This is a genomic window from Mucilaginibacter sp. P25 (assembly GCF_050859465.1).
Classification (GTDB): Bacteria; Bacteroidota; Bacteroidia; order Sphingobacteriales; family Sphingobacteriaceae; genus Mucilaginibacter; species Mucilaginibacter gossypii.
Genome location: NZ_CP193937.1, coordinates 2,297,312 through 2,412,654, shown reverse-complemented (window position 1 = coordinate 2,412,654; position 115,343 = coordinate 2,297,312). Strand labels below are relative to the sequence as shown.

Sequence of the window (115,343 nt, the reverse complement as noted above, 5' to 3'; positions counted from 1 at the left end):
AAACCCCGCCATGCTCAATAATATCCGCCACCAGTTTTTTCAACTCTACCATATCCCGCTTCATATCAAACAATACTTTATACAGTATGTCGCGTTCAGAAAAATCCTCTTTAGGCTGATTGTCCAAACGCATCGGCAGGTTACGCGCGCCGGCCTCGTGCGGGATATAGGTAAGCAGGGTTTGGGCAGTGATGATCCTGTCGCGCTCAAGTACAGCCAATTGTTCGGCCATGTTTTTCAACTGCCTTACATTACCCGGCCACGAATAGTTGGTTAATACCTGCTGCGCTTCTTCATCAAGCTGGATGGGCGGCGTACGGTATTTGTCGGTAAAATCAGCAGTAAACTTGCGGAACAGCAGAAACACGTCTTCTTTCCTGTCGCGCAATGGCGGAATCTTCAGCGGTACCGTGTTTAAACGATAGTAAAGGTCCTCACGGAATTTGCCGTTCTTCACCGCGTCATACACATCAACATTGGTAGCCGCGATAACGCGTACGTTGGTTTTTTCTACTTTCGACGAACCTACTTTGATATATTGTCCCGATTCGAGCACCCGCAGCAAACGGGCCTGGGTACCCAGGGGCATTTCAGCAATCTCATCTAAAAATATGGTACCACCGTTTACGGTTTCAAAATAACCTTTACGCTCACCAACGGCGCCCGTGTAAGCTCCTTTTTCGTGACCAAAAAGTTCCGAATCGATTGTACCTTCAGGTATGGCGCCGCAGTTAACGGCAATAAAAGGCCCATGCTTGCGTGGGCTCATCTGATGTATGATGTGCGAAAAAACCTCTTTACCACTACCACTCTCGCCGGTAATCAATACCGAGATATCAGTAGGTGCAACCTGGTTTGCTATAGTTATAGCCCGGTTAAGCAATGGCGAATTGCCAATGATCCCGAAGCGTTGTTTTATTTCCTGTACTTCCATACCCCCGGCCCCCTAAAGGGGGAGTTATTGTAAATGTTTATAATTCTTGTTTATCATAATCCCAACATTTTTTGTTACACCCCAAACCATCAGGATGTAACTCCCCTTTAGGGGGTTTGGGGGATAACTTTACCTATCAACGTAGCAGTTGTGCTGCGTTCAATCAATACGTTTACATATTGCCCCGGCTTGTAATTTTCACCAACCGGGAAAATCACCATCGCGTTTTGATCGCTGCGGCCACAATAGTCTTTGTCTGATTTTTTGGAGAAACCTTCTATCAGTACACGTTCTACCCGGCCAATGCGGGCCTGCATTCTGTAAAAAGAATATTCCTGTTGCTTGGCTACAATTTCGGTTAAGCGTTTTTGTTTTACCTCTTCCGGTATGTCATCGGCATAGCGTTTTGCCGCTAAGGTACCCGGCCTTTCGCTGTATTTAAACATGTAGGCAAAATCATACTTTACGTAATCCATCATGCTTACAGTATCCTTGTGCTCCTCATCTGTTTCGCTGCAAAAACCGGTGATCACATCGGTTGAAATTGCACAATCCGGAATGATACGACGGATAGCGTCGATCCTGTTGATGTACCATTCACGGTCATAAGTGCGGTTCATCAGGTCAAGAATACGGCTGTTGCCCGATTGTACCGGCAGGTGGATATAATTACAGATGTTATCGTATTTATTGATGGCATACAGCACCTCATCGGTGATATCCTTTGGATGTGAGGTTGAAAACCTAACCCTCAAATCAGGATCGATCAGTGCCACCATTTCTAACAGGTTAGCGAAGTTTACCCCTCCAACCTCCCCCAAGCGGAGGCTTTTGTCATTTTCAACGCCTGCTTCAATTTGCCCTTCTAAAGCCCTCTCCTTTGGAGAGGGTTGGAGAGAGGTCCATTTATATGAATCTACATTCTGCCCTAATAAAGTAACCTCACGATAACCTCTGTCAAACAGGTCGCGGCATTCGGCAACTATCGATAAGGGGTCGCGGCTGCGCTCGCGGCCACGGGTAAAGGGTACCACGCAAAATGAGCACATGTTGTCGCACCCGCGCATAATGGATACAAATGCATTGATACCATTGCTGTTTAAACGCACCGGGCTGATATCGGCATAAGTTTCCTCACGGGAGAGCAGCACGTTAACTGCCTTTTGACCATCATCTACCTGGTTAATGAGGTTCGGCAGATCGCGGTACGCATCCGGACCAACCACAACATCAACTAATTTTTCTTCTTCCAGGAATTTTGATTTGAGGCGTTCGGCCATACAGCCCAATACACCTACTACCAGGCCCGGATTTTTTACCTTAGCAACGGTAAACTCTTTTAAACGGTTGCGTACGCGTTGTTCGGCATTTTCGCGGATAGAACAGGTATTGATGAAAATAACATCGGCTACGCTATAGTCGGCAGTGGTTTCAAAACCGCTTTCGGCCAATATCGATGCAACTATCTCACTGTCAGAAAAATTCATGGCGCAGCCGTAGCTTTCAATATAAAGCTTGCGGCCATTATTTTTAGCTGTTTCGGCTTTTAACATTAACGCCTCACCCTGCCTGCTCTCATCATGTGTTTTATCCGGAATAAGCAAATCCATCATTTATATAAAAAATTAGTTTGCAAAAATAAACAAAATTTAAATACCTAAATGACATATTGTCAGTATTAAATAAAATCTCATTTATTTCAAAAAAAACGGGTGACACTTTCGCGTTACCCGTTTATCCTATTCAAATAAGCCGTTACTTATTGCGTTAAAGCTACAGTGGTGGTATTATTGATTTGCCAGATAGCTGCACCGGGCGTAGGGAAGCTTACACCCTTGGTGCTACCTTTAACACCATTGTCCTGGCCAAAATAGTAAAGTGGATGCCCTTTGTACACCAGTTGTGTTTGTCCGAATACGGTTATCACATCAAAGTCGGCTTTATTTAAAATAGAAGGAACACTTTGAACCGCCGTTACCGCATCGATTGGCCAATTAGCGTCATGCGCCACCACACCGGTGCTGAATTTATTTGTCTTAAACGTATCCTTGGTAAACAGGTACAAAGTACGGCCATTGGCATCTGTGATATATTGTGAATTTTCAGTACCGGCGATACTTTTGCTTGTGTATTGGTTACCATCATGCCCTATCAGTTGCGCGTAGGAAACCATAACGGTGTAATCCGGCTTGGCTATAAACCATGATTTGTCAACGCCATCACCGTTAACATCGGTAACTGCCACGTCTTTTGCATAATAATATAAAGGCCAGCCTTTATAGGTAGTTTGCTTGTTGCCGTCGGCATTGGTGATAACGCCGAAGTCGGCAGCTGCCAGGCCGGTACCTATAGATGGGTTTTCTTTATAAAAGGCAGGCCAGGCTACAGCGCATCCACCGGTACAAGTTGAAACGTTTGCGGCATCATCAGAGAACAGGTACAACGCACGGCCGTTATTATCCGTTATGATACTACCAAAAGTTGCGTTTGAGGTAAGCTGTACGCCGGTAACAGCTTTAGGTGTGGTTGGATTGTTGTCGTGATTTTTTTGCACGATGCCGCTAATAAAGTTAGGGCGATTGAGCCTGTCAGGGCTAAGTACATTTTTGTTTTCATCGGGGGTCTTTTGATGTTAGTTATGGATATTTATAAACATAACGCCCTGAAATTCCCGAGGGTTGCTTTGCAGTTAAACAAAACCTTTATTTGAGTTAAACGCCGGCATATAATTCCGCATTAACAATGATGAATTAAGTATGAGTTTTAACAAAAAATAACTTATCCATCCGCTATGCTATAACAAAAGTTGCTACCTTGCTGTTAAGCATTAAAACACAAGTAAAAGTAACACCGGTAAATGGCACTCAATTTTTTAAAGCACCAGTGGCAAAAAAACGTTCAAATTTGTGCTGATACCGGTTATAGTGATATTGCTGCTGGCCGTAGTAGTAAACAGGTATTGGTCGCCCATTTTGGCCGACAAAGTAAAGGATGTAGTATTAAGCAGCAGCGACAGCCTTTACAAAGCCGATTTTTCGGACGCCGAGCTGCATATCCTGCAGGGCAAAATTATTATTTACAATATAACCCTTAAGCCCGACACAACAGTTTATAATCAAAAAAAGCGTTTACGCCTGGCCCCCAATACCCTGGTTGAGCTTAAGGTAAAACGGCTGGTGCTTAATCATGTGCATCCATTTAGCCTCTATTTTCAAAAAAAGCTTAATATTGGCCAAATCATCCTGAATGAGCCACGCCTGAATGTAAGCTACCAGCTAAACCATACCAGGGATACTGTTGTTAAAGATCGCCGTACAGCCTGGCAACGCATCTCCAAAAGCCTTAGATCGATCCATATCGGCAGCATATTGCTTAATGATGTTAACCTGAACTATGAGGATTACTCGGGCAACAAGGTGGCCATTTCCAAACTTAAAGAGCTAAACTTAAGTGCAAACGACCTGCTCATTGATTCGGCTACACAATATGATAAATCGCGCCTGCTTTATTGCAAAGATATCGTCACCGAATTAAACAATTACACCGGAGAAACACCAAGCGGCTTGTACGCTTATAAGATCAGGCATCTTAAACTCTCCACCCTTACATCACGCCTAAATATCGAAGGACTTGCTATGCAGCCTACTAAATCGGACGTTTTTTTGATAAAAGCAAGAAAGACAGGCTGGGCTTACTGGCCGATTCTGTGCAGCTAAACAATTTTGACTACCTAAATTATCACAAATACCGCACAGTTTCTGCTTCAAGCCTAACCATGACAAATGGCAAGATAACTGCTTTCACCAATCCGGGTAAGAAACCAGATCCTATAACCGACAAGGTTAAAACGTTCCCCAATATGATGATCAGGAAATTAAACCTTGATTTAAGGATCGACACCATGAAAATCCGGCACGTTGATGTGGTTTATAACGAGTTCAATAAAAAATCTCAAAAAACAGGCACCGTTACCTTTAATAATACCAGCGGGGCTATTTATAATATTACTAACAATCCATCGGCCATAGCCAAAAACAACATTACCCTTGTTGATCTGACAACCTATTTTATGAACCGCGGCCGGCTCGATGTGCAATTGAAATTTAATTTAAGTGATGAAGATGCCGCCTTCAGTTATAAGGGCACATTAGGACCAATGGAATTTGGAAGGCTAAATCCAGCTACCATGCCTTTGGCTATGGTAAAAATGACATCGGGCAGTGTAAAAAAATTCAGCTTTGATATCCAGGCCAACAGCAAGGTATTTAAAGGCAAGGTTGATTTTTTATATAACGATTTAAAGGTGGTATTATTAAAACCAGATACTGCTAACGACCGCTTTAAAAGGAAATCGATCATGTCGATATTTGCTAACCTGTTTGTGATCAGGCGTAGTAATCCTGATGATAAGGGAAAGCTCACTTCGTCATTAGTAATATATAAGCGACCTAAAGATTCGCCTTTTTTTAAAACGGTTTGGAAAACCTTACTCACCGGAATCAAACCATGCATCGGCCTTGATGAAGAAAGCCAAAAAGCCACTAAAGACCGCATCGACGAGCACCTCAAAAACAAGGAAGAACGGTTAAAGAATAAGGCACAACGCCAAAAAGAAAAGCAGAGCGAAAAAAGCTGATGGACCAGGGGAAGTTTTGATTTGAAAATTATTCAATTTGAAGATTTGAAAATGGAGCCCCTCGAGTTTTCTTCCGCCGCTGTTGGTGTTCGGAAGATAAAATTTGGGCGAAAATGTTCATTTAAAAAAGAGACAACTTTATCTTCGAACACCTGTGATGAACACCCACAACGGCGGGGTATTGATTGGGGAACTTGTTATAAAAACAACTGATCCCGACGATTGTCCCAAAAGTATAAGAGATGAACAGATGTTTCTGTAACCCGGTAAAATAGAGAAGTGTGTTTACTGATAATTGCAATTCTTACATTGACATCTATAGATGTAGCTTTATACATAAGTGGATATTCTGCTATTAGAGCTACGATGTTTTCAGTCTTTTCTAAAAATTTATCAGCAACTTTTTTCCGAAACGGATTTCAATAAAGTCGTAAACTGCTATAAATGTTTCGTCCGCATTTTGCGTAGATAGGATTTCTAAACTCATCTTCTGTTTAGAACATTCCTAAATCCGGTGTATGGAGTTAATTTTCCCTCATCAGCTTGTTTTAGTGATTCTTTAACTCCCTTAACCACGTAATCCGGGTAAACTTCGCTTTTTTGTTCAAAAGATATTTTCATGGCTTTCATCACTGCTTTTAAAGCTGCCATCTGCTCCTTATTCTCAGGGTAAACAATTAATGCATCCATATAACAAATATACTAATTCCTTAAAGCTATTTAAAATCCCGGGTGCCGTTCGTGTCCCCTCAGGATCTCTTTTTGAGGATCATGAATTATCCGCAAATTTTTCCTGGATAGAGTAAAGCTTCGTTCATATAGTATTCGACTAAGGCTAACCGTAAGATAATTATCAGCCTTAGGGTCCTCTCCCGAGAGACCCAGAGGGGACGGAAGTTAATTTAAATTGTGAGCGACCCGAGGGAACGGGGTCTTTCATTTTCAAATCTGCAAATTAACCCATCTTCAAATCAGCCTTATTGCAGCAACAACTTCAAATTAATCCCAAAATTGGTAAATGAAGTATTAAACGTTTGCGAAGTATAGGGTTTGGTAAGGTTTGAATCATAAAACAAATTCAGATTAAAACGCTGGTTGATCACATAATCAACAGAGGGCCTTACGGTAATATTTTGTGCACCCGATGAGATCTCAGCCGATTCAACGTCGGCACGGTAAATGAGCGTTTTATTATCGCGCAATGAAAAATCGAGCTTAAAGTTCACGTCCTTATGCTGAATGCCTTCAAACCAGCCAAACGGAAAATGGAAATCTTTGGTGTGGTAACCAAAACCAAAAACAATGATCTTTTCATTTTGCTGCGCCAACTGGCTGTTAAGCATACTTAAGCTGAGCGAGCGGCTCTGGCGATATTCGGCATTGGCGGTCATGCTGTTTTTGAAACGTACGCTTGCACCCAGCAAAGGCACAAACTGCTCAAAAATGGTAACCTGCGAAAACTGGTACAACGGCAGGAAATCATTATTTAAATCGCGCGAAGTGGCAGCGCCGTTAGCTTCGCGATATTGCAGCAGCGAGATAAAGCCGCTTACATTATATGATGAACGGTAACCATGGCTCAGGTCAAACGAATCAAAAATATCCTGGAACCAGGAGATCTTACCTAAGCCATTGTACGTTACCTGCCAGTTAGGAATAGGAATTTTTGGGAATTGCGACAGGTTACTGCCCGAAGCATTTTTACCTGCATATGCTGCCAGAAACGCAGGCACCAGCACATTTTGCGAATTTGGCCCGTAACCATCGGCATAGCCATCAGCACCCCCTGCCGAATTTGGGTTGGTACGCCCTAATCTTTGCGATATCACAGCGCGGGCATCCAAAAATTTCTGAAATGTAGATGAAACATTGTTTATCCCCTTTGCCGATTCAAAGGCGGTACCAATGGTAAGGAACGATACACTGTAGTTACCCGATGTAACCGGGCTTAATGTTTCGATACTATTGCTCGATGCCAGGTATTTAAAATTGGCCTGATAATTATGATCCTGGGTTTTAAATGCACTAAGCTCAATCCGCAGATCTTTAAATGGTTCAATAATCCCCCTGAAGTGCATGTCCTCGTTTAACGATGTGGTATACAACTGATTTTGCAGGGTATCGGTGGTGATCCAGCCGTTAGCGACAGCCCTGCCCCGGATATCTGCCTGGCTGCCCAGTAAAAAGCCAAACCCGGGGGCATTACCATCTGCACCAAAAAAGCCCGACTGCGGTAAGTATCCCGGTAAAAACGTTCCCTGGGTACGGGTATAGGTTGCGCTCAGGTTTTTAATACTGGTTAGCAGGCCTATCAGGATATTGCTCTTTTTATTGGGATTATTGGCCTTACGGATAAAAGGGAACTTGTTATACAGCGACACCATATTCAGGGTTGGGTTAAGCTGGATTGCCCTTGAGTTTTGAATACTGTTACCAACATCATAAGCGGTACTATTGATAGCAAACAGCGGCTGTGTTTGCCAGTTAAAGTGTGTACTGTAACGAGCTACTGCCGATATCCAATCCAATCCCGGAATTTTGTTAATAGGTACCGTATAATTAAAGTTGATAGTGTGGTTATAATTGGTTGTACGGCCCAGTTTTTTCAGGTTATCCCAAAGGGTATCGCGCTTTAAACCATTGATCCGACCGGCGGGTTCATCCACAACCGAAAGATTGGTAGCGTCAATATCCATCTGTAATGATTTTGACAGGTTCCAGCCTATGCCGTATACACGGGTTATGTTGAAATACTTGTTGAATGTAGTTGTCGGGATAGGAATATAGTTATTAGGATCATTATCGCGCAGGGTATTCTCCGAATAAAAGCGGTTAAAATTGATGCTAAAATTCAATCGCGACGGCAGCAGGCTAAAGTTCAAATCCCGGAACAGGGCCAGCATATTGCTTTTGATGATCCTGGCAAATGGGCTGTAGTATTTGGGCTGATTGGTATAATTATAAGCAAGTGTGAGATTATAGGTTTTCTCCACATCATTCTGCGTCACAAAATCATTGTGATTGTATTCGGTGTAGGCATAAGTGGCATTAAAGTTTTCAATATCCCAAATATGGTTAAGGGCATTTTGGTTTGTACGTGCCTTATGTACGTTGGTAAAGTTGATGCTTTTGCGGGTGGTAATGTCAATAGCCGCATTCCGGATAGAGTCACGCTCTTTGGTGCTCGTTGCCGCCGCCAGCGATGCCTTCAGCTCAACATCCGGCGCTCCGGGATCATATTGCGGCATGCTCCTTTGTGATGACAAATTGATGTATGCCGGGATATGGATGCCGCTTTTATCCGGAAAAAACTTGCCGAGCTCAACATTGGCCGATACGTCATAGGTTTGATCATCACTCTGGCTCCGGTCATTCAGCCTTGAATCAAGGGTACCGAAACCAATAGTTGTTTTACTGCCCGATACGGTAATATCGGCAAAGTCGGCAAGCTTGGCATCAATCCTCGCGGTTGCGGCCCATCCCCCGCGCTGATCAAAATCGGTAAGGCGCAGCTCATCATACCAAACAGTTCCTGATTTATCCAACCCATCATCGGGCAAAACATTTGTGCCTTTATATGGATTGCGCACGCCAAGCATAATGGTACGCAGCTTGCTTAAATCGGGCTGGCCCTTGATATAAACTACCTTATCACCCTCGGTGTATTTAAAAAGCTGGTTGTAGGCCACGTTGGAGTGATTACGTGCAAGCTTCGCCCGGATCAGCAAATCAAGCTCCAGGTCCATTTCATTAACATCCGGCCATATTGCTCCTGCATCGCTGGTACCCGGCTGGGTTATTTTTAAAGGCAATTCGTATTCATAATAGTTATCCTGGTAATCAACCCCGAGGCGGATAAACGCGTTCAGGTCATTATCCTTCAAATAATCACCCTCGGCATGGATAAACATCTGCATGCGTTTGTATTTGCGCAGGTCATTATAAAAAGTACGGAAGGCGGCCCTTGAATATCCATCGCGCAGGCTTTTTATATTAAGGGACAGTGATTGCTCGTTGAGCTTGGTATTGGTTTGCAGGTTATTGTAATTACGCTGGCGGTTAATACCGGGCGGCACCACATAAGGTATAGGCGTGCGGTTACCGTTCTCTTCAATATTTACGGCCTGCACGTCGACGGTCGAATTATCTATCGGTGGGTTTTGGATAGCAGGATCGGCAATAACATTCAACGGATTTTTTCGGTATTGAAAGCACGCCACTCGCCGCGCACCAGTTCCAGGGTCGCAAAACGCAGTACTGCAGTATCGGCAAAGTTGGTCATGAACATCCTCATAAAACGGATTGCCTTAAAATCCTGGATGTTGCCCACTTTTGATTGATAATCAGTAATCGGAATGCGGAACTGGTACCAGTTAACCGCCTGTGTTGTTCCGTTGGGCAGTTTTACCTGTGCGGTAACTTTATCGCTGATGTAATTTTGCCCTACAACCATATCTGCCGGGCGCATGGATACTTTATATTGAAAATATGAATCTTCCTGGCTCATGTTGTTGTCCCGGTTAATATCCTCGCCATCGGGCAGGGATGTTGAAGCCGAGTTTTGCAAGCCAAGCTCTGCCTGCGATTGCTGTGCCGTTTTCGAGTTACCGTCGGTGCCGTTGTATTTGCTATAACGGTCGAGGATGCCGGCACGGGCCTGGTCGAGCGCTGCGCCCTGGTAATACTGATAATCATCTGACGAAGGGTCTGCAGCGATGGTAGTAGCGGCCTGCGCGTTCAGTTGTCCTTTTATCTGCTGAACAACCGGGGCAAATTTGGTTTGCTCATCCTGGTCGTTCATGCCGTCCAAACCAACGTCCTGCAGTTTACGGGCATCGGGGTTGTTATCAAAAGCATTAATAACCGGCTGTAGTTTAGACACCCGCCCCCAGCTGGTTTCATCCACCTTGGTCAGGTCGCCGTCAACAGGCAAACCATTTTCCAGGCTTTTACGTCCATCTTTTAAAATATCTTCTGATATCGAACCTAAGTTAAAGTACAAGTCGCCACCAGCCGAGTTTGGTTTGTATATGAACGGATCAAGCATCCAAAACTCGATGTAGGATACGTTCAACGATTCAAAATCATTTGTTTCCAGCTTCCTGAACATACCACCCCAGCGTGTTTTAGGGTTTTGTAAGGTACCATCGGGATTAATGCCGGTGGTAGCATAGTTGTACGGCCCACGGATACTTGGATAAAAAGCCATGTTGAGCGTAGCCAGGCTAATCGGTTGCCCGGTAGCCGACTGCTTGTAAGGGAAAACTTCCTGCTCAATTACCTGCCTTACATAATGGTTGGAAAGCTCGCTTCTTGATATGGGGATGGAACCTGTATTGGTATAAAATATCGGGTCGATATTATAAAATGCCAGGCGGGCACGGTTATAGCCATAGCTCAGGTTATCAAACAAAGCCGATTCTCCAAACAATTGCGGCGTTCCTGAAATTTGCCAGCTGTTAGCTCCTTTAATATCTATTACCGATTGACTGTTTTCAAAATCGTCAAGATAAGATGTGCCGTGTTTGGAGCCTGCAAAATTCAATGCACCGGGACTGCCAGGCATCAGTTTGGCAAACTCGCCGTAAAAATTAATGGACGATGGCACTTTGGTATGGATGCCGGGGATCTTATCAACCAACCTGGTTAAAAACCTGGAGTTTGAACTGTAATTGGCATCAAACCCCCAAATGGTATTGGAGATGGATTCTTCGCCGGCAATTTCATTTTGGGTGATAGGCTGTTCGGTGAGGTGCATCAAAGTAGCACCTAACTGAAGTTTATCGCTGGCATGATAATCAAGCCTGGTGCCGTACAATGACTTTTGCTGCACGCCGAACAATTCATTATTCTCCAGCTTTACGGTAATAGGCTGGCCGGAAGATAACAGTGCCTGGTTCAGGATCCTGATCCGCCCGGAATTGTAATCAACCGTGTAATCGTTGCCCTCCTGCAATTTTACCGTACCAGCGGTTACGTTTACCGATCCCTGCGGAATGTTAACTGCATTTAGTTGGTACTCCGAACCTCCTGTTGAGGTATAAGTCCCCTTAATTACATACCTGTTTAATGCCGGGAAATATTGCTGCGCGATAGTTTTGGTTGAGTCATACAATGGTTGATAAACATATCGTTTAACCAGGTCGGTCTCGCCCGGGGTAAATTTGGATGCCAGGTCCGAACCAAAAGGCTCCACCACAGGGAACGAAATCCGCCCGTTTTGCGAATCGATGGTGATTCCTTCTAAAAAGTCAAAGTAGCCATCCGGTTTTTTATCGCTTTGCTGGTTGAGGTTATCAAGCCCTGCTACCTGGAGCCAAAGTTTACCTTTTAGGTTTTGCCCCTCTTCCATTACCGTTTTTTCGATCCCCGTTTTATCATCAAGACGGGTTACCGTTAATTTAAAATTGGTAGGGGCTATTTGAAAAGCACCGAGGGAGTAAATGTTTTTCATCATCAAATCCCAGGTAGGCAGATTGGTTTTCAATAACTCGCCTTTCAGCAATTTCACAAAAAGCACATTAGGCGTATTTGGGTTAACCGCAACATCGCTGCTAAATTCACCCACCTGGTATTGCACACCGTTAACGGTATACTGATAAGCTACCGCCAGCACCTCGTCATTATTCAAGGGATAATTTAGGGAGATGTAACCTAACTGCGGGTGCAGGGTATATTCCTTATCAGTAAGCTTGCGGGCGTAAGTTAGTTTTGAATAGTTATCCGTATTGCCCGATCCCTGGAAAAAGCTGGCGACATCATTGGAGTTGGTGAGCCTTGCATTTTGCGGCAAAACAGATAACAGGTTGTTTGATTGCTGGGCGAAACCTGGCCCTTTAAAACCCGCAGGCAGAGCGCTGCCGCCGCCTACTATCCTGGTTTTATTGTATGGGTTATTTTCACCAAGGTCCATGAAAGCCAATATATCGCGCGAATCGGTAGTTACATTGGTACGGTTGGTTGTCCAAACCTCAATTTTAGTAATGTTTACATTGGAGCTGATTATTGGGATATTGGCAAGCGCCCTGTTATAATTATTCCTGAAATATTGCGACAGGAAGAAGTGCTTGTTGGCCTCATAATCGGCAGGGGTCAACCTAAATTCACCCTGTTGCGAACCATTGGTAATAGTTATCGTTTTTGACTGTGAGCGTTGCTGCGAAAAGATACTGGTAACATCCAGCCGTCCAAATTTCAGCTTGGTTTTAACGCCAAAAAGCGCCTGACTACCGGTGATCAGCGTGGTATTAAGCGGCATACTAACCGTACCGGCTTCAATTTTCTGAATGATCTCGTCGGGCGAGCCTGTATAATCCAGCTTTATCTGGTTTTCAAACTGGAACTGCGCGTCGGTATTGTAATTGGTGGTGATCTTTAACTTATCGCCTATATTACCGGTTACGTTGAGTTGAATGCGCTGATCAAAATTAAAGTTAAACTGGCTGCGCTGGCGGGTGTTAAAAAGCGGGTTTTGGTTTTTATTTATCTGCCCGGCCATGATCATCTCTGCTGATCCTTGCGGACGGATATCAATCACCGAGCTGCCAAAGATCTGCTCAAACGTCCGGCTCCTGACCTTTATAGGCGGTATAAACCCTGGCTGCTGCGAATCATAGGCATAATTATCTGCCAGTTGCTGAAAATAGCCCCGCTGGGTCGATCGTTCTTTAAGTTTTAAATATTGCTCAAACGTAAGATACTGCGGGGGCGGTAAAGTAAATTACCTACCCTTTCGTATAAAATATAACGGTTTGTGGCCGGATCATATTCAATGGTACGTACCAGGCCTGCCGGGTCGGTATTGAAAATACCTTCCCTCATCCGCTGGCTTCGTGGCGCGGTCAGGTTTATTGGTGCATTTGATTTGGTTGTATCATTTTTAGCCGCAGGCGAGGGCTTTTGTTGTGCATAAACATTTCCCAGCCCCCGAACACCACAATGAACAACACACTTATAAGTGTCTTATAAGTAAATACTTTGATCAAAAGTTAGTAGATATTTATCCGTAATTATAGCGTTTTTAACGCGAACTTAATTAGTTCTTCAACCGTTAATTCGCCATTATTTTTCTTGATCTCCTGGTCTAATACCTTTTCGGCAACGTTACGCGCAAAGCCCAGCATTACTAATGCAGATAGTGCTTCATCCTTAACCGTCTGGCTCACCGGCACAACAGTTAGAGTATCGGGGCCTTCCTTACGCAGCTTATCCTGCAGCTCCAAAATAATCCGCTGAGCCGATTTTGGCCCAATTCCTTTTATCCGCTGGATCAATGAAACATTACCGCTCACAATAGCCGCCTGGATCTCGGCCGGGCTTATGGACGATAACATCATCCTTGCCGTATTTGGCCCGATACCCGAAATAGAGATCAAATGTAAGAACAACCTGCGTTCACCTTCCGTAGCAAAGCCGTAAAGTGTGTGCGCGTCCTCCTTTACATGTAACCATGCAAAGAGTTTACATTTTTCGTCGTCACTAATGCCCGAATAGGTATTTACCGAAATATTAATATGATACCCTACCCCTCCCGCATCTATAACCACATACGACGGGCTTTTGAACATTAGTTTTCCACTAATATAATCATACATATATTATTACTTTATTAATTTTTAAACAATGATGTTAATGGCAGATAGCTTTTACAGTGATTATCCAAAGATAAAATTCCGGCGTCATTATGTTCATATAATGACAAACAAAAAGCTGCGTTATACTCACCTTAAAAAATAAAGACGCTAAGTATTTAAATACCAGCGTCTTTATCAAAGATGTATTACTAACCCTACTCAAACCCTCCCTTCCGGGGGAACTTTAGAGGGAGTTCTATTTAACTGTTGGCGGCAGCTTTTGCCTGTGCATCAACCACTGCAATAGTAACCATATTTACAATTTCACGTACCGAACTGCCTAACTGCAACACATGCACGGGTTTTTTAAGCCAACCAATATCGGCCCAACTGCTTCGGCGCCGCCTATTTCCTGCAAAAGTTTATAGGCAATATTACCCGACTCCAGGTTAGGGAAAATCAGTGTATTGGCCGGTTTACCATTGAGTGTTGAGAACGGGAAGTTATCATCAAGCAAATCAGCGTTAAGCGCAAAGTTGGCCTGCATATCGCCGTCGACAACCATGTCGGGGTATTTTTCGTGCAGTATCGCTACTGTTTCCCTGGTTTTTTCCGGTATCTCCCCTTCGTTCGAACCAAAGTTGGAGTATGATAATACAGCTATCCTCGGGCTGATATTAAATTGCTTTACCGAGCGTTCTATCAGCACGGTAATATCAACCAAATCATTCACACATGGGTTTACGTTCACCGTTGTATCGCCAAAAAACACAGGGCCTTTAGCGGTGATCATCATATACATGCCCGCAACACGGTTCACACCTTCTTCAGTACCGATAATTTGCAGGGCAGGTTTCACTGTGGTTACATAGTTTTTGGTTAAACCTGAGATCAGCGCATCGGCACGGCCAAACTGCACCATACAAGCGCCGTAGTAGTTGCGGTCTACCAATTGCTTTTTAGCCTCGTACAGGGTAATCCCCCGGCGCTGGCGTTTGTTATACAGAAACTCGGTATACTCATCCATATGCTCACATCCTTCCCGTGGATCAATAATATGAACATCGCCCAAATCAAGGTCATTATCATGGATGATCTTTTTGATCCTGTCGATATTGCCCAGTAAAATAGGAGTGGCAATACCTTCCTCTTTCACTATCTGTGCCGATCTTAAGATCTTATAATTATCGGCCTCGGCAAATACAACGCGCTTAGGGTTCTGTTTTGCTTTAGCGGTAAGGTTACGCAGCAGCTTATCATTAGTACCCAGGCGCACCCTCAGCTCCTCTGCATATGCATCCCAATCGGTGATCACCTTACGGGCTACACCTGAAGCTATGGCCGCTTTTGCCACCGCCATGGATACCTCGGTGATCAGCCTTTGATCCATTGGTTTCGGGATGATATAATCCTTGCCAAATTTCAGGTTAGTAAGGTTATAAGCGAGGTTAACGGCTTCGGGAACCGGCTTTTTAGCCATTTCGGCAATGGCGTGTGTAGCGGCAATCTTCATTTCCTCGTTAATGGCAGTAGCCCTTACATCCAGCGCACCGCGGAAAATGTAAGGGAAACCAAGCACGTTATTTACCTGGTTAGGAAAATCGGAACGGCCGGTTGCCATAATAATATCATCGCGTGTGCCGGCTGCAAGGTCATAATCAATTTCGGGTACCGGGTTGGCCATAGCAAAAACAACGGGCTTTTTAGCCATGGTTTTCAGCATGTCGGGGGTTACCACATTACCTGCCGAAAGACCGACAAATACGTCGGCATTTTTCATGGCATCGGCCAGTGTTTTAACATCTTTGCGGTCAGTAGCAAACTCCATCCTGATCTCGTCAAGATCGGTGCGTTCCTGGTTTAGCACACCATTGATATCAAACATCACCAGGTTCTCTTTTTTAACCCCTAATGACAGGTACATTTTTGAACACGATACCGCGGCGGCGCCCGCACCGTTAACTACCATTTTTATTTTGTCGAGTTTTTTCCCTGGATTTCGCAGGCATTCATTAAAGCTGCCCCCGATATAATGGCGGTACCATGCTGATCATCATGCATTACGGGAATATTCATTTCGGCTTTTAGCCTGCGCTCAATTTCAAAGCAGGTTGGGGCCGAAATGTCTTCTAAATTTACACCGCCGAAAGTGGGCTCAAGCGCTTTTACAATGTTTACAAAGTCATCTACACTTTTGGCGTTCAATTCAAGATCAAACACGTCAATATCAGCATAGATCTTGAACAGGAGACCCTTACCCTCCATTACAGGTTTGCTGGCCTCAGGGCCGATGTTGCCCAGGCCAAGTACGGCAGTACCGTTGCTGATCACGGCTACAAGATTACCTTTGGCGGTATATTTATAAACATCTTCGGTATTGTCAGCAATCTTTAAACATGGTTCAGCCACACCGGGCGAGTAGGCCATGGTTAAGTCGCGCTGCGAATTTGTTGGTTTGGTAGGTACAACTTGTATCTTTCCGGGACGGCCTTGCGAGTGGTAATTCAGCGCGTCCTGTTTTCGGTTAGTTTTATTCATTTTTTTCAAATTGAAGCGCCCAAAATTACAATTCTTTTTATGGAACAAACATAAAAAAGCCCCTTTTTGCGATTATGTTAAAAAGAGGATAAAATACGGTTAAAGTTTTGATAAGATGTGTTTAAAAGATTGCATTTAGCAAAATTCTACTTTTTCTTCTTCCCTTTCTCCAGGTTCTTTTGCACCCTGAACTTTACAATTTTGGTGATCAGCTCAAGAGGCATAGGCTCATCAAGCGGAAACTGAACCGAGCCTTTGGCTCCCTTATAACCTGACAATTCTTCTTTAAATTCTTCCAATCCCTGCGGGGCCGGGTAAAAACCAATGTGATTTTTGAAGCCACCAAAGTGCACCAGGTTGCCATTGAGCACAAAGGTTGGAATAGCGTATTTGATAGCCTCCTCGGCATCTGGCGCAGCGGCTTTGATCGTTTCACGTACCAATTGCAGTTTTTGTTGAACATCTGCCGGGAAACCGGCAATATATTCGTCAATATTTTCCTTTGGCTTTTCCATGCTGATGAGTGATTGGTTGAAATAAATCTACGAAGCTTTTTTCGCTTTTGGAATCATCTCTTGCGCTCGTTTACAAACCTACCGTGTACCCATATCTTTTAATTATTATTATGAATTAAAAGAAGATGTCATTTCGACGAGACCTGTTGGGGAATGTGCGGATGTGGTGAGGAGAAATCTTATACATCCAGCTCTAAACTATGTAAAGCGGCTCTACAGGGCGTATAAGATTTCTCTTTCGCTCCTATACTTAGGCCTGCCCAGCTTTGTCGAAATGACATTTTTTTAAAGATATGGGTACACGGTAGGTTTGTAAACGAGCGTAAGTTTAAAAACTCCGGGTATAGCGGTCTAAGCTGCTTTTGCTCCGGCGGCCGGAGGCTGCTTGATAGTTGCCACCCGTCAGGAGGCGAGCGGCGGCGAGGGGGTTAACAGGGTTAACAGAAATTGGGGTTATCTATACTCAAAACACTGAAAATCAACAAAATAATCAAAAAACAGTGTTAACCCCAAAAGCCATGGTTCGGCTGGGGCCAAGCGGTGGAAAAATGACTTTAATAACCTTATAAAAATAAAAATCCGAAAGCTGGATCTCAACTTTCGGACTTGCAGACATCGGAATCTCCGAAAAAAAATTAATTCTTTGAATACTGCCCGTCATCCTGCACATTGGCAGCAACTTCGCCGGCAGATACTTTTAACATGGCCCCTACTGTTGCCCGGTTAGTTTTAAGATGGTTCCAAACTTTAAGGTCTGATACTTCACAGCCAAACATATCAGCGATAGAAGCAAGCGTTTCGCCTCTTTTTACTTTATGGTGGGTTGGCATTCGGCGTTCGGATTTTGCCGGGGTATATTGAACAGCGGCATAAGTAGCGGGCCTTGCAGGTGTTGGTTGCACAGGCGCATTAACGCCATTTAATACATTATATAATGCAGCATAATGATCTTTTGCAGTTTGAGGAATAATAAGCCTGCGTGGTGTTTTAGGACTTCCGTTAACTACCGCCATCCTGTACGATGGGTTAAGGATCGTAATCTCTCTTAAACTCACATCAAGCGCCTGGGCAACATTACTTAACGGCACTACCCTTTTTACCATCACCGTATCGGTACGGGTAGAGAAATTGCAGGCTTGTGCAACAATGTTATGTTTATTAAAATAATGCATCACATAATTCATGGCAATGAAAGCAGGCACATAGCCACGGGTTTCAACAGGCAGATACTGGCGGATGCTCCAAAAATCGGTTACACCACCGGCCTTTTCAACAGCGCGTTCCACATTGCTTTTACCGCAATTATATGAGGCAATGGCCAGTAGCCAGTCGCCAAATTCCTGGTAGGCATCCTTCAGATAGGCAGCCGCGGCATAGCTCGATTGGATAGGGTCACGGCGTTCATCAACATAGTTATCCATGTTTAAGCCATAAGTTTTTGCCGTGGTGCCCATAAACTGCCAAAGACCTGTGGCCCCTACCCTTGATACCGCGTTCGGATCAAGCTTTGATTCAACAATCGACAGAAATTTTATTTCTTCGGGGATCCCGGCTTCGCGGAAAGCCTTTTCATATATGGGGAAGTAATATTTGGTTAAGCCTGCAACCTGGCCCATTTCATCGCGGTTGTGCATATACAGATCGATATAACCCTGTACATATTCATTATAATCAAGCTGGATATCTTTACGAATGGAATCTAACCGGCGCTTGTACAAACCTCCGTATGTACTTACCGGCAACGACTGGTTAAGCACCGGTAAAATAGTAGTGTCGGCGTTTACAATATCGGGGTTAAATTTGGTTGCCCGGCTTATTTGCTTAATTGACTTTGCCGAATTGGTTGTGTTTGTTTCGGCTTGTAAAACCTGGAGTGATAAGAGGCAAATGGTCAGCGTAAATAATCTCTTCATTTATTCAGGGATTTGATTAATTTATAATGCCCAAAGCATCAGCATTTTACTAAAATATCATTTTTTATTACAGATCGAGAAAATATTTGGCAAAATCTAACAGTTGCTGTTCGCCAAAGTGCTTTGTTAATAACTGTAAACCTAACGGCAAACCGTTGCTGTTATTGCCCGTAGGTATTGATATGGCCGGTACACCGGTTAATGAGGCTTGTACGGTAAATATGTCAGAAAGATACATTACCACTGGATCTTTCTCTTCCTTACCTATTTCAAAAGCCGGTTCGGGCGCCGACGGTACCAATATAAAATCATACTCTTCCAGTATTTCATTAGTTTTTTCCTGGATCAGCCTGCGTACCTTTTGTGCTTTAGCGTAGTAAGCATCGTAATACCCCGCGCTCAAAACAAAAGTACCCAGCATAATACGGCGCTTTACTTCCTTACCAAAACCCTCAGAACGGGAACGTTTATAAGTAGACTGTAAATCTGTAGCCAGCGGACTGCGATAACCGTAATGCACACCATCGTACCTTGCCAGGTTTGATGATGCTTCGGCCATGGCCAGGATATAATAAGTTGGCACCAGATAATCCAACAATTCAAAAGCTATCGGGGTAACTGTATGCCCATCGGCACGCAGCTTATCGATGTATTGTACAAGGTTGTCTTTTACTTCGGTGTCAACACCAGGGCTTGATATTGCTTCCTGCAGGTAAGCTATCTTCTTTTTCCCGGCTTTTGAAGATTAGTATATGATGCAGGCGGCGGAGTTTGTGATAACGTACTGTCATATTCATCCGGACCTGCGAGTACTTCCAGCAATAATGCAGCATCTTCTACCGATTTAGTGATAGGACCAACCTGGTCAAACGATGAAGCATAGGCGATAATACCGTGCCTTGAAATTGTGCCGTATGTTGGTTTTAAACCAACAACGCCGCAAAATGAAGCTGGTTGCCTTACCGAACCACCCGTATCCGTACCTAAAGCGGCATGGCACATCCCTGCTTGTACGGCCACAGCCGAACCACCCGACAGAACCGCCTGCAACTTTAGTTTCATCGGCATGGTTTTTTACCGGGCCAAAGTATGATGATTCGTTGGTGGCACCCATAGCAAATTCATCGCAGTTGCAGCGCCCAATGATCACCGCATCTTCGGCCAGCAGGCGTTCAACCACAGTTGATGAAAAGATGGAAGTGAAACCGGTTAAGATTTTTGAGGAGGCACTAACCTGGTGCCCTTTATAGCAGATATTATCTTTAATGCCGATAACCATACCGGCTAATTTGCCGGCGGTGCCATTCTTTATTTTGTTGTCAACGTTTTTTGCAGCAATCAGCGCTTCATCAGCAAACACTTCATTAAAAGCATTTAAATGAGCATTTTTTTCAATTTCAAGCAAATAGCCTTTTACAAGACCTTCAACAGTAATTTCTGCACGTTGCAACCCGCTCTTTATTTCGGTTAAAGAGGAATAAATATTAGCCATGGGGCTAAAATAAAAAACTTATCCGTTGAAATAAGAAATAAATCAACAGATAAGTTCATATACTCAATAAAAATGGCATTAAAACCTAATCCCTGTTAGGGTATTAAGCTTTTTTCTTCAGATGAAGAAGATGAGCCGTCGCTGTTTTGCGCGTCTTTAAATTCCTTAACGCCTTTCCCTAAGCCTCTCATTAATTCAGGTATTTTTTTACCGCCGAATAATAAAAGTATCGCAATGATGATCAGAATAATTTCTGGTGCGCCTAATCCACCCATGATTTTAAGTTTTATGTATGATTAATATTATATTATGATTTGTATTCTTCTTCTTTTTCGGTATCCAGATGACTACCGGTAACAGTCTTATCTAAATTGATATGACTTTGGTGTTCCGGCTCGGCCGGGGTATTTACGTGATAATCGCTAATAGCGATTGTATTTGGAACAGTATTTTCAACAACGGGCTTTTCGTGCTCAGCTGCAGCTTCCGGAGCTTCGGAGGCTTTTTCATCTAAAAGCGGTTTTTCTTCTTCTACTTTAGGTGCAGGTTTTTTTCCTCGTAATTATTGATCTGGTTATTGATCTCACGTTTAACATCTTCAGAGGCATCTTTAAAGTCGCGGATACCTTTACCCAGGCTCCTCGCCAGGCCGGGCAGCTTTTCGCCGCCAAATAGCATCAATGCTGCAAAAAGTATCAGTACCATCTCGCCCGTACCAATATTTAAAAATAACAAAACTGAACTTAACATAGCATTCTGTTTAAGGATACAAATATATACAATTAAAATTTCTTATAGTTCATAACTAATTAGTTAGGCGCCAGCCAGAATCTTGGGGTTAACGGGTGTTGTTCCTTTATAAATTTCAAAGTGCGCCTCCGTTTCTCCTGTCGATGGATCAGTTGCCACCGTGCCGATAGCTTGTTTGGTGCTCACTTTTTGCCCACGCGCAACAGTTACCGACCGTAAATTACTATAAGCTGTAAAATACTCCCCATGCAATATAATTACCAAATAGGTCCCGCTCACATCACCCACTTTTACAACCGTACCATCAAATACAGCCCTAACAGTACTGCCCTGGTTAGTACGGATATCAACACCTGTACTTTCACTCCTGATACCCTCAGGCGTGGTATAGGTACCAAATCCCTGGGTAATTATTCCGTTGGATACCGGCCATGGTAAACCACCGCGATTACCCAAAAAGTCGTTCGACAGCTTAGCGGCCTCAGGCGTGGCGTTCAATACACTTGATGTACTGCGCGCCGCAGCCGGCTTAGCCGGAGCCGGTGCAACAGGCGCTGGCTTATTTTCGGCCTTTGCTTTGGCTGCGGCCAGTCTTGCGGCTTCTTCAGCCCTGCGTCTTTCTTCTTCAGCAGCCCTGCGCCTGGCTTCCTCAATTTCCCTGCGGATAGCCTCATTAATGGCACGGGTTGTTTTAACGATCTTGGCCTGCAGGTCCCTCTGTTGTTTTTTCAGGATCCCTTCATGCTGCGACAGATCGCTTACCACCTTAACCTGGTTATTACGTTCATTACCCAGTGTTTCTTTTTCCTTTTGCTGATCTTTCAAGAGATCATTTTTTTCATTCTTGGTACGGTCAAGCTCATTAATTTTAACATGCAGCTCTTTTTGTGTACCCTGGATATAGTTTGCCTGCCGCTCACGGTAGGTACCAAACTGCTGTAAATATTTTAAACGTTTATAGGCCTGGTTAAAGTCTTTTGATGCAAAAAGGAACATCATCTTATTATAGGCGCTCTGGTTGCGGTATGCAAACAGGATCATAGCTGCGTATTCCTTTTTAAGCTGATCCAACTGCGACTGTAAGCTACGTACGTTATTATTGCTCTCAGAGATTTGATTATCCAATAATCTTACTTCAGAGTTGATATTTTCAATTTTTTCCTGCCGCAGGTTTATCTGTGCCTTCAGTATGCTTAGCTGCTTTAATGAAGCCTTTTTATTATTTAAAGTTTCATTGTAATCTTCATTTAATTGTTCAAGCTCTTTATTCAGCTGTGCTTTACGACGTTTCAGTTCGTCACTGCTTTGTGCGTGTACATTAACTGCTGCCAGTACCAATAGTAAAAAGAAAACTGCTTTTATAAACTTCATCAAATAAACATATTAATTATTTACCAGGCTCGTACCCATCAGGAATGCTGAACGGATAGTTTTGCTGTACTTCAAAATCGGCCTTAGTATAATGCAAATTAACTTGTATTTTTTTATCTTTTACTACTGATGCGATATCTATTTGCGCCGGCAATACCCGGTTTGTTGCTTCGATAAAGGCATTGTTGGTAACCTGTAATGATTGCGCCTGGCGCTGGTTATCTAAATTGGTTTGCGTAACCTTATTATCCGGACCAAGTATCAGCTTGTAAACCAGATCGTTCAGGGAACCGCTTAAGGTTGTATTGCCATCGGCATGGTCAAAGGTCGACTGCTCGTTCAGCAATTCGGGCACCGCGTTGCCAATCAGCAATGACTCGAGCGTTTTATAATTAACCTCTTTGCTGGCGTAAGTATATATATAACTGAATGGCTTTTTAATGTAAACGTTTTGCAAGCGGTTAATGATCATAATACTGTCGGGTGTTATAACGGCGCGGGCCGCTTCAATGCCTAATACTGCTGTGATGGAAACCCAAATCCTTTTATCTTTTGCTATCCTGATATTCAGGGTAACATCATTGCTGTTATTATTGATGCTAAGCTTGGTTTTTGCCTTGCCCGCAAATGTTGTAAAATTGACCTGGTTTGCCCTTATGGCAGCCAGTTTGCCGGCAATATCACTCGTCCTTGCTGTCGAATCTGCCTTACGGTTAACCAAAACTTGTTTACGTGCTTTACAGCTTAGCATTACCAGCAGGCAGCAAGCTATAAGTAAACTATTCGCTATATTTTTTTCATTTATCTTACGATCTAAAACAGGTGACTGCTCACCAAAGCCTTTCGCCTTTTTCCAGTTAGTTACGGCAGCATCAGTATTCCCGAGGAAAAACAATATATCACCATAATGTTCATACTTAACCCCGCTATTGTCTTTATCATGCGTGAGGGCCTTCTCCATCCATTCTTTTGCCTGGGCATATTTTTTTTGTTTAAACAGTATCCAGGCATAAGTATCTTCAAACGATGCCGTATTAGGCTGCAACTCGTTGGAATGTGCCGACATTGCTGCCGCCTTTTCCAGCTGCTCATTCCTTAACGATAAATAATAAGCATAATTGTTTAAAGTGAATGCATTATCCGGATTGTAGGTTAAAGCTTTCTCATAACTTTCGTCAGAGCTTTTAATATTCTTCAACTCATGATAGCAATCGCCCAATAATGAAAAACTTAACGAAAGTAGCTCCTTATCCTGAAGTTCTAATGAAGTAGCATTTTTAAGATAACCAACTGCCTTATTGTTATCCTTTTTTTGTGCCCAGGCCACACCAACAAGATAGTTCATCCAGGCCTGGTTCGGAAATAATGACAATGCGTTTTCACCATCTTTAATAGCGGCATCAAGGTCGTTGTCGCCTAAATCCAGGCGCACCAGCTGTTCCTGAACATTGTACACCTGGTTATTAAGCTGGGCCGATTTTTTAAGTACTGGCTTTGCCTCTTTATATTTGGTATTCTGGATCAGCATATCGCCGTAAATAGCATAAGCCCTGGCATCGTTAGGATGGGCAACGGTCAGGATCCGGCTTAATTCAAGCGCGCTGGCTTTAGCATTGGCCTCCGGAAACTTAGGAAAGTATCCCGATATAATATTAATTTTTTGATCGATGCCGATATCCGGAATGGCAAATCCCTGGGTAAGCTCATTAAAGCTAGCTTCGTTATTCTTTTTATCGCGATAGATATCGGCCAGCGCGAAGTGCACCAAACCATTTCGCGGATCAAGCTTTTCGGCTTGCTGCAATACTTTAAGCGCCTTATCGGCAAACCCGTTCGAGTTGTAAACTTCGCCAAGGGCCAGGTAGTAACGGATCTCCCCGGGATTAGCGGCTATCTGCTTTTCCAGTTCGGAAGTGGCCTGGTCAATTTTGCCCTGCTTTAAATAGATTTTTTGACGATTGGCTAAAAGATCATCACTCGGGCCGTTCAATTTTTCAATCTCATCATATACCTTAAGGGCATCATCGTACCTTTTCAGGATGGTAAAAGCATTGGCCTTGTCAAAATAATACGCCGATTTATCCGGGTTAAGCCTGATCAGCTGGTTAAAAACATTTTCAAGCTTATCAATGGTATTGGTTTTTTCGTAGCTATCGGCCAATGCCGCCCAATACCATTCGTTATCCTTATTTATTGCTACAGCCTGCTCTAAAAGAGGCTCAGAAGCTGCAAAATCATTTTGCTGCCTTTTAAGGTTTGCCAGTTCATATAAAGAAGCATCATTTGCAGGGTCGGCCTGTAAAACGCGCTCAAACATTTCGGTGGCAAGCTTATAGTTCTCAACCGTTTTTTCGCGCAGGGCCGAAAAGAAAAGCTGCTTAACCATAGCGCTGTCCTGATAACTCATCACCTTACCTGCCGATGCCAGTGTTTTATAATCGCCGTTCTTTTTATGCTGAGCCTGAGAATTTAGAGGCAAGATGGCAAGAGGCAAGAATAAAGACGCAAGAAAAGGCGCAGAAAACAGGTGTGTTTTCCGTGTACTTTCTAATTTAATATTGCTTTTACCAATCTTCATTCTTCTTGTTTCCTGACTCTAATGGTCTTGACTATATTTCTTTCTTGCTTCCTGACTCTTATAGTCCTGACTCTAATTACTTCCCTGTGTGTCCGTAGCCGCCTTCGCCCCTTTGGGTTTCGTTCAGTACTTCTACCTGCTCCCAGTTAACACGCTCGTGTTTGGCAACTACCATCTGGGCTATCCTGTCGCCGGTATTGACCTCAAAATCTTCTGTCGAGAAATTGATGAGTAATACCTTGATCTCTCCGCGATAATCGGCATCAATAGTGCCCGGCGAATTAACAATACCGATACCATGTTTAAATGCCAGGCCGCTTCGCGGGCGGATTTGCGCTTCGAAACCCTCGGGCAATTCAATATATAAACCTGTTGGAATGAGTTTACGTTCCATTGGTTTAAGCACTACCGCAGTTTCTACATCAGCACGCAGGTCCATGCCTGCTGCATGAGCAGTTTCATAAGCCGGTAAACTATTTTTTGATTTGTTAATTATGCGGATGATCATCGTTTAAATATAGCTTTTAACTCTTTGCGTTCAAAGTAATACGCTCCAGCCGCAAATAAAAGTAAAAGCCCGTTACCAACAAAAATATTACGTTTAAATACTGAAAACGACAGAAAAACAAACAATACCGAGACAATTATATACGCAAGGTTCTTTTTTAAGTTATACGGGATGGGATAATTTTTTTGCCCCCACAGGTACGAGAGCACCATCATGGTAGCATAGGCCGCGAACGAGATCCACGCCGAAGCCATATAGCTGTATTTAGGAATAAGCAGCCAGTTTAAAATAACGGTTAATACCGCCCCTACACCAGATATATATAAGCCATAGCGGGTTTGGTCAGACAATTTATACCACACCGAAAGATTCATATAAATACCAAGGCTCAGGTAACCGAACAACAAGGGCGGTACAACGCCAAGGCCCTGCCAAAACGGATTGTAAACTATATGATGTTTCACCTCATGCGTTTCCTTTCCTACTATAAGAGTAGCCAGTATATCAACATTGGCAATAAGTGCTACACATATAATGGCCACCATAATTACAAAGTACGTCATGATGCGGGCATAAGTTTCGCCCGAATTTTTGTTTTTTGCATGGCTGAAGAAAAACGGTTCGGCACCTAACCTGAAGGCCTGCACAAAAATACTCAGAAATAATGCAATCTTGGCGCAGGTGCCATAAATGCCCACATGCGTATCGGCGATACTTTGGGGCAGCATTTGCTTCAGCATCACCTTATCTAATGACTCATTAATGATGAACGATATATTGGCTATCAATATAGGCCAACTGTATGCAAACATTTCGCTTAACATGGCACCGTCAAACTTCAGCTTCATTTGCAATATCTCGGGCAATAGCAATAATATGGTAAGCCCGCTTGCTATTGCGTTAGCTAAAAATACATATCCTACCCAATTGGGCCTGTACCAACCTGCCATCCACGCTCCGGATGGCAAATGGTGATTTATTATAAACGGAACGCCGAACAGAAAAAACAAATTGAGCATCATTACAAGGCCGATGTTTGAGCATTTGATAATGGCGTATTTTATGGGGCGGCCTTCTGCCCTGATACGGGCAAAAGGAATTACGCAAAAAGCATCAAGCACTAAAATTACGAGGAAGCACTTTACGTAAAAAATATAGTCGGCATGATCTTTAGCGACGCCGGCCTGCATGTAATTGACAATAGGATTTAGAAATAGTACACAAAAAACCAGGAATATTACTGATACCATTATAACAACACCAAACGCATTATTATAAACCTGCTGTTTGTTATCTGAACGTTTTTGCAGGTACCTGAAATAGGTAGTTTCCATACCAAAAGCCAAAATGGCGTTAATGATAGAAGCACTTCCATATACCGATGTAAAAACGCCGTTAGCATTTACCGGCAGGGTACGGGTATAAATTGGCGTTAAAACAAAGTAGATCATCCGGGAAATGATAGTACTTAAACCATATATAGCAGTTTGCCCGGCGAATTTTTTTATAGTAGACAATGGAGATATTCGATTTAATGGGTTTGTATTTAGTTACAAACGCCTTTTAACAACCTCAAAATTACGATAGTTTTTCAATTCGCCTTCATGGCTTTCAACAGCGGTCACTTCGGCGTCCTGAGGCCCTTCGTTACACCATTCCAAAAACATTTCGAGTGTAGAATTATCAGCTTCGGCTTCCATGTATACATCACCATTGGGCTCGTTGAGCACAAAACCGCGAACACCAAGCTGATCGGCAACTGCTTTTGTTGATTTACGGTAAAAAACGCCGTGTACTTTGCCTTTAACTGTAATATTAATATGTTTGATCATCAGTATTATCGTATATTGATATTGCAAAGTTAACTTTTTCCTGCTAAGCAACCTTTTAACTTTACAAGCGTAATCACTACAAAACGCATTACATTTTATTTTGATTGATATAACTCTAAAATTCTATTTTATGAAAAAAATTATTTTTTCTGCCCTGATCATTGCTCTTACAACCTTTTCGGCTTTCGCTATTTTGGGCAACTGGAAAGTGAAAGACGATGAAGCCCAGGTAACTTTTGAAGGCCACAGGGTAAGCGGTTCATTCAGCGGCTTAAAAGCCGATATAACATTTGATAAAGACCATCCCGAACAAGCTAAAATTTCGGCAACTATCGATGTTACAACCGCAGCAACCGGTTTCTTTATTAAAACCAGTCACGTAAAATCGGCCCTGGGTGCCGACGATTATCCAACCATTAAATTTGAATCAACCTCGGTATCAAAAAGCGGTAACGGCTACGTTGCCAGCGGCAAGCTAACCATGAAAGGCAAAACCAATCCCGAAGCCATCCATTTTACGTTTGACGAAAAAGGCAGCGAGGCCGTGTTTAAAGGCGATTTTAAAGTACTGCCTCCTAAGTATGGCATCGACAGAAGCGGCACACCGCCCGAGGTTACTATCCATTTAGTTGTGCCGGTGAGTAAAGGATGATATCTGCACGAATCCTTGTATAGATTGCTTATAATTTAATCGAATTACACGAATGTTTCCTTGACGTTATTCGTGTAATTCGATCTAATTTGTGAAAATTAGTGTCAATTATATCAGTTTCTTTACTTTGGTTTCGGGTGTGATCTTAAACCCATCAAGGCCGCTGATCAGGTTCAGGCCCGGGGTTTTGCCTGCTTCAAGCGTGCCTTTTTCATCGTCGATACCCAGGTATTCGGCTCCATTACGGGTACCCCATTCAACCAGGCGCGGTAAGCTTATGGAAGGGAACTTTTGTTGAATAGCTCGCATCTCGCTCAGTAAACATAATTTGCTGTTTGATGCAAGGCTATCAGTACCAAGGGTAATATTAAAACCCTGGTCAACAAAAAGATCAATTTTAGGTAAACGCCCCTCAATATAAAGATTGGCATTAGGGCAAAAACACCAGTTTATCTTCCTGTCAAATCGTTTTATGAAATAAATATCTTTTAGGTTGGTACAGGTATTATGTACCAGCAAAACCTTTTGTTTGTTAGAGAGCAGCGGGATAATAGATTGTACAGAGTTACGGGCCTGTGGCTTGAAATAGGATATATCCATACCAAAATGCTCGTACAACTCTAAAAAAGCACCAAGCTTATACCGGTAAAATTTGTTCTCATCCTCACACTCCTGGTTATGGATACTGAGCAGGTTTTCATCGTTGGTATCGCTGTGCTTTTTAATCAGCTTAAATAACTCCTTTGATACCGAATACGGTGCATGCGGGGTTATAGAACATGAGCCGGGCTTAAATTCATTGAGCAGAGCCAGCGCTTTTTCAAAAACTTCAGCAGCCTTTTCGGGCAAAAAACCAAAAGTTTCAACAAAGGTATGATAGTATAATTTGCTTTGTTTTTTCATCGCAACACTGTTATTAGTGTTGGAGATATCACCAACGGCTACAATGCCGTTATCATACATTTCCTGATCGGCTTTAGCTATGGCATCAAGAACCTCCTGCTGATCGGTACTGCGTAAAGATTGAACGTCTTTTATAAAATTTACCAGGCCGCCTTTGGGCTTTACTTTATCTTTTAAATGAGAAAGTTCGGTATGGCAATGCGTATTAATAAATCCGGGGCAAATAACTCCGCTTACTTGTTGCACATGCCCGCTGGGAGGCTTGTTACTATCGGTAACAGCGATGATCTTACCTTGATCATCAACAGTGACTATACCATTTTTAATCGGATCGGCATAAACAGGAAAAACGTAATCGGCTCTAAAACTTTTCATTAAAATTTAAACTTGGTATCGTAACACATAACGTTTTTCAAAACAATCTGTCCTGCAAAATAAGTACAATTAACTTTTAGTTATTGTTTTTTATTAGCCAAAAAAGAATGACTTTAAAAAAAGATAGATTTTTTTAAATTTAAGTACTTTTGCACTGTGAACAATACAAAAGATAAAATCGACATCCGCAGCCTGAGCCTGAATGCTTTACAGGAGCATTTTATCCGTATGGATGAAAAAGGCTTCAGGGCAAAACAGGTGTATGAATGGCTTTGGAAAAAATCTTGCTTTTCTTTCAACGAGATGAGCAATATTTCAAAAGAACTCCGTGCTAAACTGGATGCAAATTTTGTAATTAATAATGTAAAAATTAATTCTTCACAGGTTAGTGCTGATAAAACTATAAAAAATTCTTTTATTTTACACGATAACCACTTAATTGAGGGCGTTTTAATTCCAACTCCCGGCCGTATGACGGCCTGTGTATCATCGCAGGTGGGTTGTAGTCTTACCTGTAAATTTTGTGCCACCGGCTATATGGAGCGCAAAAGGAACCTCAACCCTGATGAAATTTACGACCAGGTAGTTTTAATTGATCAGCAGGCCCGCGAAAACTACAATCAGCCTTTATCAAATATTGTTTACATGGGCATGGGCGAGCCGTTGCTCAACTATGCCAATATGATGAAGTCGATAGAGCGCATCACCTCCGAGGATGGGCTTAACATGGCTGCCAAACGCATTACCGTATCAACAGCCGGCATTGCCAAAATGATCAAAAAACTGGGCGACGACCAGGTAAAATTTAACCTTGCCCTTTCCCTGCATGCGGCAAACGACGAAAAACGGAATACTATTATGCCCATTAACGAGCAAAACTCGTTAAAGGCCCTGGCCGAGGCATTGAAATATTACTACGCCAAAACCAAAAACCCGGTGACCTACGAGTACATTATTTTTGATGGTGTGAACGATGGCATCCAGGACGCTATGGAGCTGGCTAAATTTTGCAAACACCTGCCTTGCAAAGTTAACATCATTGAATACAATCCTATCGCTTTTGCCAGCTACATCAATGCCGGCGAAGATAAAGTTGAAGCATTTGCTGATTACCTCACCAAACAAGGTATTAACACGCACCTCCGGCGGAGCCGCGGCAAGGATATTGACGCCGCCTGCGGACAGCTCGCCATCAAAGAAAAAGATAAACTGGCCGAAGTTTAAAAAATCCGTATTAAATTGAGGGCATGAAATTACTGCGTGCCTACCTTTCAGATTTTGCCGCCCTGCTGTTCCCGGAGCTTTGCCCGGCTTGCCAGGCCAGCTTGGTAGCAGGTGAGCATATCATTTGCAGCGATTGCCGCTTTAATTTACCCTTTACCAATTTTCATCAGCAGCCTGCTAATATTGTAGCCCAGCAATTTTGGGGTAAAATTAATGTTGAAGCCGCCTACGCACTCTATTATTTTCATAAAGGAGGAAAAATCCAAAACCTGATGCACCATTTTAAATACAAAGGCATGCACCAGATCGGCAATCTGCTTGGCGTCATAGCAGGGGCACAGCTGGCCGCAAATGATATTTTTAATACGGCAGATGTAATTATTCCGGTGCCGCTCCATCAGCGCCGCCTGCGCGAACGTGGCTACAACCAAAGCGCCTGCTTTGCCCATGGCCTTGCCGAAAAGTTAAAGGGGGTGGTTGATGAGCACAGCCTCGTACGTACAGTGGCCACTAAAACTCAAACTCAACGATCACGCTTTGCCCGGTTTGAAAATATGCATCATGTATTTGCTGTTAAAGATGCGGCTGCACTTGAAGGCAAACATGTATTACTGGTCGACGATATAGTAACTACCGGCTCAACGCTTGAAGCCTGCGGGGCGGAGTTATTGAAAGTTCCTGGTTTGAAGTTGAGTATAGCTACCATAGCTTATGCGGTGTAGGATCATAATCGAATAAGATTATACTAATCATGCCATTGCGAGGAGCAACATAGGGATAAGTCAGGGATGCGACATGGCAATCGCATACTACACAGGGCGGTCATGCTTCCATGCGATGGCCGCGCTATCGCAATGACACCTGTTTTAGTACCGGGATTTAAACAAACTAACCTCTAATCTTCAGTCTCTAATCAATAACAGCCTACTGCTGCTGGTACCTGCTTAATTTATCGTATAGCACCCTCGGGTCAAAGGGTTTAAGGATGTAGTCATTCATTCCGGCATTGTTAATCTCGCCCATTTGGTTGCTGAGCATAGAGGCCGTAAGGGCAATGATTGGTAACTGCTGGAAATAAGCTTCTGTTTTAGCGCGGATAATGCCTGTCGCTTCCAAACCGCCCATTTCGGGCATGTGGATATCCATCAGCACTACGTTGTAGTTGCGGTTGGTTTCAACCTTTTCAATAGCTTCAATGCCGTTTTCGGCAAAATCAGCGCTGGCACCCCATTTCTTTAATATCTTATTAATGAGCAGGCGGTTAATCTGATTGTCATCTACTACTAAAACATTTATTTTAAGTCCTTCTTCCACGTTATTACTATTTCTGTTCGACTGGTAGTCTCCTTTTTTAAAGCCTATGGTAAACCAAAATGTTGATCCCTGTCCTGGTACGCTGTCAACATTTATGCGCGAGTCGTGCAGTTCAATTAACCGCTTGCTGATAGCGAGGCCAAGGCCGGTACCTCCAAACTTGCGTGTAGTATCCAGTTCGGCCTGCTTAAACTGCTCAAATATAGTACCCAGTTTATTTGCTGCAATGCCTATGCCGGTATCAATTACTGCAAACCTGATGCGCACATCCTGTTCTGATTGCTGTATCACTTTCAGATCGATGGTAACTCCACCTTTCTCGGTAAATTTAATCGCATTACCAACAAGGTTTAGTAATATCTGGATCAGCCGGGTGCGGTCGCCCAAAATCACTTTGGGTATAGCCTCATCAATGCTTTTGCTAATATATATATTTTTTCGGCGGCTTTATACTGCATGGAGCTTGTTATGCTTTGAACAAGCTCGGTCAAATCAACCCGCTCCTTCTCCAGCTCAACATTCCCGGTTTCGATCTTGGCAAAATCAAGCACATCATTGATCAGTGTCATCAGGTTTTCGGCCGAGAATTTCAGGATGTTAAGGTTTTCCTTTTGCCCATCAAGCGGATCATCCTCCAGTAACAAATGCGACATACCAATTACGGCATTCAGCGGCGTACGGATCTCGTGGCTCATTACTGATATGAACATATCTTTGGCGCGACTCAGCTGTACAGCTTCCTCCCGGGCATTAATGAGTTCAATTTCAGCCTTCTTTTTAGCAGTTATGTCAATGATAACCTCTATGTATTTATCAACTTCGCCCTTACTGTTAATAATCACCGAGTTGATCACCGAAATCCACAAAGGCTGCCTGTCTTTCCGGTAAACCAGCAGGTCAACCTCAAATGATTGTTTATTGCGGGACAACTCCCGTGCCTTTTGGATAATAGATACGTCGGTAAGCTCCCCTTTTAGCACATCGCCAAGATGGTTGTCTTTCACATCAAGCAAAGTATAGCCGGTTATTTGCTCAAACGCTTTATTGACCCACTCAACCTTACCATCGCTGTTATTAATTACCACGCCACTGGCAGTACTGCTGGCCACCAACGAAAGCATGTTTACCTGCTCTTCAGTTTTCTTACGTTCGGTGATGTCAACCATTACAGCTATCTGTCTTTCAACACTGCCTGTTTCATTAAATAAAGGGCTATTTGACAGAAAGATCCAGATCGGGGTTTTGTCCTTTTTATAAACTTTTATTTCAACTTCATATCCCCGTTTTTCCTCTACAGCTTTTACTGCCGCCTTAAACACATTAAGGTCGGTATCTTCACCAACCAGCATGGTACCAAACATTTTACCACGCATTTCGTCAAACGTATAACCTGTTATATTCTCCAGGGCTTCATTCATCCAGATCACCTCACCCGTATTACTGCGGATCAGGATACCGCTTGGCGATTTACGGGCCGCGAAGGACAGTATCTCCAGTTCCTGTTCTATTTTTTTACGCTGGGTTATATCAATAATAACCCTGATAAATTTATCTGTTTGGCCGGCACTGTCGCGGATCACCGAGTTAAATACCGAGATCCAAACCGGTTCACCACCTTTTTTATCTATCAACAAGTCTACTTCGTAAGATACCTGGTTGCGGATGGCTTCATCAAGCCGTTTTACAGCTTCGGCATCCAACGGTACACCTTTAAGCACATCGCGCAGGCGCCGGTTTTCTACATCGGCCTGGTTATAGCCGGTTATTTGCTCAAAAGCTTCATTGGTCCATATCACCTCATCTGCCGCATTGCTGATAACCACACCACTGGTAACCCTACTTGCCACCAATGATAATAATGCCAATTCATTGGCCACCTTTTTTGATAACTGATATCGCGCCCGCTGGCAAACCATTTATCACTTTTAAAAGTTACCGACCAGCTGATGCATTTAATATCGCCCGACGGTGTTATAATATTTGCTTCTATTTCGAAATGGCGTTGCTGCCTGCCTAATCCTTTTTTCAGGGCCGACAGCGATTTAGCCCGCTCTTCTTCCTGGAAAAAGCTCCAGATAGGTTTACCTATAACCTCAACGGGCGAATAGCCTAAAACAGATTTGGCAGAACGATTGATTTGCTCAATGATAAAATCCCGGTCCATAATGCAATGGATATCAGGAGAACTGTCAAAAAGATTATGAAACTCCTGATGGCTTTTCAAATTTTTCTCCAATTCAAGCTTCTGTTTCCGGAGCAGCAGGTGCGACATAACCTCATCGGCCAGCGTGCGTAGCGCGTCACGCTGTTCGGCTGTGAGCTTACGCGGCTTTGTATCAATCACACACAATGAGCCAAGCCTGTGCCCATCCGGGTCAATCAACGGCGCGCCGGCATAAAAACGTACGCCCATTTCATTGGCTGCGGGATTATCCTTAAACTCCTCATCTTCTTTGGAGTCGGCTATTTCAAGAAGTGCATCAGATTGGATGGTGCGGTTGCAAAAAGCGTCGGCGCGGGGTGTTTCCCCACGTCGACGCCGTATGCTGATTTAAACCATTGTCTTTCGGCATCAAGCAGCGTTATCAGCGCTACCGGTACCTGGCATATGTAGGAGGCTAAACGCGTAATAGCGTCGTACTCCTTTTCAGGCATGGTATCCAAAACATTGTATGATTTAAGCGCTGCTAAGCGCTTATCTTCTATGTTTGATGGATCTTCCTGCCTTAGTGTCATTTTTTACTCTGAGTCCTTATCTCTGTACAACGGGAAGTCGTACATTAACTTGTGAACCCTTTTACGGATTTTCTTGATAGAATGTTCATTTTCAGGATCAGAAATTACAGCATCTATCAATTCAACAATATGCTCCATATGTTTTTCCTTCATCCCGCGGGTGGTGATAGCCGCAGTACCTACACGGATGCCTGAGGTTACAAATGGCGATTTATCATCATATGGCACCATATTTTTATTCACGGTGATATCGGCAGTTACCAAAGCATTTTCGGCAGCTTTGCCTGTAATATTTTTATTACGAAGATCGATCAGCATTAAATGATTATCGGTACCGCCAGATATGATCTGATAGCCCAGCTTCACAAATGCTTCGGCCATAGCATCGGCATTCTTTTTAACCTGCACAATGTATTTCATGTAGCTATCGCTCAAAGCCTCACCAAAAGCTACTGCTTTAGCAGCTATGATGTGCTCCAACGGGCCTCCCTGTGTACCTGGGAACACGGCCATATCCAATAATGACGACATCATCCTGATTTCGCCTTTTGGAGTTTTGATGCCGAATGGGTTTTCGAAATCCTTACCCATCATTATTAAGCCGCCACGAGGGCCGCGTAAAGTTTTGTGGGTAGTAGTAGTAACGATGTGGCAATGTGGCAGCGGATCAGTTAACAAGCCACGGGCAATTAAACCTGCCGGGTGCGAAATATCGGCCAGTACCAAAGCACCAACCTCATCAGCCACCTTACGGATAAACTCATAGTCCCAATCGCGCGAGTAAGCCGAAGCGCCTGCAATGATCAGTTTCGGTTTTTCGCGCAGGGCCACCTCTTTTAACTGAGCATAGTCAACCAAACCGGTTTCTTTACTTACACCATAAAAATGAGGTTCATACAATTTACCCGAAAAGTTAACAGGCGAACCATGCGTTAAGTGACCACCATGTGAAAGGTCAAAACCTAATATTTTATCGCCCGGCTGCAATACAGCAAGCATAACTGCCGCGTTTGCCTGTGCACCAGAATGAGGTTGTACGTTAACCCACTCGGCATTAAACAATTGCTTAGCGCGCTCGATAGCTATGGTTTCAATTTCGTCAACCACCTGGCAGCCGCCGTAATAGCGTTTGCCCGGTAAACCTTCGGCATATTTGTTGGTTGCAACAGAACCTGCAGCTTCCATAACCTGCCTGCTTACAAAATTCTCAGATGCTATAAGTTCAATGCCCTCTTCCTGGCGTTGCTGCTCTTCATCCAATAGCTTAAATATCAGTTTGTCTCTTTTCATTGTGTGTTTTTAACGGCGCTAAGTTACACAATTGATATAGATTTGAGATGTGAGATATGAGATTTGAGATACCGCAATGTTAAATTTTACTTAATAAAAAGTAAACATAATATTATTTGCTATTCAGGCTTTTACAGCGAATAAATTAATAGAATTTCATACAGCTACAATGACTATAGATTACTCATGCATTGCAGGTTTAGAATTTAAGTTTATCCGGATCAAGCCGATTATCCCAAAACATTAAAAGCTCGATAATATTATTAGCTTTTACACGATAAAACAAGCTTACCTGTTTTACAACGACACATTTATGTGTATCACTTTGTTTAGAATAGGGATAAAGTAACGGGTTATTGGATATGTGACCGATCACTTCATTGGTACGTTTAACAAAGGCTATCACCTCTTTAACAGTCCAGTTCTCATCGAGATATTCCAATATCTCATAATAGGTAAGTTCTGCAACAGGCGACCAAATGACAATCTCGCGTTGCATCATTTATTCAGAAAACGAGATTGTATTTTAGCCATTACCTCTTTGTGGGGAGTACCTTTACCTTGATCAAGCTGATTTTTTGCTTTATCAATAGCTTGCTGAACCGGTGTTGGAAGATCTGACCAAAAATCATTTTCGGATAAGCCCAACAATGAGTTTATTTCATTAAGTATATTATCATCGTTACTCTGAATTATCTTTTCTACTATTTTATACTTTAATGCAATATCCATAATTTGAAACTTTATTATAAAGTTAATAATTTTGATTTTAACTTTCCACTTTCGGTGAAATCCAAAAGTTATTATAACCCAATCCAATCTGGATATCTATCAGCTCCTGTTGCAACATTTCAAGCACCGCCAAAAAGTTATATACAAAATGAACTTTGTTTTCAGATTCTTTTGCGATTGCTTTAAAATCGAGCATTTTATTGATCTTAAGCAGATCAGCAACTGCCTTCTTTTGTTTTTCAATGGTGTAGGGATACTGTACTACCGTGTGTTTAACCTCCTCGCTGCGCCTGGTGAAATTGCGGATCATCCGTTCGTAAACAACCATGAGGCGGTAAAGCGTTAGCTCAGATAATTCTTCGCCGGGCACGGCTACTTTTTCAACCTGTTCGAGGTCATGTTTGATATTGCCGCGCTTTTCCTGTTTAAATCGCTCATCTTCCATGGGCCTGATCTCTTCACACACCTCTTTAAACTTTTTATACTCGATGAGTTTCCTGATCAGGTTTTCTTTGGTGTCCGGGTCATCGCCGGCCTCTTCGGTGCCGTAACGCGGCAACAGCATTTTGGCCTTAATGCGCATAAGTGTTGCTGCCACGAAAATAAATTCACTGGCAATTTCCATATTGAGGCTGCTCATCTGGTGCAGGTAGTGCAAAAAATCATCGGCAATTTTTGCTATTGGGATATCGTGAATATCCAGCTCATCGCGCTCAATGAAAAACAGCAGCAGGTCAAACGGGCCTTCAAACTGGGGTAACCTAATGGCAAAACTATCGTCGGTCATAAAATCCGGTCAAAAATAAACATTTCGGCCGGATTCATCGCAGCAAGAATTAAGCTGCAAAGCACAGACTTTCAGGTTTAAAAACAAACAATCCACTGCTTCTGTTGACCATCATAATATGCCTTAACCAAACTGTTTTCTTTGGCATATCCTGTTTGTTAAGTAATTTAATATCTTTATATACCCTGAATGTAACAATAATTAGTTTATTTTGCAGGTTAAATATCCTTACGAATGTCAATGCAGGTACCGGCCGGGAATTTATTACAAAAAATAAATTATCCATCTGATTTAAAGCTACTTAATGAAACAGAGCTTGAACAGGTATGCAAGGAACTACGCCAGTATATTATTGACGTAGTATCAGTTAATGGCGGGCACTTTGCCGCCAGCCTGGGTGTGGTTGAACTTACCGTAGCGCTACAATACGTACTTAATACGCCATACGATCAGTTAGTTTGGGATGTTGGGCACCAGGCTTACGGCCATAAAATACTTACCGGCCGCCGTGATGAGTTTCACACCAATCGCATTCATGGTGGCATCAGCGGCTTCCCAAAACGTTCGGAAAGCATATACGATACTTTTGGTGTAGGCCATTCATCAACTTCTATATCTGCCGCATTGGGTATGGCTGTTGCCTCTCATTATAAAGGCGAAACAGACAGGCAGCATGTAGCCGTAATTGGCGACGGCTCGATGACCGCAGGCATGGCCTTTGAAGCACTTAACCATGCCGGCATTGAAAACTCCAATCTGCTGGTGATTTTGAATGACAATAACATGGCCATCGACCCTAATGTTGGCGCATTGAAAGAATACCTGACTGACATAACCACGTCAAAGCCATACAACCGCTTCAGGGACGATATTGCCCACGTACTGGCCAAACTATCATCCATTGGCCCGGATGCCTTTAAAGTAGCCCAAAAACTCGAAAAAAGCATTAAAGGTACCCTGCTTAAACGCAGCAACTTTTTTGAAGCACTTAAGTTCCGTTATTTTGGCCCTATTGACGGGCATGATGTTAATCATCTGATAAAAGTTTTAAAGGACCTGCGCGATATTCCGGGACCTAAATTACTGCACTGTATCACGGTGAAAGGTAAAGGCTATGCCCTTGCCGAAAAAGACCAGACCAAGTGGCATGCTCCAGGCTTGTTTGACAAGATCACCGGCGAAATCAAAAAAACTAAATACGACAAGCCTCAGCCTCCTAAATACCAGGATGTGTTTGGACATAGTATCATTGAACTGGCCGAGCAAAACCCTAAGATCATGGGTATTACGCCGGCGATGCCATCAGGTTGTTCATTAAACCTGATGATGAAGGCCATGCCTAACCGTGCGTTTGACGTAGGTATTGCCGAGCAGCATGCGGTAACTTTCTCCGCCGGTTTAGCTACCCAGGGGCTCATTCCGTTCTGCAACATTTACTCCAGCTTTATGCAGCGGGCTTATGACCAGGTGATCCATGACGTGGCCATACAAAAGCTTAATGTAGTGTTTTGCCTTGACCGCGCAGGATTTGCCGGGGCAGATGGTGCTACTCACCATGGCGCTTATGACATGGCCTACATGCGCTGTATCCCCAATATGGTGGTATCTGCCCCCATGAACGAGGAAGAACTGCGCAACCTGATGTTTACTGCCCAGCAGGAAAACATGGGGCCATTCGTGATCAGGTATCCACGTGGTAATGGAGTTATGGTTGACTGGCAGCGTCCGTTCAAAGCCATCCCCGTAGGCAAAGGCCGTAAGGTTTGTGATGGCGATGATGTGGCTATCCTGTCTATTGGCGCTATCGGCAACGAGGTGATTAAAGCCACTGCCGAACTCAATGCCGAAGGTTATAACCCGGCCCATTACGATCTCCGCTTTGTAAAACCGCTTGATGAGGCTTTATTACATGACGTATTCAAAAACTTTAATAAAGTAATTACCGTTGAAGACGGCTGCATTGAAGGCGGCATGGGTAGCGCGGTACTTGAATTTATGGCCGATAATGGCTATACCAATATCCAGGTTAAACGCCTGGGTATCCCTGACAAGTTTATTGAACATGGCGACCAGCCCGAACTATGGGCCGACTGTGGCTTTGATGCCAACGGTATAGCTAGGCAAGTACGTAACATGGCTGAGAAACGCAATGTGAATACGATAGCGTCGTAATGCAAAATTGTTATTACGTACAAAACATAAAAAGCGACCATCAGTCGCTTTTTATGTTTTGTTAAAATTCTTTAATCACGCAGAGCCCCAACTAATTCGCTTTATACCTCGCCAAATCATTGTATATAGCACGGAATGAACTACGGATACCAAAGGTTAACATTGATGTTTTATCATTAAACTGGCTGTTCTTTTCACGGCGTACCAGGCCGCCAAGCTCAAACCTTAAGTTATATTTAGGGTTAATTAAATAGGCCACTTTTCCCTCCAGGTACACCATATTGGTGGTTAAGCCCTGCCCGGTGTAGTTGCCATATAACCTTGCCGGGTCACGATAGCCTTGAAAAGGGTCTTTACCATAGTTCAGGCCATTGACATCAAGCCCGTAATGCCCATAGTCGAGCTCTCCTGAAAAATCAAACCTTTTATATGAATAGTTAAGCAGTCCAACTACTTCGCGGAAATTGGCGCCCCAGGGATGTCCTATCGGCTCGCCATTTTCAGTGTAATTGATTACCGAAGAACGCTCTGAATAGGTATATGGTTTAACATTATTTGTCTCGAGCAAATAGTTTAAGCCTTTAACATTAAACAGGTTAGCCCCCTTACACCCAATTGAAATCCGTATTTATTGCGTGAGCTACCTTTACTTGAAAAAAGCTTGAAGACTCAAACTCGTCAAGCGAAAACTGACCATAAGCGGTGATGCCATCAGTTAGCTTATATTTAGCTGTAAATCCTATCAAAGCGTTATCGGGTGAGCCATTTGAAGCTTCAACAGGCCTTAAAAATATCACCGGGTTGATGTAAGTAAAATCAAACCCGCGTTTATGCCCTAAATCATCCTTAGCAGCCCATATCACCGCGTCAAAGAAACCGAGTGATAACCGATTAGATACGTTCCAGTCTAAATAGTGAAATACACCAAATTTTTTCCTGTCCCCATTATCTACTTTTACCGAAAGCGGGTCATTAAAATAAGTCCACATGGCCATATAACGCACATTGCCCAGCGTAGCCGTTAGCTTGAAAAATGGATATGGTGACGCATAATCAGATAATAATAATGACCGGTAGCCATCGCCAACAAAGGTTTTATCGCGCCCCGCGCTGATGTTCAAAAACTTTATCGGTGTATACGAAACGTTAGCCGTGATATATGACCAGCGGTATTCATTGCCGTAAATACCGGCGTACGCCTGCCCGGGGGCTATACCAACCTGGTTAACGTAGGTTTGTAAATAATTAGGTAATACCGCACGGTTTTCATATCCGGCCACATTATACGAAAAGTTTTTTCCGAAGGTACCGCCCAACTGGATCCCAAGCGTACCAAAATTGGTATTCTTTTTCCCTGAGAAATCACGGCTTAGATTAAAGTCGGGTAATAGATCGGCATAGAACGTGGAGTTGCTGCTTTTAACATCAATCTGATGTTCATTAAAAAAACGCCCTTTAAGATCGTTTAAGTTCATCAATGAGTCATAGTGAACTTTCAAAAGTGAGTCATCAACCATAAATGGTTTTAATGAACTATGTACCCTTGTTTTGGTTGAATAAATATCCTCATTTAGTTTCTGATAAAACTGGTAGTTATAAGGTTGATATATTGACTGGGCCTTCGCAAACCCGCTTATCAAAAGCAGTAAAATAATGCTTGTAAATATTCTCTTCATATAATGGTTTATATGGTTTTATACTTGGTTATTCAAAATAATTAGGCGTGTTAAACCCACCTTTTTTCAGATATTCATCTTTTTTTACCAGTTGCAGATCTGCCAGTACCATATCCGTCACCAATGCCTGCAGGTCATATTTTGGTTTCCAGCCGAGCTTATTATAAGCTTTGGCAGCATCTCCAATTAACAGATCAACCTCTGTCGGCCTGAAATACCTGGGGTCAACTTTTACAACAGTTTGCCCAAACCTCAAAGCCTCCAGGTTCAATCCAAGCGCGATAGCCCTTTCCTCATCAATATCAATAATCACCCCACGCTCGTTCTCATCCTTTCCGCTAAATTCAACTTCGATACCCAACTCCATGAAAGCCATCCTGATAAAATCGCGGACGGTGGTTGTTACGCCGGTTGCTATTACAAAGTCTTCGGCCCTTTCCTGCTGCAGCATCAGCCACATCGCCTCTATATAATCTTTGGCATGCCCCCAATCGCGCTGCGCCGAAAGGTTGCCTACATACAAACAGTTTTGCGAGCCAAGGGCTATTTTTGATGCTGCCCGGGTAATTTTCCGGGTAACGAAAGTTTCGCCCCTTACCGGGCTTTCATGGTTAAACAAAATCCCGTTGCAGGCATACATACCATAGGCTTCGCGATAATTAACTACAATCCAGTAGCCATATAGTTTTGCCACCGCGTAAGGTGAGCGTGGATAAAAGGGAGTGGTTTCACTTTGGGGCACAGCCTGCACCAAACCATACAGCTCGGATGTGGAAGCCTGATAGATGCGTGTTTTTTTGGTGAGATCAAGAAGCCTTACTGCTTCAAGAATACGTAGTACACCAACACCATCGGCATTGGCGGTATATTCGGGGGTTTCAAAGCTCACTTTTACATGGCTTTGTGCTGCAAGGTTATAAATTTCATCGGGCTGAACTTCCTGGATTAGCCTGATCAGATTTGTTGAATCGGTGAGGTCGCCATAATGCAGGCTGAATTTAACACCAGACTCATGCGGGTCATGGTATAAATGATCTATCCTGTCGGTATTTAATAAGGATGAGCGGCGTTTAACCCCGTGTACCTCATAGCCCTTCTTCAGCAAAAATTCTGCTAAATAAGCGCCATCCTGACCCGTTATGCCTGTTATTAAAGCCTTTTTCATTAATTATGACCGTAGATATATTAGGTAGTACAATAATATCCAATTTTATTGTAATTACCCCTATGACGTTCAATATATAGGTTTGGGCAGGCGTTATAGTACAGTTTAAAGAAAAAAATATCCGGCTTAAAAAATTTTACAAAAGATTAAATCCCGGCAACGGTATCTTCCAGTTCCCGGTACCAATCTGCTCCGTATTTACGGATGAGCGGATCTTTCAAAAATTCGTGAACGCGTACTTTCAACTCATCCCCAAATGAACATGCAGGGCTGCAGATATTCCAACGGTCATAGTTTAAAACATCAAACTCGGGATAAGATGTTATGCGGATAGGATATAAATGGCACGATATGGGTTTTTTCCAATTAACGGCACCTTCTTCATACGCTTTTTCAATACCGCATTTAGTAATGCCGTTTTCCCATATTACATAGGCGCATTCTTTGTTGGTATCAACACAGGGCGTAGTATAATCCCCTTCAAAATCGGTAACGTAAACCCCTTCCTTTTCAATGGTTTTGATCCCTTTGGCGGTAAGGTAAGGCTTTACTTTGGGATAGATCTCTTTCAGGATATCGAGTTCATCGGCATTAAGTGGCGCGCCCGAATCTCCTTCAAGGCAGCAGGCACCCTTGCATTTATTTAAATTACATACAAAATTCTCTTTTACCACATCCTCGTGCAGTAATACATTGCCAACCTCAATCATTATCTTTTTTTAAATCAATCTTTTATAGGGTTCAAAGGATATTTAAGTCCTGTAGCCGATTTCAGGTCCATTGTTACGCTGCCTATCAGCACTTCAACGTGGGCCTTTACCGGGATCCTGTTCTTATCGTTGGTAACCCAAAGGTACAACTTGCTGTTTTTCCGAAAAATGCGCCCCGGAATAATTGCCGGGCTAAATTTAAGACAATTAAACTTACCAAGCGAACACTCAACCGTTTCAGTGCCAACATAGGTTATTTGCATACTGTGAAACCCGTCTTCCAGGAAATATTGCAGATCAAAAGTATCGCCCTGTTGCAGCTTTGAAACATCAATGGCCCGCGCAAAATAATAAGCCGATACAAAATCAAAAGATTCGCCCTTATACCCGAATGTTCCTTTATTTGCCGTTACCTTCTTGTCTTTCTGATCGAACGTAACATTGTCGGTATGCCTGTACTTACCTTCGCGCCTGTTTTCAGTATAAAAATAGGGCATCAACGTTGTTTGATCTACATATGATTCATAACGGTTGCGTACCTTGTAAAAAAGGTCGAAAGAGCCGGCGGTTTTGCCTTCGGCCACGAGATGAAATGTAGGGCGGTCATTATATTTCTTATCGCTGGCCTCTACCTTTATGGTAGCTTCGGCAGCAGTAAAAAAACCGTATTTCATCTTGTAGTCCAGTTGTTCACCTGCTTTAAAGATCGACTCATTGATCTTTTTCAGTTCCTGGGCAAATCCGCCCTTGCAGCAGGCTATAAAAAGCAGTACAGTAAAAAAATATTTATTTATCAGCAGTTTCTTCATTGATTAATAGCCCTTTTTAGCCGGGGCTTGTGATATGACAACTGCTATTATAAATGGTTTAAACTTGTTTTTATTGCGCACTGCCGCTTAAATACTTAATCCTTACGCTTATAGATAGGTACTGTTGAGCAAGGCTCACCAAACATGAGGCTTTTAACCACAGCACTCAGCTTTTTAGTCAGCTCAACATAAGCAGATACCGGCACTTCGGTATCGCCGCAACCTTTCAACACAATCCGCTGCCCACGGTATTGCTCAAAATCTGCTTTGGCTATTTCCTTTTCAAAAAGTACAGTTTCCAATACCTCTTTATCCCCAAAAACAATTTCGCGGGCGTAAGGGGCCATCCGGTTGGCCAGCAGCATATATGCCCAGGCTGGTACAATAGCATCGGCAGTGCAGGTGATACCTACATTTTTACCCTCATATTGCGCCCAGTCATGTTCTTTTATAAAGTCCCTGAAATCTTTCTCGCGAAGGATTAGGCCATGGAACAGGTTATCTTTAATATCATAAATGACGCGATCGCCGGCAGGATAAAAAGAAGCCGGGTCTAAGGTAACGAGGCCGCTCTGAGCTACCTTGTTTATTATGTTTTCCTGGATATCCATATCTTTTATATGAAAGCTAAAAGCTGAAGGCACAAAGCCTAAAGCCGCTTAGCTTGATTATCAATATTTATATAAGCTGAAAGCAGAACGCACAAAGTTTAAAGCTAATACTACTTAACTGCCCTATATAAAAGCCCGTATATAAACAAAAAATCCGGGAACGGCTTAACGCTGATCCCGGATGCAAATTTACTTTAAATTTTGTTTAGAAGAATTTAGCCCTGTTATCTTTTACAATTGCATTATCTTTTAATGCATCGAGCACCTGACCTTGTGAACGTTGTAAAAGCGCCTGGTTAATTTGTTCTTTTTGTTTAATAGCATTGGTTAGTGCCGGCGGGTTAGTGAAACCATTAACCACATATACATATACACCCTGTGCACCATCAACAGGTTTTGAAATTTTGTTGATTGCCGAACCAAAGATTGAACCGATAACTTTATACTCTGCCGATTGACCTGGGATAATAGGATTGGCAAATACAATGTTTTCAACCGGAACTACCTTGCTGCCTACTTTTTGGGCAACCTGGTCAATTGAAGTACCGCCGCTAAGGGCTGTGTCAAATTTCTCTTTCAATTGTTTAGCTTTAACCTCATTACGTACCATTGGCTCAATTTGCTTTTTAACAGCCTCAAGAGATAATGTACCTTTAGGTTTAATTTCGGTAAGGCGGCTTACTATATACTGGTCGCCTACGGTAAATACTTTATCGGTAATATCGCCTTTTTCCGCTTTGTAAGCCCATCTAACCACGTCACGCGCGTTGTCCAGGCCAGGAAGACCAGAAGCTATCGCAGTAACATCTTCGGCGGTACGGGGTTTCAAACCTTCTTTTTTAGCTTCCGCCTCAAAATTATCAGGTGTTAATGAGGCTAAGAATGCCTGGGCTTTGCTGTAAGCTACAGTTTGGGTTTTGCTGCTTGCAGTTAACGGCTTATCAACTACACCAACTTTAACCAGTTTAACAGAACCTTTCTGATCTTCAACCTGAATAACGTGGTAGCCAAATTGTGATTTCACAACAAGGATATCGCCTTTATTTGCTTTATAAGCAGCATTGTAATATTCAGGAACTAAATTGCCCTGACCGCCCATTGAGCCATTTGCGTCAAATGAAGGAATTTCACCGCCCTTTACTGCGCTGCCTTTATCGGCAGAGAAAGCTGTTGCAAGTTCGGCAAATGATTTACCGCCCTGGATTAATTTTTTAATTGAATCGGCTTTAGCTTTAGCTTTTTCTTCACCGCCTGCAGATGCAAGGTCGATCAGGATATGCCTGGTTTTAACCGAATCGAAAGTGGTTTTGGTATCAACCAGCTTAGCTACTTTATAGCTGCCGTTTTCAAGGTAAGGGCCATAAACAAATCCCTTAGCCGCACTAAACATGGTAGTATCCAGTTTAGGGTCAAGGCTGCCCTTACGCTGATAAGCCAAAGGCGCTTTGGTTTCGGCATTGATCTGCACAAAAAGCGAATCGTTAGGAGTAGTTTTGAATTCATTGGCTAATTTATCAGCTTGTTGTTTAACTGCCGCTGAGTCTTCTTTTGAAGGAGCTGCGTTAAAACTAACGTATTCAAAATTCCTTAACTCCTGCGGAGTTTTAAATGAAGCTTTGTGTGCATCATAATATGCGCTGTAATCAGCATCGGTTAAAGTAACTTTAGCATCAGGGATTGAAGCATAATCAAGCGATACATATTTAAAGTTAGCCAGCTTGTTTTTTGCTTCGTAATCATCTGTAGCTTCAAGCGAGTTTACATAAAGGCCGTTGGTAACTAAAGTCATGTATTTAGTAGCTTTTTTAGCTTCTATCAGGTCGATCACAAAATCGCTCCATGCTTTTTTCTGAGCAGGGTCGGCTTTGCCTGATTGCAGGTAGGCTTTGAACTGATCATACCTGCTGCGATCAAACTGACCGGTTTGCTGATCGGCAAACTGGCGGGCTATCTGCGGGTCGGGATTGTTATCACCGATCATTACGTTCATTTCATCATCACCAACAGTAAGGCCAAGTTTTTCAATCTCTTTACCTATCAGCAACTGGCTTAAATACTGGTTCCAGGTAGTTTCCTGCAGATAGCTTGCTATTTGCGGAGAGATACTTTGTCCCTGTTGTTTAAACTGTGCAGAGTTTTGCTCCAGCTTTTCGTTGAATTTGTCATAGGGCACTTTTTCGCCGTTTACAACGGCAAGCTCGTTACTATCGTCCCTGAAAAAGGAACCGCCCGATCTTACAACTTCGCTCACAATAAATGCAAGCAGCGCGAAACCAATAAAGAATGCGAGAATCTTCCCCATCCTTTCGCGCAAAAAACCCATTATACCCATATTATATTTATAATTATTCTATTCTTTTTAAGAGGGCGCAAGATACAATTTTTAACAAAATTCTATAACACAAAATTTTCGTTAAAAAAAGTCATTATTGTGTCGCTTTTTCATCAACATGAAACAGCCCGGTGCTGCTTTTAAAGGTAGGGTTTAAAAGCTTATCATCACTTTCAAAGGTATTGCCGTTCATAACATTACCGCCGCTAAGTGTGGCCTGAACAGGTTTATTAGAGTAAACCCGCTTGGTTACCTGGTCCCAAAATAATTCGTTTGATTTAAAGGTTTCGCCTTTGGCGTTGGTGGCAACTACGTTGCCATGAAACTCAATCAGCTTTTCCTGCTCACGCTGAATGCCGGTATCTGCAATGATATCGCCTGCAAACTGACCAGTTCCCCGATCATAGTAGTCGATCTTTACGCCTTTAGGCATAATTTTATAAGGTTTCTTGATCTGGTATTCGACCATCAACGGTGCAGTAAGATGGATCTCCACTTTTGCCGAATCGCTCATGATCAGATCAAGCCCTGTAGTGCGCTGGGCTACAGTATCAACCTCATTAGCTGAAATTTCCCTAACCTTTTTCAGGTCATTTTCGCACGAAGACAGGAAAGCCGCCATTGGCAACAGTAACAGGCATAATGCCGGTATGTTAACAGCTGGGCGGCTCATGACAACAAATTAGTCGAATTTATACTTGGTAAACCACTTATCGTTAAGAGTAAAGCCAAGGTGAATATTAACGTAGTTTTCTTTAACCAAACCGTTAACCAACGAACCGCGCTGACCTATTTCTGCCGCGATATTAATTTTATAGTAACTGCCGTTATTTGAGCGCAAAGGCAAGCCAACACCTACGGTACCAGCATAACGTTTAATAGTAGTACCGTTAATGTGCATATAGGTTTGATCGTATATAGCTCCTATGCGGTAATCAACAGTGGCAAGGTAGTTTCTGATGGTTGATATGTTTGGGGTATATGAACCACCGATATTGAAAGTTTTACTGTCCTGTAAACCCTGGTTTACGCCTGCAATGGATAAGTCGGACCATTTGCCCATGGAGTAATCGGCACCAACCAAAAATTTACCATCACTTTGGAAAGAGATCCCGAACCTGTTGATCTGCGGTAATTTTAATTTTGATTTAGGCCCGGTTGTGCTAACCACGCTATCGGCAGCTATGTCCTGATTTCCGTTTGCATCGTTAAAGTACTGGCTAACAATAAAGCTGCTTTGCGTGTGCAGTTTTGTACCTGCCGATGCCGAATAGCCAAATACAAGGTGCTTGGTTTCAGACAAATCAAATGAATACTGCAAGCCGTAATCATAGTTGATACCACCAATGGCATTGCTCGATTCAATTTTTGAGTTGATGGCACCTGCCAGACCAGGAATTTCGGTAGTAGCGATATCTTTAATATTACCAAATATGTACGATACGTTTGCACCTAATAACAAATGCTTACCGATGCCAAAACCATATCCCAAATATGCTTTTGATAAACTACCATCGCCGCTGTAACTGTAATTTGTCACGTTGGTATCGGCAGGAGAACCCGAGGTTCCTAATTTATTCACCGTTTTTTTAAAATTATAGCCGCGCTCACTGTATGGCAATAAACCAAAACTCAATGCCGAACGTTTTGAAGTAGGGATGGCGAACGCGATGTGGTTAAGCCTGAAATTGCTGTTTTTTTGGCTTGCCGAACCGGTTTGCGACAGATTTAAAAAATTTGCATATAAGCCAACATCAATGGTTGTAAGATTAATGGCACCGTATGAAGCCGGATTTATTACGTTGATATTGTTAAAAAGGCTTATCCTGTTTGTAGCTACAGCTATACCGCCCATACCTATGTTTTGGCCCATCAGTTGAGGATCAATATCACCAATACCGTAACGTGAATATGGAGAGCTTGAAGTTGCCGTTGATTGCGCATGTGCTGAAAAAGCGGCAACAGCCAATAAAAGTGTTATAAAAAACCGGGTATATTTAATCATTATGCTTTTGTATAGCTGCGTTTAATCCTTTTAAAACCAAATATGGTTCAATTTTTATGTAGCGGGCAAAGATGCTATTTTTCAATAGAGTATCAAAAAAATGCTGTCGCCCCCGCTTAGTATAATGTTCAGTTGTCCGTCGCCGGTTTTATAACTTTCAATAAAACCGGTAAGCTCATATTTTATTCCGTTTTGTACTCCCGAACGGATGGCTGTGGTTGTATTGTTTCCGTATGGCGTATCAAAACCGGCATCGGGTTCAATAAGCGGCAAACCTGCCGTATAATTGTTTAAAGCCTTATAACGCATATTTAAGCCCGGCGATATGCTGCCGCCAAAATAATTTCCTGCGGTGTCAACACCATCATAAGTAATGGCTGTACCCCCGGTTATTACCAGGCTATTTTGCCCCGGGAACATATGATATGCTCCAATAACAGCTGCCAGCCTGTCGGGCCCGAGGGTTTCAGGGGTTAAATAATGGTTATTTATTCCGCTTGTCATTAAAGTATTAAAATGCGTCAGCGAAATTTTTTGCCCCAGCCCGGTCTGCCATGCTTCTGTATTTTTTTACCGACGACATGATTGCCTTAACAGGATGGTATTTGTTAAGCAAAGCATCCAGTACCGGCATATCAATGGTTTCATATTGGCTAACCTCAAGTATTTCATCCAGTTTAAAAACCGCGATTTTGATGAGCGTATTACCAATATCGATAACCAGGCTGGTCATCAGGCCCTAACTATTGATAATATTGATTCAAAAATAGCTAAACCATCTTCATTGGCTAACAAGGCGTCGGCAGCACGCTCCGGGTGTGGCATTAAACCAAATACATTCCTACCTAAGTTTGTAACACCTGCAATATTTTCCAATGATCCGTTAGGATTTGCATCAGCAGTGATATTGCCTGCCTCATCGCAGTACCTGAACATTACCTGGTCGTTATCGTTAAGGGCTTTGATCACATCTGCATCAGCGAAATAATTGCCTTCACCATGTGCAATCGGGATCCTTAGGGGTTGCTGCGGATCAAGCTGAGCGGTAAGTAATGATTTTGTTGTTTGCGGTTTTAAGTAAATGTTGCGGCAAATAAATTTGCGATTGGTGTTGTGCAATAGCGCACCCGGCAACAAACCGGCCTCGGTCAATATCTGGAAGCCATTGCAAATACCCATTACATAACCACCTTTGGCAGCAAACTGGATAACCTCCTGCATAATTGGCGAAAAACGGGAAATAGCGCCCGAACGCAGGTAATCGCCAAATGAAAAACCACCGGGTAAAACAACAAAGTCAACACCCTGCAGGTCATGATCTTTATGCCATAACCTTACCACTTGCTGACCCATCACTTTCTCTAATACATATATGATATCCTCATCACAATTAGAACCGGGAAATATAACTACTCCAAACTTCATCAGAATTATTTTTTAAATTGAGGTTGAACCTAAATAGCTTATTATATAGTTTCAGGCTACAAAACTAACATAACCGCCGAAATAAGGACAGAATGTAAAAGTTAAAATTTGTTAAACTGAAAGTAAATGGTGCTGATAAACAACAACAAATACAGTATTTCATAAAACCAACGCCTGGTTGCATACAAAAAATAATAGGCAAAAAACACCGTTACCGGCACTGCACAAAGCAAAAAATGGCTCAGGCGAAATTCTGAATTGAGATAAAATGAAAGTGCTGTGATCAGAAAAATAAAAAACAACAGCTGGAATGTTTTACGAATCTGCACGTAACTTTTAAAGAAATTTTGCTGCAGCTTAAAAAAACATAGCACTAATATTACAATTACCGGCACCAGCAGCAGGTAGTTATAGGAGTTAATGCTGATATGATCGGGAAATTTTTTGCCTAAGGGCGACCAGATATGGCTAAACCGGGGCAGCATATCATTCATAAAATAAATAACCGCAAGGAAAAAGAACACGGTTACATACCCTAATATCGAAATAACCCATTCGCGCCAGTTAAAAGGCCTGAATATCATAAGCGCTATCCATATAACCAGAAACAAATAAATAAACGGAAAATAAACAAGCGAACCCACCGCCACGATCAAACCCAGGTCATAAGTTGTTGACTTAACATCCTCTCCCTTATACAGGTTGAATAATTTAAACAACATCCAGATGAGTAAGAAATTACATAAAAGCGGGGCACTTAAAGTTAAAAAGGGTGTAAACAAGCCCGAAAGCGTGATATACATCAGTGCCGGCAAAAAGGTTGGCTTGCCTAATAAATTATGATGATTAATTAACGAATTAAGCAATAAAGCTTGGATAAATACAAGCCCGCCGGCCAGTATCAAATTAAGCAACGGCGAAAACGCGTATTCATATTTTACGGGTACCAGCAGCCGTGCAAAGGGTTCTACAAAAATAAACTCAACCTTTTCGGGAACCTGCACCATGAAACCTATCCGGAGCACGAACAGCAAAATAGCCAGCCATATAATATTAAGGGGATTATAGTTCCTGAAAAGATTGATCATATGTGCGGCCGTGTTTGCGGTTGCAAAATTAGCAGAAAAACCGCTTAAGTTGCAATGCTTTACTACCTTGTATACTGCTTTACCAGTTTATCAACAATAGCGGCGGTTTCATCCGGAAAATCAACTACAATCTTTTTACTATCGTTGATCCAGTGGTTTAAATGGCCGTTAAACTTATCATTTATTTCGCTCACCACCGGAACACCTAACCTGGAGGCCGAAAGCGCGTTACACTGCTGTTCGTATTGCCCTTTCATGGGTATCATCATTACCTTTTTCTGTAAAAACAGGGCCTCGGCGGGGCCTTCAAAACCGCCCCCGGTAAGCAAACCTGTACAGCTTGCCAGGCTTTTGTTAAAAGCTTCATTATTTACGGGGAAGATCTCCACGTTTCCTGATTTGTAGGCCTGCTTTTGCCGTTTTGAAAACACCTGCCATTTAACCTCTTTTTCGGCACTTAAATATTTCAGCAGGGTTTTGTCATCATAAGCCGGCAGGTAAACTGTATAATGGCCCAGGTCGGAGGTTTCCATCTGCCTGATCTCGCTCCGGATTACAGGGGTATTGATAAAAGTATCATAGCGCTCAAAATGGAAACCTACATGATAGGTAGTAGGCGAATAGTTTTTTAAAAGCCATTGCGCAAAAGGATCTTTTTTTCGGGGCGCGGTGTTTTTGGTGATACAAACGAACACTGGTGACTTAAGGATACCGACGGTACACCCCGTAATTTACAAGCCCATGCACTTACAGGTTCAAAATCATTGATGATAAGATCATATTGTTTCAGGGGAAGGCTCCGCAGATCGCGCTGAAACTGGCGCAGGTTCATGATTTTCCAGGTAGCCCAGTTATCTACGCCGCCATTGGTACCAAATACAAAGCTTACACCATGAAAGCGATATTTCAGGGGTTGTGATAATGATACTTCTGCTTCGGTGCCGCTCACCAGCAGGTCAAGCTCGCCGTATTGTTGCAGCAAGGGCACAATTTCCCTTGCCCGGCTTATATGTCCGTTACCTGTTCCCTGTATACCAAACAGTATCTTCATTAAAATAAATTATTTTCAAATAGGATGATGATTATGCTGCGCAGATGCAACGGATGCACTGATTTATCCGCAACAATATTCAGGGGCTTAATTTAGTAAAGAAAAATGTTTTCGGTAAGTAATTTAATCGTGTTCGTGTTTAAAGCGCTCCAACAAGTTTTTAACATCGAGCATAGCGTTCAGATCTTCCGAATCAGTTTTGTCTTCTTCATCAGCATCTGTATTGAAATCATCCGGCTTGTATTTAAACACTTCCCATTTGCCATTGTGATATTCAAGAGCGCTTAAACTTTCTACCCAATCGCCCGAGTTAAGGTAAAGTACCGAGCCTGTATTTTGTGTAGACGTAATTTCCCTGATTTCGGCATGGTGAATGTGACCGCAGATCACGTAGCCATATTGTTTATCGACAGCCAGATCGGCCGCGGTTTGCTCAAATTGGTTAATGAATTTTACTGCTTCTTTAAAACTGGCTTTCACCTTTTGCGAAAAGCTCATTTTTTGCCTGCCAATAGCGGTAAGGAACCAGTTTACAAAACTGTTGATCAAAATCAATGTGTCATAACCAACCGCCCCGAGTTTAGCCAGCCATTTGGAGTGCTGCATGGTAACGTCAAACACGTCGCCATGAAAGATCCAGGCTTTTTTACCATCGATATTTAACACGAGCTTATCAAGCAGCTGAAAAGTGCCCATGTTAAAATCGGTAAACTTGCGCAGCATTTCGTCATGGTTGCCGGTTAAATAATAAACCGGGATGCCATCGGTAACAAACTTCAGGATGCGGCGCACTACTTTCATATGTGCCTCGGGCCAGTATGATTTACTAAATTGCCAAATATCAATAATATCGCCGTTAAGGATAAGGATTTTGGGCTTGATGCTTTTTAAATATTTAAGCAACTCTTTTGCGTGACAGCCGTAAGTACCAAGGTGCACATCAGATATTACTACAATATCAACTTCGCGTTTTGCCATTAAATTAAGGGGCTATTTTACAGGCCGGCAAGATATGCCGGAAAACAACATTTTCATTAATAAAGCAACGATTACTCGTCGTCCTCATCTTCGTTAACAGTCAATTCATATGGACTTGCATAGAAGCAGCCGACCAGGATCAGCAACCCTATAACTACCAAATAAGCATACTCAAAATTCATCACAAAGATTTTTACAAATGTCTGAAATTTAACATTATCCTACTGTTAAGACTACATTAAATATAAAAGGTTACTTTGCTGCATTAAATTTATTTTTGATCCTGTTAAGTTGTTTCAAGTGGTGCTCTAAATGAATGCGGATAAATTTAAACCATTGCCTGGCATTAAGCATTCCCATACGCGGGTGCTTGTATCTGTTAGCCGGCGATGATTCGGCAATGAGGGGCATAGTCGTTTCAACCCGCTTGCGGCATTTGATGATCAGGTTTTTGGCATCTTCCTTACTGATCTTATTGGCAGCCATTTTATCGCTTACCGCATTGGGGACTGTTGTTTTAACCGGCGGAAATTTACCTAACAACAGCAGGATCCGGCCTTCCCAATTAATGCCTTTTTTAGTTGGCTCGCAATTGCCGTGGGTACAACGTTCAAGCGCGATTGATGAACCCAGCGTAGCCTGCATAATATGGCTGTAAACCTCGGCAAACGACCAGCCGCCATCTTCCGGGGTAACATCAAACAACTCATCGGGGATAACATCCAGTTGTTTGCGGTATTCATCAAGGGCTGCATCAATAGCTTTACGTTCTTTGGAGATACTCATAAAAGTAAAGTTAACTCTTTTAAATGAGCTATCTGCACGGGGATATCCTGAGGCTTTTCCGCATTAAAAGGATTAAAATAAATGGCATCTATCCCAAAACCAAGCGCCCCGCGGATATCAGCTTCAATGCTGTCGCCGATCATTACACTTTCTTGTTTCGATGCCCCGGCCAGGTCAAGCGCGTGTTGAAATATGGCTTTGTCCGGCTTGTTAACGCCAACATCTTCGGAGATGATAATGTTCTGAAAATATTTGGCCAGATCGGTCCCCGCGATTTTTATCCGTGTTGAATCTTTAAACCCATTCGAGATCAGGTGCAGGGTATATTTTGATTGCAGATATTGTAATGTTTCGTGCGCATGCGGAAACAGGTTGGTTTTGGTAGGGCAAAGCTTTACGTAAGCATCCTCAAAATCAAGCGGCATCAGGTCGGGATGCAAACCAAGATCAGTAAAAGTTGATTTGAAACGAGCCTCCCGCAGTTCATCTTTGGTGATCTCGCCGATATGATACTGTGCCCAAAGGCGGTGATTGTTCCGGGTATAAGTTTCGATGAACAATTCGGCAGATTGCAGCCCAATTTCGCCAAGCCGGTGAATAACATATAACTCATGCAGGGCCTCTTCGGCATTTTTATCGAAATCCCAGATGGTATGATCGAGATCAAAGAAGATGTGTTTGTATTGTTTCATGTCGGATTTCGGATATTCGATTTCGAAATTTTTTTCCCTGCTTAAAAATTCAAAATTAAGAATTTCAATATTACTAAATCCGAAATCCCAATTCCGAAATTCGAAATCAAAATAAATCCCAAATCAAACTAAATCCGAAATCGAACATCCGAAATTCGAAATCAAACTACACTTTTTCCCCAAATGCCAGGTCGCCCGCATCACCCAGACCAGGTACAATATAAGATTTGCTGGTCATTTCATCGTCGACAGCGCAGAGCCACAATTTGGCTTTTGGTAGGTTTGCCTTTACATGCGCCACACCTTCGGTACTGGCAATTACAGCGGCAATGTGCAGCTCCTTTATTTTATACTGAGCCATTAACTCCTTACAAACCGATACAATACTTTGCCCGGTAGCCAGCATGGTATCGCACAAAATAAAGATCTTATCATCAAGGTTAGGGGTTGAGATATGATCAACCTGGATCAAAAAGCTGCCATTACGCTTCACCTTGCGATAAGCTGTGATAAATGCAGAGGGCGACCGGTCAAAAAACTGCATAAAACCCTGGTGAAAAGGCAGACCGGCGCGCAATATAATACCCAGCACCGGTTCATCGGCCGGCATATTAACACTGGCTGTACCCAAAGGGGTTTGAATTTCTTTGGTTTCGTAATGTAATGCTTTGCTCAGCTCATAAGCCAATATAACTCCTAACCTTTCCTGGTTCCGCCTAAAACGTGCCTTATCCTGCTGAATAACGGCATCCCGTAATTCAGCCAGAAACTGGTTGGCAATGGTATTGGTTTTATTGAGGATGAAAATCATGCTTAAATTTAAGCGTTTTTGAGCAATAGTATCACTATTTGTTTATTAAATGTCATACCGCACCATAGGAAGGATAATAAATTTTGAATTTACGTAGTTAACTACGTAGATTTGTACATAAATATTAAAGTCATGGATACTACACCTGTTATTAGCTCACTCAACAATACTTATTGCCAGCAGATCATTGATATCATTTTACCAATTCAGCAAATTGAATTTAATGTGCCAATCACGCTTGAAGCCCAGCCCGACCTGTTTGATATTGAAACCAATTACCACCAAACCGGCGGAGATTTTTGGGGAGCGATATATAACAAACAACTTGTTGGCACCATAGCACTTATTGCTTTTGATAATAATTCGGCGGCCATACGCAAAATGTTTGTACTTAAAGAATACCGGGGAAAGGAGCTGGGTATTGCGCAGTTACTGCTCAATAATCTTATTGATTATTGCAAACAAAACAACATTGCCCACATTTATTTAGGTACTGTTGAGATGCTGAAAGCGGCCCATCGCTTTTATGAAAAAAATGGCTTTACACACCTTGCCAAACAGGATTTGCCTGAATCATTCCCGCTTATGGCTGCAGATACCATTTTTTATGAGTTACATTTGAACAATTAACAGCGATATAATGAATGTTATTGACGAATCGGGAATTTTAGCAATTTCAACAAGGTTGCAGCGCCTGGCCGAGCAGCTGCGCAAAGACGGTGTACTTGTATACAAAGCCAGTAATATTGATTTTGAACCCAAATGGTTCCCTGTTATTTATACTTTGCATTTTAAGCCTGTTTTAAGCGTGGTGGAAATCGCAACAGAAATTGGCTACACCCATCCTTCAACCATCAGTCTGTTAAAAGAATTGGAAAAAGAGAAATTGATCCGATCAAAAAAGGACAAGGCCGATGAAAGGAAGCGTCTTATCATGTTAACAACAAAAGGCCAGGAACTTATTGTGCGCATGAAACCCGTTTGGGAAATTATGAAAGCGGCCGCCGCGGAAATTGCCGATACTCAAAACAACCTGATGAAGGCTATTATTGAAGCCGAAGAGAAAATAAAGCAGCAGAGTTTTTTGGATAGGGCGTTACGTTTAAAGGCGGAAATGTAATTTATTACCCCCGGCACAACAATGTTGACATACGGTTGTCATTACCATGTACTTATTTTGATTTGCAAACCCTGTTTCTGGATTATTTGTATTTTTACATAACAACATGGATTTTCAATTAACATCTCAATATAAACCAACCGGCGACCAGCCTGAAGCTATAAGGCAGCTGGTTGAAGGTATCAATAACGGCGACCCCTATCAAACCCTTTTGGGGGTTACCGGATCGGGCAAAACCTTTACGGTTGCCAATATTATAGCACAAACGCAAAAACCTACGCTGATCCTGAGCCACAACAAAACATTAGCGGCACAGCTTTATGGCGAGTTTAAGCAGTTCTTTCCCGAAAACGCGGTGAACTACTTTGTGTCGTACTACGACTATTATCAGCCGGAGGCATTTATTCCTACCACCAACACCTACATTGAAAAGGACCTGCAGATAAACGAGGAAATAGAAAAGCTTCGTTTACGTACTACTTCGGCTTTAATGTCGGGCAGGCGCGATGTGATCGTGGTATCGTCTATATCCTGCATTTACGGCATGGGCAACCCCGATGATTTTGCCGATTCGGTTTTCAAATTTGCCGTAGGCACGCGCATCAGCAGGAATGCTTTCTTACATCGCTTAGTTGAAATTTTATACGCCCGCACCACTGCCGATTTTAAACGAGGGACATTCAGGGTTAAGGGTGATACAGTGGATATTTTTCCGGCTTACCTGGATTATGCCTACCGCATCTCCTTTTTGGTGATGATATTGAAGAGTTAAGCGCCTTTGATATTGGCACAGGTAAAACCATCGAAAAAATGACACACATGGTGGTTTATCCGGCCAACCTGTACGTTGCCCCCCGAGAGCGTTTCCTGCAGTCCATCTGGGCTATACAGGAAGAGTTGGAAACCCGCAAAAAACAGTTTATCGATGACGGCCGTTTCCTGGAAGCCAAACGGCTTGAAGAAAGGGTTAATTACGATTTGGAGATGATCCGCGAGTTGGGTTACTGCTCGGGCATCGAGAACTACTCCCGCTTTTTTGATGGGCGCAAGCCCGGTGCAAGGCCGTTCTGCTTGCTCGATTATTTCCCGGAAGATTACCTGATGGTGATTGACGAAAGTCACGTAACGGTTCCGCAGATCAGGGCCATGTATGGAGGTGACCGTTCGCGCAAGATCTCCCTGGTTGATTATGGCTTCCGCCTGCCGGCGGCTTTGGACAATCGCCCACTTAATTTCCAGGAGTTTGAAAATCTTGCTCCGCAAACCGTTTATGTAAGCGCCACGCCAGGCGATTTTGAACTTGAAAAATCAGGCGGTGTGGTGGTTGAACAGGTGATCCGTCCGACAGGATTGCTTGATCCGGTGATTGACGTTCGCCCGGTGATAAACCAGGTGGATGACCTGCTTGACGAAGTAGATAAAACAATTAAAAAAGGCGACCGCGTACTGGTAACCACCCTTACCAAACGTATGGCCGAAGAACTGGCCAAATACATGGACAGGCTGGGTATAAAATGCCGTTATATTCACTCAGAAGTAAAAACACTGCAGCGCGTGGAAATTTTACGTGGCCTGCGCCTTGGCGAATTTGACGTATTGATAGGTATCAACTTACTGCGTGAAGGATTGGATTTGCCCGAAGTATCCTTAGTGGCTATTTTGGATGCTGATAAAGAAGGGTTCCTTCGGTCAGAACGCTCATTGATCCAAACCATAGGCCGTGCAGCACGTAATGACCGTGGCCGTGTAATCATGTATGCTGATACCATAACCGATTCGATGCAGATCACGATGGATGAAACCAACCGCCGCCGCGAAATTCAGATTGCGTATAACACGCAACATGGCATTACACCGCTAACGGTTGGCAAAACGCGCGAGGAAATTATGGAGCAAACCTCGGTGGTCGACTTTAAAGGCGGTGTACAGCAGGCTTATGTAGAAACCGATACGCTGACTCTTGCCGCCGATCCGATAGTTCAATATATGACCAAAGCCGACCTGAAAAAATCAATCGACAACACCAAAAAAGATATGCTTGCTGCAGCCAAGAACATGGATTTCCTTTTGGCCGCCAAGCTCCGCGACGAGATGTTTGCTTTGGAAAAGATGATGGAAGAGAAGTTTTAATTTGAAAATTTATTGATTTGAAGATTTGAAAACTACAGTCCCCACATTTTCAAATCTTCAAATTGCTTTATTTTCAAATTAAAACAGCGTCAGCTATCCCCAAATCATAATAAAACAATTTTACCGTTATATACCTTATATTTGTAAGCTCAAAATTAACAGTATGATTCTTATTCGTTTCCTGATCATATCTATCTGTATATTATACATTATTCGCAGCCTGGCTCGTTACCTGCTGCCTTTTCTTTTTGAAAGTGTTGTGAATAAAGCCCAGCAGCAATATCAACAGCAACAACGTAATTACAATGAAGGCCCAAAACCTGATGGAAAAATCAGGATCGACCATATCCCGCAGCCTAAAAAAGGCAGTGTACCCGACAGTGAAGGTGAATTTGTTGATTACGAAGAAGTAAAATAAACCTAACCAAAAAATCATGGACACCAACCCTGTATTTAGAAGGCGTCAAAATCATAACAACACGCCCGAGTCAATTACGCTGATTATCACCAATGTCATCGTATTTATAGTGGCCACTCAAATTTTTGCCAATTGCACTAAGATTAGCACTTTTTACTGGGTGATCATGGGTGCGCTGGGCGTTTACAACTTTTTCAACATCCGTAAATACCGCGAAGATTACGGCAAAGTGCAGGTTATTGCTTATGTAATATCTATCATTGTGCTGATTGCCATGTTTTTCCTGCTGCGCAGCCGTGCGCAAACCTGTTAAGTTATTCCTTAACAAAACTTATAATTCCTATTCTCATTGTAATTTCTATTTTTGAGGAATATAATATCCATTTCAAAAAACTTAAATGAATAACTGGTTTAAGCGTAACGGCATTCATTTTGCCATAGCTGCAATTTTTTTAATGATCTGCTTTATATTTTTAACCCCGGCTTTCCAGGGAAAAACATTAGGCGGCAATGACGTTACAAGGGCTCTATCAACCCAAAAAGAAATCAACGATTACAAAGCTAAAGACACTACGATACTCTGGACCAACCAGATCTATGGCGGTATGCCCACCTACCAGGTGTGGGCACCTTATAAAGCCAATTTAACTACATGGGTGGTTACTGCCATAAATTACACTTTCCCAACCCCTGTTGGTACAGTATTGTTATTCTTATTAGGTACATACTTCCTGTTTATTGTGTTAAAGGTTAATCCATGGCTTGCAGCGGCAGGTGCAATAGCGTTTACCTTTTCATCATATAATATCATTTTGCTGGTTGCCGGGCATGCTAATCAGGCTTTCGCCATAGCATTTTTCGGGCCGATACTTGCGGGTATCATCCTTACGCTTCGCGGCAAGCATTTACTTGGTTTCGCGGTTACAGCCTTGTTTCTTGCGTTAGAGATCAGGGCCAACCACATACAAATGACGTACTATTTGATGCTGGCCTTATTGATCATGGTGGGTATTGAGCTTTACCATGCTATCAAAAATAAAACCCTTAACAGCTTTCTAAAATCGCTGGGATATATAGCGGCGGCTACTCTTCTTGCGGTTTCTGTAAATGCATCCATATTATGGAGTACTGCCGACTATGGCAATGAAACCATCCGTGGCAAATCAAATCTCACAAGGCAAGCTGCAGAGCCCAATAACGGTTTGGCACGCGATTACGCCTTTGAATGGAGCCAGGGTGTTGGTGAATGTATTACTTTCCTTATTCCTAACGCTTATGGCGGCGGCGAACAAGGCTCTACCGATCCGGACTCACACGTAATCAAAGCGCTTAATGCAAGTGGAGCCGACCCTAATCAGGTTACCGGCATTTCGGCCAATTATCTACCCTTATATTGGGGTAATAAACCATTCACTGCCGGCCCATTCTATTTTGGTGCAGTAATTTGTTTACTGTTTGTATGGGGTTTAATGATTGTTAAAAACCGTATTAAATGGTGGTTGCTTGGTGCTGTGGTTTTAACTACGCTATTATCATTTGGCAGAAATTGGCCTTTTCTGTCTGATCTGTTCTTTAACTATTTCCCGCTTTACAATAAATTCCGTGCAGTTGACTCAATATTGGCAATTGTAGGTTTCTGCTTCCCAATCCTTGCTGTATTAGCAGTAAACGAAGCTATTATAAATGAAGATAAAGAAAGCCTGTTTAAAAAACTAAAAATTGCTTTTTACATTACCGGTGGCATTGTCCTAATTGTGGCCGTGGTACCTTCATTGCTGTTATCTTTCAGTGTTAGCGAACAACAAGCCGGCGTTATTGCACAAATTGGTCAGGCCCTTAAAACTGATAGTTCAGCCCTTACCCGCGCTTTAATTGCCGACAGGGAATCCATAGCACAAGCAGATGCTATCCGGTCACTTATATTCATTGCTATAGCATTTGGTATTGCATGGGCATTCCTTAAAAAGAAGATCAATCCAACTGTTGCATCGCTTGCTTTCCTGGCGCTGATCCTTGTTGACCTTTGGGGTATCGACAAACGCTATTTAAATCACGATAGCTTTGCGCCAAAACAAGACAATGAAACACCACAGCCACGCGAGGTTGACCAGTTTATCATGAAAGATAAAGATCCTGATTTTAGGGTGTTTGACGCCACACAATCAATCAAAGGCGATGGTCTTACACCATTTTTCTATAAATCGTTAGGCGGATACTCTGCTGCAAGGTTAAAACGCTGGGAGGAGCTTGTTGACAATCAATTAAGCAAAAGCATTAACCAGGATGTTTTGGATATGATGAACGTGAAGTACATTATTAATTCTGATCCAAAAACACAAAACGTAGGTATGCAGGTAAATCAAACTGCCTGCGGCCATGCGTGGTTTGTAAAAAGCATTAAATATGCCGACAATGCCGACCAGGAAATGGTAGCCATCAGCAGTTTTACACCAAAAGATGAAGCTATTGTTGATAAACAATACAAAAGCATTATCGACGAAAAAACTTTGGGAGCAGGTGCCGGCGAAGGCAAAATTGAGCTTACCAGCTACTCACCCGACCATATGGTTTACACAAGCGGTTCTACCGCCTCACAAATTGCGGTTTTCTCCGAAGTATACTATAACAAAGGCTGGAAAATGTATATCGACGGTGTTGAAAAACCTTATTTCCGTGCCGATTATCTATTACGTGCAGCTCAGATCCCAATCGGTAACCACAAAATTGAATTTATTTTCCACCCGGCTTCATACTACATAGGTGAAAACATTTCATTAGCAGGTTCAATCCTACTGGTGCTTGCCTTAGGTGGTGCCGCTTATACCGAAAACAAAAAGAAAGCTCCGGCTCTCAAACCGGCTGATAAGAAAAAAGCTTAATCAAAGCTTACATTAAAGAAAAGCGATGGGTTGATACTCATCGCTTTTTTTGTGGTACATTATTTATGGGTACATTCATGATAAGAATAATAATCGGTTCACAATCTGAAAAGATTGTAACTTTGAAAAAACCTTATCACAAATAGAATGAAAGAATTAATACAGCAAAACAAATTTGATGAGCTCAAATTTGCCCTCCAAAATTCAAATAGCCAGTTAAAAATACATCAGGTTCTTGCGCGGGCTTTAAACGGCAACCATTTTGAAGAGACTGACTATGGCTTTGAGGCGAATATGTACCAGGAAGAATTTTTAGAAGGTTTTGATTTGTATAAGGTATTAAACAAATCAGAAATTCCCCAAAACCAGCTTCAGGAGTATAAAATTGCATTAACGTTCCTGGTATTTAAAATGGGGGATTCATAAAACTTTTAGCTGATAAAACCATGCAACAAGGGTTATATCTTTCACAAGTTGAAAACGTATATAAAGTTGATCCCTCCTTAAGAAAAGAATTACAGGCGTTTATTGATTTATTAAAAGAAACAAATGACGTGCAGGCCATTGCAAATGCCTCCGCTGCAAAAGCGCAAATAAGCCTATCGGTGGCCGATCTGCTCGAAAAGTACGAAATTGGGCAAGATATGCTGCAATTTGCCAGGGGATACGAAGATGCGGGCTTAAAAGACGAGGCTACCCGGATCTACATAAATATACTATCGGATTTTGAATGTGAATCTGCAAAAACATCAAGTAATTTATTCCCTGAGATCACTCACGTTGATACACGTAGTAATGAGGAGATAGAAATTTTTGAAAAAGCTAAAAGTCGCTTTGAAACAATTACAGGCGCCAATCTTCCCACAATAAAAAGAGTTAGACCGGATGATGATGCTAATGCAGAAAAATTAGTTGAAGCGGTAGATAAACATGAAATATCCTTAGAAGTAGAAGAAAATTACCCAATCAGCTTTTGGGACCGGGTTAAACGATTTTTCAGCTAAGGTAAGGCTCAAGTGGCCTAATCATTAGTACGCCTATTCTTCAACCAATACCAGCCTAAATTAAAGGCGATAACAAAATGGTTAAAAATAGTGGGGATCAAGCCATAATTTTGCTTCATGATCTCAAAACGCTCCATCAAACTTTGGCGATGCTTTTTCTTTGACATGCCCCCTACCAGGTATTTGGCCACGTAACGGTTAACGTTCACAATCTTTTTAGCCTTTTTTGCCGCGCGGATTATCCAGTCGATATCCGAACTCAATTGATATCTTGGGTCATAGGGTTCTGCCAGCGAACGCCTGATATAGATAGCCTGGTGACTAATGCTCATGCCATATTTAAAACCGCGCCAGGTAAACTTAGCTGGTGCTTTGTGACGGCGCTGCCCTAAACTACTCCCGTCATCGGCTATCATTTCTGTTTCACCATAATAAATGTCGGCATCCTCTGCAGCGGCAAAAACAGCGGCAACGGTTTCGTTATCATAAAACTCATCGCCCGAATTCATGAAGATCACATAATCGCCGGTAGCTAAAGCAAGCCCTTTGTTCATGGCATCATAAATGCCCCCATCTTTTTCGCTGATGAATTTGGTTATTTGACTTTTGTATTGATCAATTACTTGTAAGGTGCCATCGTTAGATAAACCATCGACAATAACGTATTCGATATTGCTATAAGTTTGGTTGATTACCGACTGTATGGTACGTTCAATATCGCGCACATTGTTATAAACAATAGTAACAACGCTTAACCGGGGACTAAACATCGGCACCTCCCCTGTTTAAAAGTTGATTATAAACTTCGATATGCTTTTTAGCGATCACTTCTTCCGAAAAACTATCCATGATAGTTTGCCGGGCCTGTTGGTTAAGCTTGTCCCTTTCCGGATGCTTAATGATCCATTCCATCCCATCGGTAAAACTTTCGGACGAACGATAGGTTGCGAGGTAACCACTATGCTGATGCTGCACCATATCCGGGATGCCACCTGTAGTAAAAGCGATTACGGGTGTACCACAGCTCAGGCTTTCCATTACAGTGTAAGGTAAATTATCCTCAAGGGATGGGATCAAAAAAGCATCAGCGGCTGCATAATGTAGGGCCAGCTTTTCATCATTATTAATAGTTCCTAAGAAACTGGTTTTAAAAGGAAAGTCGGGCAGGTTTTCTGTGCCCCGGTTTCCAAAAACCACCAGTTCTACCTGATCGGTTTCAGCGCCTAAACGCTGCCTGAGCAGTTCCATGCCCTCTAATAGATATTGAGTACCTTTATGCAGATCTTTACGCGATGGCATAAATCCGCTTAAAAAGATAAATTTATCCGTCGACAGGCCCGCTTTGGATTTTGCTTTCTTTTTGTCTATCGGTTTAAAAACATCGGTTTCCAGCGTATTTGGAATATTGCTTGCGGCTTTGCCCTGCATCAAACTGCTTTTCTTTACAGAATCTTGCATCCATAAACTTGGGGCGATAATGTTGAAGTCGAGTTGCTGATAAGCCCTATTTTTTTGCTGCCAGATGCGGTGCGAAATATCATCATCGGCAGATTTGATCAGTAGCGGGCAGTTACCGCATTGTTGCTGGTAATGATTGCAGGTATAGCGCACATGACAACCACCGGTAAAGGCATTGCTGTCATGAAAGGTCCACACCACAGGCTTGCCCAGCTTTCTAATTTCGGCTATATGTTTGGGATCCAGAAAGCCATGATTAATCCAATGCAGGTGAATGATATCGGCATTTTTAACATCGGGATGTTTGATTACCGAACGGCCAAACCAGGTAAAGGAAAAAGGTGTACGGCTATCGGGTTTTAGAAAACGTTTAGCCAATATCCGTTCCAGAATAATAGTTGCGGCCGTATATGATTTTTGGATAATATTACGGTTAAAAGTCTTGATATCAGGATTATTTCCAAATTTATAATGTACTATAATTTTAGAATCGATATTTTGGCTAAGTAATGCCCGGTTAAGGCGCATGCAGGCCCTGCCCGCGCCGCCATTACCGTCATACGTATTGAGGTGCACCACTTTTAACATGGCTCAAAAATACATTTATTCATAAAACTTAAACCATATGAAGAAACTATACATCTTATTGTTTTTGGCAGCACTGTGCCAAACCAGCCTTAAAGCCCAAACAACCGGAAGCTATTTTACATCTAACCCAACCCTAACACCCGATGGCAAAACTGTAATTTTCAGTTACGAAGGCGATCTTTGGAAAGCCGATATCAACAGCCCAGCCGCCACGCGATTGACCGCCATGCAGGGAGAAGAAACCAGTCCGCGGGTATCGCCCAACGGGCAATGGCTGGCCTTTTCATCAAACCAGTTTGGCAACAACGATGTGTACGTGATGCCCCTCGCCGGCGGCGATATCAAGCAACTTACCTATAATGATGCCGGCGATAATGTGGATTCCTGGACCTGGGATTCGAAATCCATTTACTTTAACTCAAGCCGTTACAATGGTTTCAGTGAATACAAAGTAGCTGCTACCGGCGGAACACCGGTGCGGTTGTTCGGTCATTATTTTAATACCATTCACGGCGTTGTTGAACATCCGCAAACAGGCGAGCTATTTTTCAGCAATACCTGGGAGAGTATTTATTTCCCAAACCGCAAGCATTATAAAGGCGCTTACAATCCCGATATTCAATCGTACAATCCTAAAAGCAAAGCCTATAAGAAATATACCGACTGGCAGGGCAAGGATTTCTGGGCCACCCTTGACCAGAAAGGAAACATCTATTTTGTATCCGATGAGGGCAACGAAGAATATAACCTGTACACTTTTATTGATGGTAAAAAAACTGCGTTAACCCAGTTCCCGACATCCATTAAACGCCCGCAGGTAAGTGCCGATGGCAGCAAGGTTGTTTTTGAAAAAGATTACCAGATTTTTATGTACGATGTGGCATCCAAACAAACTCAGAAGCTAAGCTTAAACCTGTTCCGCAATAATGTACTGCCCAAAGACCAATCGTTTGAAACAGGCGGTAAAATTGAAGGAGCAGCATTATCACCCGATGGCAAAAAGCTGGCTTTTGTATCCCGCGGCGAATTATTTGTAAGCGATGCCGAAGGTAAATTCGGTAAAAAACTGGAGCGTAATACCAGCGAACGCGTTACCGAAGTAAGCTGGATGAGCGATAACAAAACCCTCATTTTGGGTCAAACCCTGGGTGGCTATCCTAACTGGTACACCATGGCAGCCGACGGCAGCGGTGCCGAAAAACAACTTACCACAGATAAAGGCAGCAATCGCCTGTTGAGTATGAATAAAGACCGCACACAGGCCATTTATCTGAGCGGCCGTAATGAACTGAAACTTTTGGATCTGAAAACACTCACTTCAAAAACAATTGTTACCGATGAGTTTTGGGGATTCTACAACCCTCCTCCACGCTTTTCGCCAAATGGTGAGTACGTGGTATACAACGCTTACCGCAATTTTGAGATGGACGTTTTTGTTTATGAGATAAAAACCGGGAAAATACTGAACCTTACCAATAGCGGTGTTACAGAATCGGCGCCATTCTGGTCGCCGGATGGTAAGTATATTTATTTTTCATCATCCCGTACACAGCCCGAGTATCCTTACGGCTCAAAAGATGCCCACGTTTACCGGATGCCTTTGCAAAAGTATGATGATCCTTTTAAGATGGATAAGTTTACGGCCCTGTTTAAAGAGGAGAAAAAAGACGACGATAAAAACAAAAAGGATAAGGACAAAAAAGCGTCTAACAAAAAGAAACCTTTATCTGAGCAGCCAACGCCTAAACCGCCTGCCGATATTGTGATAGACACCGAAGAACCGATGAAAAGACTGGAACGCATCAGCCCGGAGTTTGGCCAGGCCCAGGGACCTTATGTGATTCAAAAAGGGGATAAAACATTGGTATACTATGCCTCAAACCATAGCGAAGGTAAGGGGGCGCTTTACCGTACCACCCTTGAAGCTTTTGAAAACCCTAAAACTGAAAAAGTTGGCAACGGCGACTTCGGCAATTACAACATTTTTGGCAATGGTGATAAATATTTTGTACTGGCCGGAGGCAATATCTATACCCTAAACATCGATGCTAACAAAGTGGATAAGTTAGATATCAATTACAGTTTTACCCGTAACATGGCCGGGGAATTTACACAGATGTTTGATGAAACCTGGGCCGGACTGGATGAAAACTATTACGACGGCAATTTCCACGGGGCCGACTGGAAAAAGGTTCATGACAGCTATAAAACATTTGTCCCTTATATTAATAACCGGGCCGACCTGCGCCTGTTGCTGAATGATATGCTTGGCGAGCTCAATTCATCGCACCAGGGCTTTTACTCAAACGGCAGCGAGGAAAAGAAAACCCTCAGCTACCGCACCATGGAAACCGGAATTATTTTTAACAATGATTCACCATACAAAGTTAGCGGTATAGCTACCCGCAGTAATGCCGATAGAGCCGGCATTGATGTAAAACCGGGCGATATCCTGAAAGCAGTGAACGGCGTTACGGTTGATGAAAAGCAGGACCGTAATTATTACTTCAGCAAACCGTCGCTTGATAAGGAAATTGAGCTAACCTTTAGCCGCGGCGGCAAAGATATTAAAGTAAAGCTTCACCCAGAGTCAACCGGTGACCTGTCGGGCAATCTTTACGACGACTGGATCAAGACCAATGCTAAAACAGTTGCAGAAAGAAGTAAAAACCGCATTGCCTATTCATATATGAAAAACATGGGCGATGGCGCCCTGGAAGATTTCCTGGAAGATATGGTTGATGATGCTTATAACAAGGACGCGCTTATCCTCGACCTGAGGTATAATACCGGCGGTAACGTACATGATAATGTTTTAAAATTCTTGTCTCAAAAACCCTATTTGCAATGGGCTTACCGCGATGGTAAAAAAGCACAGCAATCAAACTTTGCACCTGCGGCCAAACCGATCATCCTGCTCATGAATGAGCAAACCCTTAGCGACGGCGAGATGACCTCACAAGGCTTTAAACAACTGGGCCTGGGCAAAATTATCGGCACCGAAACTTACCGCTGGATCATTTTTACCAGTGGCAAAGGTTTGGTTGACGGATCATTCTACCGTATCCCGGCCTGGGGCTGTTATACGCTTGATGGCAAGGACATTGAGAAAACAGGTGTGACACCGGATATTTATGTAAAAACAGATTTTGCAGACAGGATGGAAAATAAAGATCCGCAGTTGGACAGGGCTATTGAGGAGATTTTGAAGCAGTTGCCTCCTGCTATATCAAAAGGAGAAAAATAATCTGTTGATATTTTATCGAACTATTTTTTAATTTTAAATTGGCTGGTCGTTTATCATGACCGGCCAATTTTTTCCTAAACAATCGCAAAATGTCTGAAGTAACAAACATTGAAACAAGTGCCAAAGGGCCTGAAAACATTACTCATATTCCGAAAATAGCCTACCCTAATATAAAATCTGTTGTAAGACTATTTTTCATGTACCTTGTTTTTCTGATCATCGTTATAATAACCGCAGGCATTGTATTTATGAATACTCCAAAAGAATTTCCGGCGGTGAGATCGATATTCAAAGTATTGACGAATGCTGCTCCTATACTAATGGCAATACAGTATACTTTAAAAAGGAGTGAAAAACAACAAGGTTATCCGTCAACCATAAATTACAATAAAATTGAAGGGTGGCTTATCCCGGTGCTGATTATAGCGGCAACAGCATTCTCAATCATTTTAGAACGAATTTCGGTATTGCTACCAATGCCTTTGAAGGTTCGGGAGATATTTGAGAGGGTGTTCACCAAAGATCTGTTCTCGTTCATGAGTGTTGTTATTATAGCTCCAATCGTAGAGGAAATATTATGCAGGGGCATTATTTTAAAAGGATTATTAAAAAATTATGCACCTAACAAAGCCATAATCATTTCTGCGATCCTTTTTAGCGTACTGCACTTAAATCCCTGGCAGGCTATTCCAGCATTTTTCGGGGGCTTATTTTTAGGTTGGATCTATTATAAAACGCAATCCGTAATTCCGGGAATGATTTTTCATGCTGCCATAAATACTACAGGATTTGCATTTTTGTTTTTAGGGAACTCCAAACAAGACCTACCTGATATTTTTGGAAAGATGTATTATCCGGTTCTGTTGGTGTCTGCATTAGTTTTCACTGTATCATGCATCTTCATCAACAAAAAGTGAAGGTTGCCGTAACCAACCAACCTCTAACCACTAATCTCCAATAACTTATTTAGAACTTATCCAAATAACATTTGTATAAAGCACTGAGGGCTTTCAAATGTTATTTTTTGTAAATTCGCCGCTCTAAGGCCAGTTAATGGGCTTAACGTCAATTTCTTTTACTTTTCACCTAAAAATCAAATACAAATGGCTTTTGATTTAGATATGATCAAAAAGGTTTACGACCGCTACAGCACACGTGTTGATGCTGCCCGTAAAGCGACCGGTAAACCCCTAACTTTAACCGAAAAGATTTTATATGCCCACCTTAGCGAAGGCGATGCTCAAAAAGCATTTGGTCGCGGGGTTGACTATGTTGATTTTGCACCAGACCGTGTAGCTATGCAGGATGCTACTGCTCAGATGGCCCTTTTGCAGTTTATGCAAGCCGGTCGCCCGCAGGTTGCCGTTCCATCTACCGTACATTGCGATCACCTTATACAGGCTAAAATTGGCGCTGTTGAAGATTTAAGCACCGCTGTTGACGTTAACCGCGAAGTTTATGACTTCCTGGCTTCAGTATCTGATAAATATGGTATCGGTTTCTGGAAAGCCGGTGCAGGTATCATTCACCAGGTAGTGTTAGAAAACTACGCTTTCCCGGGTGGTATGATGATCGGTACCGACTCACATACTCCTAATGCAGGTGGTTTGGGTATGATTGCTATTGGTGTTGGTGGTGCCGATGCGTGCGACGTAATGGCCGGCTTACCATGGGAGCTTAAATTCCCTAAACTGATTGGTGTAAAATTAACCGGTAAACTTTCTGGCTGGACTTCAGCTAAAGACGTTATCCTGCGTGTTGCTGGTATCCTTACTGTAAAAGGTGGTACCGGTGCTATTGTTGAATACTTTGGCGAAGGCGCACGTTCAATGTCGGCAACCGGTAAAGGTACTATCTGTAACATGGGTGCAGAAATTGGTGCTACTACCTCTATCTTCGGTTACGACGAAAAAGCTGCTGCTTACCTGAAAGGTACAAAACGTGCCGATATAGCTGAACTTGCTGACGCTATCGCAGAACACCTAACCGGCGACGAAGAAGTTTACGCTAACCCAGAGCAATATTTCGACCAGGTTATCGAAATCAACCTGAGCGAGCTTGAACCACATGTAAACGGTCCGTTCACTCCGGATTTGGCATGGCCTATCTCTAAATTTGCTACCGCTGTTAAAGAAAACGGCTGGCCTACCAAATTAGAAGTTGGTTTGATTGGTTCATGTACCAACTCATCTTACGAAGACATCACCCGTTCGGCTTCTATCGCTAAACAGGCTATCGATAAAAAATTAAAAACTCAGGCCGAGTTCACCATCACTCCGGGTTCTGAGCAGGTACGTTACACTGTTGACCGCGACGGTTACCTTGATACTTTTGCTCAAATGGGCGGTGTGGTATTGGCTAACGCCTGCGGACCATGTATCGGCCAGTGGGCCCGTCATACTGACGATCCTACCCGTAAAAACTCTATCATCACTTCGTTTAACCGTAACTTCGCTAAACGTCAGGATGGTAACCCTAATACCCATGCTTTCGTAGCGTCTCCTGAAATTGTTACCGCTTTCGCTATCGCAGGCGATTTAACTTTTAACCCGCTTACCGATACGTTAACTAACGAAGCTGGTGAGCAAGTTAAATTTGATGAGCCTCAAGGCATCGAACTACCTGTAAAAGGTTTCGCTGTTGAAGATGCAGGCTACCAGGCACCAGCCGAGGACGGCAGCAAAGTTGAAGTTATCGTTTCTCCAACTTCATCACGTTTGCAATTGCTTGAGCCATTCAAAGCATGGGAAGGTACCGACATTACAGGCCTGAAATTGCTGATCAAAGCTAAAGGTAAATGTACTACCGACCATATTTCAATGGCCGGTCCATGGTTGAAATTCCGCGGTCACCTGGATAACATTTCAAACAATATGCTGATCGGCGCTATCAACTACTTTAACCTTACTGCCGATAGCGTTAAAAACGAATTAACCGGCGAGTACGGTCCGGTTCCGGCTACTCAGCGTGCGTATAAAGCCGCAGGTATCGGTTCGATAGTAGTGGGCGACGAAAACTATGGCGAAGGTTCATCACGTGAGCACGCGGCTATGGAACCACGTCACTTAGGTGTACGTGCCATATTGGTAAAATCATTTGCCCGTATCCACGAAACCAACCTTAAAAAACAAGGTATGCTGGGTATCACTTTCGCTGATCCTAACGATTACGAAAAGATCCAGGAAGATGATAACATCGATATCACCGGCTTAACTACTTTTGCCCCAGGCAAACAGTTAACCGTTGTATTACACCATAAAGATGGTTCAAGCGAATCATTCCCTGTAAACCACACTTATAATGCCCAGCAAATTGAGTGGTTTAAAGCAGGCGGTGCGTTGAATATCATCCGCAAGCAAATGGCATCTTAAGGCTGAAAGCCGAAAGGTAAAAGCTGAAAGCTATAAATTTGAAGGCCTTTCCATTTGGGAAGGCTTTTTTGCTGGGTATAAATGCGACCAACTTTATCGTAAAAAAGTCGTCCCAATTACGCATATTTTGAATTTCTACAATATTACCTCTATTGAGAAACATATAATCTTCGTTGGAATCCAAAGATTAGTCCCAAAACTATAAAGATTACACCAAGTAAAATTAAGACTAATATGACTATTCTATCCGATTGCCGGTTTGTCTTTGCTTCTTCTGCTACTGCTTTTTCAACAGCAGCTTTTTTCAGATCTATTGATTTAACTTTTGTTAACCTTGCCCTCATTATTTATAAATGTATTAATTTCCTAAAAAAACGACCGTACGGTAAACCGTATGGTCGTTACAAAATAAGGACTTCTTGATAGTCTTTAAGATTTACGAAGTTTTAAAAACTTCGTAAATCTAACTCCACGTTAAGATCTGTAATTTTAGAATTTATATCTCACAAATGCTTCCATAGCTTCGTATTCAGCCAAACCAAGGCGGTCATAACGTTGAGCAGTGTCACGGGTACGGTCTTCTGCTCTTACCCAGAATTCCCTTGCATCATCACCTGGGAATACCGGAGTATCCTTCTGTGACTGGTGTTTGAAGATGGCGTTACGCTTGCGGATCACTTCCTGTGGCGACAATGGTACTGCCATCTCTATCTCATAAGTTTCAAACTCATGCCATGCACCACGGTACATCCACAGCCAGCAATCTTCTACCCAGGCTTCTTTACCTTTTAACCTGTCCAGTGCAGCTAAGATGATCTTGAAGCATACCAGGTGCGTACCGTTAGGATCTGCAAAGTCACCTGCCGCGAAGATCTGCTGTGGTTTTACTTGTTGAAGCAGGTCGATGGTTAATTGAATATCTTCCTCACCTACCGAGTTCTTCTTCGTTTTACCGGTTTCGTAAAACGGTAGTGCCATGAAGTGGATATGATCATCCTGTAAGCCTGCGTATCTTGCGCCTGAAATCGCTTCCGTTTTCCGGATGAAGCCTTTTACGTTTCTGATTTCCTGGGTATCAATTTCGTTTGGTTGTTTGGTTGGGAAGAAGGCACGCATATCTTCATATGACTTTTGAAGATGAGCGGTGTCTTCGCCGATGCTCTTTGTGAAATCGATAGCAAACTCCATGTACCTTAGCACGTCATCATCCCAAACGGCGGTATTGCCTGATGTTTGGTAAGCTACGTGTACATCATGCCCCTGGTCTACCAAACGGATAAATGTACCGCCCATCGAAATCACGTCATCATCCGGGTGTGGTGAAAAAATGATACTTCTCTTTTTAGCAGGCAGTGCCCTTTCCGGCCTTTGTGAATCATCCGCATTCGGTTTGCCACCCGGCCAGCCGGTGATGGTATGCTGAATCTGGTTAAAGATATCAATGTTGATATTGTATACTGGCCCCTGCTCTACTGCAAGTTGCGCCATGCCGTGGTTATTGTAATCTTCTTCCGTTAGTTTCAGTACCGGTTTGTTAACCTCATTCGCTAGCCAGATCACAGCCTTTTTCTTTAACTGGTTATCCCACACGCAATCTTTTACCAGCCACGGGGTATCAAACCTGGTCAGTTCTGATGCAGCATCTGCATCCAATACAAATTCCACATGTTGTGATAATTGCAGGTAAGTGGCAGGTACTTCGCCCGAGATCTCTCCTTCTACCGCTTTCTTGATGATCGGCGCTTTCTTCTTGTTCCAGGCCATCAGGATGATTTCCCTGGCTTTGAAGATGGTACCGATCCCCATGGTAATGGCTTTGGTTGGCACGTCGGCTTTACCACCGAAATCGCGGGCAGCATCACGCCTGGTCAGGTCGTCAAGCGTTACCATCCTGGTACCTGAGTTGGGTGCAGAACCCGGCTCGTTGAAACCGATGTGGCCTGTACGACCGATACCCAGGATCTGAAGGTCTAAGCCGCCCAATTCTTCTATTTGCTTTTCATAGGCTAAACAGAACGCAACAACTTCGTCTTTATCCAAAGTGCCATCAGGGATGTGCACATTGGCTTTATCTATATCAATATGGCTGAACAGGTTTTCGTACATAAAAGTCACATAGCTTTGAACTGCTGTGGGCTTCATCGGGTAGTACTCATCCAGGTTGAAAGTGATCACATTCTTAAAGCTCAAGCCTGCTTCTTTGTGCTGTCTTACCAGTTCGGCATATACCCCTATTGGGGTTACACCGGTGGCAAGCCCTAATACCGCTTTTTCACCTTTGGCTTGTTTTGCGCGGATCAGATCTGCTATCCGGTTCGCTACCGCCACTGAGGCTTCCTGCTGGTTGTTGTAAACGCTTACCGGTAACTTCTCGTAACGTGTCTCTTCCAATAAATTTAATCGTGCCATAATTTTCTCAGAACCTATATGTTATATGTTAAAGTTTAAAAAGTCGCTATACAAAAAACCCCGCCAAGGGCGAGGATTTTTATCAAACCAATTAACAAAAATGTTTATCCTCACCGACATGAGGGTAAAGTAAAGTGCGTATAATAATATGCTGTGCATTATCAATACAAACTTACTAAAACAAAATTTGAATTAAAAGAACTTTTTAAATTTTTTTAATAAGTATTTTATCCTGGAAAATGGGAAATTAGACTTGTTTTGGTTAAAATTTGCCGCCCTGCACATTTTTCATACCGAATTAAAAAGCGGTGTCATTTCGATAGAGCCCAAAGGCTTGAGCGTTGGGGCGAAAGAGAAATCTTATACGGCTTGTTAATCCAACCTGAATAGTTTGCCTGACATGTAGTACAAGATTTCTCCTCGTACCTCGTCGAAATGACAATTTGTTTTGCTCCCCAAAAAGGCAAAAGAGTTCCTGATGGGCAGGAATACTCTTTTTGCTAACCAATTATAAAACATAAATCATGAGAGGAGAAGAGGTGCAGGGGTGGAATCGAACCATCCGTTTGCTGCCGGCCAGCACCTGCCATTTAGTTTAAAAATGAACCCCATTTGTAAACTAATCTGTTGCAAATATATAAATATTCTATTAAATCTATATATTTAGTAGAATTTATTCATAAAACATTCATTTCCCTTAAAGAGGGCATTAATGGCAACTTTTTAAGCTTATGATCAACGTTGATCAGACTTATTGGAGCAGATTTTTTCGAAAGGAACAGGGTATTCTTCTCCTAATGATTTCTCGTATTCGACGCTAAACTCCTCATAAATTTTCCGGGCATGTTCAATACCTTTGGTACGGCGCAGGGCTTTGAGCTTAAACTTAATGCCGATATCATTAAAAGGATCGATATTCAACACAATACGTGAGATCTCCAGTGCTTTTTTATAATCAAAAGCATCATAAGCCTTTTTTATTACCGGCAAAATAACCGGCATCAGCGCTTCTTCGTACTCCTGTTTAAAATCATCAAGCCAAATTTCAGGAATATGCTGCAACAGCCCGCCACGGGCAACTAAGTCGAGATAATTGAACGCAGATGGTTCACCAATATTAGTTTGTTTAAGTGCCTCTCTCACCACAAAATAATCGCAATAAAAATCTTCGGTGCTAATAAAACTATAGGTATCATTTAAAAAGGCAAGTTCCAGGCCATCTATATCCGAAAGTATGTTGCGAAGGTGATTGATGGTCACACCACGGATATTCTTAGTTTTGACCACATCCTTATCCGGCCATAGCGTAGTGGAAATTTTTTTGATACCACACCATTCTTTTCGCGGCTGTTTAACAAAATAAGAATAAACAGCTGCTTGATCTTGGGACTGAACAGGTAAGTAATATCCCGTTTATTTTTATCATAAACAGTAAACTCGCCCAGGAGGTAAACAGCGTTGGCTTTGTTACCTGTTTCAGTTTCAATTTTTTGTTCGGCAATACGCTCTTCGTTAACAGTAACGGGTTCATCGTTATCCTTTCTCCGCCTTAAGAAAAACACGACAATCCCGCATAACAATACAAATGCAGACGCGCCACCCAATATCCTGTATAAAGTAAAAGATTTGCTTTTGGGCTGGTGGGCGGCCACAAATGCCTCCTGGCTCACGGGCGGCGCGGTAAGTGCAAAGATTTTTATGGTAGACCGGGATGGTGTTTCAAACTCCTGGGTAGTGCAATAAAATACATCCTGCTTAGCATTGTAAAACAGGTTATGGTCTGTTTCTATCCGTTCGGACACAACCGGGATGGTACCGCTTACTACCTGGTACGACCCATCTTTTATTGAAAATTTGTACAGACGTAAACTCGTTTTAGGCCGTTCGTGCGGATAACATAGCACATAAAAAAACTGCTTATCTTTTGATACAATGAGATTATTGGCTGGTACAAACGCTTCTTCATCCGGCTTGATCTCCCAGAGTTTTTTAATGCTATGCTTATCCAGGTTAACCCGGTAGAGGTCATAATAGTGCATCCCGCCTACTACCTGGTTGCCTGACTGGTTGCCGTAGCCGCCAAAAATGTAAACTTCGTTGTTTTGGTTGGCGGTACTTGCAGCCGAAAAGAACCGGGGATTGATCACATCGCCGGTGAAGATTTGCTTTTGCCAGGTATCTGAAGCTTTATCGTATTTAAAAAAGTTATCATAGTATTTAAACGACCCGTACCCGCCAAACAGGTAAAAGTTATTAAAGTATTTATCGTAAAAAATATTATGATGATGCCTTTGCTCCATTATGGTCGATTTACCATAAAAATCCCAGTTAAGGCTGTCGAGGTTGAAGGAAGCTATACTTGGAGCGGGCTGCGGGGCTCTGAGCACTTCATATATGTAACATTTATTTTCTTTAAGGTTTACAATACTTTTGCCCAGGTGTAAGGGTACTGCCAGTTTATTTTTGAATGGTTTTGTTCCTACTGCATCCCGCCCGGCATCATAAAACATCAGGGAATCGCTTTTGAAGATAAAGAACTGCTCATTTTTTTCATTAAAGTTGATCCCCGCAACCTCATTAAAAGTGTGTATGAATTTTTGTTTCCAAAAGTATGACTCGTTGATAAGCCATGCAGGGTTATCAACATGCCCCAGGTTATCTCCGTCAATCGTAAAAACATCATTCCCGGTCCATTCGCTAAGCCGGAAGGTATAGGATTTATCATCATTGCTGACAACCAGGTTTTTAATGGCCATATTCGGCACATCCGAATAATGTTCGTTTTTGCCAAAGGTGATCTTCGCGGTTATTTTACCGTTAAAACCCAATCCCACAGCCCGGTACCATTTTCCGTTTATGGATATGCCTACTTTATCGCCTTTGAGATCAAGATCAACTATCACCTTAAACCATTTACGCCGTTTCAGCATAGTATCGGCAAGGGGGATGCTGAGTTTATTACTCCGGCTATCAATATTGAAATTGAGGAACGAACCATGATTGTAAATCGCACTCAGGCTGTAGGAGTTTCCCTTATCATCGGTTAAGTTTAAAATATAGCCAAGGTGCTGATTATCCCACAATGAAAGGTCGAAACCAATCACCAGCTGATCATGAAAAGTTGGCAGATCATCCTTAAAAACCTGGTAAGACGTGCGCTTGCTCATCAGGCTGTCATTTGAACCAAACTGCAATCCCTGCCCCCTGCTCTCAGTTGCAGACAGCAGTATAATAAAAAGCAATACAAGCTTACATGCCCTTTTTGAAAGCATTAAAACCTTACTTTTTCCCACCATTTATAATACATGTTTAAACTTGCTGATCAGAACAGCGCTACAGGTTAGAATAATGTGCTAAATTATACATTTTTTGAGTACCTCAGGTGGGGGATTTTCATCATTTCGGCCGTCTGTTTGCCGATCAATGTGCAATTAGACCAAACCCGCAATAATTTTATTGGAGTCCATCCCGATCAGTATCACCAGCGCCATTATTGGTGTACGAGTCCACGCCCGTGCACAGCCTCCCATATTTAACACATCCATCCGCGACAAAATGTTAAATTTTGGCGATGAAATGTTAAATCTACAGTATAAAATGTTAAATCGCTTGCACAACTAACTATTTAGTTATATTTTGGCTTTCATAATCGACCTTATGAAAATCACAATTATTGGAGTACTGCTATTTCTTGTGGGCACAGTAAGCTTATCAGCCCAAACCAATTACAGCATTAAAGGAATTATAGCCGATACCGTTTCTAATTCTAAATTAGCCAACGCAAGCATCAGCGTTATAACTGCTAAAGATTCTATCCTTCAAAAATTTACCCGTGTTAAACAGGATGGTACATTTGCCATTAACAATTTAAGTAAGGGCAAGTTCATTGTACTGGCCACTTACCCCGGTTATGCAGATTTTGTAGAGCATTTCACCTTAGATTCCGCACACACCACACACGATTTCGGCCGCATCAGCATGCTGCTTAAAGAGCGTCTTTTACAGGAAGTAATTGTAAAAGGAAAAGCGGCAGCCATTAAAATTAAGGGCGATACCACCGAGTTTAATCCTGCAGCCTACAATATCCAGCCTAACTCAAAAGTTGAAGACCTCCTGAAACAGCTGCCAGGTATCGAGGTGGATAAAGACGGCAAGATCACGGCACAAGGCCAAACGGTAAAAAAAGTGTTGGTTGATGGCGAAGAGTTTTTTGGAGATGACCCTACCCTGGTTACCAAAAACCTGCGCGCCGATATGGTAGATAAAGTACAGCTTTATGACAAGAAGAGCGATCAGGCTGCCTTTACAGGTATTGATGATGGCGTGAAAGACAAAACCATCAACATTAAACTTAAGGAAGATAAAAAGAACGGTTACTTTGGTAAGCTTGACGGCGGTATAGGTACCGATGGCTATTACCAGGGGCAGGCCTTATTTAACCGCTTTAAGGGAAAGCAGAAGTTTTCAGTTTATGGTACGCTGGGCAATAACGGTAAAACAGGTTTAGGCTGGGAAGATAATAACAAATATGGCGGCGGTAGCGGCATGGAAATGAGCGACGATGGTGGTTTTTACTTCTATAGCGGCGGAGGTGATGATCTTGATAGTTTTAGTGGCCGATATGATGGCGAAGGTAAACCGATAGCGCGTACTGGTGGCGTACATTATGATACCAAATGGAACGGCGATAAGGAATCTTTAAATACCAATTATAAAATAGGGTCACTTACGGTTGATGGGACAAAGAACACTCAAACACTAAATAACTTTCCTGGTAATATTACAACTGTTAACACCGATCAAACAAATCACAATTACCTGTTTCGCCAAAAACTCGACCTGAATTACCAGTTAAAGATCGATTCGATGCAGAACCTAAAAGTTACGGCCGACGGAACTTTAAGACAAAGCGATACCAAAAGCTCGTTCCAAACACAAAACCGCCTTCTAAACGGCAACCTTACCAACACCAACGATCAGGATAATAGCGCCAATGTTGACGGCAAGGTATTTAATGCCAGTGCCTTCTATACCAAAAAATTCAAAAAGAAAAGCCGCACATTATCGGTAAACTTCAGATCAAGCCTTAATGAAAGTGACTCGAAAGGCTTCCTGAAATCAACTCTGGGTTACTACAATTCGGCAAACGGTGAACATTTAAGGGATACAGTTACCGATCAGTATAAAGCTAATAAAACCCAAAGCACAAATATCAGCACTAATATAACTTATACCGAACCTCTCGCTAAAGATTTTACGCTGGCTTTGAGTTATATGATAGCAGTAAATAATGCTAACAACGATAGGCGCAGCTTCAATAAACCATCTGCCACAGCTGGTATTTATTCGGTTTTAGATAGCATTTATAGCAGCGATTATAAACTAAACCAATTATCAAACCAGGGAGGCGCGGTATTTAACATTCAGAAACAAAAATTCACATTTAACTTTGGTACCAAAATAGCCGGAGTTAAGTTCAAGCAGGTTGATGAATTTGGTCGTACACCTGATTTAACACGTAATTTCACCAACTGGTACCCGCAAGCCAGCTTCCAGTACAAATTTACCAAGCAATCAAGCATTCGTTTAAGCTACAATGGCAATACTTCGCAACCCAACATTGATCAGATCCAACCGGTTAGAATAAATAACGACCAATTGAACATACAAACAGGTAATGCAGACCTGAAACCGTCATTCACCAACCGTTACAACATCAGCTATAACTCGTATAAAGTTATCAGCAATCAATATATCTGGATCAGCGGTTCGTACTCAACAACCAGTAACCCCATTGTAACCAATGCTGTACGCGATACTTCTGGTGTTATTACCTATAAGCCATCAAATTTAAAAAACCACTCAACCAGCACTTTTTGGGCAAATAGCTATTTTGAAAGAAAAATACCGGGAATAAATATTAACGCTGGTTTCGAGCTATCAGCTAACGGTAGTAGCTACTATAACTTCCAGAATGATACGCTAAACAAAACCAAATCATATAACTATTCGGGAAGTATCCGGCTTTCTAAATATAAAGAGAAAAAGTACGATGCCTGGATTTCGGCGGGCCCTACCTACACGATCAACTCATCATCGTTAAATTCCGCGCTAAATAATAACGGACGCGGATTTAACGCCAACGGGGGCTTCAACATTTACCTTCCAGGAAAATTCCAGATCGGATCGGATGGAAACTACACCTATAACGCTCCGACAAAATCTTTCCCTGATCAAGATTTCAGGCGCTTCCTGTTAAATGCCAATATAGCGCGCACATTTTTTAAAGACGCGCTGAAAGCAACCATTTCGGGCAATGATTTGTTAAATCAAAATACCGGTTATAACCGTACCGGTGCATCAAACATCATTACGCAAGAACGTTACACCACAATAAGGAGGTACTTCATGTTCACCCTCACCTGGGATTTTAACAAAGTTGGAGGCGGTGCACCTAAAAAATAACCTATCATGAAAAAGATTTTAACCTTAACAACCATATTGCTATTAAGTGCGAACTTTTTGCTTGCGCAAGGCAATAAGCATTTTACTTTTCACGGTACCATTGAGTATAACAAAACCTCAAATGTATGGGCTATGCTGCAAAAAGCCATTAATAAAGATAACGAAATGTGGTACCAGCCCAGGTATGAACAATATAAAAAAACAAACCCCAGTTTAAGGTATTAAAAAGCACCCTGAAATTTGGCAATTACCAAACGCTGTTTACACCTATTGAACCGGAAACACCAACAGCCGGTTACTGGAGTGAGCCAATGATGACAGCTCAAAACAGCACCGTATTTTCTGACTTTAATACAGGACTGAGCATCAGCCAAAAAAGTGTATTTGAAGAAACCTTTTTGGTGAAAGACACCACCCGTCATATCAAATGGAAACTTACCGGCGAAACCCGTGAAATTGCCGGCTATCCATGTCGTCGGGCTAACGGCCTGATTCTTGATTCGATTTATGTAGTAGCTTTTTATACCGAAGAGATTCCTGTTTCTGGCGGTCCCGAATCATTTAATGGCTTGCCAGGGATGATATTAGGCGTAGCCCTCCCGCACGAAAACGTAACCTGGTTTGCCACTAAAGTTACCGAACAGCCTATCGACGAAAAATCATTAACAGCACCCAAAAAAGGCAAAGCAGCCACTAACAAGAGCTTCATGACTATATTGCAAAACGCCATGAAAGATTGGGGTACGGAGGGAAAAGAGTATTTGAAGGGGTTTTCGTTGTAGATAAATTCATACTAACTACCAACAAATAAAAAACGTCATTACCTTTCTGGCAATGACGTTTTTTATTGTATCAAAAATCTTGGCGACTTAGCGCCTTGCGTGCTTAATAAAACTTACGCATTGGCCAAAGCCCTATCCAAATGCACATAACCACCATCAACATAAATTAGCTGACCGGTAGTATGGCTTGATACCGGCGACAATAAAAACGCTACGGTATTGGCAATTTCCTCAGCAGTAGTCATCCGGTTACCCAGCGGAATTTTTGACTCAATTTCTTTCAGTTTTGCCTGAGGATCGGGCAGGGTCTTGATCCAATTAGCGTAAAGCGGTGTCCAGCATTCGGCTACTACCAGTGCGTTTACGCGGATGCCGTATTTCAAAAGCTCAACCGCCCATTCGCGGGTAAGCGCGTTACGGCCACCGTTTGATGCCGCATAACCCGAAGTATTACCCTGACCTGTATCAGCAGTTTTTGAGGTAATGTTAAGGATAGCCCCTTTTGATTTTTTTAGTTCGGGCAAGGCGTGATGCGCCATCAGATAATAATGCACCACGTTTTTATGTAACGATGCCATGAAACCTTCGTAGTCGCCGCTTTCCAGGCCGACTCCATCATTTACCCCGGCATTGTTTACCAATCCGTCAATACGGCCAAATTTAACTATAACTTTATTCACTGCGTTTTCGCATGCTTTGGGATCAGTAAGTTCGGCTACTACCTGATACGCCTTATGTCCTGCTGCTTCTACAGCTTCAACCGTTTTCAGGTTATCAGCCTCACCGCGGCCTATTATAACCGGGATAGCCCCTTCAGCAGCTAACACTTTCACTATGCCTTCGCCTATGCCCTTGGCCCCCCGGTAACAATAATTACCTTATCTGTAAGTTGTAAATTCATTTTTTTATAATAGATAGATCAAATATTAATGCGAACCTGATAAGGTTAGCTTTTTAACTTTATGGTTGTTGATAGCAAAGATCAGGATGCCAAAAAAGCAAATACCCGGAACAACATAAGCCCACTGAATGCTATGAGTGGCATCAGATACCCTACCCATGATTACCGGGAAAATAGCGCCACCTACAATACCCATAATTACCAGCGACGAACCTAATTTGGTTTTAGCACCAAGTCCACGGATACTTAACGAGAAAATAGTTGGGAACATGATCGACATAAAGAACCAGGTACACATTAACGCGTAAACCGCTACTTCGCCTTTTAGTGTTACGGCCATAGCTATCAGGAAAATGTTAATAATCGCATAAGTGATAAGCAGTTTAACCGGGTTAAAATAACGCATGAGCAATGTACCAATAAACCTGCCTGCCATGAAACCCGCAGAAGCGATAGTGAGATAAAAAGAAGCCGGTTTTTCGGCAAATCCGGCTACTTTTTCTGAATAGCGGATAAAGAAACTACTTATACCAGCCTGTGCCCCTACATATAAAAACTCAGCAAAGATACCGGCCCTTAAACTTTTCACGTGCAGTAGCTCGCTTATCCTTACACCAAGCGAACGATTGTCGTTAACTGCCTCTTCACTGGTTTCTTCAACAATTGGCGGGAAGTGCGTACGATAAATTAAGAATGCAACTACAAGCACCACTGCGCCGATTACCACAAAAGGAATTTGTACAGACGATGCTTCATGATTAAGATATTCATTCAGCTGCTCGGGCGACATTTTGCTTGATTCCGCATCTGTTAACACTTTGCCCGATAAAATATAATTGCCACCTACAAGCGGAGCTAAGGTAGCAGCCAATCCGTTAAATGATTGTGAAAAGTTGATCCTTCTTTCAGCACCAGCCGGATCACCTAATACCGTTATGTAAGGATTAGCGGCTGTTTCCAAAAAGGCCGCTCCCGAAAATACGATGAATAACGCTGCTAAAAAGAACGCGTAGTTACGCACCGCAGCAGCAGGGAAAAACAGGAATGCTCCTGTTGAAAAAAGTATCAAACCTAAAATGATCCCACCCTTGTAGCCATATTTTTTCATGAATTGCGCGGCCGGAATGGGTAATATAAAATAGGCAATATAGGATGCCGAATCGATCAGTGAGGATTGCAGGTCATTAAGCTGACAGGCTTTTTTTAAGTGTGGAATTAGTATCGGATTAAGATTGAGCGCGAACCCCCAGATAAAGAACAGGGAGGTAATTAATGCTACTGCGAACAGGGCGTTGTTTTTTGACATTGAGTATTTATTGGTTGGTTGTATATTGATCTGTTATTTAAATGCGGTCGCGATCTCATCTAACGAAATCCCCAGCGTTTTTAATGCTATTTTATTTAATGCGGCTTTATTACCGGTGAAATGGAATACACTATGTTTATGTGTAAGCTTTTCGCCCGGCTTCAGGAACGCGGCGGGTGATACACTTTCTATCTCATAAAAGGGCCCCATTTGTTTACCATCTGCCAGTGGGCCATCGTTATAAGCATTTACCGCGTCGCCGCTGTAAGGCGCAGTATCTGTTTTCCATTCCTGGTTTAGGTAGGATGCTGTGCTATCCACATCAAACGTCGTGATGGTTAAAACATCGCTCTCCGCATCATAGCTACCAGCCATATTTTTTGCACGATGAGGTGGAATACCCAGCTTGCCACGGCTTTTTCCATCAGCCTTAAACAGCAGGATGCCGTTTTTATAAGTGATTCTGTCTTTCGGGATCTCGCCAAAATAATTGGTGGTAGCTATTTTACCGGTAGCACTTTCATTATATGGCACTACGATCACCACTTTTGGCGAAGGGGTAAACATATCTAAATTCCAAAGGCATGGCGCACCGGTTATTTTATCCCAGGCCTTATCACCTGTATTTATGATAGTATTCAGCGTATTGAAGCCTACTGCCTTTACCGATGTGTCGGCATCAATACCAAGTACCTGCTGTATAGCTTTTGGCTCCATGATCTCCACATCCCGCTCCAGCTTTATTGATAATTCGGTACCGGCATAATTTTGCAGATGCGTGCTTTTGCTCATCGATACCTTTTTATCCGAAGCTGAAATGAGTTCCCAGCTTTCATTATCAACGGCAGCCGGCGTATGCCAATTGGCAAACTCCATTTTAGTGCCGGGCTTAAAGAAAAGCGAAAATTGCCCGCCTTCCGGCCCGAGCCATAAACGGTCTTCCCCGCCAAAGGCATTCATATGCGGGTCGGGCTGTTTCTGGTCGAAAGTTTCGTATTTGATCCAACCGAAACTTTTACCGAAAGAGCCTTCTGCTGTTGATGTAAATACCTTGCCTTGATATTTTGGAGATACCATAACCATTCCTAAGCCACCGTCACTTAAAACTATCAGACTATCGTCCCTCTTCCGCAGAAACTCCTCGTCATATTTAAAACTTCCTCTTTTCACAGGTGGTTTATACATAGTGCATGCAGCCAAACTGGCAATCAGCAAAACTAATGATGACTTTTTTAAAAGCTGCATGATACCGGTTATTTATGTTTTGGGTTTAAGCCAATCACGTTCACCATTGTGCCAATATGATCAATGCTGATTTCCACCACATCACCGGCTTGCAAAGTAAAGCCTGGCGGCGGCACCAGGCAGGTACCCGTCATTAAAAAGCATCCGTTAGGGAAATCACATTCACTATATAAATAGCCGGTAAGTTCGGTAAAAGAACGTTTAATGCGCGATACGGTAGTTTCATCTTCAAAAACCAGCTTTCCGTCGCGTTTGATATTCATACTGATCATCGTTTCGCCGGGAATTGCCGATGAAGTAACATATAAGCATGGCCCAAGCGCGGCGCTTTTTTCATAAACTTTAGCCTGCGGCAGATATAAAGCATTTTCGCCCTCAATACTCCTCGAACTCATGTCATTGCCAATGGTATATCCCTGGATATTACCATCGCTGTTCACAAATAGTGTAAGCTCAGGCTCCGGCACGTCCCAATCCGAGTCTTTGCGGATGTAAACCTCGCCGTTGTGCCCGGATACCCGATGTGCAAGCGCTTTGAAAAAAGCTCAGGGCGGGCTGCGTCATAAACCTTGTCATACAAACTTGCGCCTGTTTCTGACTCCTCCATACGGGCATCACGGCTACGTAAATAAGTTACGCCGGCGGCCCATACTTCCTGGCTGCCAATAGGCGGCAGAATATTGCCGTTCAGATATTCATTCTCCACCTCGGCGCTTAAAGCCGTAGTATCGGCAGTGATCGATTCCAGGTAAGCCGCTAAACCATCCCGGTTGATCAGTTTATCCCATTCATCATCAATAATATATGATGAACCGTTATGTTGCAATAGGCTGCCTTTGGCAAGTTTATATAGTTTCATTAGTTTACTTCCAGTTCGTCTTTTGAGGGGAATTTAGGGAAAGGGCCATGTTCGCCGGTTTGATACCAGAACACGGTTGAAGCGATATCGTCCTGCAGGGGCATGTAACGGCCATCATGCCGCCAGCCCAATGCCTGTATAGTAACCTTAAGGCTTTTTTCAAAGCGAATGGGATCTACAATATGCCAGCGGTACATGCCGAAACGTTGCGCAATATTGTAATGCCCGTCACCGCGGATCACCTGCGGTAAGCCGCTGTAGGGGCTGCAAAATTCGGTGTATTCTGTTCCGGGTTTCTCTTTACCCTCGGCATCCTTGTGACGGGTATCAAAATCATATGATCCGCAGAAATAATCCTCCGTACCAGTACCGTTTATGGTAGGGAATTTGGTATCGCCATCCATAAAAAACTTGATCTCGCCTTCGCCCCACCAGCCATTTTTGTTTGAGCCATAAGCGATGTAAGTACCTACGTATTGCCCTTTGCCTTTAATGCTATCCACCAAAACAAAATCTTTTTTATACGGCAGCGGGTTTACCCTGCGAAATTGCGCATGGAAATACCCGGCATCTTCAGGCACATCTGTCAGGGTATAATCAACCTGGTAATAGAGCACCATATCCGCATCGTCGATATTTTCCATAGTGATGCGGCATTTTTTGCGGAACGGCATTGGCCAGTAGCAATTAAATGCACTGCCAGGATTAACCGCCACTGCGAGGGAACTTACCGGTGCATATTTACCCCATCCCATACAAAAAAGTCGCCCACCGGCACCTCCACGGATGGGGTAGTTTCATCGTCCCAATAAAAACGGATTATGGAATAGCGCCAGTTACCGGTAGGTGTCATCCAGATATGCTGAATAGCGCCCGATCCGTTAATTTCGGCAACGGTAAAAGTTGTATGCTTTTTGATAACAACGCTCGGGCTTACTTTCCAGGTCTGGCCTAAGTCGCGGGATGCGTTGGCGCCGGTGCCGTTTGTGGCCATGCCACCTTTACCTTTCTCGCCGGTAAAATTTTCGGGACTAATAGACCGTGTTTTAGCATCAGAAGTACGGTAAAGGTTGCCGAGCCCAACATCAAGACCGTTAAATTTCTGCTGCGCATCAACAAACGAAGCAACAATAACACACAGGCAGATCGTTAAAAAATAATTTTTCACCATAAAACTTATCTTTAAAATCAATTAACGCAGTAATTGGTAATGCGCTCCAGGTTTATTTGTTTATGCTTCAGGCCTTGGTTAAAAAGCCATTCACAATCATATTGATAATTTTTTGCTATCCATACCGCTTTATAAGCATAACATGCGCATATTTTGGCATGGCTTACCTGCGGTTGATAAAGCTAATTTAAAAATTATTAAATAATGCCCTGTACCTGTAAAAAACAGGATAGATTAATTGCCCATTCTTCGATAAATAAGCTAAATAAACCACATTTTTGCATATGCCGTTTGATCTGATACTTAACAATCTCGAAAAACACATCCACTTAACCCGCGAAGAACAGGAAATTTTTACGGCTTATTTACAGCCTAAAAAAATAAAACGCAAACAGTTTTTGCTTACTTATGGTGAAGTATGCAAGTATTCGGCTTTTGTAACGGCCGGTTGTTTGCGAGGCTATACCGTAGATAAAAGTGGTATCGAACACGTGTTAAACTTTGCCCCTGCCGACTGGTGGATTGCCGATATGTATAGTCTAATTTCGCAAAAACCCGGTATCCAGAATATCGAAGCATTGGAAGATACAGATGTACTGCTGCTCTCAAAAGCAAATCAGGAAAAACTATACACACAAATCCCAAAGTTTGAACATTTTTTCCGGATCCTTACCGAAAATTCTTTGGTAGCCAGCCAGCAGAGGTTGATCGATAGTTTAAGCTTAACTGCCGAAGAACGTTATAATAATTTTTGCAAGCGTTACCCCACATTGATCGATCACTTGCCCCAAAAACAAATAGCATCTTATATTGGTGTAACCCCCGAATTTTTTAGCCGGATGAAGGGCGAGATGGTGAGGAAAAGATAGGCACGAATTACACTAATTCAACCGAATTGACACGAATTGAGAACAATTAAAATTCGTGCCAATTCAATTCGCATAATTAGTGCCTGTTAATTTCTTAACCTACATCAAGTGCCGCCAGCCCACCTCCCTTTAACTTTGTATTACAATTTAAAGGAAACACACAATGGCACAAACCGTTTTACATAAAGCTAACACTCGCGGACATGCAGACCATGGATGGCTGCACAGCTTTCAATCATTCAGTTTTGCAGGATATTACAACCCACAGCGTATGAACTTTGGTGCATTGAGGGTATTAAACGATGATACAGTTGATCCAGGTATGGGTTTCGGCAAACATCCGCATGATAATATGGAAATTATTTCCATTCCGCTGGAAGGAGATCTGGAACACAAGGATAGCATGAACAATGTGGCTGTTATCAAAAACGGCGATATCCAGGCCATGAGTGCAGGTACCGGAATTTTCCACAGCGAATATAATTTTGACCGTACCAGCGAAGTGAAATTTTTGCAGATCTGGATCTACCCTAATAAAAGAAACGTAGAACCACGTTATGATCAGATCTCACTAAATCTTGAAGACCGTCATAATAAATTGCAACAGGTATTATCACCCAATCCTGATGACGCGGGTGTATGGATCCACCAGGATGCCTGGTTCCATTTGGGCAAATTTGATCAAGGAATAAGTACTGAATATGCTATTAAAAAAGAAGGCAACGGCGTTTATGCGTTTGTGTTAAGCGGCGAAGTGATTATTAATGGCGAAACTTTAAATAGTCGCGATGCTTTGGGTATTTGGGATGCCGACAAATTTACCGTTGAAGCAGGTACAGATTCTGAGTTTTTGTTGATTGATGTACCGATGAAATTTTAAGATCATGGAAAAGAAACAGATACTGGTAATTGGCCGGCATCCAGAAATATTAGCCACAGTAGTGAGATTAGTAAACAATAATCCTGACTGGAACGCAACTGGCTGCCTCACCGATGAGGAAGCCATTGCGGCGTTCCCTACCCAAGACTTTAAAGTGGTGTTATTAGGTGGAGGGGTTGATGAGATATCGGAAGTTAAACTGAACGAATATTTCTGTAATGAAAAACCAGAAATTAAGATCGTACAACATTTTGGAGGTGGAAGCGGATTGCTCTCGGCTGAGATTTTTGAGGCATTAGGTAGCTGACTAACTTAATGGCTGCTGCAACCACTACATCCTGAAGCAGAGCACCCTGAGCAACCGCTTCCACATCCACTGCCCCCACCGCTATGGCACCCATGACCAGAATGTCCGTGATGGCCCGAATCGAAACCACCATCAGCTCCGCAGCCGACGGTACTACAACCAGTCCCACCACCATTACCGTCACGGTCCCGTTTATCATCATTGCGCCCTTCACTATGATAACTTAATATGGTAACACCAACAAACAGTACCAGGAAAATTAATATAAAAATATCATTATCTGAGGCCTGTATGCATATCCATGAAACAAGGATCAACAACCCCATCAGCAACAATACTTTAATTCGTCGAGGTTTACGGATAAGCCAGTATTTATCCAGGTTCACTCGTTGAAAATTAATCTCTTTAAAGCGGACTTCGTTTCCAGGCCAGATATCAGTAGGCGACTGTTCGTTAAAACAGTTAAAATATAATTGGCCGGTATCAGTATAAAACGTGTCATACTTTACTGCTTCGCTATTTCCACCTTTAGTAGGATTATGATGGATCTCCCTTCCGAGTGTGCCACGGCAAAGATCTATCCAATATGAGCGGGTAAAAGTTAAATGCAGGTGCCAGGCCTGATCAATAGCATCGGAAGGTGTTACACCATGTTCGGAGATACAACAAAGAAAAATAAAACGTTTGTATTCAGCAATCACCCTACGGGTATAAACTAAGTCCCACCCATTCTCGCGCGCCAGGCGTTCGGAAAATTTGAAAGCAGCTTCAGGATCATCCAATTGAAAATCCAGGATCTTTTGCCAAAGCGCGGCTTGTTCTGCTGTAAGCATATGTTTAGGTATATACTTTAAAAATAGCAAAATAATATGGTAATGAAATGTTTATTGGTGATGGTGTTCGTTATCTTGCTATCGCTCGGACTTTGTTCATTTTGTTAAGAAAAAGAACAAAGCCAACCCGCGGCAACTGAGCGGGCCAATGTAAAGTTAAATACAACAATGATTTCTTTGGGCGTTGCCTGCGGCCGGGCTATGCGCTCATACTGCACGGGCATTAGCCACAAGGCCGATATTCGCTCCTATCCCCAACGCGGGTTTGGGGTGAGTGGTTGATTGGGGAATGATGAGTGGTTTCTGATTGAAATGAAGGACTCTTCAAAGCCCTAATAACGCAAAAAGCCTTAGTTATTAGCTAAGGCTTTTGCGATTATTGCACTATTGAAAGTGATAAAGGGTGGCACCGACCTACTCTCCCACGTTTTACCGCAGTACCATCGGCTCTGGCGGGCTTGACTTCTCTGTTCGGAATGGGAAGAGGTAGACACCGCCGATATAGGCACCTGAATTTCTTTTGTTGAGGTGAAAGCTGAAAGGTAAAAGGTCAAAGGTTTTCTTACCTTTTGCCTCTATCCTTTGGCCTTTCGCCTGAACAATGACATATTATTGAAAGAAGTGATTGAATGTAAGAGAAAACAACAGCATTGTTGTTTGTTTTTGGTTGATAGTTCATGGTTCATCGCTTTATATTACTATGAACTATGATCCAATTACTATCAACCCTTTTTTCTATCTGAAGAAAGCTTCGGGCAATTAGTATTACTCGGCTATGATGTCACCACCTTTATACCTGTAACCTATCAACGTAGTAGTCTCCTACGACCCTCAATGGAAGTCTCATCTTGTGGCTAGTTTCGCACTTAGATGCTTTCAGCGCTTATCTATTCCCAACGTAGCTACTCTGCAGTACACCTGGCGGCATAACAGATTCACCAGAGGTTAGTCCAACCCGGTCCTCTCGTACTAAGGTCAGCCCCACTCAAACTTCCTACGCCCACAACAGATAGGGACCGAACTGTCTCGCGACGTTCTGAACCCAGCTCGCGTGCCACTTTAATGAGCGAACAGCTCAACCCTTGGGACCTTCTCCAGCCCCAGGATGTGACGAGCCGACATCGAGGTGCCAAACCTCCCCGTCGATATGAGCTCTTGGGGGAGATCAGCCTGTTATCCCCAGCGTACCTTTTATCCTTTGAGCGATGGCCCTTCCATGCAGAACCACCGGATCACTATATCCGTCTTTCGACCCAGCTCGACTTGTCTGTCTCACTGTCAAGCAAGCTTTTGCTATTGCACTCCACGTACGGTTACCAAGCGTACTGAGCTTACCTTTGAAAGCCTCCGTTACCTTTTTGGAGGCGACCACCCCAGTCAAACTACCCGCCAAACAATGTTCTCCACTTTGTAGAGTTAGACACCAAATACAGAAAGGGTGGTATTTCAACGTTGACTAACCAACTCCTAGCGAAGCTGGATCACAGTCTCCCACCTATCCTACACATCCTGTATCCGATATCAATGTTAAGCTATAGTGAAGGTGCATGGGGTCTTTCCGTCCCGTTGCGGGTAACCGGCGTCTTCACCGATACCACAATTTCACCGAGCTCATGGCTGAGACAGCGCCCAGATCGTTACACCATTCGTGCAGGTCGGAACTTACCCGACAAGGAATTTCGCTACCTTAGGACCGTTATAGTTACGGCCGCCGTTTACTGGGGCTTCGATTCAATGCTTCGCCTTGCGACTAACATCCCCTCTTAACCTTCCAGCACCGGGCAGGTGTCAGGCCTTATACGTCATCTTGCGATTTTGCAAAGCCATGTGTTTTTGTTAAACAGTCGCCTGGGCCTTTTCACTGCGGCTGACATTGCTGCCAGCGCCCCTTCTCCCGAAGTTACAGGGCCATTTTGCCGAGTTCCTTAGCCATGATTCACTCGAGCACCTTAGGATTCTCTCCTCGACTACCTGTGTCGGTTTACGGTACGGGTTTTTATTACCTGAAGCTTAGCGGGTTTTCTTGGAAGTCTGATTACCTGAACTATCACCTTGTCCGAAGATTTGGTGTACTATCAGCTTTCAGCAAAGTCTGCGTACTTAACTACAAACTCTATACCTACAGCCTTTAACGAACTATTCCGTCAGTTCGCGTCAGTGTCACTACTCCGTCACCGCATCGCAGTAATAAAAAGTACTGGAATATTAACCAGTTGTCCATCGGCTACGCCTGTCGGCTTCACCTTAGGCCCCGACTAACCCTGATCCGATTAGCGTTGATCAGGAAACCTTAGTCTTTCGGTGGGCGGGTTTCTCTCCCGCCTTATCGTTACTTATGCCTACATTTGCTTTTCTATTCCCTCCACAGTCAGTTACCTTCCTGCTTCGCCGGATAATAGAATGCTCCCCTACCAGTCATATTAATATGAATCCATAGCTTCGGTATACTGCTTGATGCCCGTTTATTATCCATGCCCGATCGCTCGACTAGTGAGCTGTTACGCACTCTTTAAATGAATGGCTGCTTCCAAGCCAACATCCTAGCTGTCTGTGCAATCGGACCTCGTTAGTTCAACTTAGCAATAATTTAGGGACCTTAGCTGATGGTCTGGGTTCTTTCCCTCTCGGCCATGGACCTTAGCACCCATAGCCTCACTCCAGCGTATATTATAAAGCATTCGGAGTTTATCTGGATTTGGTAGGATTTGACTCCCCCGCACCCAATTAGTAGCTCTACCTCTTTATAACTCAACCGCCAGGCTGTTCCTAAAAACATTTCGGGGAGTACGAGCTATTTCCCAGTTTGATTAGCCTTTCACCCCTACCCACAAGTCATCCGGAAACTTTTCAACGTTTATCGGTTCGGTCCTCCAGTACCTGTTACGGCACCTTCAACCTGCCCATGGGTAGATCACAAGGTTTCGCGTCTACCTCCCCTGACTATACGCCCTTTTCAGACTCGCTTTCGCTTCGGATCCGTGTCTTAAACACTTAACCTTGCCAGGGAAGAGTAACTCGTAGGCTCATTATGCAAAAGGCACGCCGTCACCCGTTGCCAGGCTCCGACCGCTTGTAAGTACACGGTTTCAGGTTCTATTTCACTCCCCTGTTCGGGGTTCTTTTCACCTTTCCCTCACGGTACTGGTTCACTATCGGTCTCTCAGGAGTATTTAGCCTTACCGGATGGTGCCGGCAAATTCCCACAAGGCGTCTCCGACCTCGCGGTACTCAGGATACCACTATCCTATTATCTATTACCCGTACGCAGCTCTCATGCTCTATGGCCGGGTTTCCCACCCCGTTCCGGTTCTATTTAATATTCATGTTGTGGTCCTACAACCCCTGCTATGCCGTAACATAACAGGTTTGGGCTTCTTCCATTTCGCTCGCCACTACTCTGGAAATCACTATTGTTTTCTCTTCCTCTGCTTACTTAGATGTTTCAGTTCGGCAGGTTAGCGCATTTATGCAGTTATTCTTCAAATAACTAGGTTTCCCCATTCGGAAATCTGCGGATTAATTCATATTTGCTAATCCCCGCAGCTTATCGCAGCTTATCACGTCCTTCTTCGCCTCTGAGAGCCAAGGCATCCCCCGTGTACCCTTTCTTACTTTCTTCTACTCTTGCGCCTTTTGCGCCGCAAGGTATGTCTTTATTTTAGATCAGTCATTAAGTCATTATTTCATTGAGTCATTGCATTGCTGCTTTGTCTCTTTGTAGTATTGAACCTAACAACGTCTCTATCTGTTGTTTTCTCTTGTTTTCAATTACTTCTTCCAATATGTCAAAGAACGTTAGTTTTCATCTGTAGCGTAACCTATATTATAGTTACTGTAGAATACTTGGTGGAGAATAACGGATTCGAACCGTTGACCCCCTGCGTGCAAGGCAGGTGCTCTAGCCAGCTGAGCTAATCCCCCGTTAGATGAGGTGAAAACTGAAAGGTTAAAGCTGAAAGGTTTTCTTACCTTTTGCCTTTATCCTTTTCCCTTTCTTCCTTTTTTGTAGTCCCGAGCAGATTTGAACTGCTGACCCCTACATTATCAGTGTAGTGCTCTAACCAAGCTGAGCTACAGGACTATTTGTTTTTAGTTGCAGTTATCAGTTGCAGTTTGCAGGACTTTTCTGCCTACTGCTGCTGCCACTGCTTACTGCCACTTGTCCTGTACTTACTTGCGTTTGCACATTCCACAGATGGCTTCATCTTCTGGGTTTCCTTTTGTCTTTTTGTTTGTGTTTTAAGAAATATCATGTAGGTAACAGTTCCGAATTACTCAGAGATCCTGCTCCAGAAAGGAGGTATTCCAGCCACACCTTCCGGTACGGCTACCTTGTTACGACTTAGCCCCAGTTACCGACTTTACCCTAGGACGCTCCTTGCGGTTACGCACTTCAGGCACTTCCAGCTTCCATGGCTTGACGGGCGGTGTGTACAAGGCCCGGGAACGTATTCACCGCGTCATTGCTGATACGCGATTACTAGCGAATCCAACTTCACGGGGTCGAGTTGCAGACCCCGATCCGAACTGTGAATGGCTTTAAGAGATTGGCATCCTGTTGCCAGGTAGCTGCCCTCTGTACCATCCATTGTAGCACGTGTGTAGCCCCGGACGTAAGGGCCATGATGACTTGACGTCGTCCCCTCCTTCCTCTCTATTTGCATAGGCAGTCTGTTTAGAGTCCCCACCTTAAATGCTGGCAACTAAACATAGGGGTTGCGCTCGTTGCGGGACTTAACCCAACACCTCACGGCACGAGCTGACGACAGCCATGCAGCACCTAGTTTCGTGTTCCGAAGAACTGTGACGTCTCTGTCACATTCACTAACTTTCAAGCCCGGGTAAGGTTCCTCGCGTATCATCGAATTAAACCACATGCTCCTCCGCTTGTGCGGGCCCCCGTCAATTCCTTTGAGTTTCACCCTTGCGGGCGTACTCCCCAGGTGGAACACTTAACGCTTTCGCTTAGACGCTGACCGTATATCGCCAACATCGAGTGTTCATCGTTTAGGGCGTGGACTACCAGGGTATCTAATCCTGTTTGATCCCCACGCTTTCGTGCCTCAGCGTCAATCATACTTTAGTAAGCTGCCTTCGCAATTGGTGTTCTGTGACATATCTATGCATTTCACCGCTACTTGTCACATTCCGCCTACCTCAAGTACATTCAAGCTCTTCAGTATCAAGGGCACTGCGATAGTTGAGCTACCGTCTTTCACCCCTGACTTAAAAAGCCGCCTACGCACCCTTTAAACCCAATAAATCCGGATAACGCTTGGATCCTCCGTATTACCGCGGCTGCTGGCACGGAGTTAGCCGATCCTTATTCTCAAGGTACATTCAACTCGATACACGTATCGAGGTTTATTCCCCTGCAAAAGCAGTTTACAACCCGTAGGGCCGTCTTCCTGCACGCGGCATGGCTGGTTCAGACTTCCGTCCATTGACCAATATTCCTTACTGCTGCCTCCCGTAGGAGTCTGGTCCGTGTCTCAGTACCAGTGTGGGGGGTCATCCTCTCAGATCCCCTAAACATCGTCGCCTTGGTATGCCGTTACCACACCAACTAGCTAATGTTGCGCATGCCCATCTTGATCCTATAAATATTTGATTATAATACGATGCCATATCATAATGTTATGCGGTCTTAATCTCTCTTTCGAGAGGCTATCCCCCTGATCAAGGTAGGTTACATACGTGTTACGCACCCGTGCGCCACTCTCAAGGAAAGCAAGCTCTCCTATCCCGTCCGACTTGCATGTATTAGGCCTGCCGCTAGCGTTCATCCTGAGCCAGGATCAAACTCTCCATTGTAAAATGTTTTGTTTAACCACTGACCCTATTATTAATTAATAGAATCTGTATTATTATATCTTTATACAGCCTCTCTTCTTTTTGTAACTCTTCAATCTTCCTCAGCCTTAGCCTTGGTTAATCTCCCGTTACGCTACATGATTTCCATTTCTTAAAAGAACTTGCTCGCTTCATCATCCGAATCAGCTATTATGTCGTCGCAATTTTCATCGCTTAACTTGTCAGTTTGTTTCCCCGAAAATCGCTTTCGGCTCTTTTGTTTTACTCATTAACTATTGTTAACTTTCTTCCTTCTCTTATTGACTGAACTCGCTCAGCCTCAACTTCTTTCGCTCTTTCAAGCTCCCTTCCGTTTGGGTCTGCAAAGGTAGAAAACCTTTTCTTATTTCCAAAACTTTTTTATTTTTTATTTTTCAAAGTTTCAGACCCGCTTCGCTCTCTCCTTTTCCTCTTTTGCGGGCTGCAAAGGTGTGGATTTCATTTTGATTTAGCAAGTGAAAATTTCACTTTTTTAATCTTTTTATTCGCTTTTAATTTTCAAAAAACAACGCCTCTTTTTCTAAAGCGGTCACAAATGTACACAGAAAACCAGCTACCAACCAAGATATATTTTCAAATAATTAAACCTATTTTACAACTACCTGTAAATTAAGGCAAAATACATCCCCAAACACCTTCATAATTAAGTAAAGACGGGCATTTAGCTAATGTGTATATTTGAAATGTATATGAACGAGCATAATTTCCCTCCGCATTTCATCGCATCATTGAGCGCGGAAAACGGCTTCGATGAAGAAAATTTTGTAAAAGCGCACCGGTTTGAGGAGGCTCCAACCTCTATAAGGGTTAATCCTTTTAAACCATCTGCCTTAAAAATTACACAAAATGTACCCTGGTGCGCCAACGGATATTATCTTGAAAGCCGCCCGTCGTTCACATTCGATCCTCTTTTTCATGCCGGCTGCTATTATGTACAGGAAGCATCATCAATGTTTATTGATCATATTTTTAAAACCATCAACCAAAATAATGATGATACGGTAAAAGTACTTGACCTTTGCGCGGCACCCGGAGGTAAAAGCACCTTGCTTAATTCGGCCCTGCAACCTGCCGATTTATTAGTGGCAAACGAAATCATTAAAACGCGTGTACCTATATTAACAGATAATTTGAACCGGTGGGGTACAGCCAATACCATTGTCACCAATAATGACCCTAAAGATTTCGGGAGGTTGAAAAGCTTTTTTGATATCATACTCGTTGATGCCCCCTGCTCGGGCTCGGGCATGTTCCGAAAAGATCCGGACGCGATGAGCGAATGGTCGGAAGGGAACGTGAACCTTTGCCATCAGCGACAGGAACGCATACTAGCTGATATTTACCCAGCCTTAAAAGAAGATGGTTACCTTATATATAGTACTTGCTCCTACTCACATCAGGAAAATGAAGATATCCTGGACTGGCTTTGCACCGAGTTTGAGCTGGAAAGCATCCGCATACCTATTAATAAGGAGTGGGGCATTGTTGAAACCCAGTCGCCGGAGAAAAAAGCCTGGGGCTACCGTTTTTACCCGGGTAAGATAAAAGGCGAAGGCTTATTTGCCGCCTGCCTGCAAAAAAAGAAAACAGCGGCGATCTGGCCTCCTTTAAAAATAACACCCAGCAAAAATTGCCAGGCAAGGAACTTGACCAGGTTCGCTCATATATTAATAACCCCGACGAGTTTTATTATTTTAAAGTAAATGACGACTGGATGGCTATTAACCGCTCCCATAAAGAAAGCCTCAATATACTACAGCGACACCTCTATATTAAAAAATCGGGAGTAATTATTGGTAAACTTGCCGGTAAGGACCTGATCCCTGATCATGAACTGGCGCTAAGCCTTATAATTAATAAAGATGCAGTTTTGGAAACGCCCCTTAATAAAGATCAGGCTATCCAATACCTGCGGCGGGATAATATCGAACTATCCACAACAGATAAGGGCTGGACGCTCATGACCTTTGAGGGGCATCCGCTTGGCTGGGCCAAATTATTGCCAAACCGGATCAATAATTATTATCCTAAAGAAATAAGGATTCTCTCGGCACATCCCCCGAGAGAATGGTAATATTATGCCTTTGTGTTAGATTGAAGCGGGTACCGGCCAATGTGGCTAAGGCCCTGCGCAGTATGAGCGGAAAGCCCGGCCGAAGGCAACGCCTAAATAAATAAAGATCGAACTTAAACTCACAAAAAAAGCTAAGCCGTAAAGTTTTGGAATCTCTTCCCCTTTGCGGCTTAGCATATTTGCATAAAAGTAAATGCTACATTAAAGTAGCTGTGATCAATTACCGTACTCCATTATTTATTATTGAAATTTAAACCCTAAACCAATTTGCCAAACCTGGTTACGGTAATCGGGCAGGTTTTGATCAGCATAAGGACGATTTTCGCCAAGGTCGATATTATAACGGCCGCGGATCTCCACATTGCGGTTAATATCAAAGCTTACACCAACTACGCCGGCTACGTAGCTATGACTGGCATCGTTATCAATATGATCGACACTGGTGCCCAAAGCGCTTTCGTAAGTATTTTTGGTTGAAGTTAAAAAGGTAAGCTGTGGACCAATCAGCAGGTTAAAGCCCCGTACCACCCTAAATTTAGCCAGCAAAGGCACATCAATATAATTGGTGCGCTGTGTAAATTTCCCGTCCCGGTCATTCACCTCATATCCTTTTTGCGAAAACAATACTTCGGGAGCAAATGACAGCGGGTAGATAATAGGCACATCAAAGGTTAAACCTGCGTGCCAGCCCGCAAGTGAACTCGAACTATAATTGCTGTTATAAGCATCAACCGTGTTTGAAACGTTTAAACCAACCGCCAAACCAACTTTGGGGGTGTAAAAATCATCATAACGGTGTTGGGGCTGAGACCTTTCAACGACCCGGCGGGGCGGGCGGCGATGACGCGGTCCATAGTAATACCCCTGCGCACTAACTGTCCCTACGGTAAAGAGGCACATTGCCAAGAAAAGTAATTTTTTCATCGTATTTGTCTGTTTTAAATAAGTGGCGGAAAAGTCGTTAGCCCGTTAGTTACCGGTTACCGCCGGCTTTTCCTCGTATGTATGTTAATAACGTGATAGATTAATAAAAAACACAAAGGTTTATTAGCGGTTTGATTTTTATAATAGTTATAACATCATTTTCATCAAAAATTCAGAATAACGCTACATTTGGCCTATGCAAGCTTCTAAAAACCGCATTTTCTACCCGCTGATTATCATCTTCACATTTTTCACCGCCGATGTTTTTGCACAAAAAGAAAGTTATATCCAATTGTTAGGCAAACAAAACCGCTGGGTAGATTCGGTGTATCATAAAATGAGCCGCAAGCAGCGGGTTGCACAATTATTATTTGTACGGGCGCATACCAATAAAGGAAAAGCCTATGAAGATTCGGTTGGGCAGGTGATTAAAGAGCAGCAATTGGGGGGCGTTGTGTTTTTTCAGGGCGGACCGGTGCGCCAGGCCAACCTAATCAATAAATACCAGAAACTGGCCAAAGTACCTTTAATTATAACTATGGACGGCGAATGGGGCCTGGGTATGCGCCTGGATTCTACGATATCATACCCATACCAAATGACCCTCGGTGCCATACAGGATGATAACCTGATTTATAAAATGGGCCAACAGGTAGCTTATGATTTTAAACGCCTGGGCATGCAAATGAACCTTGGCCCCGATATGGATGTGAACAACAATCCTAATAACCCGGTTATCAATTACCGCTCTTTTGGCGATAATATGTATAACGTGGCCAAAAAAGGTATTGTTTATTTTAAAGGCATGCAGGATGCAGGCTTGCTTACTTCGGCCAAGCATTTTCCGGGGCATGGGGATACCAATGTCGATTCGCATTTTGATTTACCGCTGCTGCCTTATAGTCGTAGTCGATTAGATTCTTTAGAGATGTATCCCTTCCGGGAAGCCATCAATGCGGGTATCAGCGGGGTAATGATCGCTCATATGGGGATCCCTTCTTTAGATAATACGCCAAAACTACCCTCAACCCTTTCGCGCCCTATTATTACCGGAATCCTGAAAGATTCGTTAAACTTTAAAGGCCTGGTGATATCCGATGCGATGGAAATGAAAGGGGTAACCAAATATTTCCCCAACGGTGAAGCCGATGTAAAGGCATTTATTGCCGGCAATGATATCATTGAACTATCTGAAAACTCAGACCGGGCTATACTCTTGATCCGTAAAGCTGTGAGGCATGGCAGCGTTAGTGCTGTTGAGTTTGAAGCGCGGATCAAAAAGATCTTAGTTGCCAAATACTGGGCAGGGCTTAATCAATACAAGCCAACTACTTTAACCAATTTAAGCCAGGACATTAACAGCGATGCCGCCAAAGCACTGGTACAACAACTAAGCGATGCCGCGGTAACCCAATTGAAGAACAATAATGTAAAGCTTAATCCATTTTTAAAAACAGCCATCGTGAGTATAGGCGTAAGCTCGCCAACGCTTTTCCAGATGGAGGTTGTAAAAAGTTTCCCGAACAGTCGCATTTTTATAATTAATAAAGATGCACCGGCGATTGCAGTTACCAATATCCTGAACTGGCTTAAACAGTACCAGCAGATTATTGTAGGCATACATGATACCCGCCTCCGCCCGCAGAGCAAGCTTGATTACAGCAGCGATGTAAAACTGATGATTGCCGACCTGGCATCACGCAAAAACACAGCATTCAGTGTGTTTGCCAATGCTTATACCATAGCGGGTTTGCCGGGACTTGAAAACGCTGGCAGTTTATTGGTTTGTTACCAGATGTCGCCCGAACTGCAACAGTCGGCAGCCAAAGTACTTGCGGGACGCTTAAAACCTACGGGTAAGTTACCTGTAAGCGTGAATGCTTTTTTTATTACAGGGATGGGGTTGTAGTCGCCCCCGGCCCCCTAAAGGGGGAGTTCAAGTATAATATTAACGGGAGGCAATCAATTTCCATTTTAAGTCCTAATTTTGATATCGGTGGTTTTGGGGTTCAGATAAGTATCCTAAGAACGCCCGACTATCAAGCATCAGAATACTAAGAATTTTAATAACCAAATTAGAAGTCTTCCCCTTCAGGGGAGATTTAGAGGGGCTTATGCAATCTACATTCAATAAATATAACGCTAAATTCCAGGAAGCCTTAGCCGGTTTAAACCCCGAGCAATTGGCCGCGGTTAACAAAATGGATGGCCCTGTACTTGTAGTAGCGGGCCCCGGTACAGGCAAAACGCAGATCCTGGCAGCGCGGATAGGTAAAATCCTGACTGATACAGACGCTTTACCCAGCGAAATCCTGTGCTTAACGTATACCGATGCCGGTGCAGTGGCCATGCGTAAACGTCTGTTCGAATTTATCGGCCCCGATGCTTACCGTATTAATATATATACGTTCCATGCGTTTTGTAATGAGATCATCCAGGAAAACCTGGAATATTTCGGCAAGCTGAATTTGGAGTCGCTTTCAGACCTGGAATCGGCTATGCTATTCCGGGAACTGGTTGATGAGTTCCCGAACGATCACCTGCTGAAGCGTTTTACGGGCGATATTTATTATGATGTTCCCCGGCTTAAAAGCCTGTTCAGCACTATGAAGCGGGAAAACTGGAACGCCGAAATGATTGAGCAGGCGGTAAATGACTATCTTGAAGACTTGCCTAACCGCGAGGAGTTTATTTATAAACGGGCTAATGCCAAAGCGGGCATCAAGATTGGTGATCCGAAACAAAAAGATATTGACGCCGCGCATGATGTGATGAAAAAACTGCTGGCGGCTGTTGGAGAGTATCAAAACTATACAGAAAAAATGAAAACGCGCGGCCGCTATGATTATGACGACATGATTATTTGGGTGTTGCGCGCTTTCCGCGATAATGAAGAAATACTTCGTAAATACCAGGAACGTTATCAGTATATTCTGGTAGATGAGTTCCAGGATACCAGCGGATCGCAAAACGAGTTGCTGCGCTTTTTGCTTAATTATTGGGATACCCCGAATGTTTTTGTGGTAGGCGATGATGATCAGTCGATCTTTAAATTTCAGGGAGCCAACATGAAAAACATCCTTGATTTTGCCAATGACTATGTAGATACACTATACACCGTAGTGCTAAAACATAACTATCGCTCCAGTCAGCAGATCCTCGATATTTCAAAAGCGCTTATCGACAACAATTTTGAGCGATTAACAAGTCAGCTCAATTTAGATAAAGCTTTAAAATCATCTCATCCGCGTTTTAATAACCTGTTGGTTGAGCCGGTGATCCGGGAGTACGAGAACCCTGATAAAGAACTGGTTGATGTATCGCTGCAGATAAAACAACTGGTTACTGACGGTGTACCTCCGGGCGAGATAGCGGTAATTTACCGCAACCACAACCAGGTTGAGGAGATGATCAAATTTTTGGATGTGCAAAAGATCCAGGTAAACACCAAACGCAAGATAGACGTGCTTACCCAACCCTTTGGTGAAAAGATCATTAATATCTTGCGTTACCTTGCCATGGAGCTCGATTCGCCATACAGCGGGGATGAATTGTTGTTTGAGATCATGCACTATGATTTCTTTAACATCCCCCTATTGAAATTGCCAAGGCAAGCGTTGCAGTGTTTAAAGAAAACTTTGGTACCCTGGCTTACAATCAGCCTAAAACTTCTATCCGCCGTTACGTAAGCGAGATGAGGCCACCCAAACAAGCAGACCTTTTTCACCCCGACCAGCAGCAAGAGATGCGCTACCTCATCAGCAATATTGATTACCTGCTCAAAGAGGCGGTAAGTGTTACACTGCAGCAGCTTTTTCAAAGTGTGATAGCCAAAATGGGCATCCTGAAATATATTATGCAGCAACAGGATAAGGGCAGCTACATGCAAATGCTTACCAGTTTTTTCGACTTCCTGAAAGATGAAAGCCGCAAAAGGCCCGACATCAGCCTGGATGATTTGATCTCGACCATCGAAATGATGAAGAAACATCAGATCCGCCTGGAGCTTAACCAAAGCATCTTTTCGGAGAATGGTGTCAACTTCCTCACGGCACACGGCTCAAAAGGCCTTGAGTTTGAATATGTGTATTTTATTGGCTGCGACAAACGTACCTGGGACAGCAAAGGCCGTAACAGCGGTTTCAGCTATCCCGACACACTTACCCGTTCCGCCGCTGATGAAATTGCACAGAAAGAGGAAGCGCGCCGCCTGTTTTATGTGGCAGTAACACGTGCCAAGCAGCACCTTATGATCTCATACGCCGCTAAGGACAGGAAGGACAAAGACCAGGAGGCAAGCCAATTTATAGGCGAGATATTAGCCAGCACCAATATGCAGGTACAATACCCTAAAGTGGATGCCATGGATATGATCGAGTTCCAGGCAACCCAATTCAGCGAAGCCGAAAAACCAAAGGTTGAGTTGCTGGATAAAAACTACATCAACCAGCTGCTGCAAAATTACACGCTATCGGTAACCCACCTGAGCAGTTACCTGGACTGCCCGCTGCGGTTTTATTTTCAGTGTTTGATCAGGGTGCCATCGGGTAAAAGTCCGGCGGCTACTTTTGGACAGGCGGTACACTGGGCACTCAACAAAACTTACAGGCAGTTGAAGGATAATGACAACGAGTTTTTGAGTACGGAAAATTTCATGCGCGAGTTTAGATGGTATATGGCCCGCAATCGCGATTCATTTACTAAAGATGAGTTTAAGCTGCGCTCAGCCTACGGCGAAAAGATCCTGCCGCCATATTATGAACAAAACGTACCGCATTGGAACAAGATAGCTGTTACCGAACGATCTATAAAAAACATTGAAGTAGCAGGTGTTCCTATTAAAGGTAACCTGGATAAAATAGAGTTTGACGGCAAGCAGGCTACCGTTGTTGATTACAAAACTGGTAAGCCTAAAAATGCAAAAGATAAACTACTGCGCCCAACCAATGATTTGCCCAACGGCGGCGATTACTGGCGACAGGCTGTTTTCTATAAAATACTGATAGATCATGACCGCACTACCGACTGGCAGGTGATCAGCACCATTTTCGATTTTGTTGAACCCATAAGCGATGGTGAATATTACCGCGAAAAATTTGTGATAACACCGGAAGACGTAGAGACAGTAACCGGGCAGATCACCGAAACTTACGCCAAAATCATGGCGCACGATTTCAGCACAGGCTGCGGCAAAAAAGAATGCGATTGGTGCCATTTTGTAAAAAGCAATTTTAAACAAGCTGATGAGATTTTAGGGATTGTTGCGGAGGAGGAAGGAGAATAAAAGATGCTGATGTAGAGACGCATAATTGCGTCTCTCGCAGGACAGAAACAATTGCATTATAATCCTCACAATATAAATGGAAGAAAAATATCAAAATAAATATCGCACGTCATCACCTCGTTTAGCTGGATGGGATTATGGGGCTCATGGTTTATATTTTGTAACCATCTGTACCCTTAACCGTGTACCATATTTTGGAGATATCCTCCCAAATGAAAATAATGAAGCTCTATTTCTACAATCCTCAATTATGGGTGAATTCGCTCATATCAACTGGTTAAAAATTCCAGAAATTAATCCATTTGTCGAATTGGATGAATTTGTGGTAATGCCAGACCATTTGCATGGGATATTGTTTTTTAACAAGCCTGATAAAAATCAATTGGGAAGCAAATAAATTCGGTGTTCAAAAAGATAACGTGGCTTCTGTATTGCGTGGCTATAAATCATCCGTTAAGAAATATGCGAATGACAACAACATCGATTTTGCTTGGCAGCCTCGTTATTATGATCGGGTAATTAGAAATGATCGTGAGTACAATAACATAAAGCAATACATTCATAACAATCCCAACAACTGGTTTACTGAAAGAGATAGGTTTGAAAATTTATATATCTGACCCAAATCATCAAGGTTGACCTGTATGGTCGGAGACGCAATTATGCGTCTCTACGGGAAAAAACATCATCATCATATGAAACACATCTTCTTATTCCTCCTCCTTATCCTTACCCTCCCGGCCTCCGCTCAAACCATCGTAAAGCAGGACACGGGCATTAAGCAAATGGTTGATGAGGTATCAGCCAAAAACATTGAGGCTACCATCCGCAAACTGGTTAGCTTTAAAAGCAGGCACACGCTGAGCGATACCACCAGCAAAACCACCGGCAGCGGTGCAGCACGCAACTGGATCAAGGCCGAAATGGAAAAATATGCGACTGAGTCAAACGGGAAGATGACCGTGCAGTTTGATACGTTCACACAGCCTAAAGGTACACGTATCGATAAACCCATCAAACTCAAAAATGTACTGGCTATATTAAAAGGTACCGATCCGAATGATACCCGGGTGTATCTGGTATCGGGACATTATGATTCACGCATCAATGATGTGATGGACGCCAACGGGGTTGAACCCGGTGCCAATGATGATGCTTCAGGCACTGCACTTTCGATGGAACTGGCCAGGGTGATGGCTAAAAGATCGTTCCCTGCCACTATTATTTTCATGACAGTGGTTGGTGAAGAGCAGGGTTTGTATGGATCTGCCAACGTAGCCAAACGGGCCAAAGCCGAAAACTGGAATGTGGATGCCATGCTGAATAATGATATCGTTGGCAATACTTACGGCATAGAAACCGACCTGAAAGATAACCGTAGCGTACGTGTTTTTAGCGATGGTGTACCTACCGCAGCTACCGATAAACAAGTGGCAGCTTTGAAATCATTAGGAGGGGAAAATGATAGTCCGTCGAGGCAGTTGGCAAGGTATACCAAAGAAATTGGAGAGCGTTATGTTGATCAATTAGACGTAAAGCTTATTTACCGGCGAGATCGCTATTTGCGCGGCGGCGATCACCTGCCATTTTTAGAACAGGGCTTTACGGCTGTAAGGTTTACCGAAATGAACGAGAATTTTAACCGTCAGCATCAGAATATCTGCGCCGAAAACGGTGTTGAGTACGGCGACCTGCCTGACTTTGTTGATTTTAATTATGTGCAAAAAGTAGCCCGCATGAACCTTGCAGTATTGGCTAATCTCGCTTCAGCCCCGGCCGGGCCTCAGAATGTAGGCGTGATCACCAGCGACTTAACCAATAAAACTAAACTGAAATGGGAAGTACCTTCCACGGGTAAAAAGCCCGCCGGCTATTATGTACTGATGCGCGAAACCATCAGCCCCTATTGGGAAAAGAAATTCTATGTAACCGATACTATAGCTACGTTGAATTACTCAAAGGATAATTATTTCTTCGCGGTACAGTCTGTTGATGCTGAAGGGCACGAAAGTTTACCGGTGTTTCCGAAGCCTGTTAGATAGTCTGATAAACATGTCAAATATTTCGTCATTCATCGATGCAATTTTCATGGGCTTAGGGCTTTTTATTCCTTTGCTTTTCCTGTTGAAATTCACAAGCCTTTTTCACAAGAAAATAGATATTAAAACGCTGATCATCTCAACAAACTTATTGCTGCCTATAGCTGCAACAATCAATCTGATATTCTTTGTTTCGGAAATATTTGCAACGTATTATTCACAAACAACTATGAACAGATTAGGGTAAATAACCGCATACTTGGCCCGTATTGGTTTGCATTTGCTATGCAAGCTTTTATTTATTTCTTGCTTCCGCAAATGATGTGGATTAAAAAGGTGCGGACATCGATCATTGCAACTATAGTTTGGGGATTGTTTGCATACGCTTTAGCAGCTTTTATTTTTTACGCCGAACATTATTCCGATTATATCACAAGCTTCAAATCTTCAATAAATTTTTAGCTGATTTAAAATCGCTGATGATTTTCATGCTGCTGCTTGTAACCATTTATTTTGGGGAATCTAAAAAGGGCTCGTAATCCGATCAAAACAACAGGCTCAACCTAACTAATCCGATCATTGATATGCGACAATGTTTTTTTGACTAATAAGAGATTTATTGTCATCTTTATAGCTAAAAAAGTCCTAACCTTATGGCATTTAGCTTTACCCCTTCATTTAAGAAACAAATTGATACAAACAACGCCGACCCAAAACATATCCTGGTAATTGCACTCGAAACCGCCCGGCAACTGGATTGGAGAATAATTTATACCGGAAAAAATGGGCTTATAACAATTATAGGCGGAGGCCTTTTTTCACCCATGCAGGAGTTCAGGCTTGTTATTAATCAGTCTGATATTTTGCTGATAAGTAAAAACGCCGACGGAAAAATTACTGATTGGTCGGAAATGAACGAAGAGAATGTAAATACTTTCATCGAAAAATATGATCAGCTTAAAACATCTCTGAACAGCGAATTTATCGAGGAAAAATTGGTCGAACTCACTCCCATATTTGAATCTGAAGAAGAAGATATCTTAAACGCCCCTCCACCAACCCCAAAAGAAAAGTTACTGGGATTCCTTAGTTTCTTTATACCACGGCCTGAATACTTCATAACACCAATAATTATAAATGTTAACATCGCGATTTTTATTATTATGGTTATTCGTGGTGTATCGACGTTCGAACCTACAGTAAGCGACCTCATTAGCTGGGGAGCAAACTTTGGGCCACTCACTTTAGATAATCAATATTGGAGACTAATAACGGCAATTTTTCTTCATATCGGCATCATGCACTTGCTTTTAAACATGTATGCCCTGATGTATATAGGTATGCTACTTGAACCCTGGCTTGGCAAACTAAAATTTGCAGCTGCCTATTTATTGACAGGTTTATCTGCCAGCATAGTTAGTGTTACAACGCATGGGTTTATTGTTAGTGCAGGTGCATCCGGGGCTATATTTGGCATGTATGGTGTATTTCTTTCCATGCTCACAACAAATATTATCGAAAAAAACGTACGAAAGCAACTTTTGGTCAGCATAGGCTTTTTTGTCGCTTTTAATTTATTATATGGTACTAAAGAAGGGATTGACAACGCGGCTCACGTTGGTGGACTGGTAAGCGGATTCATTATAGGATACCTTTACTATCCAAGTCTTAGCAAACCGGATAATACAGGATTAGAAGTTCTCTCTGTAATGTCCATTGCCGTTTTAACACTACTATGCTGTACCGTTACCTACTATCAAACACCTAATCCATTTGCGATGTACCAGAAAAAGATGAAGGATTTTGCCGTTAAGGAGTCAATGGCATTAGAGGTAATGCAAATGCCAAAAAATACGGCTAAAGATGTTTTAATGTCCGAACTGAAGGATAGGGGTATATACTATTGGAATGAAAATATCCAGGTTATCAACTCTGCTGATTCACTCGACCTTCCCGAACCTTATAAGGTTCGCGACAATATGCTTAAAAAGTACTGCCAGCTACGCATCAATAGTTATAATTTATTATATAAGAGGTTACAGGACAGCACGACAGTTAGGCTTCCGTCCATAGATTCGGTTAATCGCGAAATTGCTGAGATCATTGATGACTTGAGTAAACATAACAAATAATCTACTTCACGCTCTTACGCTGCACAATAAAATATCCTGCCACAAATACAACAACTGCTATAGCCATACTTACAAATACATCTTTAGTAAAAACATCTATTTGTAACCGGTTGGATGGATCGCCATGATTGTTTTTCAGCATGCTACTGATAGCTGCCATTGGGTGTGCATATGGAAACAGGTAGCTATACTCCCAGCCTTTTGAAGCCGCCACAACGCCGGCTATAGTACATATAAAACCAATCCCCATCGGCTTTAAAAAATCTGCCCAAAATAAACTGAGTAAAAACTGAATGGAAAGGATACCTAATGATGATAAAAACAGTTTGAAATAGATCTGTGCCAGTTCTTTCTCCATGTGGAAATCGTCGAACCGTAACTCTGGTTTTACTATGCTTAACAAATTGCCGAAACCAATGGTAAACAGCACAAACAACGCAAGGCAAACAAATACAAGGAAAACCGCATAAAAAAATTTAGCCGCATAAACCGACCAGCGGGGATTGGCAGATTAAACAAGGTTTTCCAGGTATCGGCCCGGTGTTCGATACTGTTTACGGAGTATGCTATAAATATGATATACATTGGCAGCACCAATGAGCCCATGATACCCAAAATAGCACCAGCAAACTGTAGCCAAAGCATCATCGGCGGCATTGACACCAACTTTTCACTTTTGGTATAAAACCCTACGAACAACAAAACACCTATAAATAAAGGAAGCATTACCGAAGCCCAAAAGCCAAGTGTTTTACGGCTTTTGTAAAACTCCGAACGGAATGACAGTATAAATCCTTTCATGGCTTAGGCTCTTTGGGTGATATCTAAAAATAGTTTTTCCAGGTCTTTTTGCTGTTTACTGATGCTGTAAACCATTTGCCCGTTTTTATTAAGCAGGGCGTTGATCTCGCCCATTTGTTGTTTGGAGATGTAGGGTACCAGTAAATGCTCGTCGGTTACTTCGGTAACGTTAATATGGTGGCGGGTTAACAGGTTGGCGGCGTCAACGGTATTTTCGGCATCAACGCGCACCAGTGGTTTGCTGATGGCCTGCAGGTCGGCAATACTGCCCTGAAAAAGCATTACGCCATTATTTATAATCCCCACATGCGTGGCCATCCGTTCAATCTCGCCAAGCAAATGGCTTGATATAAAAACAGTTTTACCATGTTTGGACACAAGCTTTTTCAACAGCTCGCGGATCTCGATGATACCGTTTGGGTCGAGGCCGTTGGTAGGCTCATCTAAAATCAACAATTTAGGATCGGCCAGCAGGGCCAGCGCAATACCCAGGCGCTGCTTCATCCCTAATGAATATTGCCCCGCTTTTTTATTGGCGGCGGCAGTTAGCTGTACCAGGTCGAGCATATCTTCTACGCGCTGAGCAGGCGCCTGCAATAATAAGGCCCTGTTCAATAAATTTTCCCTCCCGGTTAAGTGCTGGTATAAAGCAGGCTGCTCAATAAGCGAACCTATTTGCGAAAGTATGCTGATGCGGCTTGTTTTGATATCCTGCTCAAAAATGTGAATGTTACCTGCATCGGGTTTTAGCAGGTTAAGCAGGAGTTTGATAGTAGTGGTTTTCCCGGCACCGTTGGGACCGAGAAAACCATATATACTTCCTTCTGGAACTTGCAGCGCGAGTGATTTAACTACCTGCTGCTTACCAAAGGTGAAGGAAAGGCCTTCGGTAGTAATTACCATATGTTATTGTTTTTTGCTATTGAGCAAACAGTTTTAACCATTACAAAACCTTTGTGAAACAATGAGGTAGCATGTACTGCTGTGCGGCCAATTATTGCTGTTTCCTTTTTTTGCTCGAACTGGTAACTTACACCCAAAATAAGGGCAAACATTACCGGGATCAATAACATGATAAAAGGATTTGAATTTTTGATAAGCGTTTTCATTGTGAGTGTTGATTTTATACAACAAAGGAATATTAAAAAAATAACCTGCTAAAATGATTTAGACCAACACACTTTGTTTATAGATGAACGCTTTTCTGCACCTTTTAACCAGTTCATCGATAATAAAAGCCAGTTCATCGAAAAAATGAGCGGCTATATATAAATAACAGGCCGATATCATTATCAAAATATTAAATTAGATGCCACACCCGTAAACATAAAAGGGATTTAAAAACAGCGAATGGAGGCTTCATTACCATTACCGAAATCCAGAACCGGAATAAAAACCGCCTGGATAATTTTTTGGCACCTGTTTTTTTGGACGGGCATTATATCCTTTTTTGTTTTTTTGGCAAGGCTAAACGACGCGCAGCTCAGTACCAAAGAGCTACTGGTGATCTTTTTGCTTTATCCTACTATTAATATCAGCTTATTTTATCTTAACTACCTGGTTTTTATACCTAATTTCCTTAATAAAAAACGGTATTGGCAATATGCCACAGCTGTACTGGTAAGCATAATAATATATGGCATAGGTAAATATGGAGTAGGGTTAATATTTAAGGATATTGTGTTAGTACATCAAAAAGGGCATGTAACCAGTTTTGCCACCTATTTTTACAGCAGTATTTTTACCAGTCTGATATTTGTTTTCCTGAGCACAGCGCTAAAGTTCAGTACAGACTGGTTCCTGAACGAACGCATTCAGCGCGACCTTGAAAATCAGCGCCTTATTGCCGAGCTGGCTTTTCTAAAATCGCAGATCAACCCGCATTTTTTATTCAACTCCTTAAACAGTATTTATTCACTGGCCTATCAGCGTTCGGAAACTACGCCCGAAGCTATCTTAAAGCTGTCGGAAATTATGCGTTACATGCTCTATGAATGTAACGAAAACAAAGTTGACCTGAGTAAAGAACTCCAGTACCTGCAAAACTACATCGATCTGCAAAAGATCCGCTTTGGCAGCAAGGCATTTATTGATTTTAAGGTAGATGGCAATATCACCGATCAAAAAATAGAACCTCTGTTACTGATCGCTTTTATCGAAAACGCTTTTAAGCATGGCGTTGCAAATGATATCAACTCCCCTATAAAGCTACTTATTAACGTAGCGGATGGTAAACTGCATTTTTACATCCAAAACAAAAAACATAACAATAACCGTGATGCTGTAGGTGGAATTGGTTTGATAAACGTGCAGCGCCGGCTCAACCTGCTTTACCCCAACAGGTACTCTTTAAAAATAAGGGATGAAGAATATACCTACACCTGCGAATTATCAATAGATTTATAGTTATAACCTATTATAACCATGACCTGTTTGAAAAAATTGCTCCTAGCCCTGTTTCTTGCAGCATCGGCCATTACCGCATGTGCACAAACCGACCCTAAGGCAACCGAAGTTTGGGACCCTGAGCCTGAAGTAGTTTTACCGGGCGCCGGTAACAAGCCGCCATCCGATGCTATCATTTTGTTTGATGGCAAAAATTTGGACAAATGGACAGATCAGAAAGGCAACAAACCGGGCTGGATAGTAAAAGATGGTATTGTAACCGTTAAGCCGGGCAGCGGCTCTATCATCACCAAACAAAACTTTGCCGATTGCCAGCTGCATATCGAGTGGCGCACCCCTGCCATTGTTAAAGGCAACGGCCAGGAACGTGGCAACAGCGGCGTAATTATGCAAAGCCGCTACGAACTGCAGATCCTCGACAGTTATAAAAACCGTACCTACTCAAACGGGCAGGCCGGTTCTGTTTATAAACAATACCTGCCGCTGGTAAATGCCTCGCTTAAACCGGGCCAGTGGCAAAAGTATGATATCATTTATACTGCCCCGCGCTTCAATATCGACAGCTCGGTTAAATCACCGGCTTACATTACCGTATTACACAATGGCATACTGATACAAAACCATGTAGCTATAAAAGGAACAGTGGCGCATGTTGGTCAGCCCAAATATCAAAAACACGCCTTCGCCTTACCCCTGTTGCTGCAGGAGCATGAGTTTCCGGTATCGTTCCGCAATATCTGGATCAGGGAGATTGGGGTTCAAAAATTGTTAAACGGCAAGGATAAAAAGGATTGGTATACCTACCTGGATACTTTAGGCAAGGATAATGATGTACATAACAACTTTGCCATTGAAAATGGTATGGTGCATGTAATGGGCAAGTATTTCGGTTATATGGCCACCAAAAAATCGTACGATAATTATTACCTGAAAGTAGTATTTAAATGGGGGAGCAAACAATATCACCCGCGCGAAAAGGGCGTACGCGATGCAGGTGTTTTATATCATTTTGGGGAGGGTGATAAAGATATTGTATGGCCAAGATCGATAGAATGCCAGATTCAGGAGGGTGATTGCGGCGATATTTGGTGCGTACAACATACTAATGTGGTTACGCCCAATAAATCGGCCATTGAGTGGGACCAGCAGCGTGTTTACCGCACCGCCAATTTTGAAAATCCGCGCGGCGAATGGAACATCATCGAAATCATTTGCAATGGCAACCAGATTGAACATTATGTTAACGGACATTTGGTAAACTGGGGAATAGCCTCATTATCGCACGGTCGCATCCTTTTGCAATCTGAAGGGGCCGAAATCTGGTATAAATCTGTTGAATTGACGCCGTTATAACAAAACAGCATATTAAAAAATTTAGAATAACCATTATTACATTATTTTTACGCTATGATCAGATGTTTGGTAGTTGACGATGAGCCTTTGGCGCTGCATATTTTGGAAGACTATATTTCCAAGATGCCTTTTTTGCAATTGGTTAAAGCCACAACTAACCCCATCGAGGCGCTTACCATGGTACAGGCCGCCGAAGCCGATCTTGTATTTTTAGATGTTCAGATGCCCGAGCTTACCGGCATCCAGTTTTTGAAAATTGCTAACGGTAAAGCCAAGGTTATTTTAACTACAGCCTACCCGCAGTACGCGCTTGAAGGTTACGAACTTGATGTGGTTGATTACCTGTTAAAGCCAATCGCATTTGATCGCTTTTTTAAATCGGTACAAAAAGCACAAAGCATTATCCAGCCTGTTGCAGCCAAACCACAGGTAGTGATGCAGGCCGAACCCGTGCAGCAGGATGATTTTTCAACCGATTTTATCTTTGTAAAAACCGAACATAAGATTCAAAAGGTATACCTGCATGATATTATGTTTATTGAGGGTTTAAAGGATTATATAAGCATTTTTACCTCTGCCGAGCGGATTATTACCCTGCAGGGCATGAAAAAAATGGAAGATGCCTTGCCCGAAAAACATTTTGTACGTGTACATAAATCATACATTGTAGCTCTCAATAAAATAGACAGTATTGAACGGAGCCGCATCCAGATCGGCGACAAGATCATCCCTGTAGGCGACACCTATCGCGATGAGTTTTTCAGGATGATTGAGAATAAAAATATTTAGGGGTATGTTTTATTTATTCGGAAAGTACCTTCTCCCCACATTTGCTCGTGGTCGGTATTTCCATCGCACCACTTCCCTAATTAACACGGTACTGTGATAATACCAGGCATGGGCTTAATGATATAGTTTTATTAACAATCACCTTTCCTCTCAATCCTTACAACTTACCTATTTAAAAAATATATTTCATAAAAGTGTATTTTTTGTATTTTACGCGGTCATTCATCCTATCAAAAAACTATGAGCTACCAGGTAGACCTGACCAATTGCGACAGAGAACCAATACATATCCCGGGAAAGATCCAATCGCACGGTTTCTTGATCGCTGTAAACAGCAAATCTTACAATATTTCCTACATCAGTCAAAACGTTGAAAGCTATACCGGTATCAACGCAATCGGACTCTTAGGCAAAAATATTAGCGAACTGGAAGAACAATTAGCCATAGCAAATGATACCGCGTCATTGCAGCAGTTGTTAAAGTTGGCTAAGGGTGCAAAAAGTTCAGACACCATCAATCCGCTGGCTATTGATGTAAAGGGAACTAATTACAATCTTATCATCAGTCACTCGGTAAATGATCTGGTACTGGAGTTTGAGCCAACCGAATCAGATCTGGGTGGTGACATTCAAAAAACTATAGGCCGTTCGGTAGCCGAGATCCTGAGTGGTAAAAGCTTATCCCTTCTACTGCAAAAGGCTGCTTCTGAAATAAAAAAGATCATCAATTATGACCGGGTAATGATCTATAAATTTAACGAGGATGGTCACGGCGAAGTAACCGCCGAAGTGAAGAACGATGACCTGGAGCCGTTTTTAGGCCTGCATTACCCGGCTTCGGATATTCCTAAGCAAGCCCGCGAGCTTTATAAGATCAATCTTACCCGTATTATAGCCGATGTAAATTCAGAAAGCTCGGCTATTATTACCTATGAGGAGGGAGCCGCACCGCTTGACCTTACCCATTCGGTATTGAGGGCTGTGTCGCCTATCCATATCCAATATTTAAAAAATATGGGCGTCGACTCTAGCTTCAGTATCTCGCTTATTGCCCATGGCGAACTTTGGGGACTTATCGCCTGCCATAATTATTCGCCAAGGTTTATCGACTATAAATCGCGTGATGCATCGAAACTGATCGGTCAGATCCTTTCATCAGCATTAGAGTACCGCCAGGATGAGGAAGAATTGGCAAAACTTCATGAACTGGGCGAAGCTGCCAATACCATTGCCGATTATATCAAAAAGGACACTGATTTTACTTTCGCCTTAACCCGCAATAAAGTTACTATCAAAGATGTTACCACGGCTACGGGTGTGGCGCTGGTGTACGATGGAGAGATAACTACCATTGGCCAGACACCCACCGAAGAACAAATAGCCGAGATAGTTGATTGGCTTAAGGTAAATATGGTTGATACCATTTACAGCACTTACCGTTTCCCGGAAATATATCTGGCGGCCAAAAATTACAGCGATGTT

The 115,343-nt window shown here is 42.8% G+C and carries 94 protein-coding genes, 2 tRNA genes, 3 rRNA genes and 7 pseudogenes (2 of these 106 running past the window's edge); 35 read left to right on the top strand and 71 right to left on the bottom strand.

The genetic code is table 11. The annotated features are described in order from the left end of the window. From ACRQ5D_RS12580 to ACRQ5D_RS12570, 3 genes are all read right to left on the bottom strand, one after another. Window positions 1-934: the 5' portion of a sigma-54 interaction domain-containing protein gene (locus ACRQ5D_RS12580; protein WP_091174634.1), read on the bottom strand. The gene continues 323 nt to the left of window position 1, outside the view; the window shows 934 of its 1,257 coding nt (coding positions 1-934); it begins with the start codon at window positions 932-934; the stop codon falls past the left edge of the window. Window positions 935-1,041: 107 nt separating this feature from the next. Beyond that, window positions 1,042-2,547, bottom strand: a complete 1,506-nt coding sequence (locus ACRQ5D_RS12575; RefSeq protein ID WP_432329109.1) for a MiaB/RimO family radical SAM methylthiotransferase — start codon at window positions 2,545-2,547, stop codon at window positions 1,042-1,044. Between the two features lie 146 nt (window positions 2,548-2,693). Next, a complete protein-coding gene (locus ACRQ5D_RS12570; protein ID WP_431199746.1) occupies window positions 2,694-3,488 on the bottom strand; it encodes a COG4315 family predicted lipoprotein in 795 nt (264 codons plus the stop codon). Between the two features lie 352 nt (window positions 3,489-3,840). Here ACRQ5D_RS12570 and ACRQ5D_RS12565 point away from each other — a divergent pair, with 352 nt between their 5' ends. Both ACRQ5D_RS12565 and ACRQ5D_RS12560 read left to right on the top strand, forming a co-directional pair. Next, complete coding sequence (locus ACRQ5D_RS12565) at window positions 3,841-4,650, top strand: hypothetical protein (protein WP_432329108.1); 810 nt, start codon at window positions 3,841-3,843, stop codon at window positions 4,648-4,650. Beyond that, entirely contained in the window at window positions 4,641-5,570 is a 930-nt protein-coding gene (locus ACRQ5D_RS12560; protein ID WP_432329106.1) for a hypothetical protein, read from the top strand. The genes ACRQ5D_RS12565 and ACRQ5D_RS12560 overlap by 10 nt, the downstream gene beginning before the upstream one ends. A 483-nt stretch (window positions 5,571-6,053) precedes the next feature. Here ACRQ5D_RS12560 and ACRQ5D_RS12555 read toward each other — a convergent pair whose 3' ends face one another. The 18 genes and pseudogenes from ACRQ5D_RS12555 to ACRQ5D_RS12470 all read right to left on the bottom strand — a co-directional run bounded on the left by ACRQ5D_RS12555 (window position 6,054) and on the right by ACRQ5D_RS12470 (window position 27,640). Next, window positions 6,054-6,260, bottom strand: a complete 207-nt coding sequence (locus ACRQ5D_RS12555; RefSeq protein ID WP_091174625.1) for a DUF2683 family protein — start codon at window positions 6,258-6,260, stop codon at window positions 6,054-6,056. 287 nt (window positions 6,261-6,547) lie between these two features. Continuing rightward, window positions 6,548-9,760 (bottom strand): cell surface protein SprA, encoded by a 3,213-nt coding sequence (gene sprA, locus ACRQ5D_RS12550; protein WP_431199741.1) that lies wholly within the window; start codon window positions 9,758-9,760, stop codon window positions 6,548-6,550. After that, window positions 9,757-13,218 (bottom strand): annotated as a pseudogene (gene sprA, locus ACRQ5D_RS12545) (cell surface protein SprA); the annotation flags it as partial. The gene sprA (ACRQ5D_RS12550) and the pseudogene sprA (ACRQ5D_RS12545), both read right to left, overlap by 4 nt. Window positions 13,219-13,244: 26 nt before the next feature. Continuing rightward, a complete protein-coding gene (locus ACRQ5D_RS12540) occupies window positions 13,245-13,391 on the bottom strand; it encodes a hypothetical protein (protein ID WP_432329103.1) in 147 nt (48 codons plus the stop codon). A gap of 188 nt (window positions 13,392-13,579) precedes the next feature. Further along, window positions 13,580-14,164: a Holliday junction branch migration protein RuvA gene (gene ruvA, locus ACRQ5D_RS12535; RefSeq protein ID WP_091174622.1), complete on the bottom strand. Its 585-nt coding sequence runs from the start codon at window positions 14,162-14,164 to the stop codon at window positions 13,580-13,582. A gap of 239 nt (window positions 14,165-14,403) precedes the next feature. After that, a pseudogene (locus ACRQ5D_RS12530) lies at window positions 14,404-16,681 on the bottom strand (NADP-dependent malic enzyme). Between the two features lie 146 nt (window positions 16,682-16,827). Then, entirely contained in the window at window positions 16,828-17,196 is a 369-nt protein-coding gene (locus tag ACRQ5D_RS12525; protein ID WP_091174617.1) for an iron chaperone, read from the bottom strand. A 635-nt stretch (window positions 17,197-17,831) separates the two neighbouring features. After that, window positions 17,832-19,109: a lytic transglycosylase domain-containing protein gene (locus ACRQ5D_RS12520; RefSeq protein WP_091174612.1), complete on the bottom strand. Its 1,278-nt coding sequence runs from the start codon at window positions 19,107-19,109 to the stop codon at window positions 17,832-17,834. Between the two features lie 67 nt (window positions 19,110-19,176). After that, window positions 19,177-19,833, bottom strand: a pseudogene (locus ACRQ5D_RS12515) (amidase family protein); the annotation flags it as partial. Then, window positions 19,827-20,111, bottom strand: a complete 285-nt coding sequence (locus tag ACRQ5D_RS12510) for an amidase family protein (protein WP_431199739.1) — start codon at window positions 20,109-20,111, stop codon at window positions 19,827-19,829. The gene ACRQ5D_RS12510 and the pseudogene ACRQ5D_RS12515, both read right to left, overlap by 7 nt. A 46-nt stretch (window positions 20,112-20,157) precedes the next feature. After that, window positions 20,158-20,601 (bottom strand): annotated as a pseudogene (locus ACRQ5D_RS12505) (amidase family protein); the annotation flags it as partial. Window positions 20,602-20,696: 95 nt separating this feature from the next. After that, window positions 20,697-20,876 carry a Sec-independent protein translocase subunit TatA/TatB gene (locus ACRQ5D_RS12500; protein WP_431199738.1) on the bottom strand — a complete coding sequence of 60 codons (180 nt, stop codon included), beginning with the start codon at window positions 20,874-20,876 and terminating at the stop codon, window positions 20,697-20,699. Between the two features lie 256 nt (window positions 20,877-21,132). Beyond that, on the bottom strand, window positions 21,133-21,351 hold the full coding sequence (locus ACRQ5D_RS12495; RefSeq protein ID WP_431199737.1) for a twin-arginine translocase TatA/TatE family subunit: 219 nt from the start codon (window positions 21,349-21,351) through the stop codon (window positions 21,133-21,135). Window positions 21,352-21,414: 63 nt separating this feature from the next. After that, the gene (locus ACRQ5D_RS12490) at window positions 21,415-22,722 is read right to left on the bottom strand and encodes a murein hydrolase activator EnvC family protein (protein WP_432329099.1); all 1,308 of its coding nucleotides are present in this window, start codon (window positions 22,720-22,722) and stop codon (window positions 21,415-21,417) included. A gap of 16 nt (window positions 22,723-22,738) precedes the next feature. Next, on the bottom strand, window positions 22,739-25,201 hold the full coding sequence (locus ACRQ5D_RS12485) for a DUF4292 domain-containing protein (RefSeq protein ID WP_432329097.1): 2,463 nt from the start codon (window positions 25,199-25,201) through the stop codon (window positions 22,739-22,741). 175 nt (window positions 25,202-25,376) lie between these two features. After that, window positions 25,377-25,808: a dUTP diphosphatase gene (gene dut, locus ACRQ5D_RS12480; RefSeq protein ID WP_091174598.1), complete on the bottom strand. Its 432-nt coding sequence runs from the start codon at window positions 25,806-25,808 to the stop codon at window positions 25,377-25,379. Next, window positions 25,805-27,325 carry a polysaccharide biosynthesis C-terminal domain-containing protein gene (locus ACRQ5D_RS12475; RefSeq protein ID WP_143020873.1) on the bottom strand — a complete coding sequence of 507 codons (1,521 nt, stop codon included), beginning with the start codon at window positions 27,323-27,325 and terminating at the stop codon, window positions 25,805-25,807. Before ACRQ5D_RS12475 ends, dut begins: the two co-directional genes overlap by 4 nt. A gap of 33 nt (window positions 27,326-27,358) precedes the next feature. Then, window positions 27,359-27,640 carry an acylphosphatase gene (locus ACRQ5D_RS12470; protein ID WP_311084056.1) on the bottom strand — a complete coding sequence of 94 codons (282 nt, stop codon included), beginning with the start codon at window positions 27,638-27,640 and terminating at the stop codon, window positions 27,359-27,361. A 130-nt stretch (window positions 27,641-27,770) separates the two neighbouring features. Between ACRQ5D_RS12470 and ACRQ5D_RS12465 the strand changes: the two genes are divergently transcribed. After that, window positions 27,771-28,292, top strand: a complete 522-nt coding sequence (locus tag ACRQ5D_RS12465) for a YceI family protein (RefSeq protein WP_091174596.1) — start codon at window positions 27,771-27,773, stop codon at window positions 28,290-28,292. A gap of 108 nt (window positions 28,293-28,400) precedes the next feature. On the opposite strand, the gene ACRQ5D_RS12460 is transcribed toward ACRQ5D_RS12465, so the two are convergent. After that, a complete protein-coding gene (locus ACRQ5D_RS12460) occupies window positions 28,401-29,570 on the bottom strand; it encodes an amidohydrolase family protein (RefSeq protein WP_091174594.1) in 1,170 nt (389 codons plus the stop codon). Window positions 29,571-29,726: 156 nt separating this feature from the next. On the opposite strand from ACRQ5D_RS12460, the gene rlmN reads away from it, so the two are divergent. Continuing rightward, window positions 29,727-30,794: a 23S rRNA (adenine(2503)-C(2))-methyltransferase RlmN gene (rlmN, locus tag ACRQ5D_RS12455; RefSeq protein WP_091174591.1), complete on the top strand. Its 1,068-nt coding sequence runs from the start codon at window positions 29,727-29,729 to the stop codon at window positions 30,792-30,794. 23 nt (window positions 30,795-30,817) lie between these two features. Beyond that, on the top strand, window positions 30,818-31,516 hold the full coding sequence (locus ACRQ5D_RS12450) for a ComF family protein (RefSeq protein WP_091174588.1): 699 nt from the start codon (window positions 30,818-30,820) through the stop codon (window positions 31,514-31,516). 202 nt (window positions 31,517-31,718) lie between these two features. Here ACRQ5D_RS12450 and ACRQ5D_RS12445 read toward each other — a convergent pair whose 3' ends face one another. The 8 genes from ACRQ5D_RS12445 to ACRQ5D_RS12410 all read right to left on the bottom strand — a co-directional run bounded on the left by ACRQ5D_RS12445 (window position 31,719) and on the right by ACRQ5D_RS12410 (window position 37,653). After that, window positions 31,719-32,495 (bottom strand): ATP-binding protein, encoded by a 777-nt coding sequence (locus ACRQ5D_RS12445; RefSeq protein ID WP_432329093.1) that lies wholly within the window; start codon window positions 32,493-32,495, stop codon window positions 31,719-31,721. A 2-nt stretch (window positions 32,496-32,497) separates the two neighbouring features. After that, the gene (locus ACRQ5D_RS12440) at window positions 32,498-33,985 is read right to left on the bottom strand and encodes a PAS domain-containing protein (protein ID WP_432329091.1); all 1,488 of its coding nucleotides are present in this window, start codon (window positions 33,983-33,985) and stop codon (window positions 32,498-32,500) included. Beyond that, window positions 33,901-34,599 (bottom strand): PAS domain S-box protein, encoded by a 699-nt coding sequence (locus ACRQ5D_RS12435; RefSeq protein WP_432329757.1) that lies wholly within the window; start codon window positions 34,597-34,599, stop codon window positions 33,901-33,903. The genes ACRQ5D_RS12440 and ACRQ5D_RS12435 overlap by 85 nt, the downstream gene beginning before the upstream one ends. Continuing rightward, the gene (locus tag ACRQ5D_RS12430; protein WP_432329089.1) at window positions 34,572-34,844 is read right to left on the bottom strand and encodes a hypothetical protein; all 273 of its coding nucleotides are present in this window, start codon (window positions 34,842-34,844) and stop codon (window positions 34,572-34,574) included. The genes ACRQ5D_RS12435 and ACRQ5D_RS12430 overlap by 28 nt, the downstream gene beginning before the upstream one ends. Before the next feature lie 3 nt (window positions 34,845-34,847). Beyond that, window positions 34,848-36,134, bottom strand: coding sequence for a serine hydroxymethyltransferase (gene glyA / locus ACRQ5D_RS12425; RefSeq protein ID WP_091174585.1), 1,287 nt, complete (start codon window positions 36,132-36,134; stop codon window positions 34,848-34,850). A 199-nt stretch (window positions 36,135-36,333) separates the two neighbouring features. After that, window positions 36,334-36,636, bottom strand: a complete 303-nt coding sequence (locus ACRQ5D_RS12420; protein ID WP_091174583.1) for a type II toxin-antitoxin system RelE/ParE family toxin — start codon at window positions 36,634-36,636, stop codon at window positions 36,334-36,336. Beyond that, window positions 36,633-36,866 carry a hypothetical protein gene (locus ACRQ5D_RS12415; protein ID WP_091174579.1) on the bottom strand — a complete coding sequence of 78 codons (234 nt, stop codon included), beginning with the start codon at window positions 36,864-36,866 and terminating at the stop codon, window positions 36,633-36,635. Before ACRQ5D_RS12415 ends, ACRQ5D_RS12420 begins: the two co-directional genes overlap by 4 nt. Window positions 36,867-36,903: 37 nt before the next feature. Further along, window positions 36,904-37,653, bottom strand: a complete 750-nt coding sequence (locus ACRQ5D_RS12410) for a segregation and condensation protein A (RefSeq protein ID WP_091174577.1) — start codon at window positions 37,651-37,653, stop codon at window positions 36,904-36,906. 240 nt (window positions 37,654-37,893) lie between these two features. Between ACRQ5D_RS12410 and dxs the strand changes: the two genes are divergently transcribed. Beyond that, complete coding sequence (dxs, locus tag ACRQ5D_RS12405) at window positions 37,894-39,825, top strand: 1-deoxy-D-xylulose-5-phosphate synthase (protein WP_091174572.1); 1,932 nt, start codon at window positions 37,894-37,896, stop codon at window positions 39,823-39,825. Between the two features lie 91 nt (window positions 39,826-39,916). Here dxs and ACRQ5D_RS12400 read toward each other — a convergent pair whose 3' ends face one another. From ACRQ5D_RS12400 to upp, 19 genes are all read right to left on the bottom strand, one after another. Further along, a complete protein-coding gene (locus tag ACRQ5D_RS12400) occupies window positions 39,917-40,393 on the bottom strand; it encodes a hypothetical protein (RefSeq protein ID WP_431199728.1) in 477 nt (158 codons plus the stop codon). Between the two features lie 37 nt (window positions 40,394-40,430). Then, window positions 40,431-41,501, bottom strand: a complete 1,071-nt coding sequence (locus ACRQ5D_RS12395; protein ID WP_431199727.1) for a hypothetical protein — start codon at window positions 41,499-41,501, stop codon at window positions 40,431-40,433. A gap of 28 nt (window positions 41,502-41,529) precedes the next feature. After that, complete coding sequence (gene gmd / locus ACRQ5D_RS12390) at window positions 41,530-42,666, bottom strand: GDP-mannose 4,6-dehydratase (RefSeq protein WP_091174568.1); 1,137 nt, start codon at window positions 42,664-42,666, stop codon at window positions 41,530-41,532. 146 nt (window positions 42,667-42,812) lie between these two features. Beyond that, on the bottom strand, window positions 42,813-43,376 hold the full coding sequence (locus ACRQ5D_RS12385) for a DUF3109 family protein (protein WP_091174567.1): 564 nt from the start codon (window positions 43,374-43,376) through the stop codon (window positions 42,813-42,815). A gap of 14 nt (window positions 43,377-43,390) precedes the next feature. After that, entirely contained in the window at window positions 43,391-44,185 is a 795-nt protein-coding gene (locus ACRQ5D_RS12380) for a DUF3108 domain-containing protein (RefSeq protein ID WP_091174566.1), read from the bottom strand. A gap of 95 nt (window positions 44,186-44,280) precedes the next feature. Continuing rightward, a complete protein-coding gene (locus ACRQ5D_RS12375; protein ID WP_090534980.1) occupies window positions 44,281-44,796 on the bottom strand; it encodes a DUF2480 family protein in 516 nt (171 codons plus the stop codon). Window positions 44,797-45,001: 205 nt separating this feature from the next. Beyond that, the gene (locus ACRQ5D_RS12370) at window positions 45,002-47,119 is read right to left on the bottom strand and encodes a peptidylprolyl isomerase (RefSeq protein ID WP_256337538.1); all 2,118 of its coding nucleotides are present in this window, start codon (window positions 47,117-47,119) and stop codon (window positions 45,002-45,004) included. Window positions 47,120-47,222: 103 nt separating this feature from the next. Further along, the gene (gene lptC / locus ACRQ5D_RS12365) at window positions 47,223-47,801 is read right to left on the bottom strand and encodes an LPS export ABC transporter periplasmic protein LptC (protein ID WP_091174560.1); all 579 of its coding nucleotides are present in this window, start codon (window positions 47,799-47,801) and stop codon (window positions 47,223-47,225) included. Window positions 47,802-47,810: 9 nt separating this feature from the next. Then, on the bottom strand, window positions 47,811-49,133 hold the full coding sequence (locus ACRQ5D_RS12360) for a hypothetical protein (protein WP_091174558.1): 1,323 nt from the start codon (window positions 49,131-49,133) through the stop codon (window positions 47,811-47,813). Window positions 49,134-49,214: 81 nt separating this feature from the next. Next, entirely contained in the window at window positions 49,215-49,637 is a 423-nt protein-coding gene (locus ACRQ5D_RS12355; RefSeq protein WP_432329084.1) for a type III pantothenate kinase, read from the bottom strand. Between the two features lie 7 nt (window positions 49,638-49,644). Beyond that, window positions 49,645-49,866 carry a hypothetical protein gene (locus ACRQ5D_RS12350; RefSeq protein ID WP_431199725.1) on the bottom strand — a complete coding sequence of 74 codons (222 nt, stop codon included), beginning with the start codon at window positions 49,864-49,866 and terminating at the stop codon, window positions 49,645-49,647. Beyond that, complete coding sequence (gene purQ, locus ACRQ5D_RS12345) at window positions 49,866-50,558, bottom strand: phosphoribosylformylglycinamidine synthase subunit PurQ (RefSeq protein WP_091174553.1); 693 nt, start codon at window positions 50,556-50,558, stop codon at window positions 49,866-49,868. Before purQ ends, ACRQ5D_RS12350 begins: the two co-directional genes overlap by 1 nt. 101 nt (window positions 50,559-50,659) lie before the next feature. Then, on the bottom strand, window positions 50,660-51,646 hold the full coding sequence (locus ACRQ5D_RS12340; protein ID WP_091174550.1) for a DUF6427 family protein: 987 nt from the start codon (window positions 51,644-51,646) through the stop codon (window positions 50,660-50,662). A 62-nt stretch (window positions 51,647-51,708) separates the two neighbouring features. Further along, window positions 51,709-52,341: a glycosyltransferase family protein gene (locus tag ACRQ5D_RS12335; protein WP_431199724.1), complete on the bottom strand. Its 633-nt coding sequence runs from the start codon at window positions 52,339-52,341 to the stop codon at window positions 51,709-51,711. Further along, window positions 52,275-52,697 carry a glycosyltransferase family protein gene (locus ACRQ5D_RS12330; RefSeq protein WP_431199723.1) on the bottom strand — a complete coding sequence of 141 codons (423 nt, stop codon included), beginning with the start codon at window positions 52,695-52,697 and terminating at the stop codon, window positions 52,275-52,277. Before ACRQ5D_RS12330 ends, ACRQ5D_RS12335 begins: the two co-directional genes overlap by 67 nt. A 123-nt stretch (window positions 52,698-52,820) precedes the next feature. Continuing rightward, window positions 52,821-53,675: a UDP-2,3-diacylglucosamine diphosphatase gene (locus tag ACRQ5D_RS12325; RefSeq protein WP_091174545.1), complete on the bottom strand. Its 855-nt coding sequence runs from the start codon at window positions 53,673-53,675 to the stop codon at window positions 52,821-52,823. 252 nt (window positions 53,676-53,927) lie between these two features. Then, window positions 53,928-54,461 (bottom strand): DinB family protein, encoded by a 534-nt coding sequence (locus ACRQ5D_RS12320; protein WP_432329081.1) that lies wholly within the window; start codon window positions 54,459-54,461, stop codon window positions 53,928-53,930. Then, entirely contained in the window at window positions 54,458-55,153 is a 696-nt protein-coding gene (locus tag ACRQ5D_RS12315) for a YjjG family noncanonical pyrimidine nucleotidase (RefSeq protein WP_091174540.1), read from the bottom strand. The genes ACRQ5D_RS12320 and ACRQ5D_RS12315 overlap by 4 nt, the downstream gene beginning before the upstream one ends. Window positions 55,154-55,319: 166 nt before the next feature. Beyond that, window positions 55,320-55,964 carry a uracil phosphoribosyltransferase gene (upp, locus tag ACRQ5D_RS12310; RefSeq protein WP_091174537.1) on the bottom strand — a complete coding sequence of 215 codons (645 nt, stop codon included), beginning with the start codon at window positions 55,962-55,964 and terminating at the stop codon, window positions 55,320-55,322. 132 nt (window positions 55,965-56,096) lie between these two features. On the opposite strand from upp, the gene ACRQ5D_RS12305 reads away from it, so the two are divergent. The 8 genes and pseudogenes from ACRQ5D_RS12305 (at window position 56,097) to ACRQ5D_RS12270 (ending at window position 63,515) form a co-directional block, all read left to right on the top strand. Continuing rightward, complete coding sequence (locus tag ACRQ5D_RS12305) at window positions 56,097-56,594, top strand: GNAT family N-acetyltransferase (protein ID WP_091174534.1); 498 nt, start codon at window positions 56,097-56,099, stop codon at window positions 56,592-56,594. A gap of 10 nt (window positions 56,595-56,604) precedes the next feature. Beyond that, the gene (locus ACRQ5D_RS12300) at window positions 56,605-57,084 is read left to right on the top strand and encodes a MarR family winged helix-turn-helix transcriptional regulator (protein ID WP_091174532.1); all 480 of its coding nucleotides are present in this window, start codon (window positions 56,605-56,607) and stop codon (window positions 57,082-57,084) included. A 106-nt stretch (window positions 57,085-57,190) separates the two neighbouring features. Further along, window positions 57,191-59,214, top strand: a pseudogene (uvrB, locus tag ACRQ5D_RS12295) (excinuclease ABC subunit UvrB). 163 nt (window positions 59,215-59,377) lie between these two features. Beyond that, window positions 59,378-59,632 carry a DUF4834 family protein gene (locus ACRQ5D_RS12290; RefSeq protein ID WP_091174527.1) on the top strand — a complete coding sequence of 85 codons (255 nt, stop codon included), beginning with the start codon at window positions 59,378-59,380 and terminating at the stop codon, window positions 59,630-59,632. 16 nt (window positions 59,633-59,648) lie between these two features. Beyond that, window positions 59,649-59,945 (top strand): hypothetical protein, encoded by a 297-nt coding sequence (locus ACRQ5D_RS12285; RefSeq protein ID WP_091174524.1) that lies wholly within the window; start codon window positions 59,649-59,651, stop codon window positions 59,943-59,945. 85 nt (window positions 59,946-60,030) lie between these two features. Continuing rightward, window positions 60,031-62,511, top strand: a complete 2,481-nt coding sequence (locus ACRQ5D_RS12280) for a hypothetical protein (RefSeq protein WP_091174521.1) — start codon at window positions 60,031-60,033, stop codon at window positions 62,509-62,511. Window positions 62,512-62,658: 147 nt separating this feature from the next. Beyond that, window positions 62,659-62,937 carry a hypothetical protein gene (locus ACRQ5D_RS12275; protein WP_432329078.1) on the top strand — a complete coding sequence of 93 codons (279 nt, stop codon included), beginning with the start codon at window positions 62,659-62,661 and terminating at the stop codon, window positions 62,935-62,937. A 20-nt stretch (window positions 62,938-62,957) separates the two neighbouring features. Beyond that, the gene (locus ACRQ5D_RS12270; protein WP_432329076.1) at window positions 62,958-63,515 is read left to right on the top strand and encodes a hypothetical protein; all 558 of its coding nucleotides are present in this window, start codon (window positions 62,958-62,960) and stop codon (window positions 63,513-63,515) included. A gap of 17 nt (window positions 63,516-63,532) precedes the next feature. Here ACRQ5D_RS12270 and ACRQ5D_RS12265 read toward each other — a convergent pair whose 3' ends face one another. Both ACRQ5D_RS12265 and ACRQ5D_RS12260 read right to left on the bottom strand, forming a co-directional pair. Then, window positions 63,533-64,285 (bottom strand): glycosyltransferase family 2 protein, encoded by a 753-nt coding sequence (locus tag ACRQ5D_RS12265; RefSeq protein ID WP_091174517.1) that lies wholly within the window; start codon window positions 64,283-64,285, stop codon window positions 63,533-63,535. Further along, window positions 64,278-65,561, bottom strand: a complete 1,284-nt coding sequence (locus tag ACRQ5D_RS12260; protein WP_091174515.1) for a glycosyltransferase family 4 protein — start codon at window positions 65,559-65,561, stop codon at window positions 64,278-64,280. Before ACRQ5D_RS12260 ends, ACRQ5D_RS12265 begins: the two co-directional genes overlap by 8 nt. Before the next feature lie 37 nt (window positions 65,562-65,598). Between ACRQ5D_RS12260 and ACRQ5D_RS12255 the strand changes: the two genes are divergently transcribed. The 3 genes from ACRQ5D_RS12255 to ACRQ5D_RS12245 all read left to right on the top strand — a co-directional run bounded on the left by ACRQ5D_RS12255 (window position 65,599) and on the right by ACRQ5D_RS12245 (window position 72,179). Next, window positions 65,599-68,808: a S41 family peptidase gene (locus tag ACRQ5D_RS12255; protein ID WP_091174512.1), complete on the top strand. Its 3,210-nt coding sequence runs from the start codon at window positions 65,599-65,601 to the stop codon at window positions 68,806-68,808. A gap of 89 nt (window positions 68,809-68,897) precedes the next feature. Next, window positions 68,898-69,725 (top strand): CPBP family intramembrane glutamic endopeptidase, encoded by an 828-nt coding sequence (locus tag ACRQ5D_RS12250; RefSeq protein WP_432329073.1) that lies wholly within the window; start codon window positions 68,898-68,900, stop codon window positions 69,723-69,725. Window positions 69,726-69,911: 186 nt separating this feature from the next. Beyond that, window positions 69,912-72,179 (top strand): aconitate hydratase, encoded by a 2,268-nt coding sequence (locus ACRQ5D_RS12245; protein ID WP_091174508.1) that lies wholly within the window; start codon window positions 69,912-69,914, stop codon window positions 72,177-72,179. Window positions 72,180-72,668: 489 nt separating this feature from the next. On the opposite strand, the gene nagB is transcribed toward ACRQ5D_RS12245, so the two are convergent. The 3 genes from nagB to ACRQ5D_RS12230 form a co-directional block, all read right to left on the bottom strand. Further along, window positions 72,669-74,588: a glucosamine-6-phosphate deaminase gene (gene nagB / locus ACRQ5D_RS12240; RefSeq protein ID WP_431199721.1), complete on the bottom strand. Its 1,920-nt coding sequence runs from the start codon at window positions 74,586-74,588 to the stop codon at window positions 72,669-72,671. A gap of 735 nt (window positions 74,589-75,323) precedes the next feature. Beyond that, a complete protein-coding gene (locus ACRQ5D_RS12235) occupies window positions 75,324-75,875 on the bottom strand; it encodes a hypothetical protein (protein WP_431199720.1) in 552 nt (183 codons plus the stop codon). Further along, window positions 75,845-77,884 (bottom strand): Kelch repeat-containing protein, encoded by a 2,040-nt coding sequence (locus ACRQ5D_RS12230; protein ID WP_431199719.1) that lies wholly within the window; start codon window positions 77,882-77,884, stop codon window positions 75,845-75,847. The genes ACRQ5D_RS12235 and ACRQ5D_RS12230 overlap by 31 nt, the downstream gene beginning before the upstream one ends. 361 nt (window positions 77,885-78,245) lie before the next feature. Here ACRQ5D_RS12230 and ACRQ5D_RS12225 point away from each other — a divergent pair, with 361 nt between their 5' ends. Genes ACRQ5D_RS12225 through ACRQ5D_RS12215 form a run of 3 tightly spaced genes read left to right on the top strand, consistent with a single transcriptional unit; the run spans window position 78,246 to window position 81,835 of the window. Next, window positions 78,246-81,053, top strand: a complete 2,808-nt coding sequence (locus tag ACRQ5D_RS12225) for an outer membrane beta-barrel family protein (protein ID WP_091176580.1) — start codon at window positions 78,246-78,248, stop codon at window positions 81,051-81,053. Between the two features lie 6 nt (window positions 81,054-81,059). Further along, window positions 81,060-81,278: a hypothetical protein gene (locus ACRQ5D_RS12220; protein ID WP_431199718.1), complete on the top strand. Its 219-nt coding sequence runs from the start codon at window positions 81,060-81,062 to the stop codon at window positions 81,276-81,278. Window positions 81,279-81,286: 8 nt separating this feature from the next. Beyond that, window positions 81,287-81,835: a GLPGLI family protein gene (locus ACRQ5D_RS12215; RefSeq protein WP_431200778.1), complete on the top strand. Its 549-nt coding sequence runs from the start codon at window positions 81,287-81,289 to the stop codon at window positions 81,833-81,835. A 113-nt stretch (window positions 81,836-81,948) separates the two neighbouring features. On the opposite strand, the pseudogene ACRQ5D_RS12210 reads toward ACRQ5D_RS12215, so the two are convergent. The 6 genes and pseudogenes from ACRQ5D_RS12210 to ACRQ5D_RS12185 form a co-directional block, all read right to left on the bottom strand. After that, a pseudogene (locus ACRQ5D_RS12210) lies at window positions 81,949-82,736 on the bottom strand (SDR family oxidoreductase). A 25-nt stretch (window positions 82,737-82,761) separates the two neighbouring features. Then, window positions 82,762-84,042 (bottom strand): L-fucose:H+ symporter permease, encoded by a 1,281-nt coding sequence (gene fucP / locus ACRQ5D_RS12205; RefSeq protein WP_090534993.1) that lies wholly within the window; start codon window positions 84,040-84,042, stop codon window positions 82,762-82,764. Between the two features lie 33 nt (window positions 84,043-84,075). Then, a complete protein-coding gene (locus tag ACRQ5D_RS12200) occupies window positions 84,076-85,287 on the bottom strand; it encodes a DUF6786 family protein (protein WP_091176571.1) in 1,212 nt (403 codons plus the stop codon). 8 nt (window positions 85,288-85,295) lie between these two features. Further along, complete coding sequence (locus tag ACRQ5D_RS12195) at window positions 85,296-85,754, bottom strand: fumarylacetoacetate hydrolase family protein (protein WP_431199715.1); 459 nt, start codon at window positions 85,752-85,754, stop codon at window positions 85,296-85,298. Beyond that, on the bottom strand, window positions 85,724-86,146 hold the full coding sequence (locus ACRQ5D_RS12190) for a hypothetical protein (RefSeq protein ID WP_431199714.1): 423 nt from the start codon (window positions 86,144-86,146) through the stop codon (window positions 85,724-85,726). The genes ACRQ5D_RS12195 and ACRQ5D_RS12190 overlap by 31 nt, the downstream gene beginning before the upstream one ends. Continuing rightward, window positions 86,146-86,999: pseudogene (locus ACRQ5D_RS12185) on the bottom strand (glycoside hydrolase family 172 protein). Before ACRQ5D_RS12185 ends, ACRQ5D_RS12190 begins: the two are co-directional and overlap by 1 nt. Before the next feature lie 602 nt (window positions 87,000-87,601). On the opposite strand from ACRQ5D_RS12185, the gene ACRQ5D_RS12180 reads away from it, so the two are divergent. The 3 genes from ACRQ5D_RS12180 (at window position 87,602) to ACRQ5D_RS12170 (ending at window position 89,373) form a co-directional block, all read left to right on the top strand. Beyond that, the gene (locus tag ACRQ5D_RS12180; RefSeq protein WP_091176565.1) at window positions 87,602-88,186 is read left to right on the top strand and encodes a Crp/Fnr family transcriptional regulator; all 585 of its coding nucleotides are present in this window, start codon (window positions 87,602-87,604) and stop codon (window positions 88,184-88,186) included. A gap of 163 nt (window positions 88,187-88,349) precedes the next feature. Continuing rightward, window positions 88,350-89,066, top strand: coding sequence for a pirin family protein (locus ACRQ5D_RS12175; RefSeq protein WP_091176563.1), 717 nt, complete (start codon window positions 88,350-88,352; stop codon window positions 89,064-89,066). 4 nt (window positions 89,067-89,070) lie between these two features. Continuing rightward, entirely contained in the window at window positions 89,071-89,373 is a 303-nt protein-coding gene (locus ACRQ5D_RS12170; RefSeq protein WP_091176560.1) for a hypothetical protein, read from the top strand. A 5-nt stretch (window positions 89,374-89,378) separates the two neighbouring features. Here ACRQ5D_RS12170 and ACRQ5D_RS12165 read toward each other — a convergent pair whose 3' ends face one another. The 6 genes from ACRQ5D_RS12165 to ACRQ5D_RS12140 form a co-directional block, all read right to left on the bottom strand. After that, entirely contained in the window at window positions 89,379-90,206 is an 828-nt protein-coding gene (locus ACRQ5D_RS12165) for a glycine-rich domain-containing protein (protein WP_176844615.1), read from the bottom strand. Between the two features lie 401 nt (window positions 90,207-90,607). After that, window positions 90,608-90,719: ribosomal RNA gene (rrf, locus tag ACRQ5D_RS12160) — 5S ribosomal RNA — on the bottom strand. Window positions 90,720-90,945: 226 nt separating this feature from the next. Further along, window positions 90,946-93,825: ribosomal RNA gene (locus ACRQ5D_RS12155) — 23S ribosomal RNA — on the bottom strand. Window positions 93,826-94,050: 225 nt separating this feature from the next. After that, a tRNA-Ala gene (locus ACRQ5D_RS12150) sits at window positions 94,051-94,127 on the bottom strand. An 85-nt stretch (window positions 94,128-94,212) separates the two neighbouring features. After that, window positions 94,213-94,287, bottom strand: a tRNA-Ile gene (locus tag ACRQ5D_RS12145). Between the two features lie 212 nt (window positions 94,288-94,499). Further along, a 16S ribosomal RNA gene (locus tag ACRQ5D_RS12140) occupies window positions 94,500-96,020 on the bottom strand. The 16S, 23S and 5S rRNA genes sit together here with 2 tRNA genes alongside, the layout of an rRNA operon. A gap of 728 nt (window positions 96,021-96,748) precedes the next feature. Between ACRQ5D_RS12140 and ACRQ5D_RS12135 the strand changes: the two genes are divergently transcribed. After that, complete coding sequence (locus ACRQ5D_RS12135; RefSeq protein ID WP_432329068.1) at window positions 96,749-97,762, top strand: RsmB/NOP family class I SAM-dependent RNA methyltransferase; 1,014 nt, start codon at window positions 96,749-96,751, stop codon at window positions 97,760-97,762. Continuing rightward, window positions 97,690-98,133 (top strand): methyltransferase RsmF C-terminal domain-like protein, encoded by a 444-nt coding sequence (locus ACRQ5D_RS12130; protein WP_432329066.1) that lies wholly within the window; start codon window positions 97,690-97,692, stop codon window positions 98,131-98,133. The genes ACRQ5D_RS12135 and ACRQ5D_RS12130 overlap by 73 nt, the downstream gene beginning before the upstream one ends. 240 nt (window positions 98,134-98,373) lie before the next feature. Here the strand turns inward: ACRQ5D_RS12130 and ACRQ5D_RS12125 are convergent, their stop codons facing one another. Beyond that, window positions 98,374-99,057: a porin family protein gene (locus tag ACRQ5D_RS12125; RefSeq protein ID WP_091175483.1), complete on the bottom strand. Its 684-nt coding sequence runs from the start codon at window positions 99,055-99,057 to the stop codon at window positions 98,374-98,376. 196 nt (window positions 99,058-99,253) lie between these two features. Here ACRQ5D_RS12125 and ACRQ5D_RS12120 point away from each other — a divergent pair, with 196 nt between their 5' ends. The 6 genes from ACRQ5D_RS12120 to ACRQ5D_RS12095 all read left to right on the top strand — a co-directional run bounded on the left by ACRQ5D_RS12120 (window position 99,254) and on the right by ACRQ5D_RS12095 (window position 108,512). Next, window positions 99,254-100,966: a glycoside hydrolase family 3 protein gene (locus ACRQ5D_RS12120; RefSeq protein WP_091175486.1), complete on the top strand. Its 1,713-nt coding sequence runs from the start codon at window positions 99,254-99,256 to the stop codon at window positions 100,964-100,966. A gap of 205 nt (window positions 100,967-101,171) precedes the next feature. After that, window positions 101,172-102,746 (top strand): ATP-dependent helicase, encoded by a 1,575-nt coding sequence (locus ACRQ5D_RS12115; RefSeq protein WP_431199711.1) that lies wholly within the window; start codon window positions 101,172-101,174, stop codon window positions 102,744-102,746. Then, the gene (locus tag ACRQ5D_RS12110) at window positions 102,680-104,341 is read left to right on the top strand and encodes a PD-(D/E)XK nuclease family protein (RefSeq protein ID WP_431199710.1); all 1,662 of its coding nucleotides are present in this window, start codon (window positions 102,680-102,682) and stop codon (window positions 104,339-104,341) included. The genes ACRQ5D_RS12115 and ACRQ5D_RS12110 overlap by 67 nt, the downstream gene beginning before the upstream one ends. A 76-nt stretch (window positions 104,342-104,417) precedes the next feature. Then, the gene (locus ACRQ5D_RS12105) at window positions 104,418-104,738 is read left to right on the top strand and encodes a glucose-6-phosphate dehydrogenase (protein ID WP_143020897.1); all 321 of its coding nucleotides are present in this window, start codon (window positions 104,418-104,420) and stop codon (window positions 104,736-104,738) included. A 298-nt stretch (window positions 104,739-105,036) separates the two neighbouring features. After that, window positions 105,037-106,383 carry a M28 family peptidase gene (locus tag ACRQ5D_RS12100; RefSeq protein WP_091175493.1) on the top strand — a complete coding sequence of 449 codons (1,347 nt, stop codon included), beginning with the start codon at window positions 105,037-105,039 and terminating at the stop codon, window positions 106,381-106,383. 650 nt (window positions 106,384-107,033) lie between these two features. After that, a complete protein-coding gene (locus ACRQ5D_RS12095; RefSeq protein ID WP_091175498.1) occupies window positions 107,034-108,512 on the top strand; it encodes a rhomboid family intramembrane serine protease in 1,479 nt (492 codons plus the stop codon). Window position 108,513: 1 nt separating this feature from the next. Here the strand turns inward: ACRQ5D_RS12095 and ACRQ5D_RS12090 are convergent, their stop codons facing one another. Genes ACRQ5D_RS12090 through ACRQ5D_RS12075 form a run of 4 tightly spaced genes read right to left on the bottom strand, consistent with a single transcriptional unit; the run spans window position 108,514 to window position 110,422 of the window. Next, window positions 108,514-108,942, bottom strand: a complete 429-nt coding sequence (locus ACRQ5D_RS12090) for a hypothetical protein (protein WP_432329062.1) — start codon at window positions 108,940-108,942, stop codon at window positions 108,514-108,516. Then, a complete protein-coding gene (locus ACRQ5D_RS12085) occupies window positions 108,909-109,313 on the bottom strand; it encodes an ABC transporter permease (RefSeq protein ID WP_432329061.1) in 405 nt (134 codons plus the stop codon). Before ACRQ5D_RS12085 ends, ACRQ5D_RS12090 begins: the two co-directional genes overlap by 34 nt. Before the next feature lie 3 nt (window positions 109,314-109,316). Beyond that, window positions 109,317-110,216, bottom strand: a complete 900-nt coding sequence (locus ACRQ5D_RS12080) for an ABC transporter ATP-binding protein (protein WP_091175504.1) — start codon at window positions 110,214-110,216, stop codon at window positions 109,317-109,319. Next, on the bottom strand, window positions 110,210-110,422 hold the full coding sequence (locus tag ACRQ5D_RS12075) for a hypothetical protein (protein ID WP_090530816.1): 213 nt from the start codon (window positions 110,420-110,422) through the stop codon (window positions 110,210-110,212). Before ACRQ5D_RS12075 ends, ACRQ5D_RS12080 begins: the two co-directional genes overlap by 7 nt. Before the next feature lie 349 nt (window positions 110,423-110,771). Between ACRQ5D_RS12075 and ACRQ5D_RS12070 the strand changes: the two genes are divergently transcribed. The 4 genes from ACRQ5D_RS12070 to ACRQ5D_RS12055 all read left to right on the top strand — a co-directional run. Beyond that, on the top strand, window positions 110,772-111,719 hold the full coding sequence (locus ACRQ5D_RS12070; protein WP_431199709.1) for a sensor histidine kinase: 948 nt from the start codon (window positions 110,772-110,774) through the stop codon (window positions 111,717-111,719). Between the two features lie 27 nt (window positions 111,720-111,746). Then, window positions 111,747-113,072: a 3-keto-disaccharide hydrolase gene (locus ACRQ5D_RS12065; RefSeq protein WP_256337563.1), complete on the top strand. Its 1,326-nt coding sequence runs from the start codon at window positions 111,747-111,749 to the stop codon at window positions 113,070-113,072. A 54-nt stretch (window positions 113,073-113,126) separates the two neighbouring features. After that, window positions 113,127-113,861 carry a LytR/AlgR family response regulator transcription factor gene (locus tag ACRQ5D_RS12060; RefSeq protein WP_090530824.1) on the top strand — a complete coding sequence of 245 codons (735 nt, stop codon included), beginning with the start codon at window positions 113,127-113,129 and terminating at the stop codon, window positions 113,859-113,861. A 240-nt stretch (window positions 113,862-114,101) separates the two neighbouring features. Next, a protein-coding gene (locus ACRQ5D_RS12055; protein WP_091175510.1) for an ATP-binding protein crosses the window boundary here: on the top strand, window positions 114,102-115,343 show its 5' portion. 981 nt of this gene lie beyond the right edge of the window; only the first 1,242 of its 2,223 coding nucleotides appear in the window; it begins with the start codon at window positions 114,102-114,104; its stop codon lies off the right edge, out of view.

Coding starts and splice junctions, on each gene's coding strand:
- ACRQ5D_RS12575 (WP_432329109.1), bottom strand. CDS start 2,547: ATGATGGATTTGCTTATTCCGGATAAAACACATGATGAGAGCAGGCAG.
- ACRQ5D_RS12555 (WP_091174625.1), bottom strand. CDS start 6,260: ATGGATGCATTAATTGTTTACCCTGAGAATAAGGAGCAGATGGCAGCT.
- ACRQ5D_RS12540 (WP_432329103.1), bottom strand. CDS start 13,391: ATGAGGGAAGGTATTTTCAATACCGACCCGGCAGGCCTGGTACGTACC.
- ruvA (WP_091174622.1), bottom strand. CDS start 14,164: ATGTATGATTATATTAGTGGAAAACTAATGTTCAAAAGCCCGTCGTAT.
- ACRQ5D_RS12525 (WP_091174617.1), bottom strand. CDS start 17,196: ATGGAAAAGCCAAAGGAAAATATTGACGAATATATTGCCGGTTTCCCG.
- ACRQ5D_RS12520 (WP_091174612.1), bottom strand. CDS start 19,109: ATGAAGAGATTATTTACGCTGACCATTTGCCTCTTATCACTCCAGGTT.
- ACRQ5D_RS12510 (WP_431199739.1), bottom strand. CDS start 20,111: ATGTGCCATGCCGCTTTAGGTACGGATACGGGTGGTTCGGTAAGGCAA.
- ACRQ5D_RS12500 (WP_431199738.1), bottom strand. CDS start 20,876: ATGGGTGGATTAGGCGCACCAGAAATTATTCTGATCATCATTGCGATA.
- ACRQ5D_RS12495 (WP_431199737.1), bottom strand. CDS start 21,351: ATGTTAAGTTCAGTTTTGTTATTTTTAAATATTGGTACGGGCGAGATG.
- ACRQ5D_RS12490 (WP_432329099.1), bottom strand. CDS start 22,722: ATGAAGTTTATAAAAGCAGTTTTCTTTTTACTATTGGTACTGGCAGCA.
- dut (WP_091174598.1), bottom strand. CDS start 25,808: ATGATCATCCGCATAATTAACAAATCAAAAAATAGTTTACCGGCTTAT.
- ACRQ5D_RS12470 (WP_311084056.1), bottom strand. CDS start 27,640: ATGATCAAACATATTAATATTACAGTTAAAGGCAAAGTACACGGCGTT.
- ACRQ5D_RS12465 (WP_091174596.1), top strand. CDS start 27,771: ATGAAAAAAATTATTTTTTCTGCCCTGATCATTGCTCTTACAACCTTT.
- ACRQ5D_RS12460 (WP_091174594.1), bottom strand. CDS start 29,570: ATGAAAAGTTTTAGAGCCGATTACGTTTTTCCTGTTTATGCCGATCCG.
- ACRQ5D_RS12450 (WP_091174588.1), top strand. CDS start 30,818: ATGAAATTACTGCGTGCCTACCTTTCAGATTTTGCCGCCCTGCTGTTC.
- ACRQ5D_RS12430 (WP_432329089.1), bottom strand. CDS start 34,844: ATGACACTAAGGCAGGAAGATCCATCAAACATAGAAGATAAGCGCTTA.
- glyA (WP_091174585.1), bottom strand. CDS start 36,134: ATGAAAAGAGACAAACTGATATTTAAGCTATTGGATGAAGAGCAGCAA.
- ACRQ5D_RS12420 (WP_091174583.1), bottom strand. CDS start 36,636: ATGATGCAACGCGAGATTGTCATTTGGTCGCCTGTTGCAGAACTTACC.
- ACRQ5D_RS12415 (WP_091174579.1), bottom strand. CDS start 36,866: ATGGATATTGCATTAAAGTATAAAATAGTAGAAAAGATAATTCAGAGT.
- ACRQ5D_RS12410 (WP_091174577.1), bottom strand. CDS start 37,653: ATGACCGACGATAGTTTTGCCATTAGGTTACCCCAGTTTGAAGGCCCG.
- dxs (WP_091174572.1), top strand. CDS start 37,894: ATGCAGGTACCGGCCGGGAATTTATTACAAAAAATAAATTATCCATCT.
- ACRQ5D_RS12395 (WP_431199727.1), bottom strand. CDS start 41,501: ATGAAGAGAATATTTACAAGCATTATTTTACTGCTTTTGATAAGCGGG.
- gmd (WP_091174568.1), bottom strand. CDS start 42,666: ATGAAAAAGGCTTTAATAACAGGCATAACGGGTCAGGATGGCGCTTAT.
- ACRQ5D_RS12385 (WP_091174567.1), bottom strand. CDS start 43,376: ATGATTGAGGTTGGCAATGTATTACTGCACGAGGATGTGGTAAAAGAG.
- ACRQ5D_RS12380 (WP_091174566.1), bottom strand. CDS start 44,185: ATGAAGAAACTGCTGATAAATAAATATTTTTTTACTGTACTGCTTTTT.
- ACRQ5D_RS12375 (WP_090534980.1), bottom strand. CDS start 44,796: ATGGATATCCAGGAAAACATAATAAACAAGGTAGCTCAGAGCGGCCTC.
- ACRQ5D_RS12370 (WP_256337538.1), bottom strand. CDS start 47,119: ATGGGTTTTTTGCGCGAAAGGATGGGGAAGATTCTCGCATTCTTTATT.
- lptC (WP_091174560.1), bottom strand. CDS start 47,801: ATGAGCCGCCCAGCTGTTAACATACCGGCATTATGCCTGTTACTGTTG.
- ACRQ5D_RS12360 (WP_091174558.1), bottom strand. CDS start 49,133: ATGATTAAATATACCCGGTTTTTTATAACACTTTTATTGGCTGTTGCC.
- ACRQ5D_RS12355 (WP_432329084.1), bottom strand. CDS start 49,637: ATGACAAGCGGAATAAATAACCATTATTTAACCCCTGAAACCCTCGGG.
- ACRQ5D_RS12350 (WP_431199725.1), bottom strand. CDS start 49,866: ATGACCAGCCTGGTTATCGATATTGGTAATACGCTCATCAAAATCGCG.
- purQ (WP_091174553.1), bottom strand. CDS start 50,558: ATGAAGTTTGGAGTAGTTATATTTCCCGGTTCTAATTGTGATGAGGAT.
- ACRQ5D_RS12340 (WP_091174550.1), bottom strand. CDS start 51,646: ATGATCAATCTTTTCAGGAACTATAATCCCCTTAATATTATATGGCTG.
- ACRQ5D_RS12330 (WP_431199723.1), bottom strand. CDS start 52,697: ATGAAGATACTGTTTGGTATACAGGGAACAGGTAACGGACATATAAGC.
- ACRQ5D_RS12325 (WP_091174545.1), bottom strand. CDS start 53,675: ATGGCAAAACGCGAAGTTGATATTGTAGTAATATCTGATGTGCACCTT.
- ACRQ5D_RS12320 (WP_432329081.1), bottom strand. CDS start 54,461: ATGAGTATCTCCAAAGAACGTAAAGCTATTGATGCAGCCCTTGATGAA.
- ACRQ5D_RS12315 (WP_091174540.1), bottom strand. CDS start 55,153: ATGAAACAATACAAACACATCTTCTTTGATCTCGATCATACCATCTGG.
- upp (WP_091174537.1), bottom strand. CDS start 55,964: ATGATTTTCATCCTCAATAAAACCAATACCATTGCCAACCAGTTTCTG.
- ACRQ5D_RS12305 (WP_091174534.1), top strand. CDS start 56,097: ATGGATACTACACCTGTTATTAGCTCACTCAACAATACTTATTGCCAG.
- ACRQ5D_RS12300 (WP_091174532.1), top strand. CDS start 56,605: ATGAATGTTATTGACGAATCGGGAATTTTAGCAATTTCAACAAGGTTG.
- ACRQ5D_RS12290 (WP_091174527.1), top strand. CDS start 59,378: ATGATTCTTATTCGTTTCCTGATCATATCTATCTGTATATTATACATT.
- ACRQ5D_RS12285 (WP_091174524.1), top strand. CDS start 59,649: ATGGACACCAACCCTGTATTTAGAAGGCGTCAAAATCATAACAACACG.
- ACRQ5D_RS12280 (WP_091174521.1), top strand. CDS start 60,031: ATGAATAACTGGTTTAAGCGTAACGGCATTCATTTTGCCATAGCTGCA.
- ACRQ5D_RS12275 (WP_432329078.1), top strand. CDS start 62,659: ATGAAAGAATTAATACAGCAAAACAAATTTGATGAGCTCAAATTTGCC.
- ACRQ5D_RS12270 (WP_432329076.1), top strand. CDS start 62,958: ATGCAACAAGGGTTATATCTTTCACAAGTTGAAAACGTATATAAAGTT.
- ACRQ5D_RS12265 (WP_091174517.1), bottom strand. CDS start 64,285: ATGTTTAGTCCCCGGTTAAGCGTTGTTACTATTGTTTATAACAATGTG.
- ACRQ5D_RS12260 (WP_091174515.1), bottom strand. CDS start 65,561: ATGTTAAAAGTGGTGCACCTCAATACGTATGACGGTAATGGCGGCGCG.
- ACRQ5D_RS12255 (WP_091174512.1), top strand. CDS start 65,599: ATGAAGAAACTATACATCTTATTGTTTTTGGCAGCACTGTGCCAAACC.
- ACRQ5D_RS12250 (WP_432329073.1), top strand. CDS start 68,898: ATGTCTGAAGTAACAAACATTGAAACAAGTGCCAAAGGGCCTGAAAAC.
- ACRQ5D_RS12245 (WP_091174508.1), top strand. CDS start 69,912: ATGGCTTTTGATTTAGATATGATCAAAAAGGTTTACGACCGCTACAGC.
- nagB (WP_431199721.1), bottom strand. CDS start 74,588: ATGGCACGATTAAATTTATTGGAAGAGACACGTTACGAGAAGTTACCG.
- ACRQ5D_RS12230 (WP_431199719.1), bottom strand. CDS start 77,884: ATGGTGGGAAAAAGTAAGGTTTTAATGCTTTCAAAAAGGGCATGTAAG.
- ACRQ5D_RS12225 (WP_091176580.1), top strand. CDS start 78,246: ATGAAAATCACAATTATTGGAGTACTGCTATTTCTTGTGGGCACAGTA.
- ACRQ5D_RS12220 (WP_431199718.1), top strand. CDS start 81,060: ATGAAAAAGATTTTAACCTTAACAACCATATTGCTATTAAGTGCGAAC.
- fucP (WP_090534993.1), bottom strand. CDS start 84,042: ATGTCAAAAAACAACGCCCTGTTCGCAGTAGCATTAATTACCTCCCTG.
- ACRQ5D_RS12200 (WP_091176571.1), bottom strand. CDS start 85,287: ATGCAGCTTTTAAAAAAGTCATCATTAGTTTTGCTGATTGCCAGTTTG.
- ACRQ5D_RS12190 (WP_431199714.1), bottom strand. CDS start 86,146: ATGAAACTATATAAACTTGCCAAAGGCAGCCTATTGCAACATAACGGT.
- ACRQ5D_RS12180 (WP_091176565.1), top strand. CDS start 87,602: ATGCCGTTTGATCTGATACTTAACAATCTCGAAAAACACATCCACTTA.
- ACRQ5D_RS12175 (WP_091176563.1), top strand. CDS start 88,350: ATGGCACAAACCGTTTTACATAAAGCTAACACTCGCGGACATGCAGAC.
- ACRQ5D_RS12170 (WP_091176560.1), top strand. CDS start 89,071: ATGGAAAAGAAACAGATACTGGTAATTGGCCGGCATCCAGAAATATTA.
- ACRQ5D_RS12165 (WP_176844615.1), bottom strand. CDS start 90,206: ATGCTTACAGCAGAACAAGCCGCGCTTTGGCAAAAGATCCTGGATTTT.
- ACRQ5D_RS12135 (WP_432329068.1), top strand. CDS start 96,749: ATGAACGAGCATAATTTCCCTCCGCATTTCATCGCATCATTGAGCGCG.
- ACRQ5D_RS12125 (WP_091175483.1), bottom strand. CDS start 99,057: ATGAAAAAATTACTTTTCTTGGCAATGTGCCTCTTTACCGTAGGGACA.
- ACRQ5D_RS12120 (WP_091175486.1), top strand. CDS start 99,254: ATGCAAGCTTCTAAAAACCGCATTTTCTACCCGCTGATTATCATCTTC.
- ACRQ5D_RS12115 (WP_431199711.1), top strand. CDS start 101,172: ATGCAATCTACATTCAATAAATATAACGCTAAATTCCAGGAAGCCTTA.
- ACRQ5D_RS12105 (WP_143020897.1), top strand. CDS start 104,418: ATGGAAGAAAAATATCAAAATAAATATCGCACGTCATCACCTCGTTTA.
- ACRQ5D_RS12100 (WP_091175493.1), top strand. CDS start 105,037: ATGAAACACATCTTCTTATTCCTCCTCCTTATCCTTACCCTCCCGGCC.
- ACRQ5D_RS12095 (WP_091175498.1), top strand. CDS start 107,034: ATGGCATTTAGCTTTACCCCTTCATTTAAGAAACAAATTGATACAAAC.
- ACRQ5D_RS12085 (WP_432329061.1), bottom strand. CDS start 109,313: ATGAAAGGATTTATACTGTCATTCCGTTCGGAGTTTTACAAAAGCCGT.
- ACRQ5D_RS12080 (WP_091175504.1), bottom strand. CDS start 110,216: ATGGTAATTACTACCGAAGGCCTTTCCTTCACCTTTGGTAAGCAGCAG.
- ACRQ5D_RS12075 (WP_090530816.1), bottom strand. CDS start 110,422: ATGAAAACGCTTATCAAAAATTCAAATCCTTTTATCATGTTATTGATC.
- ACRQ5D_RS12060 (WP_090530824.1), top strand. CDS start 113,127: ATGATCAGATGTTTGGTAGTTGACGATGAGCCTTTGGCGCTGCATATT.